The following is a 115,343-nucleotide window of genomic DNA, read 5'->3' on the forward strand; positions in this document are numbered from 1 at the left end:
CACTATCTTCTATAGATGAATTAGATACTAAAACAAAGTATGCAATATATAAAATGGAACAAGGAGATTTCCAACCATTAATATATGACACTACATTAAATTTTACAAAATACACATTTGATGATATAAGATTAGCATATAGAGAATGCATGCCAAGTGAATTGCATTCCCTAAGAAGAAGTTTATATGAAGAAGATGAAAAAAATATGATGTAATTTTTAAAAATCTTTCGCATATTATGAGAATTGTTTTAATACAAAATGGAATAGATTGTTTAGATTATCATGACGTATATACAAAATTTGCTTCATTATATAATTTACCAGAATTTGATACGGAACAGTTTATTAGGGGTAAAAACAAATCACAAATATTTAATTATGCAAATATTATTGTTGATATGATATCAAAGCCAATTAATATAAAGGAGAATAAAGATATGGAAGGTAATAATAAAAGAATAACTTCTAGAGGTTTATTAATTATACAAGATGAAAGTGGAAAAGAAAAAGAATGTTTAGCTTTAGTTCACAGATTAAAACTAAGTAAAACTAATCCAGAAATAATTGATGATTTTTTTGTAGTTCCAGGTGGTGGTGTAGAAGAAGGAGAAAAGGTTGAAGAAACAGCAGTTCGTGAGATACAAGAAGAGTTAGGAATACAAGCGGAAACGATTCGATTATTGTATACTCAAGAAAACGAAACAAATATACATAACTATTTTCTTTGTAAATATGTTGATGGAAAATTTGGAAATGGCATTGGTCCAGAATTCACGGATCCTGAACATATCAAAAAAGGAGGGCATTATATCCCGACACTGATTCCATTAACAGAAATATATAATACAAATTTAGTACCAAGTGAGTTAAAAAATGCTTTACAAGTTGATTTAGCTTTAACAGGATTTAATATAGAGAATATTAAATATAGGGATATATCAAAAACTTAAGAACAAGAAAGAGATAGGTAAAATATAATATCCATGAACGCAGCCCACCGGCTGTGGCGATGGCTTTTGCGCTTTCTCAGGTTTTGGGCGCTGGAAGCAGTTTTTCAGTAAGCCCTAAGTAGTGTCAATTGAATAAAGAAGAACTGGAGATGCTTAATAACCTATACCATCAAAGAGGGGATGAGTGCTTCCTATAACTTTACGGCTTTCTCCCTGATTGCACGGATACACTCCTCGTAGTAAACAGCAATCGCTGCCGGATACATTGCCATGAGCTCATCGGACAGTGCATCAAGTTCCTCGTCCGTGATTGCCACAGTGCGCTTGACAGCGGCTATCATACCGCTTCTCATTTCTTCTGGGTCAAGGTTAAATTCACGAGCGAGCCCCGGTACATTGAAATTCTCCTTTTCGGTGAACCTCTTGAACTGCTGCAGCGGTGAACGAAGAAGATCGACCATTGTGCCTTCTCCCACTCTGAGGATGAGTCCCATGTCCACGATGTTGAATCCCTCTGAGAAATCGTAGGAGTAGATGTGCTCGTCGGTACGGCTCAACTGGATCATGTCATCAAGCCGGAGCACAAGGCACAGCGCGAACTGAGCAATCAGATCTGGCTTCAATTTCTCCGGCACATCTTCCTTTTTGAATCCGCGAAGCCCGTCAATGTATTCGAGTGCGACGGCGTATTTTGATGCAAACGCTCTGTTGGGACTGAGAAGATACGCCTTCGGTGCCGGTGCGCCAATTCTTTCCGCAAGCCAGCAGGCGACATATTCGTTGGCGGCGTTGTGGGGATATGTGTGTTTTACAAGGAACCTTCTGCCTGTGGTTTTATGTGTGGCAATGAGGAGCGGTCCCGACATGCCGACGGTGAATCCCGGTCGATTGATAACCCGACCGTCCGTGTATGGCTCATATTTGAATTCAGATGAATCGATCATAACTACTTCCTTAACGATATTCAATAAATAGGGTCTACTGAAAAAGTCCCGATTTTTACCTTAGCCTAAAAATGCCTTAATATTATTCAGTTTTCATCCATTACCACCGCTATATTCCAACTTTAGGCGCAATAAAGGATATGCCCTTATATATAGTACAACAGATACCAGGACCCAAAATGGGCACTTTAGAAGTAGCAACCCTTGATTATGGGGGTATTACGGATTAGAAAAAAGTGAAAATCCAAACCTCAGATTGCAACATTAGCAGATTTCATGTGAGAAATATTAAATATTCACAACATATACGTGTTTTTCAGTAGGCCCTAAATAAAGATAACGAGCAACAGGTTATGAATCTTCATGACTTTGCTGCTCGTTTTTTATTCAACAATTCACTTTCCAGTATCCAGCTTTATTGGAGCCTACACGTTTGAGCAATTTAAGTCCCTTTAGCTTTTTGATGGCTCTTTCCACAGTTCCAGCGCCAATTCCAATGGAAGCGGCGATTGTCGGTTTCGTTGCGCGGGGATTCGTCTTAAGGAATTGCAGCATTCTTTTTTCCGTTTCAGAAAGAGTTATCGCTCCATTTATCACTCCATTGTTTGGAGCGATAATGTCCGGGCCGACGGTGGCGGTCGCAACTTCAGACAACGGGATCGTAATGCGGAACACATCTCCCTCGACAAACTGCGGTTCCCCACCGGAATACATCTTCGTATATTTGTAAGTGTTTCTCATGCCTGAGCCGAGTTCGTCAGCCAGACCGATTTCGCGGAAAACCTTTGATATCGGTGGATTCTTCGGGAACGGCTCAAATGTTGCAAGACTCAATGCCCCGTGACCCGTGCGAAAGGTTTGCATTTTCTGTGTATATGCGATTCCTCTCAATGACAAGTTTCGCAACATACGCATTTGAGAAATCACGATGAGCGAGAAGGTTGGAAACGATCTCACGCAGAATATTGTCCCTTGCGCTGACACTTTGGATTCCATCCAAATGGAAAGTATCATTCAAGTGCTTTCTGCCAAACGCCATCAGTCGATCATAGCTTTCAATGAGATTGGTGATGACCACATCACGGTCATCATAGCGGTCGGTGTTGAATATACGGAAGATGGCATCTGTCTTATGCTGCGGCAAAACGGACATGATTGTATTGTCGGTTCCGAAGAGTAGAATTGCGGCAATCGTAACGCCTTCTTTCTGCGTGTGCTCATCGGTAAGAATCAGTCCTGCGCTGCGCAACAAAGCCTCATCCGACATGGAACGCCATGGGTGCTCTTTTTCACGGATACGAGTCATGTTTCTTGCCCGCTCAATCAGGTCGGGGCGGAGTGCATCCATTCCAAAGCCTGTGACCTTATTCACGAAATAACTGCCGCTTTTCCGCGCATATAATTGATACACCTCGTCCGAATGATGGGTAATGTCAATATCAGACTCGTGGTTACGATCATAGATGCGGCTGTTACACCGGCAAACATCATGTGAAACCGGCACACGGATATAAAGGATGCGCTTTCCGTCCGCCTCATATTCAACAGTGTAAATGTCAACTCAAAAATGTACATTTTGAGATTCTAAAAATTGTACATTTTTGAGGTTCTTCCTCATAATCGGTTATTATGCTACAGTTCATCACATGATATAATATAGATGGGTGATAATAATGACAATGAAATCTAAACTAATCAAAGATATGTTTCCAGGCTATTTGGAGGAAATTAACGTTGATACCGCTGAAGATAAAATAACAATATACTTTAATAGTAAGAGAAACACATGCAACTGCCCATCTTGTAATACAGCATCTTCTATTGTATCTACTTACTTTACTAGAAAGATACAAGATTTAAATATTATAGAGAAACCTTTATTTTTAGTAATTAGACTTGCAAAATATAGATGTGAAAATCCAGATTGTAGTACAAAAATATTTAGTGAAAATATAAATGAATTTGCTGAAACAAAGGCTCGAAGAACCAATAGATTAAATGAATTATTAACTAAATTTTCTTTAACGCAAAGTGCTGAAGCTGCTGCTAGAAGATGTAATGATATAAATATAAAGGTGTCTGGAGATACTCTCTTGAGGCTTTCTAAGAAATATGAACACCTAATTAATAAAGAATATATTCAATCTATTGGAATCGATGATTTTGCCTTTAAAAAAACATCATTATGGAACAGTTATAGTAAATTTAGATACTGGAAAAATAATTGATATATTAGATACTAGAGATCCAGATGAAATCCAGAAAGCATTATCTGAATATCCAAATCTCCACACTATTTCCAGAGATAGAGGTTATTCTTATAAAGTAGTATCTAAGGAATGTGATCATATAGCAGATAGATTTCATTTGATTATGAATTTAAGTGAAGCCATATCAAAAGAAATAAAAAGTAAAATCCCTATGTATATTAATATCACCAAAGAACGAAATGAGATAATAAGCATAGATAGCAAAGATGTTAAGATAGAATACACAGATAAGCAGAAGGAAAAACAAAAATTAATATTAGAAATAAAAAAGGAATCCGCTAAAGGAAAATCTGATAGAAGTATTGCAAAGGAGTATGGGATAGATAGAAGGACAGTAGCAAAATATATTAATGTTACTGATGTAGAAGGTTCCAGTGTTTATAATACTAGCAACAGAAATTATAGTTATCTTGACTCCTATAAAGATGAGATAACGAAATTGTATTCTCTTAACCAAAATGCTTCTGAGGTCTATAGGATCCTTAAAGGAAGAGAAATAAGTCTAACATATTCAAATCTTAAACATTATATCTCAAAAATAAAAGATTCTGATATGATAAAAGAAAACAATGGGATTAAATGTCAAGGGATTGAGAAAATAAGTAGAAGTCAGGTCATTAAATATATATTTAATTGGAAGTACAATGAGGAGATAACTATTTACATTGATGAAATACTTGAAATATATCCATTATTAAAGCTATATAAAATGTTTTATCAAAGGTTTAGAGAATATTTAATAAACCTAAACACCCTATGCTTTGTAAATTTAATAAATTCTAAATATGAAGATAGCTGTATAAATAAATTTATAGCACCTTTGAAAACAGATTTGGAAGCGGTAATAAATGCAGCATCATATGGGATAAGCAATGGTATAACTGAAGGAAGTGTAAACAAGATTAAACAAATAAAAAGGGATATGTATGGTAGAGCAAGCTATGAGCTATTAAGAAAGAAAGTCATATATCAATCCTTATTTTCTTGATGGAATTAACCGATTATGAGGAAGAACCATTTTTGAGTTGACATTTACAAATATATGACATATCTATTTGGATTCTAGACTACCTATAAGGAATTGAAATCTATCTATGAATATGAAATGTTTTAGAGATAAATGAGTAAAAATGACAGTGTTTGAATATATGTGGATGTTGCAAAAAATTCTTGATATAATAAAATTGGAAAAATAATATAAGGAACATATGGAGATGATACTTTGACAATTAAATTTGGAATGCCTACATTGATAGGAAAAAGGAGTATTTTAGGAAATGTTTTTTTGTGCAAGGAACTTGGATTGGATTTTATTGAGCTTAATATGAATTTGCCTTATTGTATGCCTAATAGCAATACATCTTATGAATTGTTGAAAATTCGAAAAGAATATGGTATAGAATTTACTTTACATTTTCCTGAAGATATTGATTTTGGCTGTTTTTATGAAGAAATAAGGCAGGCAAATATTAGATTATTTAAAAATATTGCTACATGGGGAGCTGAGTTTGGAGTTAAAAAAATAAATATTCATTTGAATCCGGGAATATATTTTACATTGCCAGATGAAAAAATATTTGTATATGAAAAAAATAGTGAATTATTTATGGAAAACCTTATAGATTCCTTAAGTCAAATAGTCCAAATTGCAAAACCCTTAGGAATATTAGTGTGCATTGAAAATATGCAAATAAAAGGATTTGTTGAAGAGACTTTTAAAAAATTAGCTAGTGTACCGGATGTTTATTTTACATGGGATGTAGGGCATGATGCTATGTGGGGATACAAAATAGAAAAGATATACACAAAATATCCACACAAAGTTAAGCATATGCATCTACATGATTATAATGGGAAAAGTGATCATCAGCCACTTTTTACAGGAGAAATTCCATTGGAGGAAAGATTAAGATTTGCTTACGAAAATAATTTGACTGTAGTCATAGAAACTAAAACTGAATCAGTTTTGAAGCAATCAGTGGAATTATTGCGTCTAAAGCATTTATAGGAACACAAGGGGACACAGGAGTGAACCGTCCCCTTGTGTTTCTTGTGTTTTAGTATTCTTTATCTATTGTTATGATGCAGTTATATTGTGGGCTATTCTTTTTTATGGCATTGGAAATATCAAGTTTTATGTCTTCCTCTGTAATGTCTTTACTCAATTTGTTTCCATCTACCACAATGTCGAATATGAGATTTTTTTTATCTCCTTTTCCAACTATTCTAAAATCATGCATAGATTTTATTGTTGTATTGCCTTTGATTATTTTTTCTACTTCATTTCTAGCTTCTACAATTTCTTTTGTATCCATACAAATAGGATCCATGTGAATCACCAAATGCAATTCGAGTTTTTTACTGAGTTCTCTTTCCGCTTTGTCAATTACTTCATGAATAGCCATTACATTAACGTTTGAAGGAAATTCTGCATGGATTGAAGCCATAGTTCTTCCAGGACCATAGTTGTGAATGATTAAGTCGTGGACACCAGTTATATATTCATATGAGAGTACGCCATTCTTTATGGAATTTATAAGTTCTTCGCTAGGAGCTTCACCAATCAAAGGATTTATAGTTTCTTTTACTAGATTGAATCCTGCATAGAGTATGGCAATAGCTACTAAAACTCCTATGTACCCGTCAATGGGTATATCAGTGAATAAGGATGCCAACAAAGATATTGCTACTACAGAGGTAGTGAAAACATCACCTAAAGCATCTGTAGAGGTAGCTTTAAGAGCAGATGAAGAAATTTTGTCTCCCAGTTTTTTATTGAATATACTTAGCCAAACCTTAAAGAGGATTGAAACCAACAAAATGATAAAAGGTATCCATTCAAATACTACAGCTTGAGGATTCATGATACGATTGATAGAAGTCTTTATAAATTGAAATCCTACCAACATGACCATAAAAGCAACAATCAAAGCAGATAAGTATTCTATTCTGCCATGACCATAAGGATGTTCTTTGTCAGGTGGTAAACTTGAGAGTTTAAATCCTACAATTGTAATAATAGAAGAAGCTGCATCGGATAGATTGTTAAATGCATCTGCCAAAACAGCTATTGAGGAGACTATAATCCCTATAGTCAATTTAATTATAAATAGAATCAAGTTGACTATAATTCCAACTATTCCAGCTAGATAGCCAACTTTACCTCTAACTACATTATCCGAAAAATCAGTATTTCCCTTTGTTGCAAATTTCAATAAAAAATCTGTTATCATAAAGTACCCTCCAAATTATTATGATCAATATTACAACAATTATATCATATTTTTATGTAAATGAATCTCATTGAATAATTCATGAAAATATATAAGGATTTATAAGTTTTGCCTATGATATGTACAGTGTTCATCAAATATATCAATATTGCTAATTTTGTCGGATTTTCATGATATAATTTTAATGCTTTGAAGTACATAAATTAAAGGAGGAGTTGTTTATGAAAAATAAAACATATGTAGCGATTGTGTTAGTATTAGCTTTATTTATCATTCAAGCTATACCAGCTTTTGCTAGTGACAATGCAAAGTCAAACAAAACTAAACTAATTGTGGATGGACAAGAAGTTGATGTAAATGCTTTCATTCTTGATGGGACAACTTATGCACCTTTACGTTATATGGTTGAACAATTTGGTGGAAATGTAGAATACAAGGATGGAAAGGTTTATGTAAACAAGGGCAAAACTACAGAGAAAAAAGCACCTGTTAAAGTTACAACTTTAATAGAAAATTCCAATGCTTCACATCCTGAATTAGATAATGAATTTGGTATTTCTATGTACATTGAAACAGAAGATGGAAACATCCTATTTGATACAGCTAAAACAGGAAAGTTTCTTGAAAATGCAAAGAAATTAAATATTGATATGAGTAAAACTGATTACATGATTTTAAGCCATGAACATTATGACCACTGTGGTGGCGTGAAGCCTTTTTATGAGAATGTTAAACCAAACAATTGTACTTTTTGTGTAAAGGATAGCTTCTTTAAATATCCAGGCAAATATCATTATCAAGAAAAACCTGGTCCAAAGCTTGATTTTACAGATGGAACTCCAGGACATACTGCTATAGGTATAGATTTTGATGAAGCATATTTAAAGGGAAAAGGTGTAAAAATTGAGTATATTGATGTAGATGAATATAAACTTAATGATCAGATAACTATTTTCTCAAATTTTGATAGAAATTATGAAAAACTAAATACTTCAATGCAAGTTAAAACAGCTGAAGGATATAAAACAGACGAATTTGTAGAAGAGGTAGCAATAGCTATTGATACAAACAAGGGAATTGTTATATTAACAGGATGTTCTCACAATGGGATCATGAATATAGTAGATACTATACATAGGAGAACGGGCAAGAATATATATGCTGTTATAGGTAGAACTCATTTAATAGATGCAGATGAAGCACGAATAGAAAAAACAATTCAATACTTTAGAGATTTAGGAGTTGAAAAAGTAGGAGTATCCCACTGTACAGGGCCAAAAGCAATAGAAATGTTTCAAAGGATAGCTCCAGATATGAGTTTTGTTAATAGTACAGGAACAGTTTTAGAATTTAAATAGAAATTAAGGGGTTGTTGCCTTTTTAAAGGCAACAACCCCTTAATTTTTTTGTGGATGAAGTTGTTATAATTTGATATAATTATATTAAAGTATAAGAAGAACTTTAGTTGAAGAGGGGGCGGAATAAAATGAAAAAAATAAGTTGGAGCATGATTGTATTGTTGATGGCCTTATGGATATTTGGAGGATTTAGTTCAGAGGTTGTGGCGGATAGCCAAATTAAATTAGTACTAGATGAGAAAGATGTTACTTCGCTGGGAATGCCAATAGTTGAAAATGACAAGGTTCTTGTACCAATTGAGAGTATTGCAAAAAAACTTGGAGCGAAGGTTGTTTTAAATGACAAAGATAATACGATTAAAATTGAGAAAAATGGGAAATTAACTATTTTAAAAATTAACAGTCATTTGGTACTATATCAAAATCAAGAAAAAACTTATGATTTAAGTGATATACCTACCAAACGTATAAATAATCGTGTTTTTGTATCTCTTGATTTATGTAGAAATGTATTAGGGGTAGGAGTTGAGTGGGATAAAGACAATAAAATTGTTCGAATTGATTCCAGCAAAAAAGAAGATATAAGACCGTTTTCTGATGTAAAGATTTTATCTGTAGAAACTGGGCAAACTATAACTGGGAAAACCAGTCTTAAAATTTCACTGTCTGAAGATGGTTTAAATAATGCTAAAGAGATAAAATATCTTCTTTTGGATCCACAAACAGCTAAGGGATTTGTAGTGGCCAGAGGGAAGGATTTAACTGCTACATACAATTGGCTACCTGATTTACAGGAAAAAGGGGAACGAATTCTTGTAGCTGGTATATATGATGGAAATGGAAACTTTTTAGCAGGAGATGCTATCTTGGTAAATTTGGATGTTGTTCCTGAAGTGTATCTAACTGGAATTGAGGAAGGTAAAATACTAGATGATACAGTATCTATTGGTACAGATGCCAATTTTGTAGCTTCTTATGTGAAATATGAAATAACTAATTTAGATACAGGAAAGAAAACTTTATCAGCAGAATCTGATCCACAAGGAATGTATAAATGGACTCCAATGATTAAGGAAAATGGGAATTATTCCTTTAGAGCAATTGCCTATGACAGTCTTGACAATTCATATAGTAGCGAAACAATAACTGTAAAAATTGAAGTTCAACAAAAATTAGAATTAGGAGGAGTATCTGAAGGGCAAACCATAGATAAGCCGGTTGTATTGTCAACTCTAAGAAATTTTGATGTCAGTGAAACTGAATACGTTTTAAGAGATTTAAATACAGGCAAAGAAGAAAGTTTAAAGAAATTTGGCTATGGAAATTACAGATGGTTTCCAGAACCTGAATACTCAGGTCCTAAAGAGCTTTTAGTTAGAGTTAAGGATACTAAAGAAAGAACTCATGAAAGTGAAGGTATAAAGGTCAATGTAAAGGGAGAACCCAAAATACTTTTAGAAGGGGTAGGTCCAAAACAAGTTCTGACAAAAGATGTTCAGTTAAAAATTACAAGCAATGTGAAATTGGATAGTGTAGATTATATTCTCATCAAATCAAATACAGGTCAAAAAAAGATTATTGCTTCAAAGCAAAGTCCTTCAGCCATTTGTACTTATACTCCAGTTCAAAAAGATGCAGGAAATTGGAGCATGAAGGCCATAGGAATGTATGATGGGAAAAAGATTGAAAGTGAAGAAATCCCTATTAGAGTGTATTTAGGTAAAATATATGGTCCTAAACCTATAATTGAAAAGGATAAATTTATGGGTCTTGCATCTGACTTAGCGAAAAAATCTTGGGAAAAGACAGGAATGTCAGCTGCACTACAGACAGCTCAAGCTATTCTTGAAACAGGTTGGGGGCAAAGTGCTCCTGTAGATAAATACAGTGGGAAAAAATCTTTAAATCTCTTTGGAATAAAGGGCAAGGGAACAGCAGGTTCTGTCACATCAAATACATGGGAAGTATATAATGGGAAAACTTTTCGTGTTGATGCAAGCTTTAGAGCCTACAATAATGTAGGTGAAAGCTGGGCAGATCATAAGGATTTGTTGCTTAAGGGAGATAGATATGAGCTTTTTAGAGAAGTAATGCACAATTCTACAGAAGGGGCTTGGGCATTAAAAAGAGCAGGATATGCAACAGATCCCCAGTATGCATTGAAATTAATGAAATTGATAAAATTATACAATTTGCAAGAACTCGACAAGATAGGAATTTAAAAAAGAACCGGCTAAGTTAATAAACTTGCCGGTTCTTTTTTAAAAATTTTTTGTTTTATCACATAACTAACACATAAATTACTTATGATATAATCATATAAATATTGAACAGAGGAGGTTTTTTAATGTTCAAAATTTTAGTTGTAGATGATGAAGAAAAGATTCGCGAAGTTATTAGTGAATATGCTGAATTTGAAGGAAATACAGTAGTTCAAGCAAGAGACGGTATGGAAGCAATAAATTTATGCAGAAAAGAAGATTTTGATGTTATTATAATGGATATTATGATGCCAAAACTTGATGGTTTTTCTGCCTATAAAGAGATACGAAAGATGAAAGATATACCAGTACTTATGCTTTCTGCTAGAGGAGAAGAATACGATAAGCTTTTTGGTTTTGAAATAGGAATTGATGATTATGTAGTTAAACCTTTTTCTCCTAAAGAGGTAATGGCTAGATTAAATGTGATAGTTAGTAGAAATTCCGGTAAAAAGATTGACCCAAAACTCAAATTTAATGGTTTGGAAATTAATATAGCAGGTAGAAATGTTTGTGTAGATGGAGTAGAGATAGAGATGACCCCTAAGGAATATGATTTGTTATTTTATCTAGTAAAAAATAAAAATGTTGCACTTTCAAGAGAGCAAATTTTGAATGAAGTTTGGGGATATGATTTTTTTGGTGATGATAGGACTGTTGATACACATATAAAAATGATTAGAAATAGTCTTGGAAAATATAGAGATTATATTGTAACTTTACGTGGGTTTGGATATAAGTTCGAATATAGAGAATAAATTCAAAAGTGGTGAATAAATTGAAAAAATGGACAAATAGTAAAAGCTTAAAATCTAAGCTTTGGATATATTTCGTATTATTCACAGCAATTATAATGACTATATTATGGCTATTACAAATAGTATTTTTAAATACTTATTATAAATCTATGAAGACTAAAGAAATAAAAAAAATTGGAAGTGCACTAGTTTCAGAATATGGCAAAGATAATTTTGAAGATATAATATACAGCACTTCATTTAAAAGAGGAATAATAATTCAAATTTTAAATGAAAGAGGAGAGTTAGTATTGCCATCAATTGGTTTTGGAGAACCTGGACCGCCAAGAGTAAATCCAATGGATACATCAATATTTATTAAAAAGCTTTTAGAAAGTGAAGATGGTGAAATATTATATACTGTTGATAATACAAAGTTAAGAGCACCTACTGTAATTTATGGTGCGATATTAAGTGCAGAAAATGGTGAAAAGCTATATTTATATATAAATGGTCTACTGGATCCTATAGATTCTACAACTTCAGTTTTAAAAAATCAATTAATAATAGTAACTATAATGTCTTCGATATTGGCTGTTGGTCTTTCATTTATCATTGCTTCAAAAGTATCCAAACCCATAACACAAATAACAGATGCTGCTTCAGCTTTAGCTAAGGGAGACTATGACGTTACCTTTGAAGGTGGGGATTATACTGAAATAAATCAATTAGCAGAGACTTTAAACTATGCTACAAATGAGCTTTCAAAGACAGAAGAATTGAGAAGAGATTTTATTGCAAATGTTTCTCATGATTTAAAGACCCCTCTAACATTGATAAAATCTTATGCAGAAATGATACGAGATATTTCTGGTAATATACCTGAAAAACGAAATTCTCATGTAAAGGTTATTATTGATGAGTCAGATAGATTGACTGAATTGGTAAATGACATACTGAATTTATCTAAACTTCAATCAGGAATTGATCAAATAGAATGTAATACCTTTGATCTTGGGAAAACCACTGAGAGTATTCTAAAAAAATTCAAAATTCTTACAGAAAGATATGGTTATACTTTTAATTTTAATTGTGATGATAATACATTAGTAATTGGTGATGAAAAGAAAATTGAACAGACAATTTATAACTTAGTTAGCAATTCAGTATATTATACTGGGGAAGATAAATTTGTGACTATTAATATAAAAAATTTAGGAGAATATGTTCAATTTGAAGTAGAAGATACAGGGAAAGGTATACCTAAAGAAGAAATAAATCTTGTATGGGATAGGTATTATAAATCAGGTAAAACTCATAAGCGTGCAGCAATGGGAACTGGACTGGGTCTTTCCATTGTCAAAGGAATACTAATGGCACATAATGTAAATTTTGGCATAGATAGCACTGTAGGCGAGGGAAGTAAATTTTGGTTTCAACTTAGAACTAAATAAATGCAAAAGGAAGACAAGCAAATTCTTGTCTTCTTTAATTTTCACTTGATTTTCCAGCAAATATCATTAAATTATCACAAAAGAAAAGTAGTATTTAGATGTAGAAAAAATTTAAGGGGTGATGAAGATTAAATTTAGACATGAATATAAAACTCATATTAATTTGGGGGATTATTACATTATACGAAGTAAAGTAAAACAAATAATGAAATTAGATAAACATGCAAAGGAAAATAGTCAATATTCTATAAGAAGCATATATTTTGACGACTTAAATGATACTGCATTGTTTGAGAAAATATTTGGAGTAAATCGGAGAGAAAAATTTAGAATTAGATTTTATAATGGAGACACATCCTTTATCCGTTTAGAAAAGAAGATGAAGAACAATGGACTTACTTCAAAATTGAATACTAGACTAACTAAAGATGAATGTATAAAGATTATAAGTGGAGAGATAGATTGGCTAAAATATAGTGATAAAGAGCTATTGAATGAACTTTATATTAAGATGAAAAATGGATTATATAGACCTAAAACCATAGTAGATTATATACGTGAAGCATATATTTATCCAATAGGCAATGTGCGCGTGACTTTTGATAGTTCCATTCGGAGTGGACTTTTTTCAACTGATATATTTGATGAAAGATTACCTACTATGGAAGTTTTAGAACCTAATAAATTAATTTTAGAAGTGAAATATGATGAATTTTTACCAGATATAATAGCTGATATTATTCAAACCGGCGAAAGAAAACCTAAAGCAGCATCCAAATATGCTCTTTGTAGAACTTTTGGATAGATATGAGTAAGGAGATGAAATTGTGAATAGTTTAAATGATATTTTTCAATTAAATTTATTTGATAATATAGACCAAGTATCAATTTTAGACATGTTGGTAGCACTGGGACTTGCTTTTGCATTAGGACTTTTTATTAGAATTGTGTATAAGAAGACTTTTAAAGGTGTTATGTACTCCGAAAGTTTTGGAGTGTCTCTTATGGTATTGACTTTAATATCGACACTAATTATTTTAGCTACAACATCAAAGATTATATTATCTTTAAAAATGGTAGGTGCACTTTCAGTTATTCGTTTTAGAACTGCAATAAAAGAACCACTTGATACGGCCTTTTTGTTTTGGGCAATTTCTGTTGGTGTAATTTTAGGTGGAGGACTTATACCAATTGCACTTTTGGGCTCGGTGATTATTGGCATAACAATGCTATTATTTGTAAATAGAAAACCAAATGAAACCTCTTATATTGTTGTCGTAAATTGTAGGGATGATGAATGTGAAGATGGTGTTTTATCTGTAATTAACGACAAAGTAGAAAAATATGCAATAAAATCTAAAACTGTCTCAAGGGAAAGTGGATTTGAGCTTACTGTCGAAATAAGGCTTAAAGAAATGAAAACCAATTTTATAAATGATTTATATAAAATAAATGGAGTCTCCAATGTAGTCATGGTAAGCTATAATGGTGACTATATGGGATAAAGCTTTAAGAAAGAGTGGTGCTGAATAATGATAAAGGAAAAATATATAACTCCCGTAGCCATAATTTCTATAATGTTGTGTGTATTTTTAATATTAGCTTATCCAATTATAAATCCAAATACTAAAAAAAATACGCTAGAGATATCACAGCCAGAATATATAGATAAACTTTTCGATAAGAGTCAGGTAAATGAGATTGATATTACTGTTAACGAGAAAGATTGGGAAGGACTCCTAGAAAATGCTATAGAAAAAGAATATATCATAGGTGATATAAATATAAATGGTGAAAAATTTTCAAGTGTTGGAATTAGACCAAAAGGAAACTCCAGTTTAAAAATGGTTGCGGGTGACAATACTACTAATCGCTATAGTTTTAAAATTGATTTTCACGAATATATAAAAGGACAAACTTATTATGGACTTGAGAAGTTGGCACTTAATAATTGTATTTCTGATGCTACTTATATGAAGGAGTATATATCCTATGAAATGTTTTCAAATATGGGTATAGCAACTCCAGCTTGTTCTTATGCTCATATAAAAATAAATGGTGAGGAATGGGGATTATATTTAGCAATTGAAGTAATGGAAGAAAGTTTTATAGAAAGATGTTTTGGTAGTGCAGATGGGAACCTTTATAAACCAGAAAGTACAAAAACAGGTGGAAACCCAGGCGCTAGTAGTGGAACAAGTTTGGTTTATAATGGTGATGATTTATCTAATTATGATGGTATTTTTGATAATGTGGTATTTAGTACCACGAATAGAAAAGATAATGAGAAAGTTATAGAAATGATTAAAAATCTCAATGAAGGTACCAATTTAGAAAGATACCTAGATGTAGATGAGGTATTAAAATACTTTGCAGTCAATACCTTTCTTGTAAATCTTGATAGTTATGCGGGCAATTTAAAACATAACTACTATTTATATGAAAGAAATGGGATGTTTCAAATACTGCCTTGGGATTTAAATCTATCTTTTGCGGGTTATCAAGTGAGGGATGGACAATCTGCCGTAAATTTTCCAATTGATGAACCTGTAAGTGATACTATGGAAAATAGTCCACTTATATCTAAATTATTAGAAGTAGAAGAATATAAAAAAACTTATCATGAATATCTAAGTATGATAGTTACGGATTATATAGAATCTGGTGAATATGAAGAGACAATAGATAAGGTAAATAAATTAATAAATGATTATGTAAAAGATGATTCCACTGCATTTTATACCTACGAAGAATATCAAAATTCAATATCAGTTCTTAAACAACTTGGCGTTGATAGGGGAAAGAGTATAGAAGCTCAGCTCAAAGGTCAGCAACCATCTACAAGCTATGGAACTATTGAAACAACTGTTGATTTGTCAGTACTTGGTTCTATGGGGAGACCAAGAGAAAATATCTCTCCAGGACAAAAAACATTTGATAATGGAGCTCAGAATGAAGATGAATTTAAGTTAAAAGAAAATGTGCCTAGAGAAGAACCAAAGGGTGAAATTAAAAAGGATGATACAAAAAAACAGATGTTGATAATATCGTTTATAAGTATTTTGATTTTATTATTGGCTTTAGTGTTTGCATATAAATTTAAAAGCTGGTTAAGTTGATAAACTTGCCAGCTTTATTTCCCCCTTTACTAATATGGGAAAATAGCATAAAATATTATAAAATGTAAAGTTAAGAAATTTTATAAGGAAGGATGCCAATGGAGAAAAATTTTATTAAGCTAAAGGATATCAAAAAAATTTATAAGATGGGTGAGATTGAAATAAAGGCCCTGGATAGTATATCTTTTTCCATAGACAAGGGAGAATTTGTAGTGGTAGTAGGGCCTAGTGGTGCTGGCAAAAGTACAGTATTAAATATTTTAGGTGGTATGGATTCACCAACTAGTGGTGAACTAATAGTTGGTGACAATGAAATAAGTGAGTATTCATCAAGAGAATTAACTACCTACAGAAGATATGATATAGGCTTTGTTTTTCAGTTTTACAATCTAGTTCAAAATCTTACTGCACTGGAAAATATAGAATTGGCAACTGAAATATGTAAAGATCCTCTTGAACCATATAAGGTATTGGAACAAGTAGGACTTAAAGACAGAAAGGACAATTTTCCGAGTCAACTGTCAGGTGGAGAACAGCAGAGAGTAGCCATAGCTAGAGCCCTTGCTAAAAATCCCAAATTGCTATTATGTGATGAACCTACAGGTGCATTAGATTACAATACAGGAAAATCGGTGCTTAAATTGTTACAGGATACAAGTAGAGACAATGGAATGACAGTAGTAGTAGTTACCCACAATCTAGCTATTGCACCTATGGCAGATAAGATAATAAAGATAAAAAACGGAAAGGTAGAATCAGAAGAAATAAATAAAAATCCTATTCCAGTAGAAAGGATAGAGTGGTAAAAATGAAAAACACTCTGCTTAAGGATACCTTTAGGGCAATAGGAAATACATTGGGAAGATTTTTGGCTATATTTGCTATAGTTGCTTTGGGAGTGGGTTTTTTTGCAGGCATAAAGGCCACGGCACCAGATATGAAAATTACAGCAGATAAATATTTTGATGACTACAATTTGATGGACATTTGGCTTATATCTACGAAAGGATTTGATGAAAAAGATATAGAGGCTATAGAAAAAGTAGAGGAAATTGATGAAATGTCCCTTAGCTATTCAATAGACGTTTTAGCTGATGACGGAGAAAATATCAGAGTATTGAAACTATTGTCAATACCTGAAAATATAGAGGACAACAACTCCTATATGAATAATATAAATTTAGTAAAAGGGAGATATCCTGAAAATTCTGGAGAATGTCTAGCTGAAAGTGGAAGTATGACAACAGAGTCCTTATCTATAGGGAACAAAATAAAGCTATATTCAGGTACAGATGAAGATATTTCAGGAAATTTAAAAAAAGATGAATATACTGTAGTGGGACTTGTTGAAAGCCCTCTTTATATTTCCTTTGAAAGGGGAACTAGCACTATTGGCAATGGGAAAATAGAGAGCTATATAATGATTCCTGAAGAAAATTTCAAATTGCCAGTATATACTGATATATATTTAACTGTAAAAGATGCCAAAGATGTATTTACCTATAGTGATGAATATGATGATGTACTAGATCCTGTGCAAAAAAATTTAAAGGATGTAGGAAAAACAAGAGAAGAAGAACGCTATGATGAAATACTAGCTGAAGCTAATGAAAAATTAGATGAAGGCAAAAGAGAATTAAAAGAGGGAGAAGAAAAGCAGCAAACTGAATTAAAGAAAGCCGAAGAAGATTTATCTAAAGCAAAAGCAGAAATAGATAAAGGGGAAAGAGATTTAAAAAATAAGGAAAATGAGTTCTATAAAAACATAAGAGATGCAGAGAAAAAATTAAATGATGAAGAAAAGAAATTGAAGCAAGGAGAAGAAGAATACTATAAAAATCTCAAATCTTTCAATGAGATGAAAGCTAAAACAGAAAAAGAATTGAAAGAGGCAGAGCTAAATCAAGTCCTTTCCTCTAAAACTGAATTGGAAAAAGAAAAACAAAAGCTTATTTTGGGAGAACAAGAACTTCAAAATGCTAAAAAAGATATAGATGAAGGTAAAACTAAATTAGAAGAAGAAAGAAAAAGATTAGAGACATCAAAGAAAAAGGCCTTGAAAGAATTTGCTGAAGCCAGAAACAAACTCAACTCTGCCAAGGAAGAATATGAAAGTGGATATGAAGAATATTTAAATGGGAAAAAAGAGTTTGATGAAAAGCTAGATGAAGCTAGAAGAAAAATAGCTAAAGGAGAAAAAGAATTAAAAGAACTTGAAAAACCTAAATGGTATGTATTAAAGAGAAGTGAAACTAGAGATTTTATTGATTATGGTATGGCAGCAGATAGAATAGATGCTATAGCTCAAGTATTTCCACTATTCTTTTTTGTCATAGCAGTATTGGTGTGTTTGACCACTATGACTCGAATGGTCGATGAAGAAAGAGGATATATTGGAAGCCTTAAGGCTATGGGTTATAGCAATATGCATATTGCTTCAAAATACTTGATATATGCAGCTATTGCCAGCATAAGCGGTAGCATATTAGGCTTGTTGATAGGGTTTAAAGTTTTTCCAACAGTTATATTTAATTCTTATAGAATAATGTATATTATGCCTCCTGTTATTACAGAATTCAATATATTCTATGCCCTTATTTCAACAGCTGGGGCAGTTTTTGCCACTACTATGGCAGCATTGGTGGCTTGTTACAATGAATTGAGAGAAACACCAGCTCTTCTTTTAAGACCAAAATCACCTAAAATGGGAAAGAGGATTTTGCTTGAGAGAATAGAATTTATCTGGTCTAGATTGAAGTTTACCCAAAAAGTTACAGCTAGAAATTTATTCAGGTACAAGAAACGTTTCTTTATGACTATAGTTGGTATAAGTGGATGTACTGCTTTACTTATAGCTGGATTTGGATTGAAAGATTCCATAGTGTCCATTGCTGTTAAACAATTTGATGAAATATATAAATATCAAATGACATTAGAGCTTAAGGATGGTCTAAGCAAAGGACAAACAAATGAAGTTTTAGGTTTTTTAAAGGAAGATTCAAAGATTAAAGACTACATGCTTATGAAGGAACAAGTAGTAGATATTGGAAAAGGGGATGTAGAAAAAACTGCAAATTTGATAGTACCAGAAAATTGGGATAAAATTGACAATTTCATTATCTTGAGGAATCGAATCACGGGAGATAAAATTTCCATACCAGAAGATGGAGTAGTGTTGACAGAAAAGATGGCAAAACTTCTCAAAGTAGACGTTGGGGATGAAATATATATAAAAGTTGAAGAAGACAAAAAGGCAAAAGTGGAAATTGCAGGAATCACGGAAAATTATTCTTTCCACTATATATACATGTCACCTCATTTGTATGAAAAAGTATTTGAAAAAGATGTAGAGTTTCAAAAGATATTGGCCAAGACAACAGGTACTGACAAAGCTTTTGAAGATAAAATTTCCAAAGAAATCTTGAAATATGGAGATGTATCTTCTATAAATTTTATAACTGGTATAAGTAAAAGTTTTAAAGATATGATAGGAAGTTTGAATTATGTGGTTTTGGTTTTGATATTTTCTGCAGGAGCTTTAGCTTTTGTAGTACTGTACAATTTGACAAATATAAATATAAGTGAAAGAATCAGAGAAATTGCCACTATCAAAGTACTAGGATTTTATGATGAGGAAGTTTCCAAATATGTTTATAGAGAAAATGCCATTCTGACTATAATTGGAACAGCTGTGGGACTTGTTTTGGGAGTATTTTTACATAAGTTCATAATTCTCACGGGAGAGACAGAATTCATCATGTTTGGCAGGAAAATAAGGTTTGTAAGTTTTGTATATTCAGCCATTTTGACTATATTCTTTTCACTTTTAGTTAATTTTGTTATGTACTTTAAACTGAAGAAGATAGATATGGTAGAATCTTTAAAATCCATAGATTAAAGAAAACAGGAGAAGTTTTGATTAAGAAACTTCTCCTGTTTTTTTTGGTATTTCTATATAGAAAGAAACCCCTATTTTTTCATTTTGAGCCCAGATATGAGTATTATGCAAATTTAATATTCTCTTTACAATGACCAATCCAAGACCAAATTCGCCTTTATATCCTTTGTTGAATTCACTAAAAAGCGAACCTATTATTTCTTTTTCAATATTTGGACCATCATTCCAGAATTTAAGGAGAGTTTCTTCCTTGCTTTTTTCTTTTAATGAGATGAGTATTTGACTATTTGCATACCGAATTTGATTATCCAACAGATTTTCTATGACTACCCGCCATTGTTCTGTATCTCCTTTGATGCTTATTTGTGATAAATCTAAATCCCAATCTAATTCAGGTCTGTTTAAATACAATCTGTCTACTACATCTTTAATGAGATTGTCTAGAGCGAAAGTTTCGCTGGATAGTTCATGATTCGCTAAATAATCAAGTTTCGTCAAATAAAGCAGATTTTTTATATGCTTTTCCAACCGCTCTGCCTCCTCATCTATGATTTCTACAGAACAATCCAAATCTCCTTTTGGATAAATGCCATCCCTAATAGCTTGTGAATAGCTACGAATGACCATAACAGGAGTTTTGAGTTCATGAGATACATGCTGTAAGAAAGATTGCTGCATTTCATCTTGGTAAATCAACTGTTTTCTAAGTTTTTCTATAGACTCACCTAAATGCCCTATTTCATCTCCTCTATCCAACTTTACAGCTTCATTCCATTCGTGATTTGCAAGTTTTTCCACACGCTTTTCTAAACTTACCAGAGGATTAGACAAGTATTTAGAAAGTCCTATGGCGGGAATCCAACTTAGAACAAATACTAAAGACATGGTCAATGCCAATTTTTTAAATAAAGTCTGTACCAGATCTTGTCTATAAGAGTCCCACATATAGGAGACTAAAAAAACATCTTGCCCTAAAGATTTACCTTTGGTGATTACATAAAATATCTTTTCATTTCCTACTTTTCCACTATATCTTTGGCTGACGTTTTTTTGAACTTTTATTTCGCCTTTTACTTTATTTAAAAAGTCCATAGAAAGAGGAGAGGAAGTGATCATTTCATTTTCATTATAGACTATAAAATGATTTACAGTTCGGATGTTTTCTAAAGTTTGCCTTGAGTTTTCTAATCCATTAGACTCTAAAAAATCTATAATAGATTCAATGTCGAAACGATTAAACATCAGCCCTTGAGCATTTTCTATAGTTGCATAGATTTCCTTTGTAAAGAAATCCCTTAAAGTCAAAGGCAATAGTATAGACAACAATATTGATATACATAGAGTTATTGTAGCAAATACTATCCAAATTTGAATAGATAATGGCAAATTTTTCATTTTCATGATTTTATCATCCTATACCCATATCCATATATGGTTTCAATATTTAAAAGAGGCATTTTTTTTCTGAGTCGTCTTACTAGATCATCTACCACCCTATCTGTTCCAAAATAATCACTTCCCCAAATAGATTGAAGTATTTGTTCTCTGGAAAGGGCTAATCCTATATTTTTTGCGAAATAAACTAACAAATCAAATTCTTTAGAAGTCAAGTCTATTAGTTGATCTTCTAGTTTAACCCATCGACTATTTTCATCTATGATATAGGGAGGAATATTTTGAATTTGAAAATTAGAACCATAAGTACGTTCCAAAAGATTGCGAGTTCTTATGACTAGTTCCCTAGGTAAAAATGGTTTAGGTAAATAATCGTCACTACCAAGTTCTAAACCTAAAACTCTATCTATATCAGCATCTCTTGCAGAAATAAATATTACAGGAATATTTGGATTGCTTAATTTTATTTCCTGTAAAAGCTGATACCCATCTATATCTGGTAGCATAATGTCTAATATCCATAAATCAGGAGGGGTAGACATTGCCTTTTTTGCCTCTTCTCCTGTAAAGAAAGAAGAAATTTGCCAATTTTCTTTTTCTAAATAAGAAGTTAAAACTAAGTTTAAGTTTTTATCATCTTCTACTAAATAAATTTTAAAACCCATACAAAACCACCTCTATAGTGAAATTTCATTTAAATATATTATAACAAAATATTATGTAATAAAAACATGGGACTATAATCAAAAAATTATGTGAAATTGTAAAAAAACATATAGAAAATTTCACAACAAAAACACATTTCATCCATATTTATTTTACAATTCTCTATTAATCTATAACTAGAATAGAAAATTTAAGGAGGTATGAAATATGGATGAAAATAAAAATATTAAACGTAAATTTTTTTCATATTTTGCAGTAGCATTAGTAGCTTCTCTTATTGGAGGGATAATATCTCCAGTGGTTTCAAATCACATATATGGGAAAGGGTCATCGCAAGTTAGTCAAAATAGACAAGAGGTTTATGATACACAAAAGGTATCTAGCATAAGCAATGACAATCCTTCTATAGTATCTGAAGCAGCCAAAAGTGCAATGAATAGTGTAGTAGGTATAACTACAGTAGAAGTTCAAAATTATGGTTTTATGGAGCAAGAAGTAGATGGGGTAGGATCTGGCATAATAGTAGATAGCAATGGTTATATACTTACAAATTCTCATGTAATTGGAGATGGGAATGCAAAAAAGATAACAGTATTGTTTGAAAATGGAGATAAAAAATCTGCCAAAGTTCTATGGTATGACTCTGTTCTTGATTTAGCTATGATTAAAGTAGAAGCAAATAATTTGCCAGTAGCTAAATTGGGAGATTCAGATAAATTGGAAGTAGGAGAAATAGCCATAGCCATAGGAAATCCCTTGGGATTAGAATTTCAAAGAACTGTGACTTCAGGGATTATAAGCGGACTTCATAGGTCCATAAGTGTAGATCAAAATAATACCATAGAAGATTTGATTCAGACCGATGCTTCAATTAATCCTGGAAATAGTGGAGGACCTTTATTAAACAGCAAAGGAGAAGTTATAGGAATAAATACAGCTAAAATAAAATCAGCTGAAGGATTAGGTTTTTCCATACCTGTAAATACAGCAAAGCCAATAATAGAGGAAGTAATTAAAAAAGGAACTTATGAGACAGTCTATATAGGCATAAAAGGAATAGATGTGGAAACCTATGAAAGGCAATTGGGAGTAGATTTGAAAGCTGACAAGGGAGTGATTGTCATTGAAGTAGTTCCAAATTCTCCAGCAAGTAAAGCAAATTTAAGAAGTGGAGATGTAATAACAAAGATTGACAATCAAAATATTGAAAATATGAATCAGCTAAAAAAGACACTTTATAATTATAAAAAAGGTGACAAAGCCAAATTGTCCATTATAAGAAATGGTGAAAATAAACAAATACAAATACAATTTGTGATGCAATAGGATATTCCTATTGCATCGTTTTTATGAGACATGGTATTTATAAAGATTTGAGGGTATAATTAAAGAAAGAAAGGTGGGGTAAAAACATATGTTGAAGGAATTTAAGGAATTTGCAATGAAAGGGAATGTTTTAGATTTAGCAATAGGTGTCATAATAGGTGGTGCTTTTGGGAAAATTGTATCTTCATTGGTAAATGATATAATCATGCCTATTATAGGAGGGCTTATTGGGAAAGTTGATTTTAGCAACTTTTTTATAAGCTTTGATGGGACAAGCTATGATACTTTGGCCCAAGCCAAAGAAGCAGGGGCTGCAACCTTAAATTATGGAGTTTTTATAAATACTGTAATTGAATTTGTAATCATTTCTTTTTCACTATTTTTAGTCATTAGGCAAGTAAATAAAATTAGAAGAAAATTAGAACCAGAAGAGATTGCACCAGTTACTACAAAGAAGTGTAAGTATTGTATGAGTGAAATACCTATAGATGCAGTTAGATGTCCTCATTGTACTTCAGTTTTGGAAGATTAATATAAAGAAATGTAACTCAACTGTAACCTCATTGTAATTCTATTGAAAGAAAAAATTGATATTATAGGAATAAGTAATATAATGAGGAGATGGTTGAATGAATAGGAAAAAAATCCTAATTACGTGTCTGGCAGCTAGTATGACTTTAAGCAGTATATCCTTTGCTTATGCTGATAAAGCCAACAAAAATGACAAAATTCAAAATGGAAACCAACAGAAAATTATTACACAAATCGAAAAGAAAAATAAAAGTGAAATTAAAGTTACAAAAGAAATTGTAAAAAATAAAGAAGGCAATATAACTCTGTATATGGAAATTCCAGTTATAGATGGCTTGACTGATGTGAAATTTCAGGACCAAATAAACAAGACCATTAATCAAAAAGCATATGATTTAATGGAAGAATTTCAAAGAGAAGCTAAACTAAAAAGCGTATCAAAATCGACAGAAATGGAGTTTTATTTAGAGTTTGAAGTAAAAAACAGTCATGGAGTATTGTCAATAGTATTGAAAAATTACCAATATACTGGTGGAGCCAATGGTGAAAACCTAAACTATTATTACAATATTGATATAGAAAGCAACAGGACAATTCAATTGTCAGATTTGTTTAAAGCAGAAAGCAATTACAAATTAGCAATCAATGGAGAAATAAATAGGCAAATTGCTGAAAGAGAAAAGAATGGTGAAAAATTTGATAATTTTAAAACCATAACTAACAATCGTCAATTTTATATTGAAGGCGAAGATTTAGTCATAGTTTTCCCTCAATATTCAATTGGTCCAAGAACTATTGGTATTCCAGAATTTAGAATTCCTTTGTATCAATTAAATGACTATTTAAAAGTTCCAATATCTAGAGTTGAAGGCAGTGTATATTACAACCATAAATATAATTTCCAATTTAAAATAGCACCAATATGGGAAGATAAGGTATATATAGTTGAAAGCTATAACAACGAAAACCTAGAAGCAAAAATTGATTTTGTATATACTCCAAAAGATTCAAATTTGATGGACTATAGACTAATGTCCATTTTAGTAATGGATAGAGATGCTTATTATAAATTGTCAAGAGACAATAAAAATAATTTAGGATATGTGATTTCAGAGACAAGTGAATATGTATATATAATTGAAACTTATGGATCAAATCCATATATATATGGTTCAAGAGCATATAATGAATATAAAGAATTATCAGTTGTAATTGATGGAGTAGACGATTTATTTAAACTTAATGCTACCAAAGAAGAATCAAAAGAATATAAAAACGTAAAAGACTATAAATGGGTAATGATAAATGGAAAGAAAGAAAATTTAAATAAGGATATGTATGTAACTAAAAATGGAACATTGATGATACCTGTAGCTAAAGTATCCAAATCATTGGGCTATAAAGTAAAATGGGATCCTCAAAAAAACACTGTAACATTAGATGCGGGAAAGACTAGTACTATTTCAATTGGTAAAAATCAGTACGCTTTTTCTAAAGCATTGGTATTTCTAGAAGAAGAGGCCGTAGTCATAAATGGAACTGCATTTGTTCCAGTTAGCTATTTTGAAAAAGTGCTGAATTTAGAGGTCAAAATAAATGCTGAAGGCATGCTAACTATTGAAAGAAGGTAGACAGGAAACTAAATAAAGTTAAAATTGTCGGTTAAGATAAAAAATTCTTAATCGGCAATTTTTTTGCCATATAAAGTGAAAACTAGATTAGATTGTGTTAAAGTATAAGTATAACTATATATGGAGGCAAAGATGAAAAATAAAATTTTGAAATGTATAAGTACTATAGACTATTTTGATAAAGATTTTTACAATGCAATAGATATTGGAGTTGAAATACAAGACTTTACAGAGCCTAGTTTGTTAGATAGTGGATGGAAAGAAACAGTAGAAAAATATAAAGAAAGTTTACAGGATTTTTCCAATACATTATCTATTCATGGGCCTTTTTTAGATTTAAAACCCATAAGTCCAGATAGAACAATTAAAGAAGCAAGCATCAATAGATATATAACTACATTAAATATTGGGGAAAAATTAAATGCAGATTATATAGTATTTCATAGTCAGATTAACCCATGGATAAATGACCCAATACTTAAAAGTCTCAACAACAATTTAAATAGAAAATTTTGGGTAGAAATATTAGAAAAAGTAGAGGATTTTAAAGGTACTATACTTATAGAAAATGTATTTGAAGATGATCCAGTACTACTTAAAGAACTTATAGATACTATAGATCTGCCCAATATAAAGGTCTGTTTAGACATAGGTCATGCCAAGCTTAGAGACGATATAGAATATTGGATAAACGTTTTAAAAGAAAATATAGAATATATTCATCTTCATTGGAATAGAGGAGTATATGATGAACATCTAAAACCTTCTTGTGCAAATTTTTTGTATGTAAAAGAATTGCTAAAAAAATATGAAATAAGTCCCTATATAGCATTGGAATATGATTTATGTAACCGATGCAATGGGGACGGTTCTTTTTGCATCGAAGAAGCAATAGAAATATTTAATGAATAGGATGGTCTAAATGAAAAAAGTTAAATTTGAACCCCCTAAGGAAAGGGAAAGGCTATTGTCTTATGTCATAAAATATCATATGCAGTTTCTCACAACAGCTATTTCAGGCATATTTTTCAATTCTGCAATTGTACTTGGGCCTATTTTTCAAGGAAAGTTGTTGGATGCAGCTACTGTAGCAACAAATGTTCAAGAAATAGCTAAGGCTGGTTTAGAGTTTATTGGTGTCACTTTATCTTTTCAGATTGCTAGGTTCTTTAAGAGATATTATGTAAGAGATATGGCCAATCGAATGAGTGGTGATATGCGTGTTGGTATAATGGAATCCATACTAAATATGGATTTAAATGTTCTGGAAAGGGAAAAACCAGGAGATATGATGGCTACTACTATGGGAGATGTAGATATTGTTGTTGAAGCTGTGAGAAAAACCATTACGGAATTGTGGGATACTGGAGTTCTCATGCTTGCTTATTGGGTTGCACTTATGCGTTATGATATTAAAATAACTTTGATAGCATCTATTCCTATTCCGTTAGTTATACTACTTACTCAAACTATGAAAAAAACTGTTCATTCCAAAGCTAAGGATGCAAGAGATGCTACTTCAAAGACAACTACTCAAATTAGAAAATTGATTTCACAAATAGATATAATGCGTTTATATGGAAGAGAAGAAGCGGAAATAGAAAGATTAGAAGACAAATTGACTGTACAAGCTGATAAAAATGTCATCTTAAGTATTTTTAAAAATGGATTAGCTCCTGTTTATTCTGTATTGGCAAGCCTTGGAATTGTTGTAGTCATATATTTAGGAGGCAATAAGGTCATTGATGGAAGTTGGACTATTGGTATTTTTACAGCATATATAGCCATGTTTACAGCATTGGCAGTGAGAACAACTACTGCTGCGAAAGTTTTCAATATTCAACAAGGTGCTAAGGCTTCTTGGGACAGGGTATTAGGACTCATAAATGTAGAAAATACAGTACCTGTTCAAAGTGTAGAAGGCCTTAAGCCAAAAGAGATAGCTGTAGAAAATTTGTCCTTTAAATATCCAACTAGTGAAGAATATGCAATTCAAAATATTTCTTTTAAAGCTTCAACTGGTATGATAATTGGCATAACTGGCTCTGTAGGTTCAGGGAAAAGTGCGCTAGCTCTTGCACTTACAGGACTCTATGATTATGATGGAAAGATTTTTTTAGGAAATGTCGATTTAAAAGACATTCCCTATGAGAGAAAATTGGCTACAATTACATATATGGGTCATGATCCTTTCCTTTTTTCAGATACTTTGAAAAATAATATTACTTGGAATGATGATGACAATGAAAAATTAGATAAGGTACTCTATATTGCAGATTTAAAACAAGATATTGAAGACTTTGAAAATGGTATAAATACAGAAATTGGAGAAAGAGGCACAAAAGTTTCTGGAGGTCAAAGGCAGAGAATAGCTTTGGCAAGAGCTCTATATAAAGATGCCAATATAGCCATACTTGATGATCCTTTTTCTGCTGTAGACATAAATACAGAAGCTAAAATCATTGAAAATCTAAGACAAAATCAAGATGGAAGGACTATATTTATTTTTTCACATAGACTTCATGCTTTCAAGTATACAGATATGGTTTTAGTCCTTGACAAAGGGAAAATTGTCCAAAGTGGTACTCACAATGAGTTAATAAATACTGAAGGTATATACAGTAAAATCATAGATTCACAACAATTTTTAGGAGGTGAATCGGTTGAAAAATAAAATAGTATCTAATGCCATTAAGATAAGTTGTAAAGAAAAAATTTTATATATTATATTTTTAATCATTGCAATTGTTGCTGGTATTGTCATGCAATTGATTCCACCTCAAATTTTGAAAAGTATTATAGACAACAATATTTCAAAAGGGGTTTATGAGGGCATATGGAAATTGTCATTATATTATTTACTAGCTGTAGTGTTTAGTGGTGCTTTTGATTTCTTGCGTGAATTCATGATGGCAATTATTGGTCAGAACATACTACTAAATATTCGCTTGAATATGGCAAAAAAGCTATCCAAATTACCTATATCATATTTTTCAAACAATGCTGTTGGTGAGATAATGAGCAAGTTTACTCAAGATGTAGATGCTGTTGGTACACTTTTCACTAGTGGGCTTATAGGAATAATATCTGATGGATTAAAAACAATAGGTATTATAATATCAATATATATTTTAAGCCCTAAATTGGCATTGTATGTGCTCGTTTTAATTCCTATAATATATTTGATTGCTAGATTTTTTAAATCCAATACCTTTAAATCTCAAATGGATGCAAGAAAAGCTGTTGGACATATCAATGGCTCAGTTCAAGAAATTTTCAATGGATTAAGGACTATTAAAATATTTGGAATGGAAAACTATTTTATATCTGATTTTCAGGAACCACTAAATCAAAATCTTGAAGCTGTTCATAAAACCAGTACATTAGATTCTATATTTCCATGTATAATGCAAATACTAAGGGCAATTGTCATAACAATTGCTGTAATTGTAGCTGCACCAAAGGGATTGGGAAGTTTAGGGATTAGTATTGGTTCAATTGCAGCTGCAGTTGATTTGATATCAAGAATGCTTGCGCCCATTGAAGCTATAGCTGTAGAGTTTCAGACAATACAAGAAGCTATTTCTGGGCTTGAAAGGATAAATGAGTTTGACAGTGAAGAGGAAGAGATTAAATATATACAAGAAAAGCCTGAATTGATGAAGGATGTTTCCATATCTGTTCAGGATGTTTCTTTTGCCTATGACAATGGCAAAGAAATTGTTCAAAATATTTCATTTGATGTAAAGCAAGGAACTAAAGCTGCATTGGTAGGGAGAACAGGAGCTGGGAAAAGTACTATTTTAAATCTTGTGGCAGGTTTATATAGACCAAAAGAAGGAAGCATAAAAATAGGTGGTATGGATCCTTTTGAAATGCCATTTGATATGCGCCGTAGAACTATTGGAATTGTACCTCAAGCTTTTCCAATATATGATGGCACAGTTAAAGAAGCAATCACACTATATGATGAAACCATCACAGAAGAAGAAATAATAGCTGCAGCTAAAAGTGTTGGACTCCATGAAGATATCATGAAACTTTCAAATGGATATGATACTTTTATTGGAGAAGGAGAAATAAAGTTTTCTCATGGTCAATATCAATTGTTGTCTCTTGCCTGTGCACTAGTGTGCAATCCACCTATATTACTTCTTGACGAAGTAACATCAGGACTTGATTCTATAACAGAGGCAAAGATATTTAAGGTTTTGAGAGAAGTATCTAAGGACAGAACAATTCTAACGATAAGTCACAGAATATCTGGAATAATCGATGCTGACAAAGTCGTTATATTGGAAAAAGGGAAAATTGTCGAAACTGGTACACCAGAAGAACTTGCAGGAAAAGATGGCTGGTATGCTAAATACAATCAAATTGAACAATTAGGTTGGAAGATATAGAAAATAAAAATACTAGCAAATATTTGCTAGTATTTTTTATACTATAAAAAAAATCAATAATGGCAATAGGTATTATAAAAAGATTCAATAAGATTGGTAACATGCTTATTTTATATATAAAATATAAATGACAAACTCTAAAAATGTTTTATAAATAGAAAGCTTTATATGAAAGGAGAAAAAATTATGAATGATTTGCCAAAGATATTTAATGATTTTAGTGAGGCCAGAAGAAATTCATTTATAAAGGTAAAAGAATATAAAGATGAAGGTGAAAATATAGTCGGGATATTTTGTACTTTTACTCCAGTTGAAATCATATATGCATCAGGTGCCTATCCTATTTCGCTTTGTGGCATGAGTGATGAAACAATATCGGATGCTGAAAGAGATCTTCCTAAAAATTTATGCCCACTGATAAAATCTAGTTATGGTTTTGCAATAACACAAAAATGTCCTTTTACATATTTCTCAGATATATTGGTAGGTGAAACTACTTGTGATGGAAAGAAAAAGATGTATGAATATTTAGGACAAATCAAGCCAATGCATGTTATGCAGCTTCCACAAGCAGTAGATAGAGAACATGCATATTTAGTTTGGAAAAATGAGATTATTTTATTGAAAGAAAGATTAGAAAAAGAATTTAATGTTGAAATAACAGATGACGATTTGAGAAAAGCTATAGCAAAGTGTAATGAAACGAGAAATGTATTAAAAGAATTGTATTCACTTGGAAAAATGTGTCCACCTCCTTTAACTGGAATGGAGATTCATACTGTACTTCAAGGTGCAAATTTTACCTTTGACAAAGATGAACAAAATAAAAAAATAAAAGATATGATATCAGAATTAAAAGAAGAATACAAAAAAGGAGTCAGAAAAGTAAGTGAAGATGCTCCTAGAATAATGATAACAGGTTGTCCTATTGGAGGAGTTGCAGAGAAGATTATACCTCTTATAGAAGAAAGTGGAGCAGTAGTTGTATGTTATGAAAATTGCAGCGGCGAAAAAGAACTTTCACAATTAGTTGATGAGACCAAAGATCCAATAGATGCATTAACTGAAAAATATTTAAACATTGGATGTTCAGTTATGGCACCAAATGATGCAAGGCTTGAATGTATGAATGAAATGATAGATGAATACAAGATTGATGGTGTAATAGATATAATTCTACAGGCTTGTCATACTTATAATGTAGAAACTCATAGAATCAAGAATTTTGTTACTGGTGAGAAAAACATACCATATATGAGTATAGAAACTGACTATTCTAAAGCTGACGAGGGACAATTGAAGACTAGAATAGCAGCTTTTATAGAGATGATATAAGATATTGTGAGGAGGATTTGAAATGTATTATGCTGGAGTTGACATTGGTTCTACAGCAGCCAAAACAGCAGTATTTGAAAATGATAAATTGATAGATACATTTGTTATACCTACAGGTTGGAGCAGTATTGAAACTGCTAACAAAATAAAAGAAAGAATCATATCTAAAGGGATAAATGGAAATGAAATAAAAGTAATAGCTACAGGTTATGGAAGAGTATCTGTTCCCTATGCTCATAAAACCATTACAGAAATAACTTGTCATGGAAAAGGAGCAGCATATCTTACAGGAGAAGATTGTACAGTAGTAGATATAGGAGGACAAGATACAAAGGTCATCACTGTGGAAAATGGTATGATAGTAGATTTCATAATGAATGACAAATGTTCTGCAGGTACAGGAAGATTTTTAGAGATTATGGCAAACACACTGGGAGTTGATATAGATGCACTATGTGCTTTGGCTCAAAATGGGAGTGGTATCACTATAAGTTCTATGTGTACTGTATTTGCAGAATCTGAAGTCATAAGTCTTATTGGCAGGGGAGAGAAAAAAGAAGATATAGCCTATGCAATAATAGATTCTATTGTGAGCAAAGTAGCTTCTCTATGTAGAAAGCATTCAGATGGGACAAATTATTTTTTGACAGGTGGATTATGTGAATGTGAGTATATAGTAAATAGCTTGTCAGAGAAACTTAAAAGTCCTGTCAAAACAAATCCTATGGCTAGATATGCTGGAGCTATAGGTGCTGGTATTTTAGCTCAAAAATGAATAAAAAATTTTTATCTGCAAAAGATAATTAGAGAAAATATTTGGAGGTGATTATTCTGCAGATAAATCTTACTCAAAAAGAGAGAATGTTATTGGAAGATGGAAAGAAACAAGAAGATTTATGTGTTAAAAAATATCAAGCTTATGCAAATCAAGTTCAAGATCCCCAGCTTAAAAATCTGCTTACAGAAATTGCTGGAGAGGAACAACATCATTATGACATGATCAATCAAATGCTGCAGGGCATGGAGCCAAATATGACTCATAGTGGTGGAAATTCTACCGTACAAAACAATACATTTCAAGGAGTTAGTGGAAATTCAGAAGATAAAACTCTTTTGGAAGATTTGTTGTCTACTGAAAAGTATGTATCTGGTTTTTATGATACAACTGTGTTTGAATCAGCAGAACCTAAAGTTCGTCAAGCTATTCAACATATACAAAAAGATGAACAAGGACATGGGGAAAAATTGTTCAATTATATGAATAGTCATGGAATGTACAATGTAAAATAAATATTGGATGAGCGATATTGCTCATCCAATATTTTTAGAACAATTCTTTAAAATTGTCGATTATAGTATCTGCCTTAGATAAATCTTGATTACCTGAATTTTTATTTCTTATAGCAATGCATTTCATTCCTGCAGCTTTTGCTGCAATGATGCCATTTGTAGCATCTTCTATCACCAAACAATCTTCTGGTTTCAAATTCATAGCACTTGCAGCTTTTAGAAATATTTCTGGATCTGGTTTTCCATTTAATACTTCTTCTCCGCTGATTATAACTTTGAAATATTTGTCTAGTTTAAAATTATCAACTATTAAATCTACTGTTTTCTTATTGTTGGAAGAGGCCAAAGCTAAAATATATCCCTTATATTGTAGAAATTTAATGAAATCTAAAATATTATCCATAAGTTGAATTTTGTCTATATTTTGCTGAAATCTTTTCTTTTTTAGTTCTACTAGTTCTTCTATGGAGGGTTCTAAATTAAATCTTTCCTTGAAAATACCCCACATTTTATAATCCGTAGTACCTACAAAAGATTCATGTTCTTTCCTATCTATAGCTCCTCCAAATTCCTCCAATATTTCTTTCTCAAGTTTAAAATGCAATGGTTCACTATCCACTATAACTCCATCCATATCAAAAATTATTCCCTTCATAATGCATAACTCCTTTAAATTAATTTAATTATCTTGTGACTAGCGACATTATATTTGCTATAATATAATAGCAAATAATTATTTTATTATACAATATCATAAAATGTCGAAAATATAAAATAGAAATCGCATAAAGGATAAATATGTCGACATTTTTTAAAAATGCATTTGTCTTAAATATCTTATGGAGGAAGAAATATGAAGGAATTGATCTTTGGACTTATTGGTGGCACAGCACTACTTATGTATGGTGTAGACAAGATGGGAGAAGGACTTGAAAAAGCTTCAGGAGATATGATGAAAAAAATCTTGTCAGTATTAACTGGAAAGGTATGGGGAGCATTTTTAGTAGGTGCTTTTTTAACGGCGATCGTGCAAAGTAGTACGGCTATTACAATACTTACTGTTGGTTTTGTAAATGCTGGACTTATGAATCTTTCTCAGGCCGTAGGAATAATTTATGGTGCTAATATTGGGACAACCATAACTGCCCAACTTATGGCTTTTAGTTTTAAATTTAAATTAACTGATATAGCCCTTCCAGTACTTGGCGTAGGTTTTGGAATACAAAATCTTTCCAAAAATAAAAAATTGCAAAATATCGGGCAGGCATTGATGGGATTTGGGATGATGTTTTTAGGTCTTAAAATATTGAATTCGGGAATACCTTTTTTAAAAGAAAGTGAATCTTTAAAGTACTTTTTTACCCAGTATGCCTCTATTCCAATAGTAGGTATACTGTTAGGTGCATTTGTGACTGCAATGGTTCACAGTAGTGCAGCAACGGTGGGACTTGTAATGGTCTTAGCTCAAGCAGGGCTTTTAGATATACAATCTGCTATTTGCATAATGCTTGGAGATAATATAGGAACTTGCCTTTCAGCACAACTTGCAAGTTTAAATGGAAATATAAATGGTAGGAGAACTGCATGGGCCCATACTTTTTACAATTTATTTGGAGTCATTATAACGCTGGTAGCCTTACCTTTATTTGTAAAATTCGTCGTAATAGTAACTGCTCGTATTCAGCCAGCAAGTGATATAAGCGCACAAATTGCAAATTCTCATACACTATTTAATTTAGTAAATTCTCTTATATTTTTGCCTTTGACTAAGTATTATGTTGCGTTTTTAAATAAGGTGATAAGACCTAAAAATGATGCTCATATGAATGAAGTATATTTGGATAAATTGCTTTTAGATACACCGGTAGCAGCTTTAAAGGCTTCTCGTTCTGAAACTATAAGAGGAACTCAAATAGTAAAGAAGATGTTTATTGATGTAATGAATTTTATATTTACAGGAGATATGAAAATAATGGGACAAATTGCAGATGATGAGGTAGTTATAAATCAAATGCAGAAAGATATAACAACATATATTGTTGAACTTTCTAAAAGAGAACTTATAGAAACTCAGTCTATTATGGTTCCAGCAACTATAAATTGTATAAATAATATTGAGAGAATTGGAGATCACGTTGTAGATATATCAGAATTGTGCAAGAACAAAGTAGATAAAAATCTCCAGTTTACGGATGTTGCGGATAATGAATTAAGGGAAATAGAAAATGTAATTGTAGAGATGTTTGAAAATGTGGTTATTGCTATTGAGTATAGAGACAAAGAAAGTATAAAAAGGGTTGCTGAACTTGAGGATAAAGCTGATAATTTATGTGCTACATTTGAAGAAAATCATATAAAAAGGCTTGATGATGAAACTTGCAATGTAGATTCAGGAGTTATCTATATTGATGTAATAAGTCATCTTGAAAGGATTGCAGATTATATATATAAGACAGCTATGCTTGCCAAGGATGAATTATATGGGGAAAAGAGAAAAGACTGTTCTCATTAGCATCAGTTGACAACCTTAGCTCCATATGATAATTTCTATATATGATAAAGTTAGGAAAATAAAATATTAAAGGAGAATTATTGATTATGAATGAAAATCCAATATTGGCAACAGTTAATGGCAAGGAAATAACACAAAAGGATGTATATGTTTTTTTGAATGAACTAGGACCACAAGTGGCTATGCAATTTCAATCACCAGACGGTATGAAAAGAGTAGTAGATGAGTTGATAAATCAGGAATTACTTTACTTTGATGCTATTGAAAATAGTTTTGATGAAGAAGAGACTTATAAATTAGCTTTAGAAAAAGTTAAAGAAAATGTTTTAAAACAATATGCTTTCAATAAGATAATATCCGGTATTTCTGTGACGGAAGAAGAAATAAGTGAGTATTACAATGAGAATAAAATGCATTTTCAAACTCCAGAATCAGTTAGAGCAAGTCACATATTAGTGAAGGAAGAAGATGAGGCAAAGAAAATACAAAAAGAAATAAATGAAGGTCTATCATTTGAGGAAGCAGCTAAAAAATATTCTACTTGCCCTTCAAAAGAAAATGGTGGGGATTTGGGAGAGTTCACTAAAGGCCAAATGGTAAAAGAATTTGAAGATGCTGCTTTTAGTATTGAAGAAGGAAAGCTAAGTGAACCTGTAAAAACTCAATTTGGATATCATTTAATTAAAGTACAATATAAGAAAGAAGCTGAAATCAGATCTTTAGAAGAAGCCAAAGATCAGATAAATGAACAGATGATTATGCTAAAACAGCAAGAAAAGTATTTAGATAAAACTCAGGAATTGAGAAGTAAATACGAAGTAAAAATGAATATATAAATTTATAACTCTTTTAGACAATAAGTTCAAGATATTGTTTAAAGGAGTTTTAATTTAAATTTGCTTTGTTCATGTTATAATTAAGAATAACTGGGTAAATATTAAATAGTTGCATTGTGGCAATGAAAATATATTATGCAAGGAGGAATTTTTTTGAAATCACTAAAAGGTACAAAAACAGCTGAAAACTTAATGAAGGCATTTGCTGGAGAATCTCAAGCAAGAAACAGATATACATATTATGCATCTCAAGCAAAAAAAGAAGGTTATGTTCAAATTTCGAATATTTTTACAGAAACAGCAGACAATGAAAAGGAACATGCAAAGAGATTCTTTAAATTTTTAAATGAAAGTCTAAAGGGAGAAGCTGTAGAAATAAATGCAGATTATCCAGTTGGATTAGGAGAAACAAAAGAAAATCTTCTATATGCAGCAAATGGAGAAAAAGAAGAATGGGAAGATTTGTATCCAAATTTCGCCAAAATTGCTGAAGAAGAAGGATTTTCTGAAATAGCATTTGTATTTAGAGAAATAGCAGAAGTAGAAGAACGCCATGAAAGAAGATATAGAAAACTACTAGAGAATATTGAAAATAATAAAGTATTTGAAAAAGATGAAGTTGTAGAGTGGAAATGTAACAATTGTGGATATGTTCACAGAGGCAAAAGTGCACCTAAAACTTGTCCAGCTTGTGCTCATCCAATGAGTTATTTCGAAGTATTTGTTGAGACATATTAAATAGAAAAAAGGGCCTTAAACTTAAAGGCCCTTTATCAATTTTAGTATCAAGTATGCTATTCCTGAGCCTGTCAACATTCCCACTGGAGTTCCTCCAAAAAAAGTCACTCCTACTATGGAACCTAAGATAGCTCCTGATAGAGCTGTAGTGTTTCTATTTAGATACTTAAGTCCCTTTGAAGCTACTATGACTACAAACAAGCCACTTAAGAAGGATACTATTCCATCTAAACTTAGAAATTCTTTAGGATTCAATATGGAGATTTCATTTTGATTTTCTGTCAAAGGTATGAGCATCCATATCATTAAAAAAACAAGTCCAATATTTAGAAAATTGTTTTTTACAAATTTCACTGCATTTTCATTAGTTATAAATGACAATATAAATACTACTATTCCTGCATACACCATTGATTTATTTTTTGCAATTATTGAAAGTATAATTATAAACAATAAAAAGATTCTATTCATAAAAAAATCTCCAATCTCATGAAATACTATATTTATATGAAATTTTTAAAAAATATATTCCTTCGAGTCTCTAAGGACTTTATTTTTTTTATATAAGTGCTATAATATACATTACGGGTCTCTAAATATATTAGGATGGGAGTGTCTAAATGAAAGAAGCTGAAAGAAAAGATCTCATATTAAATGGGAGTATATATAAGACAATTATCACATTATCTTTACCTATTATGATAAACAATTTAATACAAACTCTATACAATTTAGTGGATGGAATTTGGGTTGGTAAGCTTGGCTCTGTTCAATTTGCAGCTACATCTTTCGTCTGGCCAGTAAACTTTTTATTTATATCTTTGGGTATTGGACTTTCAGTAGCTGGAACTGCCATTTTATCCCAATTAATAGGAGCTTCAAAATATGAAGAAGCAAATAAATATGCAAGCCAACTAATAGTTATATCCATGATATGTTCTGTTGGTTTTGCTATTCTTGGGTACTTTATCACACCACTATTTGTTAAATTGATGGGGGGAACTGGGGATTTAGCTAAATATAGCAATATATATTTGAAACTTACTTTTTTAGATATGCCTTTTATGTTTATGTTTTTTAATTTTAACTCTATCATGAATGCTCAAGGAAATACTATAACACCAACAATACTTGGAGGTATTTCTGGCATTTTAAATGCAATATTAGATCCTATATTTATATTTACATTTGATATGGGAATTGCGGGAGCAGCTATAGCTACAATTTTGTCAAAAGCTCTTCTTTCATTTGTTATAGTTTATAAGCTTGTTAAATCACCTACTATGGTCAAACCTAGCTTTAAAAATTTTAAATTTGACAAAGAAATTGTAAAAAAGATTGTAAATGTTGCGTTACCTTCATCTGTTGGTCAATCGGGTTCAGCTTTAGGATTTATAGTTTTAAATAGTTTCATTGCATCTTATGGTACTGCAACTATGGCAGCCTTTGGCATGGTTAACAGGATTACATCTCTTATAATGCAACCTGCTATGGGAATAGGAGCAGCTCTTACATCTATTGTTGGTCAAAATATTGGAGCAGATCAAATAGATAGAGTAAAAGAGGCATTTTCAAAATCCCTCATACTTACAATTTCTTTTTCAATAATAGGATGTGCCATTATGTTGTGGAAAGATGAAGAAATAATTAATTTCTTTATTCAAGCGAGAGATGACAAAAAAGTTATTGTTGAAGGTATTACTTATCTAAAATATATTTCTTTTTCCATGCCACTTATGGGGATTTTCAGTGTATTGCAGGGAATATTTCAAGGCTCTGGCCATACCCAATATTCTATGGCCATGGAGATTGGTCGACTATGGTTTGTAAGACTTCCCATGATACTTATATTTAAAAACCTTACCAATATAGGTTCTTCTGGTATATGGTTTTCTATGAGTTTTAGCAATTTAATTATATGCATATATGGATATATAATTTATAGGACAAAAGATTGGCAAAAGAAAGTGGTTAAGACAGAGGGATGTGCTTAAAATACTTTTAGAAGAATTCATTTTGACATTTTCACCAAAATATGATAATATTTATAACAGAAAGGAAGCCACGAAGGCTTTGATTTTAAGCGCTTATTTATTACGAAAATAACCCATGAAGGGATGCTGTAAGAAACAGCTCTATTCATGGGCCTTTTTTTTGAATGAAAGGAGTGGGAAAATGGATAGATTGTTGTGGGAAAAAGCAGTAGAATTCCATGGCCATGAGTGTCCAGGACTTGCAATTGGTTACAAAGCTTGTGAGGCAGCTATGGAAAAAATGGGTTTTACATTTTCAAAAGATGAAGAAATTGTATGCGTTACTGAAAATGATGCTTGTGGAGTAGATGCAGTACAAGTAATTACAGGTTGTACTTTTGGAAAAGGAAATCTCATCTATAGACCTACAGGCAAAATGGCCTTTAGTTTTTTCAATCGTGCTAATGGAGAAAAAATTCGAATGATTCTTAAGCCTTTTGGCGGAGAAATGGATCGTAAGGAAAGACAAGGATATATACTAAATGCAAAAGTTGATGAGATTTTTAATTTTAGCGAGCCAAGATTTGATTTGCCAGAAAGGGCAAGATTGTTTGCAACAGTTGTTTGTGAAAATTGTGGGGAAAGTGCCCCAGAGCATAAAATCAGAATCAATGATGGCAAAAAAGTATGTCTTGATTGCTTTCAAGAATATACTAGAGGCTGGTAAGTGAATAGGAGAATACAAATGGAAGACAAATATATGATTTTACAAAATGAAATATTAAAACTTGTAGAAGAAGGGGCTTGTGTTGCTTTTTCTGGAGGAGTAGACAGCAGCTTGATTTTAAAGATGGTCTGTGATGCTGGAAAGAAATATAACAAAAAAATATATGCAGTAACTTTTAATACCAAATTGCATCCTATGGAGGATATAAATATTTCAAAAGAAGTAGCAAAATCCATGGGAGCAATTCATAAAATAATTGATGTTGATGAATTTGAAAATGAAAAGATTCTTACAAATCCAGTTGATAGATGCTATCAATGTAAAAAGTATTTGTTTGAAAAACTGTTAGAATTTGCAGAAGAAAATGATATTAAATATGTTCTCGATGGAACCAATGCAGATGATTTAAAGGAATATAGGCCAGGCATCAAAGCATTAAGGGAATTAGGAATAATAAGCCCATTAGCACAATTTGATATAAATAAAAAAGAAGTAAGACAAATGGCTAAAAATTTAAATATTTCTGTAGCCACAAGACCATCAGCCCCTTGTCTGGCTACAAGATTGCCTTACAATACGAATATTACTTTTGAACTCTTAAATAAAATTGAAAAAGCTGAAACTTATATAAAAGGATTGGGTTTTGCAGTTGTGAGAGTTAGAGTACATGGAGATATAGTTAGAATTGAGATAGAAAAAGAGGAGTTTTTAAGATTTTTAGACAAAAAAGATTTAATAATTAGTTATTTGAAAGATTTAGGTTTTATTTATATAACTTTAGATTTAGAGGGCTTTCGTTCTGGAAGTATGGATATCCAATGATTAGTAGAATTCATTTGCTTTTATATGTATATATGCTGTAGTATTATATAAAAGACTATGAATCTAGGAGGTATAATACTATGGATAAGATAACAACTGTGGCTGTAATAGATGGCCAAGGTGGCGGAATTGGAAGCATAATTATTGAAAAATTAAAGTCTAAAATACCCAATATAAAAATCTTGGCATTAGGAACCAATGCAAATGCTACTAAAAGTATGCTAAAAGCTGGAGCTAATGAAGGAGCAACAGGTGAAAATGCTATTGTCTATAATGCAAAAGAGGCAGATATAATTATGGGTGTTGTGGCAATACTTATGCCAAATTCCATGATGGGAGAATTATCACCTAAAATGGCCGAAGCTATTGGAGGAAGTCACGCAATGAAAATCTTAATACCATTATCCAAATGCAATATTAAAATAGCAATTCCTGGAGAATATAATATACAGCAATGTATAGATTCTAGTGTAGAACTAGTAAAAGATCATATAAGCAATTTAGAATAAATAAAGCGAGGAGTATAAACATGGATGTTCATGAAATATTAAATAAAATAAAAAACAACGAAATGTCTATAGAAGATGGAGAAGAAATACTAAAAAAGCTTCCCTATGAGGACTTGGGTTTTGCCAAATTAGATCATCATAGAAGTTTACGTTCAGGGTTTGGAGAAGTTATATATTGTAGTGGAAAATCGGATAAACATTTGATAAAAATCTTTCAAAATTTCAATGAAAGAGATTTCAATGTATTGGGTACTAGAGCTTCTAAAGAACAGTTTTTAAAAGTTAAGGAAGTAATTTCTGAAGCAGAGTATGATGAATTGTCGGGAATTATTAAAATAGTAAAAAAAAGCATAGATAAAATTGGATGCATTGCTGTATGTACAGGTGGGACATCAGATATTCCAGTGGCTGAGGAGGCAGCTCAAACTGCCGAGTTTTTTGGTAGCAATGTAGTCAGGATATATGATGTTGGCGTAGCTGGAATACATAGACTGTTGTCTAAAATGGATGATATTCGAAAAGCTAATTGCGTTGTAGCAGTAGCTGGAATGGAAGGGGCATTGCCAGGGGTTATTGCAGGAATGATTGACAAACCAGTAATTGCCGTACCAACGTCTGTTGGATATGGTGCCAATTTTCAAGGATTATCATCATTGTTGACGATGCTTAATTCATGTGCAGAAGGAATTTCTGTAGTAAATATTGATAATGGATTTGGGGCTGGTTATATAAGTACACAAATTAATAGATTGGCGGTGCGAGGAAATGCATAAAAAGACATTGTATTTAGAATGTTTTTCAGGTATAAGTGGTGATATGACAGTAGGAGCCTTGTTAGACCTAGGAGCAGATGAAAATTTGTTAAGGCAAGGATTAGATAGTTTAAAAGTTCATGGTTATGATATTAAAATTGGAAGAACTCAAAAATGTGGCATAGATGCTTGTGATTTTGATGTTGTATTGCATGAAGATGATAAGCATACTTATGACAATGTTCACCATCATGAACACAGGAATCTATATGACATATGTAAAATAATAGATGAAGGACAGATATCTGATAGAGCAAAAGATATTGCAAAAAAAATATTTAATATTGTAGCAAAAGCTGAATCTAAAGCTCATGGAGTAGATATAGAAAAAGTTCATTTTCATGAAGTTGGTGCAATCGATTCCATTGTTGATATTGTGGCAGTGGCTATATGTATTGACAATTTGGATATTGATGAAGTTGTTGTGTCTAAAATATATGAAGGGACTGGTCATGTAAAGTGTCAGCATGGAACAATTCCAGTTCCAGTGCCAGCTGTTACAAATATAGTTATTGACAACGCATTATCAATTAAAATTACTGATAATTCAGGTGAAATGATAACACCTACAGGTGCAGCAATAGCTGCAGCTCTTAAGACAAAAGAAGGTTTGCCTGAAGATTGTAAAATAATAAAAATTGGACTTGGAGCAGGTAAAAAGGATTTTGAAAAAGCAAATATATTGAGAGCATTTATCATTGAAGAGGTGTCTAAAGAAGCTTCCGAAGACCACATTTGGGTGTTGGAGACCAATTTAGATGACTGTAGCGGAGAAAATCTTGGATTTGTTGTGGAAAAGCTTATGGGAAGCGGGGGAAAGGATGTTTTTTACACTCCTATTTTCATGAAAAAAAATAGACCTGGATACAAGTTGACCGTATTGTGTGAAGAAGAAAATATTAAATCTATGGAATCAATAATATTTAAAAATACCACTTCCATAGGTATTAGAAGATATAGAACTGATAGGACAATATTGAAGCGAGAAATAATAAATATTGATAGTGAATATGGACAAGTGAGAGTTAAAGTTTGCTTTTTTGAAGGGGATAAATATTATTATCCAGAATATGAAGATGTAAAAAGTATATGTGATAAAACAGGATTTAGTTTTAAAACTGTGTATGATAGGGTTAAATTGATATTAAGTTAAGAAGCTTTTGTTGTAAAAAATTTGGAAAGGGGTATTTTATGCTGATAGAAATGAAGCCTATAGGCTATATAAAATCTCCCTATAAAAATTTAAAGGGTATACCAAGGCAAAGTATACTATCTGAAGATAGTGCTGTCATTGAAATATTGCCTCAATACAAGGAAGGGATCGAAGGCATCAAAGAAAATAGTTTTGGAGTGATTTTGTTTTATTTTCACAAAACTACTGGGGAGGTGCCATTAAAACAAACTCCTTATAATTCAGATGAGTTTACAGGAGTTTTTTCAACTAGATCGCCAAGAAGACCAAATGGTATAGGAATGTCTATTGTTAAATTCATAAAAGTGGAAGAGGGTAAAATAGAAATTCAGGGGGTAGATATGGTAGATGGAACTCCGGTATTGGATATAAAACCCTATGCTCCACAGTTAAATCCAAAGGTAGAGTAAAAAGAATGGAGGAGATGAAATGAAGAAAGGGTTTAAATTTTTAATTTTTATAATGATAGCTGCAATGTTGTTGTCAGGATGCAGCAATGAAAAAAATGTAGCAACAAATCAAAAGGAAGAAACAGTAGCAAAAGGAGAAAACAAAGAGCCATTAGAAATAAATCTCCAAGGAGGAGATTGGGGATATCCTAGTCCTTATACTCATTATTCAAGAGGACCTGGAATATTTAAAATGAGATTGATATTTGATAGTTTGCTAGAAAGAGGAGAAGAAGGGCTTATTCCTTGGTTGGCAGAAAGTTGGGATATAAGTGATGATGGAAAATTATATACCTTTAAGATAAGAGAAGGTGTGAAATGGCAGGATGGAGAACCTATGACAGCGGAAGATGTAAAGTTTTCCTTTGACTATTATTCCAAGTATCCACCTGTTTCAGATGATTTAGGTATTAGTGAAAACAATTATATAGAAACGATAGAAGTAGTGGATGAAAATACAGTAAATATTCAAGTAAATGAGCCAAATGCTACATTGTTAGAGAGATTTGGAACCGCAAGAATTATTCCTGAACATATATGGAAGGATGTAGATGATCCAACTAAATTTACTGATTCAAAAGCAGTAATAGGATGCGGACCATATATATTGACTGATTACAATGAAGAGCAAGGAGCATATAGATTTGAGGCTTTTAAAGATTATTGGGGTCCTAAACAAAAAGTAGATGTAATTAAATTTGTACCTGTTAGTGATTCCTTACTTTCTTTTGAGAACGGAGAAATAGACTTGACTGGAATCACTCCAGATGTACTTTCCAAATATGAAAATGATCCTCAGTATAAAGTTGTAGAAAGTCCTGCCTATTGGGGATATAAACTAGCATTAAATATGAAAAAAAGACCTGAATTCAAAGATAAAAATTTAAGACAAGCTCTAGCCTATGCTATAGACCAAGAGGAATTGGTAGAAAAAGTAGCAAGAGGAGCAGCAAGAGTTGGTAGTGCAGGATATTTGCCAGTAGAGCATGTATGGTATAACAAAGATGTAAAACAATATGATTTTGACATAGACAAGGCAAAAGAATTGTTAGACAATAAAACCTACAATTTCACATTGCTTACTGGAGATTCAAATCCAGAACTTAGAATTGCGGAACTTATGAAAATAAATTTTGAAAAAGCAGGTATAAATATAGAAGTTAAGAGTGTAGATTCTAAATCAAGAGATGCAGCTATCAAAAACGGAGACTATGAAATGGCCTTAAATGGATATGGCGGATGGGGTGGCGACCCAGATATGCTTAGAGAACAGTATAGAAGTAAAAGTGGTGAGAAAACTATATTTTCAGGTATTCCTGGTTATAGCAATGAAAAGATAGATGAATTGTGTGAAGAACAATTGCATGAAATGAACGGAGAAAAGAGAAAGGAAATTGTTTTTAAACTTCAAGAGGAAATTGCAGAAGAAATACCTCAAATTCCTATCTACAATACTACTGGATATGTTGTATTTAGGCCAGAAAAATATGATGGATGGAAACATGTATTTAACCATCATGAAGTAACTCACAACAAAATATCTTATTTAGAAATGAAATGAGAGAGAAAAAATGAATTGTATTAAGAGAATTGTTGAATATATAATAGTGTTTTTTGTTATTATATCCTTTAATTTTTTCATCCCCAGGCTTATGCCTGGGGACCCATTTACATTTCTGTCATCTGATGAAGGCAGTGTTCACAGTTCATATACTGATGAGCAAATAGAAAAATATAAGGCCTACTATGGATTGGACAAGCCTCTTTGGGAACAATACAAAGACTATATATGCAATTTATTTCGAGGAGATTTAGGATATAGCATATATTACAATGAAGCTGTTTCATCTATAATACTTAAAAGAGTAGTATGGACAATTGGAATAGTAGTTATTTCTATTATTTTAAGCAGTTTGCTTGGAATATTTGTTGGAGCTTTTTCTGCATGGCATAGAAATAGCTCAATTGATAAAGTCATATATTCTATCATGATAGTTTTTTCAGAAATACCATCTTTTTTAATAGCCATGCTGTTGTTGTTTGGACTAGCAGCGGATATGGGATGGTTTCCCTTATCTGGAGGAATCACTGTATTTGGAGAGTATGGAAATGTATTTGAAAAAATCAAAGATATTGTTCATCATGGCTTTTTGCCTGTATTGGCCTTGGTTTTATCCCAAACAGGAGGGTATTATTTATTGTCTAGAAATAGCATGATAACAGTTCTTTCTAAAGATTATATGCTTACAGCTGCGGGAAAAGGACTAGATAATAGAAGGATTATATTTAGACATGGTCTTAAAAATGCCATATTGCCAGTCATAACTAGGATATTCATGAATTTAGGTTCAGTATTTGGCGGGGCAATATTGGTGGAAAATGTATTTAGCTATCCTGGCATAGGACGACTTATGAGGGAAGCAGTCATGGTTAGAGATTATGCCTTGATGCAAGGAATATTTTTAAATATATGTATTTTAGTTTTAACTATGAATTTTTTAGCGGATATAGTATGTAGAAAAATAGACCCTAGGGTGGATTAGATGAAAAAAGAAAAATTAAAATTCAGTAGCTTTTCGAATTTAGGTAAAATAGCAATTTTATTTATGATATTGCTCATATTTATGGCCATATTTTCCCCATACGTATGTTCACATCCTTACAATTTACCTTCAGGTTCTCCTTTTGAACCTCCCAATGGCGTTCATTGGTTTGGAACAGATGATTTAGGTATGGACTTGTTTTCCCAAATATGCTATGGGGCGAGGATTAGTTTGTTAGTTGGAATATCTGCTGCTTTGATTGCAGGGATTGGTGGAGGGATATTGGGCATATTGGCAGGATATTATGGTGGAATTATAGACAAGATCATTATGAGAATAGTAGATATAATGATAGTACTTCCAGATTTGCCTATGATGATAATATTGGGGGCTTTTTTTGGACCCAGTATCAAAAATATAATTTTTGTATTAGCTTTTTTTTCTTGGACTGGTCCAGCTAGAATAGTCAGATCAAAAGTATTATCTATGAAAAAAGAAAATTACATACTTGTAGCAGAAAGTTATGGAGCGGGATTTGGATACTTGCTATTTAAACATTTTATCCCTGAAATATTACCTATTCTCATGGTGACAATCATAAAACTCACTAGCAAAGCCATAGTGGCTGAAGCGGGATTGGCTTTTCTAGGTCTTGGAGATCCAACATCAAAGAGTTGGGGACTCATTTTAAATCATGCTATCAATTTTCGAGGAATATATTTTACGGATTTTTGGAAGTGGTGGGTAATGGCGCCTTTAATAGCTATAATCTTTTTAGTTCTTTCCATAGCCATAATAAGTAGAGATTTAGAAAAAATATTGAATGAAAAATTGTAAAGAGGTGGATTATGTATAAGTCTTTGTTAAGAGTAGAACATCTTTCGGTAGATTATAAATTGAATAATGGAGAAGTCAATGCTGTAAGAGATGTAAGCTTTAGTCTCAACAAAGGGGATAGCTTAGGAATAATAGGAGAGTCTGGTAGTGGGAAAACTTCATTGGCTATGGCACTGATGGGACTTATAAAAGAACCAGGAAAAGTAAGAGGAAATATCTATTATGAAGATGTGGATATAAATAGTCTATCTAAAAGGGAAATTAAATCTATCCGTTGGAATAAAATTGCTTTAGTTTTCCAAAATAGTTTAGATGTTTTAAATCCACTACTTACTATTGATGAACAAATAAGTGAAGTGATTGTAAAACATCTAAAATTATCTAAAGAAAATATATCTAAGAGAGTTAAAGAACTATTGAAAATGGTAGGGCTTTCAATAGAGACCAAAGACTACTATCCTCATCAGCTATCTGGTGGAATGAGACAAAGAGTTCTCATAGCTATGGCTCTTGCCTGTGATCCAGAAGTGCTGATAGTTGACGAGCCTACTACAGCTCTTGATGCAGTATATAAAAATGAAATAATTAAATTGCTTTCAGAACTTCATGAAGAGAAAAAATTTGCTTTATTGGTTATATCTCATGAATTAGAAACTATTTCTCATCTCACTTCAAAAGTAAATGTAATGTATTCAGGATGTATATTAGAAAAAGGGATTACTTCTGAAGTCCTTAAAAATCCTATGCATACTTATACTAGAGGCCTATTAGATTCTTCACCAGTTATAAATCCCTACAGGGATTTATGGGGAATACCTGGGGAGTCAGGAGGGTCTAAAGAATCTGGTTGTCCTTTTAGAAAAAGATGTACTCAAAGTATTGAGATATGCAATACTCAAGTACCTAAACTTGAATATGTATCATTGGAAAGACAGGTAGCTTGCCATAGAGGAGGAATAGTCACTTTACTCGAAGGGAAAAACATCAATAAAACATATAAAAATAAAAAAACAAGCGTAAAAGCTTGTGAAAATTGCTCAATTAAAATAAGGAGTGGAGAGATAGTAGCACTAATTGGAGAATCAGGTTCTGGCAAAACAACTTTGGCGGGTATTTTGTCTGGAACAATCCTTCCTCAAGGAGGAGAAGTTGTATTTGAAGAAAAATTGGTATCGGGAAACAATTGTACAAGTATAAAAAATGGAATGCAAATAGTATTTCAAGACCCTTTTTCATCAATAAATGAAAGATTTAGTATAGAAGAAGCCATAAGCGAACCTTTAAAGATAATAAAAGAAGATTCTTATGAAAAGATAAAAATAGAAGTAAAAAAAGCCTTGGAAGAAGTTCAGCTACCAAATGATGAAAATTTTTTAAACAGGAAATGTTACACCTTGAGTGGAGGACAAAGACAAAGAGTTTCCATAGCACGAAGTTTAGTGATGAGACCCAAATTGTTGATAGCTGATGAAATAACTTCTATGTTAGATCCATCTACTAAAGCCAATATCATAAGACTATTAAAAGGGCTGCAAAATAAAAATGGCTTTAGTATGCTTTATATAACTCACGATTTACCTATTGCAAGAAAAATTGCAGATAGGGTTTATGTAATGCACAATGGAAAAATTGTAGAACAGGGAATTGCATCTAAAATATTTTCCGCTCCAGCAGATGATTATACAAAAAAGCTTGTTAAAGAAGGAATGTCAGAATTCAATTAAGGGTCAAATGACCCTTAATTGAGTTTTATGAGCTATTTCCAAATCAATTTTGCTACCAATTAAAAAACTTGCATTTTCTTTGCCGCTTAAATTGACTTCTATATTTTTCTCTCCATCAGAAACTATATATTCTGTATATTGACCCATGAATATTTTGTGTTTAATTGTATACTTTCCTTCAGAATTTGGTCTAAATTTAATATCTTCAGGTCTTACTAAAAATCGGTCTCCAGAAATTTCAATTAAATTAGATTTACCAATAAAAGAAGCTACATATTCATTGGTAGGGGAAAAGTATACTTCTGAAGGGGAGCCTATTTGCATGATATTTCCCTTGTTCATAACTACAATTTTATCTGACAAACTTAAAGCTTCACTTTGGTCATGAGTTACAAATATCATAGTAATATTCAGCTTGTTTTGTAAATCCTTTAATTCTTCTCTCATCTTTACTCTCAAGCTAGCATCTAAATTACTTAAAGGTTCATCCAGCAATAAAATTTTAGGATTTGTAGCCATAGATCTTGCCAGTGCTACTCTTTGTTGTTGACCACCACTTAAGTTTCCAACTTTATATTTTTCATATCCAGATAGACCAACTATATTGATATACTCCATGGCAATTTTTAAAGCTTTTTTCTTTTTTTCTTTTCTATAAAATCTAATGCCATAACTAACATTTTCCACTACATTCATATGAGGAAATAGAGCGTAGCTTTGAAAAACTGTAGACACTGGACGTTTTTCTGGCGGCAAATCTTTCATATCTTCTCCTTCAAGAAGAATTTGTCCACTATCAGCTTTTAAAAATCCGCCAATTAGATTTAATGTAGTAGTTTTCCCACAGCCAGAAGGGCCTAAAATAGTGACAAATTCACCTTCATTCACATCTATATTTATATTTTTAACTCCATTTTCTTCATCAAACATTTTAGTTAAATTCACCAATTTTAGAAACATCAATACATCTCCTTTGCATTCAACAGCTTTATAGCAATTAAATTTACACTCACAGTGATTAAAATCAATATGCTGGCCATCACAGAAGCAGGCCCATATTGTCCATTGGTAATGCTTTTAAACATGACTATAGATGCAACTACATTTTTAGGTGATACTAAAAATATAATAGCTCCAACGGTAGTCATGCAAGCTGTAAAAGTATTTATAAAGCTAGTCAGAAAAACAGGTCTCAAAAGAGGAAATATAATGTTTGTAATAGTTTTAAACTTTGATGCTCCTAAATCTCTGGAGGCATCTTCTATTCTGGTATCAATTGTAGTAAATGCAGCATTGGTAGCTTTATTTGCTACTGATATATGTCTAAAAGTCGAGTTCAATATGACAATTGTAGTAGTTCCTGTAAGCAATAAAGGTTCTTTGTTAAACCCAACTATATATCCTAGTCCAAAGAAAATACCGGGTATAATATATGGCAATGCAGAGACAAATTCAATAAAACTCATCCCCTTGATTTTTCTCCTGTGAGTATAATATGACAACAAAACACCTATTACAGATGATACGAATCCTGCTATAACTGCAAAGATTATACTTCTTAAAAAAGCAGGAGTATATGCAAACTTAACTTCTTCAAAGTGCTTTAAAGTAAAAGTTAATTTTCCTGAAGTATTTATGGAAAAGGCAGATAGAATTATACTACCATATTTAAGTACCACTATTATGAAAAAAGAAACTGTGATGAAAGTCAATACAAATTTTAACCAAATAGGCAACTGAAAATCATAGTTCTCATTTCCAAGAGCTTTGGTGCCAGTTGCTCTGTTGTCAACACTTGTCATGTTTTTGCGATAAAATATAAATGAAAGGATAGCAGGTGGAATCAATAGTACAGACATGGCTGCAGCTTTTCCTAAATCTCCACTAGAAAATATAGTCATATAAGTTTCAGTAGCAAGCATTTTAAACTTTCCACCGATAATTATAGGGGTTCCAAAGTCAGCCAAATTCATTGTAAAGCTTAAAAACAATACAGATAGTATAGTAGGGAAAATTGAAGGTATGACAATATTTCTTATAGTTTGTGTAGTTATAGCTCCAAGATCCCTAGAAGCTAATATCTGCCTGGTATCAATTGAATGTAGTGCAGAAATAAGCATTATAGAAGATAGCGGTATTCCACCTAAGGTCTGCAATAGTACAATACCCTGCCATCCATAAGGATTCACGCTTAGTCCTAATAAATTATGGGTAATGATTCCACGACGACCAAATAGAATGATCAAGGCCAAAGAAGAAACAAAAGGTGGTGATATCATAGACAACATAAGTGCTCTATAAATAATCTTTTTAATTTCTTTTCTTTCAACAAAGGTAAAAAGAGCTATACAAAATGAAAAAATAGTTGATAAAATTGAAGAGATACCAGCTACAAATAGACTATCTTTTATTAACTTGAGATTGTCAGGATTCAATAAGTTTTTATAATTATCCAAAGTAAAAGTACCCCTATGAAAAAAGCTAGTTGAAATAACCATCACAACTGGATATAAGATAAAAAGGAGTAAACTAATAATTACAATCCAAAAAATTAATTGGTCTATTATAGAGTCAAAGGAAAGAGCAAAATTTGCTCTTTCCTTATCCATAGTATTATTTTTCACCTACTAGTTCCTTCCATCTAGTTAAAATTTCATCTCTTTGGCTTCCCATTAACTCTAAATTGAAATCTATTAGTTTACTCTTATCTAAATCCTTCATAAGTTCAGGAGCATCTACATCATCTCTAGCCATGATTCTAGCATCAGCTTCTCTCAATACTTCTTGACCTTCTTTTGATAGATACCAATCTACAAATACTTTAGCTGCCTCAAGATTTTTTGTGTTTTTAAATATAGCAATTGGTGCTGGAGTCCAAGGAATTACATCTTCAGGATACACTACAGATGTAGGACTAGTTTCTCCTACGCTATAAGTACCACCAGTTATTGCTACTATACCAATGGCAAATTCTCCAGCTGCAACTTTTTCAAGAGGTTCTCCGCCACCTTTTGCAAAGAAATCAATATTTTTATTTAATCTTTCAAAATAATCCCAAGCTTTTTCTTCTCCCCACGCTTGAATAAGTCCGCTGACAATTGCATAGTTTGTTCCTGATATAGAAGGGTCAGCCATGATTACTTCACCTTTATATTTTGGATCAGCTAAGTCTTCCCAAGTCTTTGGTGCTTCAAGTCCTTTTTCCTTTAGAATATCCTCATTAACTATCCATCCTGCTGGAACCAATGCAAGTCCGGAATAATATCCATCTTTGTCATTGTATTGTGAATTGATAGCTGAAACATTTGGAGATTTATAGGCTTCAAGATAACCTAAATCTCTAGCATTTAGATAACTATCAACACCGCCACCAAACCAAATATCTGCTTCCGTTTTTCCATCTTCAGCTTGTAATTTAGCAAGAGCAGCACCAGTTGACATTTCTAAATATTCAACTTTTATTCCAGTTTCTTCAGTGAACTTATCAAAACTGTTTTCTGCTCCACCATAAGCAAGTAAAACACTTAAGGTTGTTCCTTCAAAAGGCTTATCTTTAGTTTCCTCAACTGGTGTAGTTGAATCATCAGAACTTTCTTTTTGCTCTGATTTTCCACAAGCAACCAAACTAAAAGATAAGGCTAAAATCAACAAAAATGCTACAATTTTTTTCATATTCATAAATATTCCTCCTTCTCTAATCACATCCTATATTACATTATCATCAAGAATAAAATCAATCAAATAGAATATATCTATACTTACGAACTTGTCTATAGATATATTCTATAGATCAATATATAGTTACTAAATTTAAATATTGATACTTGGTACCAATATTTTGCTATAATATATATACAGCTCATATTTAAAGGAGAGTGAATAAATGAACACAAGAAAGTTTTCTGATGAGAGTATACAAGTGATGCAGGAAGCTCAAAACATAGCCATAAGAAAAGGAAATAGTGAACTAACAGAATTGCATATACATATGGCTTTGGTACAACAAAAAAATTCAATGGTAGTAGATATATTGAAGGAAATGGGTGTTGATATATTTTCGTATACCAAGGACATAGATGAAGCTTTAGATAAATTGAAAAGTCAAGATGGTTTGACTAAATTGTTTTATAACAGGGTAGCTCAGAAAATATTGCTTGTGGCTGAAGAATTGTCTAGGGGCATGTATGATTCCCACATCAATGTAGAACAAATATATTTAGCCATTCTAAAAGAAAATAAAATAACTAGCCAAAGTATTTTCGAAAAATATAATATTGAATATGACGACTTTAGAGAAAGAGTTTTAAAATATAGATCAACCATTGGAGTCGCTGACAACCATCCAGAAGGAATTGCCAAAGTATTAGAGAAATATGGCAGGGATTTAACCCGTGAGGCAAAGAATGGTGATTTAGATCCAGTCATAGGTAGAGATGATGAGATAAATAGAATGATAAGGATATTGTCGAGAAGGACCAAAAACAATCCTGTCATCATAGGAGAACCTGGAGTTGGGAAAACTGCAATTGTAGAAGGATTAGCTCAGAGAATAGTTAGAAATGATGTGCCGGAGACTCTTAAAGACAGGACTATTTATGCACTAGATATGGGAGCCCTTATAGCAGGAGCTAAATTTAGAGGTGAATTTGAAGAGAGACTAAAAGAAGTATTAAAAATAATTGAATCTTCCAATGGACAAATTATTCTATTTATTGATGAATTGCATACAGTTGTTGGTGCAGGAAATGGACAAGGGGGATTAGATACCTCAAATATGCTCAAGCCAATGCTTGCCAGAGGTGAGATTTTGACAATTGGGGCAACTACTTTTGATGAATACAGAGAATATATAGAAAAAGATGGTGCCTTGGATCGAAGATTTCAAAAGATACTGGTCACTGAACCAAATGTAGAAGAAACTATTTCTATTTTAAGAGGGATAAAAGCAAAATATGAAATGCATCATGGTATAAGAGTTTCAGACAAGGCTGTTATTGCCTGTGCTGAATTGTCAGATAGATACATTACAGATAGATTTTTGCCAGATAAGGCTATTGATTTGATGGATGAGGCTTCTTCAATGGTGAGAACAAGTATAGATGCTTTGCCACATGAATTAGATGAGATGCAAAGAAAAATTTTGCAATTAGAAATGGAAAAAGTGTCTATAAGGCAAGAAGATGATGAAATATCAAAATTAAGATGCAAAGAAATAGAAGAAAAAATAAAAGAGTTAAACAGTATTTATAATGTAGAATATGAAAAATGGATTGAAGACAAAAAAATAGTAGATAGAACCAAAGAAATTAAACATCAAATTGATGAAGTAAAAAAACAAATAGATGAAGCCAGTAGAGAAAACAATTTTGAGAAGGTTTCAGAATTAAAATATATAAAGCTTAAAAAGTTGGAGAGAGAAGAACAAGAACTTAAAAATATTCCCCATACCTACGACATAAAAGAAGAAGTAACCGAAGATGAAATAGCAGAAGTAGTGTCTAAATGGACAGGTATACCTGTAAGTAAACTGACAGAAACTGAAAAGGAAAAATTATTGAACTTAGACAAAGTTCTTCATAAAAAGATAATAGGTCAAGATGAAGCTGTAAGTGCAGTGACAGATGCCATCATTAGAGCTAGGTCTGGAGTGAGAAAACGTCAAAAACCTGTCGGTTCATTTATGTTTTTTGGGCCTACAGGAGTTGGAAAAACAGAACTTGCCAAAGTTCTCACAGAGACAATGTTTGATGATGAGAAAAATCTTATTAGACTTGACATGAGTGAATACATGGAAAAAAATTCAGTTTCAAGACTTCTTGGAGCACCTCCAGGATATGTAGGATTTGATGAGGGAGGACAACTTACAGAAGCTGTAAGAAGACAACCTTATTCTGTAGTACTATTTGACGAAATTGAAAAAGCTCACAGTGATGTATTCAATATACTACTTCAAATATTAGATGATGGCAGACTTACCGACAATAGGGGAAAAGTAGTAGACTTTAAAAACACAATTATCATCATGACTTCCAATATTGGCTCTGAAGACATAATAAAAGGCTTGGACTCTCAAGTTGAGGTAGTCATGAAAAAGATAAGAGAAATTTTCAAACCTGAATTTTTAAATAGACTAGATGATATAGTTTTATTCAAGCCATTAAGCAAAGACGATATAGTGAAAATTATAAATATAAATATAAAAGAAATAAATGAGGATTTAAGCCCTAGAAGAGTATCCATAGAATTGACTTTAAGTGCTACTCAACACATAATAGATGAAGCTTATTCAATCTACTATGGTGCAAGGTCTATAAAAAGGTTCATAGAAAAAAATATCATAACCGAAATAGGGAAAATGATTCTTAGAGATGAAATAGAATGCAATCAAAAAGTCATCATTGACAGCAAAGACAACAATCTAGTATTCAAGACGACACAAGGGGATGATCCTTCTGTGTTATAACGCAGAAGGATCATCCCCTTGTGCCTCTTGTGTCTAAAATGGAAGGATAAAAATACAAAACTTTCATAAAAAACGTAAGATTTTTTTGCTATTGTTAAATTATTAATTTAGGAGAGAAGTTGAGACTCTTGTAATTATCAGATTGTTAAACGATAAACATAGATTTAAACAAAGATAACTATAATCATTGTTAATTATCAGATAATTCGGAAAATTGCTTGACTTATTTTATATCCTGTCATATTATATTTAATAAGGCTATAATAAATCATTAAAACAGTATGTTAATATGTCAAAAGATGTCATGGCATCATGAGAATCAATGGGGCGATGGAGAATAAATGTGCTTAAGCACTATTAAATAGTATGGTCTAAACATACTATACAAGGGGGTATATACAATATGAAAAATAAAAGAAAAGAAACTATAAAAGATTTATTTGATTTAACAGGGAAAACAGCTTTAGTAACAGGGGCTTCTGGTGGATTAGGAAGAGATGCAGCTAGGGCCTATGCTGAATGCGGAGCCAAGGTAGCTTTATTAGCTAGAAGAAAAGAGAAATTAGAAGATGTAGTAGAAGAAATAAGTCAATTGGGTGGAGAAGCTATTGCTATCCAATGTGATGTTACTGATGAAGAAATAGTAAAAGATGCTGTAGAAGAGGTAATACAACAGTATGGTAAGATTGATATTTTATTAAATGATTCAGGAGTAGCTGTTAGAGGTGGAGTTCACAATTTAACTGAAGAAGATTGGGACAAATCTATGAATACTAATGTCAAGGGTGCTTATTTACTTAGCAAATATGTAATTCCATGTATGATAAAACAAAACTATGGTAAAGTTGTAAACATTGCTTCAATAAATGCCATAATTGCAGACAAAAATGATTTATTTATTAGACATTCATATAATGCATCAAAAAGTGCTGTACTTGGTCTTACTAAAGGAATGGCTGCATCATATGGGAGATATGGTATCACTGTTAATGCTGTTGGACCTGCACTTTTTGAAAGTGAAATGACAAAAGACACATTATTTAAATCTGATGAATTTTTAAAAGGATATAGCAAAATGAATCCAGCTGGAAGGCCAGCTGAAAAAGGAGAACTAAATGGAACTTTGATATATCTATCTTCCGATGCATCGAGTTATGTAAATGGACAATTTATATTAGTAGATGGAGGAATAAGTATAGTTTAGAAATGCATTTTGACGGTTTTTCTGTGTTATAACATAGAAAAACCGTCCTTGTGTTTCTTTTATGTCAAAGCTCTTCCTATATTTTTTATAAAGTCTTGGGTATTTGTAACAACAGATGTAGCAGTAAGAGTTCCTCTATCGGACAATTTATTTACAGCAAACTCCTGTATATCTACAGTATACATATAAACAGGGCGTATAACTCCGTCAAATTCATTGTAGGAAGGAGTCATGTTTCCAGTAGCTATAGTAAATAATATTGCAGATACCATAACTACAGTTGAACTCTTGCGAATATGTTTACGCATAGCATCTTGAGCTTCATATACATTGTCATAGGTTTCAGGCAAACCAAATCTGTCTCTAATTGTACCACCGATTATAACAGGTACACCACATTCCACACAGGCTTTCATAATGCCATCTTTAGGTTTTCCTGACTTTACAAATTCCTCCATGGAACCAGCTTTTCTAACCATATTTATTGTCTCATAATAATTACCAAGAGTAGTTTGTTCTTTTTCAAAGATATCTTGCCCCCAAGTAGTGTCAAATGTAGCACATTCTAAGTCAAAAGCAGCGAAACTTGTACCACATATAATAGCATCAACGTAGCCATTTCTTACAAGTTGTGCCATAGCATCTCTTGAACCACTGTCTAAACTTATAGCTGTTCCTAAAACCCAAGTAACATATCCACCATTTTCTTTTTCGTTTGCAAGTATTTGATAAAGCTTGTCATAATCAATAGAGAAAGCGGTTTCTCTTGATCTACCACTACGGAATGCAAAAGTGTCAGCATCTTTGGATTCCTCTATAAATCCTTGAGTATACATGTATATGCCTTCACTTCCATCTTCTGTTCTTCCTACAACTACTTTATCACCAACTTTTAGATTTCTAAATTCAACTATATTTACAGATTCTTTTCCTAGTTCATCATTAGCAACACAAACCGTATCCATCCTACTTTGTGTTGCTAATACCCATTTGTCATTTATCTTAAAATATTCTGGGAAAACAGAAAGTGCATGGTAGTTTGCAGGAGATACTCCGTCCTTTTCCACTTCTACCAAAGTTGCATTTGGAGCATTGACGAAGAATTCCTGACTAAAATCTGGTGGTGTAAATTTTGGCATATCAAATGTCATAATATTCCTCCTAGTCAATTTTTAATCTATCTACAGATTCTAATTTTTCTTCTGCAGTGTTTTCAACATATTCATGCATATCAACTGCAACTTGTTCTACTTCAAAATTGTCAACTGGTTGCAAAAGTGCTCTTTGTACATTTACAACAAAGTCTTGAACATTTGTCACAAGGGTTTTGACAGCAATATGTTCTCTAGCTTGTGCAACCTTATTTACTACATTTTCCGTTACATCTATTGTATACATAAATACAGGTGCAATAGTACCGTCTTTTCTGATTCTATAGCTTGAAGCCAATTCTGCAGTTGCCACAGAGTGAAGCATAGTAGCTAAGCATATAATCAAAGTAGCCTTGTCAGTTTGTTCTTTCATTGCATTTAAGCCTTGTGAAACATTGTGATACACTTCTGGAAGTGGTCCGTCATCTCTAACAGAACCAACCAATACATAAGGTATATCCAATTTGGTCAATGTCTTCATGAAACCGTCCTTTACATTGCCATCGGCAATAAATTTATCAATGGATCCTGCTCTTCTGACTTCATTTAGTAAATCTAAATGATTGTAATGTCCCATTGGTACAGATTCTTGTGTATAGATATTTTGACCAAGGGCAGTATCCAAATATCCACCTTCTAAATCATGAGTAGCCATTGCATTTCCAGCTAAAAGGGCTTGTACATATCCATTTTCAGCAAGTTCGGACAAACCAATTCTGGTGTCATAGTCAAATACAACAGAAGGACCCAATACCCATACTATATATCCGCCATTTTCTTTTTCATGACGCATTAGTTCAAATAGATATTCGTAGTCATCAGTAAAAGAAGTCTCGACAGATCTACCCGGAGTAGATATGACCGATTCATCAAATCCTTCTTTATATATCACAACTCCATTGGAACCGTCAGATTTTTTCCCCATGATTACCTTTTCCCCAATAACTAAATCGTTAAGCTCTTTGATGATTATAGTATCATCATGAAGTACTGCAACACAATTTTGAGAATTGTGTTCAGGTAAAATCCACTTATTATCATAATGATAATAAGTAGGCATGTGACTAGTAAGATAAAAACCACTTGGGGCAACCCCATTTTTCTTTACTTCTTCAACACGAATTTCCTTTGCATTTGCAAATTTTTCAGAAGTAAAATCTGGTGGTGTAAATTTTGGCAATACAAATGTCATGAACATCCTCCTTATCTAGCTATTATATATTATTATAATCCGAATTTATTATAGCATTTATAGAGTTACAAATATGTTAAATATATGTCAAAATTAAAATATGAGTATGTCATGTTTGTAATACCAGTATTTATAGCATTTAATTAAAAACAATTTCATCACAATAAAACACAAAATCCATATGAAATGGACAGTTATTTGTTCCACCAGATAGATAATTCATTCCAATTCCTATATGATAAGTACCCAAAGCTTTTTCATCAACAAGTGTAAATCCTGTTAATTGTTTGACTTTAGGATTTAGTCCAATTGCAAATTCACATAGAATTTTATAATTTTCAGGCAATGAATTAAAAAATTCATCTAATTCTTCGGAAGAACATTTTATAAGTTTACCATTTTCAAAAGTCATGAGTACATCTTTATATATTTTTTCTCTTAAATTGATTATAGGAACTAGCAAGTCTCCATTGCTACTATTTTCTATAGGTGCTATAGAAACTTCCCCGGCAGGAAAATCACCACAGCCATCATCTACATACCACTTTCTGTCATTAAAATCTAATTTTAAAGAATACTTTTTTCCAGTAATTATGTTCACACTATTTTTATCCTTAAGCTCTTCAATTTGTTTTTTGCAGGCTTTTTTTAATTCATTAAAGTCTACATCTAAAGCATTGCATATCAAAGAATTATAAATATCAAAATTTAAACCAGCATTGCGAGCATTTATCTCTGTAGGAACAGTAAGTTGTATATAATATTTTTTATCTTCAGTTAAAGCAGTGAACAATTGGGATAAATATTTCTTGTATTTAGGTATATCTTCCTTAGAAATTCCATTAGGTAAACTTGGTGTATACATAAATATATCTATTACATACCTGAAAGAAGATAGATACTCAAAATATTTTTCAGGGAATTCCTGATTATTTTCAATTAAATTGAGAACTACATTTTTAAAAAAAGAATTCGAGCAATGGTGTTTAAAAGGGATAACACCTTTTTTACTCAGACATTCTGAAATTGAGTCTAAAATTTCTAAATCTTCATTGTCACCCCAAAAATTCAATAAGACACAATCCTTTTTTTTAAAAGGGAGCCCTTCACAAATATTTGGTATAAGAGTTACAAAATTCATGTTTAATTCCTCCTAAATAAATTTATTTCGATACATATCAATATAAATTTAGCATAGTCTACACAAAAAAGCAATCTAATTTTGTAACCATAGAAATGAATTATAAAAATTAAGTAGATAAATATTGAAATAACATTTAAAGTATTGTAGAATAATAGTACAAAATATGGGAGGGATAGAAATGGCAGATATAAATTGGCTAAAAGATAATTATTTGATTTTCCTTAAAGAAAAAGAAGAAAACACCAAGGATACAATATCAAATTTGCAAAAACAAGAAAGAATAGATGAAGCTAATTTAGAAAAGATAAAGCTTAATATCATTGAAATATTTTTTAAAATGTTCAATATTAGTTGCAATGGTGCAAAGGATGCTATAGCTTTAAAAGAAAAATATTTAGGTTTTTTTGATAAAATAACAAAGCCTTGGTATATAAATAAAGACAAAGCCCTAGAATTTAGCAAAGAAAAAGAAGTTATAATAGAAGAAATAAAAATTGAGGAAGCAGAAAATTTGAAAAAGCAATTTAAAAATTATTATGATAAAATAGATATCAATTGAGGGGTGATATTTTGAATTCATTGGAAATTTTCAAATGTTTATCTGACAATTCTAGGCTAAAGATTATAAACAGCTTGATGATAGAGCCTATGTATGTTGAATTATTGGCTGAAAGATTAGAATTATCTACTTCAACAGTATCTTTTCACCTTAAAAAATTAATGGATGCAAATATTGTATCGTCTAAAAAAGAGCAGTATTATACAGTTTATAGTATAAATGAAGGAATTTTTTCAATGACTCTTAAAGATTTAGTAAAAGATGATAGAAGAGAAGAAGAAATACTAAATCAAAGAGAACAAAAATATAGAGAAAAAGTTATAGATTCTTTTTTTAAATATGGCAAACTAAAAGAAATACCAGTACAGAAAAAGAAAAGACAAATTGTTTTAGAAAAAATAGTGGAAAGCTTTGAAGAAGATAGAGAGTATACAGAAAAAGAAGTTAATTTGACAATTGCCGATTTTCATGATGATTTCTGTACAATAAGAAGAGATTTAATAGGTTTTAATCTTATGGAAAGAGACAATGGAATATATAAAAGAAAAAAATAAATTGATTACTTCATGCCAGGCACCAGTTTTTTGGTGCCCAGCATGGACAAGAAGGTGAGTTTGATGAAGAATTTAAAAAGAATGCTTTTTGTTTCTATTGTAGTTGCGTTGGCTTCTCAAGTCAGTATAGGATTAGTTAGCAGTGATTTTAGAGTTTCAGCGGGTATAATACTTTATGTCATATTTCTTTTTTATTATGAAGATTTAAAACCAATTCCAACAGGAATACTATCAGGTATAATAGTGAATCTTCTAAGGTCAATACTATACTATTTTACAATGGGAAATTTTGGTCATGAAATATTATCTTTTCAGATAGAAATATTGTTTTATACTTTTTATGCTATTATTTATTATTTGCTGACCAATGAGAACAACAAGAAAAGCATAAATTATATTTTTTTAGTTATGCTCATTAGTGATTTCGGTGCCAATATCATAGAGTTACTCATTAGAACTATAATAGGCTCTAGTCCTTTTCCATGGGAAATCACTTCTACATTATTTCTTGTAGCACTAGTGCGCTCTGGCATAACCTGGTTAGCTTTAAATTTATTTAAATATTATAAAATGTTACTTATAAAAGAAGAACATGAAGAAAGATATAAAAGACTATTGTGGCTTACATCTCAATTAAAAACAGAAATGTACTGGATGGAAAAGAACATGGAAAATATAGAAAATGTCATGTCTGATTCCTATAGATTGTTTGAAATGATAAATACTGATGAGGACAAGGATAGCTGGGGCGAAAGATCAATAGGCATTGCTCGAGATATACATGAAATAAAAAAGGAAAATGGCTTGGCTATCAGGGGAATAAAAGAAATTACAGAAAGTGAACTTAAAGATGAAAAAATGAGTTTTAAAGATATCATAAGTATTTTATTTGAGACTATGAAAAGAGAAATAAGACGATTAAACAAGAATATTGAGCTTGAAATCCATATGGAAGAAAATTTCTATACTTCACAGCATTATTATCTCATGTCAATTTTTCGCAATCTTGTTATGAATAGCATAGACGCAATTCCTGACACACAAAGAGATGGTAAAATAAGTATTATCCATAGAATTGTTGATGGAGAACATGCTTTTATGGTATCTGACAATGGTTCAGGCATAGATGAAGAAGGGTTAGAGCATATTTTTTCACCTGGATATTCAACTAAAATAAATTATGATACGGGTGAAATAAATAGAGGACTTGGGCTTTCTATAGTCAAACATATAGTTGAAAAACAATTGGAAGGTAGTTTAAAGGTGAGTTCAACAAAAGGCAAGGGAACTACAATATATATATACATACCAAAACATTCTTTGGAGGTGAGTTAGAAATAAAAATATTTATAGTTGAAGATGATGAAAATATCATTAGAATACTAGAAAAAATAATAGTTGATAAAAATTTGGGAGAAGTAGTAGGAAAGGCTACTGATGGGACAAATGGCTTAAAGGAGATAATAGTGTTGAATCCAGATATTGTTCTGGTGGACTTGCTCATGCCCGGCAAAGACGGAATCAATTTGACAAGAGAAGTAAAGACCATACATCCTGATATTCACTATATCATGATATCACAGGTATCTTCTAAAGACATGATTGCCAAAGCCTATGAAAGTGGAATAGAATACTATATTTCAAAACCTATAAATGCTATTGAAGTTGAAACTGTAATAAAAAAAGTTGAAGAAAAAGTTGATATGAAAAAAAAGTTAGATCAAATTCAACAATTATTTTCTCCAGAGACTAAAGATTTAAAAACAAAAGAAACTAGTCATGATAGCATAGAAGGGGTAAAACAAGTTATGCAGAAAATTGGAGTTGCTGGGGAAGTCGGAAGTCAGGATATTGTTGATGTAGCTAAGTATTTGATTGATACAAATCAAACAATGTCTGATTTTACAGTGAAAGAGCTTTGTAGCCATTTTACTGACAATCCTAGAACCATGGAGCAAAGGATAAGAAGAACTGCTACTGTTGGACTCATCAATCTTGCAAATCTTGGAATAGAGGACAATATAAATGAAATATTTGTTGAATATTCCAATGGACTATACAATTTTGAACAAGTAAAAATAGAAATGGATTTTATAAGGGGTAAAACTAAAAAAAGAGGTAAAGTAAATATAAAAAAATTCATAGATGGGATAGTCTATTATGGCAAAAGACTATAAATTAGGAAAGTTAGATAGGAAAAATTCTTATCTAACTTTTTTGTTGTCAAAAACATCACAAAAAACAATAAAATTTTTTTACAGTTTGAAACTTTTTGAAACTATTCGAAGGGCATAAATTATACTTATTAAAACAACTATTAAGTATAATGGGGGGTTAAAACATGTACCAATTTAAGGAGATAGTTAATTTGGCCAATACAGTGTTATGGGACTATGTATTAATATTTGCACTTATAGGTATTGGAATTTTTATGACCATAAAACTTAAGTTTCTACAGTTCACTAGAGTATTCCCAGCGTTAAAGAAAATGATTGTAGATATAGTCAATAAAAAACAAGTAGAAGAAGGGAAAATGTCGCCTTTTCAAGCCTTATCAACAGCGGTAGCAGCTCAAGTTGGAACAGGCAATATAGTAGGTGTAGCTACAGCTATAGCATCAGGTGGGCCAGGAGCTGCATTTTGGATGATAGTATCTGCGTTTTTTGGAATGGCTACAATATTTAGCGAATCAGTTTTAGCACAAAAATATAGAGAAGTCAAAGAAGGAGAAGTAACAGGAGGACCTGCATACTATATAAAAAATGGGCTGAAATCTAAAGGATTGGCTATGTTTTTTGCTACAACATGTATTATTGCATTAGGTATAGTTGGTATCATGGTTCAATCAAATTCAGTAGCAGGATCAGTAAGCAATGCTTTTGGAATACCAGCATATATTGTCACTATAGTACTTGCAATAGTAGTATTTCGTATATTGGTAGGAGGGATGGGAAGAATAGCATCCTTTTCAGAAAAGGTAGTACCAGTTATGGCGGGTCTATATATTCTAGGAAGTATAGTGATAATAATTATGAACATCGGCAATTTCGTTCCGGCAATTAAAAGTATTTTTGTAGGAGCATTTTCACCAAAGGCAATTGGTGGTGGAGCACTAGGTATTACAATTCAACAAACCATAAGATTTGGACTAGCAAGAGGACTTTTTTCAAACGAAGCTGGTATGGGTTCAACACCTCATTCCCATGCAGTTGCAGATGTTTCACATCCTGCTGAACAAGGTTTTGTTGCTATGATAGGTGTATTTATATCAACATTTTTGATTTGTTTATCAACAGTTATGGTCAATATTGCATCAGGAGCATACAATCCAAATATATCAGCAGCTGAAATGACCAAGGGAGCAACTGTCATGACACAAAATGGTTTTGCATCTCAATTTGGTTCATTTGGTGGAATGTTCTTATCAATATGTCTATCATTCTTTGCACTAACTACAATAGTAGGGTGGTATTTCTTTGCTGAAGCAAATGTTAAATTTGTTTTTAACTCCAAACCGGCAACTGTAAATACTTTTAAAGCTATTGCTATAACAGCTTTAGTAGTAGGGACTATGATAGATGCTACTTTTGCATGGCAATTGGCGGATTTGTTTATGGGACTAATGGCTCTTCCAAATATCATAGCACTATTTTTCCTATCAAAAGATGTAAAAGAAATACTTGCTGACTATGATTCATGTGTAGAAAAAGGCAATATTTATTGGGAATATGAATATCAAGATATTGAAGAAGAAAAGACTAGAAAAGGTTCAATACTAAGAAGAGGTTTAAGTACTACAACACTTAAGTAAAAAAATCACGGGAATGTTTCAAATACATTCCCGTGATTTTTTTAATTTCACATAAGTTCTAGCTCTACAACTGTGTCAATATTATCAGGTAGTGGGTATGTAAGCTGTTCAGGACTACCAAAATTAAAAAAGATGTAATCTTCAAAATCTAAAGTATTCCATGGGTTTATTATTCTTATTTCTGAACTATCAGATAAAAGTCTGACTTTTTCCACTTTATCTTTTAAACCTGAAAGTCCTATTGGACCTATACTTGGTTCAAATATATGGGCATAGAGATTGTTTTTATTTTGAGTATAATATCCCCATTCAGGTTTTGGAAGCTCTGACTTGCCACAATTGTAAATACTCTCTCCATTGTTTTTCATCCAAATTCCTATTTCTTTCAAGATATTTAAAGATTCAACAGGAAATTCTCCCTTTGCATTTGGTCCAATATTTAGTAGTAGATTCCCGTTTTTGCTGACACATTCTACCAATTTTCGAATTATCATTTTAGCAGATTTATAATTCTTGTCAGTTGAACAATATCCCCAATGATTGTTCATTGTGATACATGCTTCCCAAGGGATTGAATTGCCATTTTCATCAACTATACCTTCAGGAGGAATTATCTGTTCAGGGGAAGCAAAATCGCCTGCAAAAAAACTTGGATTACTTGTTCTAATGCTACCTGCATTTTCTCCACTAGCTTCTAGTCTATTGTCAATGATCACATCAGGCTGCAAAGTTCTCACCATATTGATAAGTTCTGTGGCTTTCCACTTTTCACCAGACATATCATCATAAGAAAAGTCAAACCAAAGGATGTCAATCTTTCCATAATTGGTGCATAGTTCACGAACCTGTCCATGCATATATTCAAGATATCTTTGAAAATCATGCTGGACATTTTTATAAGAAACATTTTCTCTCATGGGATGATGTCTATCATTATAATGAGGAAAATCAGCATGATACCAGTCAATAGTAGAATAATAAAGACCAACCTTCAAACCTTCTTCACGAAATGCCTCAACATATTCTCTTATCAAATCTCTTTTTGCTTTTGTATTCGTTGATTTATATTCTGTAAATTTGCTATCAAAAAGGCAAAAACCATCATGATGTTTTGCTGTCATAACTGCATATTTCATTCCAGCTTCTTTTGCAGCACGAGCCCAAGATTTTGGGTCATAGTTAATAGGATTGAACTCATCAAAATATATCTGATAATCCTCTTTAGACATTTTTTCATTGCTTCTTATCCATTCACCTCTTGCGGGTATTGAATAAAGTCCAAAATGAATAAACATCCCAAATCTGTCTTTCAAAAACCACTGGGTTCTTTTAGTTCTTTCTTCTACAAGATTCATTTTTCACACCCCCAAAGTTGTTAGTATAAATTATATTATATCATGAGGTGGAATGTGGTGGCATGGGGACGTTTTGTTTGCCACTATTGTATAATCGCACGAAAGTATCACTCGGTGTTTATCAAATTCCAATATATATTTATCGTTTTATAATAAATATATATTGGAATACATAATATATTGTAGTATAATTAATGCGAGGTGATATTATGAAACAAACGGAATTGGTAAAATGGTTAAAGATCATAATTGTCTTTGCAGCTTTGCTGGGCTTGTTTTTATGCTTTGTTCTTGCCCCAAATATAGGGAAAGATACTGCGGCTATGTATCCTGAAGTGGATTATATGTTTTGGCCTTGCTTGATTTTCATCTGGATTACTGCAATACCATTTTACATTGCTCTTTATAAAGGATGGTTGATGTGCAAAGAAATTTCAAAGGACAATTCATTTTGCCTAGATAATGCTAAACGCTTAAAAGATATAGGTAAACTAGCTTTGTTTGAGTCTATATTTTATTTTGTAGGAATGATTATTTTACTTAATATGAATTTGTTACATCCTAGTATTTTTTTTATGATGGTGTTTATTATTTTTGTTGGTATTTCAATTGGGATTGTTTCTTTTGCACTTTCTCATCTTGTTGAGAAGGCAAGTGAATTGAAAGATGAAAATGATTTGACGATATGAGGTGTGAAAATGGCGATTATAGTAAATTTAGATGTCATGTTGGCTAAAAGAAAAATGAGCGTAACTGAATTATCGGAACAGGTGGGAATCACAATGTCAAATATCTCTATTTTAAAAAATGGAAAAGCAAAAGCAATTCGATTTTCTACTCTAGAGAAGATATGTGAAACACTGGATTGCCAGCCAGGTGATATTTTAGAATATTCAAAAGAAGAAAAGTAAAAAAACAGTGTGGAAAATATCGTAGGGGGACCTTTGGTCTCCAATTTATTTTAGGAGATGGTATAATATGAAGAAAAAGATTGCTTATATGTTTCTACTTATGATTCTTATGTGCTCTTTAACAGGTTGTTTTTTATGGTCTATCAACAGAGAAATTTCAATTTTTTTAGGAATTAGCATACCTGGAAATTTAGAAATAGAATATGAGGACACTCATGGAGGATTTCATGGAGATGGAATTACTTTGGCAAGGGCTCAACTTGAGGGAAAAGATGCTGAAAAGATTCTAAAAGAGATTAAAGATAATGATAATTGGAAAAGCTTACCTCTTCCTAAAAATATTGAACTTGTCATGTATGGTGGGGAAAAAGATTCTATGATGTATGAGTCTGATTTAGCTGAAAAACTAGATATGCCTAAAATTCAGAATGGGTACTGGATATTTATTGATAGATACAATAATGAAAAAAGGGTCACTGATGGTGAAGAATTGTTCCCTAGATATTCTGCAAATTATACTGTAGGAATTTATGATGCTGAAAGTAATATTTTGTATTATTGCAAATACGATAGTTGAGCACTGATATTTTAGAAATTAGTGGCAAGGGGACGTTTTGTTTGCCACCTACGATTATACGATTATATGGCTTTATCTATGGCTTCTGAAACAGCTAATGAAGATATTCAATAGGAAAACTAAAAAGTCAAAAAGGCATAAAAACATATAATAGAAACAGTATATATTGATTAAAACATAAAAAAACAAGAAAATTGATGTTTATTTATTTGAAAATGGTGTATACTTATATAACAAAGAAGTAGTATATAAGGGGAGATATTTATGGATTACTTTTATAAAATGTACTATAATATAGGTTCTATTGAAGATAGAAATAAAATTGCAATAAATAGGTACAACTATGATAGTGCTATAAAAACTGGATTAAAAATTAAACCCATTGATCAACCTAAAATTTTTGAGCTTTTTTATGTTCCAACAAATAATACTATTAATTTAATTGAGAAAGTAATGTCATATGATAAGGAATTGGATGAAAAATTTGATATACTTCCAGGAGTTGCAAAGAAAAAATTTATGATAGAAATAATTGCAGATGAACTTTACAGTACAAATGAACTAGAAGGAGTAAAAAGCTCTAGAAAGGAAATTGCTGAGAGTACAAAGTTTATAATGTCAAATAAAAAACCTAAAAATAAAAGGTTTCATAGTATGATAGCATCTTATTTAGAGTTAATAAATGAAAATTTAGAGTATCCAAAATCTGCAGGAGATTATAGGAAAATATATGACAATATAACAAGTGGAGAGATAAAAGAAGGAGAGATTCCAGACGGTAAGATATTTAGAAAGGATATCAATTATGTATATAAAAATGGAAAACAAATACATAGGGGAGTGTATCCGGAAAGTTCAATAATAGAAAAAATTGAAGACTTAATTAAATTTATGAATAAAAAAGATGATGAGTTAAATTACCTTTTAAGGATTGCAATAGGTCATTGTTATTTTGGCTATATACATCCATTCTACGATGGGAATGGAAGGACTGGAAGGTTTATAAGCAGCCTATATTTGAGGGAAAAGTTTTCTTTAATGACAACATTATTATTATCACGTGGATGCAATATAAATAGAACTGAATATTTAAGAATATTTGATGTAACAAATAAAATTGTATCGAGTGGAGAATTAAATTATTTTGTAGATAAATTTTTAGAAACTATTATAGCAGGTCAAGAAGATTTATTAACTAGATTAAATGAAAAAATATATTTACTTGATATGGCTTATGAAAAAATTCAAAATGATGAAAACATAGAAACGGAAGAGGAATTAGACGTGATGTTTGCATTGATACAGGATCATTATTTTAGTCTAGATAGTAAAGGCATGACCGTTAAGGATATGGTTGAAGTTTTACAAAATTCCACAGTAACTGTAAGAAAAAAATTGAAAGCTATGGAGGGAAAAGGATTAATTAAAAGAATTAAGTCAAATCCATTAGTCTATATTCTTCCTGACGAGTATTTGGAAAATGAATAAGATAATTGAAATGGATAGAAATTTTAGGACTAAAATTCAATAAAATAATATACATATTCGATTGGGGAGCAGCTGGAAGTTTTGAAGATATTGTTGCTGAAGCATTGAAAAAATATATTATATGATGATAAATTATATATTGATATTCCAATGTTGTAGGGCAGGATATTGGCTGTAAAAAGGAAAAGATTATATAGACAAGAAGGAGTGACTGAACAAATGAGTAAATATAAAGGTATTATTTTTGATTTAGATGGGACATTGCTAAATACAATTGAAGATATAGGGGATAGTATGAATGGAGTCCTTGAAACATTTAACCTACCTATCTATTCTTATGAAGAATATAAGAAAAAAATAGGAGGAGGATTTAGAAAGTTAACATTAAATAGCTTTCCAGAAAAAATTGATGAAGAGACAATTGACAAAGCTCTAGACATGCTTTATAAAAACTATGATAGAAGATATCTCAACAAGACTAGACCATATGAATCAATTGATAATCTATTGAATTCATTAGTTGAGGAGGGTATAAAGCTAGGTGTTAATTCAAATAAAAAGGATGAATATACCAAGAGTTTAATTGAAAAATTTTTTAAAACTATACCATTTGTTAAAGTCTACGGTGAGAGAAATGGAATTCCAAATAAGCCAGATCCCGCTACAGCTTTAGAAATTGCACAGCTCATGAATCTTAATCCAGAAGAAGTATTGTTTATAGGAGATTCAAATACAGATATTGTGACAGCAAAAAATGCACATATGGATAGTGTAGGAGTACTATGGGGATTTAGAAATCGTGAGGAACTATGCAAATATGGTGCAAGCTATATAGTTTCAAATTGTGAAGAAATTTTATATATAGTAGAGGGTGGCAAGGGGACGTTTTGATTGCCACCTTTTATTTATCTATGATATGCCAGTTTTGGCATTGGTATATATTTTAGGTGACATGTATTGATATGTAGGAGGAAAAAGCAAATTTTTGTAGAAGTATAAAATATTATACAATAATGGTGGCATAGGGACACTCTGATTGCCGCATATATGATACTTATTATTTTGAAAAAGAGGGCGATTAGGATGCAAGCAGGTCCAATGAAATGATTAGCATTACTAAAAGAAAATAAAAGTACATTTAACATTCCAGTATATCAAAGAAATTATGAATGGAGTAAGGAGCGGGTAGAACAATTTTTTAGAGATATTGAAGGGATAATAAGAGATGATTTTAATAATGGCCACTTTTTAGGAACTATTGTTTTTGTTTCTAATGAAAGACAAGGGTTAATGATGGAAAGGATAATTATTGATGGACAGCAGAGGATTACCACCACTGTATTATTATTAAAAGCTATACATGATTCACTAGATGAAAATGACAATGAAGAAATGAGTCACAAAGAGGAAATTTATGAGACATATATTATAAATAAATATGTAGATGAAAAATATAAATTAAAATTAAAACCAGTAGAGGAAGATATGAAAGCTTATACAGATTTAATTGAATCTACTCTTAGTAATGGGAACTCTAAGATATATACAAATTATCAGATATTGATGAATCTAATATCTAATTCAGATTATACAACGCGACAGATTTATGACGCATTATCATTAGTACAAATAGTATATATATCATTAGACAAAAATTCTAGGTCGGAAAATCCACAGTTAATTTTTGAAAGCTTAAACTCTACTGGTCTATCATTAACTGAAGCTGATCTTATAAGAAACTTTATACTTATGGGGTTAGAATATGAGGAACAAATAGAATTTTATAGAAAATATTGGCTTAATATAGAGAAACTTTTACCTAATGCAAGGATTTCTGAATTTGTACGAGACTTTTTAACAATGAAAACAGGCTATACTCCCAATAAAAATAAAGTGTATGCAACATTTAAAAAATACTATATTAGAAATAACTATACTAGTGAAGAAATATTAAAGGACTTACTAAGATATTCCCAATATTATCATTGGTTTATTAATTCTGAATCTGGAACCAATGACATAGATGAATGGCTATGGGAGCTAGAATATATGAAATCTACTGTAGTATATCCATACTTATTAGAATTATTTGATGATTATTTTGAGAAGAAAATTATTTCTAAGGATGAACTACTAGGAACAATGAGCATTATAAATTCATATCTCTATAGGAGAACTATTTGTAATATTCCTACTAATGCATTAAATAAAGTTTTTGCTTCTATGGCTAAAAGTGTAGATGATTTAAGAAAACAGGGAAAATCTCATATTGAAGCTGTTACAGATTTTTTAATGAGCAAAGCTGGGAGTTCGATTTTTCCAAGAGATGCTCAATTCAAAAAAAGTTTTGTTGAACTAGATATATATAACAGGGGAAATAAATTAGCGTTATTTACTTTATACAATATTGAAAAACATCAGCATAAAGAAATTGTAGAATTTGATCAATTAACAGTAGAACATATTATGCCACAAACCTTAACCCCTAAATGGAACATTGATTTAGGAAAGGATGGAGATGAGGTTCATAAATTATATAAGGATACTATTGGAAACTTAACAATTACAAAATATAATTCGGAAATATCAAACAAAAGCTTTGAGGACAAAAAAGATATTTATTCGAATTCAAACATTAAATTGACAAGAGATATTACAAATTTTGAAAAATGGAATAAAAATAGCATTATAGGTAGAGCAAATAGTTTATTTGAAAGAGCAAATGAAATTTGGGAACTTCCAGTAGACGATTATATAAATGTAACACAGGAAAATTTAATTACAGGTGAAGAGTATTCAATAATGGATAATGTAGATGTTACAGGATATAAGCCTACGGCATTGATTATAGATAATGATAGAATTCCCATTTCATCATGGAAGGACATGTTAGTTGAAATGTGTGATTTTTTATTAAATTTTGATAGAGAATTGTTTTATTCTTTATTAGATAATAAAAACTTTAGAAAATTAATTTCTAGGAATGCTGATGATATAAGGAAAGAAGAACAGTTGGCAGAAGGCTTATATCTAGAAACAAATTTAAATGCAAATGATATTTTAAATTATGTCAGACTGTTAACTACAGAATTTGATATGGAAGAATTCATTGATTTTACTGTAAGATACTAATGTATTATATGATGATTTTTTAGTTACACGATTAGAATCATGAAAGGGCTGAATAAATTCAGAAAAATAAAGACAACAAAAATTGTTAATGATATAATAAAGGTTAAAGTGGACCATTTGAGAGGACGTGATGGTAATATATGCTAGAATATACTTCTGTATTGAAGTCTAGACCTTTTTTATATCTTGAACTTAAAAAGGCAGCACAGCTGAAAATACAAGGACTAGACGAAAAAGAAATAAAATATAAAGCTATAGAAGAAAATATATTTGCTGTTAACACAGAAACCAGAAAAAAAGAAATTGCTTCAACAGTTATCAATAGAATAGAAGAATTAGACATGTATATATTGGATAAAATTGTTAATGGAAGTTTACAAACAAGTAAACAATTGGCTTTATATAGTATTTTAAAAACTGACAGATTGTTCTTTGAGTTTATGAAAGAAGTCTACAGAGAAAAAATACTACTAAAAGATTCTATCATAACCGATAAAAATTTTAATATTTTTTTTAGGAGAAAGGCTGAACAGAGCGAACAAATAGCAAATTGGAAAGATTATACACTTTACAAATTAAAACAAGTTTATAAGAGAGTTTTATCTGAAGCAGGATTTATCAAAAATTCAAAGAAAGAAATTGAAATTATACCTCAAATAATGGAGGCTGAAGTGATTGAATATTTAAAAGATAAAGGAGATATATTGTATCTAGAAGTGATGTTAGGAGAGATATAGATGGAAATTTATGAAAGACTGGACAAAATCCTTCCAAGGGTGCAGGAGAAACGATTTAGAGAAAATAAAGGTTTGGGAAATGAAATAGGTTTTTACATATTTGATTATGATCCATCAGACGAATTAATTGTTAGGGATCATATCAAATTTTTAAAGCAAAAAATAAACAATGAAGATTTAGAGATTAAAATCAAGGAATTTGATTTATATGAGATTATTTTAGAAATATTAGAGGACAAGGGTTATCTTAACAAGGTTTTTGAAATGGAAAAACAAAGGGGAACAGAATATGTTATAAATGCCATAAAAAAGACTTTAAGACTTACTCAAAAGAATGATTTAGTTGTTGAATATATAAGAAACCGAGTTAACGATAATGATATAGTTTTTTTAACAGGAGTAGGTAAAGCATGGCCTATTATTAGATCTCACACTGTTTTAAATACTTTACATGCTCCAATAGATGATGTTCCTCTAGTTATGTTTTTTCCAGGAATATATGACGGATTGGAACTCAAATTGTTTGGAGAAATAAAAGATGACAACTATTATAGGGCTTTTAAATTAATTGATAGATAAAGGGGGGAATGGCGCTATGGAACTTAGAAAATTGTTCTATAAAGAAATTGATAGGGAAATCAAAGGTGTTATTAAAATTGGACAAGAAGATGACAAAAATGTTTATCAAGAACTGGAAGAATACATAGTTACTAGGGAATTATCTAAGCATTTTAGTGAATTTTTCGAGGCTTATGAAAAAGGGCTCAACAATTATACGGATAAAATGGGAGTTTGGATTTCAGGCTTCTTCGGAAGTGGTAAGTCTCACTTCTTGAAGATACTTTCATATCTGTTGGAAAACAAAGAGGTCAGGGGAAAAAAAGCGATTTCATATTTTGATGACAAGTTAGAAGACCCTATGGTGCTGGCAGACATGAAGATAGCAGGGGATACAAGTGCTGATGTAATTTTATTTAATATAGATTCAAAATCAGATTCGAATTCTAAAACAAATAAAGATGCTATAGTCAAAGTTTTCATGAAAGTATTCAATGAAATGCAAGGTTTATGTGCTGCATTGCCTTGGGTTGCAGAATTAGAGAGACAGCTACTAAAAGATGGTACATATGAAGCCTTTAAATCTAAATTTGAAGAATTGTCAGGTAATAAATGGACTGATGCGAGAGAAGATTTCTATTTTGAAGAAGACAACATTGTAAAAGCCTTAGCAGAAACAACCAAAATGAGTAGGGATGCTGCAAGAAGTTGGTACAACAAGGCAGAAGAAAACTATTCTTTAAGTATAGAAAAATTTGCAATGATGGTTCAAGAATACATAGAATCCAAGGGTAATAATCACCATGTGGTTTTTTTGGTAGATGAAATTGGACAATATATTGGCGATGATGTAGGTCTTATGTTGAATCTTCAAACATTGGTAGAAGATTTAGGGACTTATTGTGGAGGAAGAGCATGGGTCATAGTTACATCCCAACAAGATATTGACTCTATTACAAAGGTGAAAGGAAATGATTTCTCCAAAATACAAGGTAGATTCAACACTAGACTTAATTTATCTTCTGCGAACGTAGACGAAGTAATTAAGGGAAGGATACTTCGCAAAAATGATGTTGCTATAGATACATTAAAACTCCTATATCAAGATAAAGAAGCTATACTAAAAAACCTAATTACTTTTTCTTCAGATACAGCTGAAATGAAAACATACAGAACTGAAGAAGATTTCATAGATGTATATCCTTTCATACCATATCAATTTAATCTATTGCAATCTGTGTTTACAGGGGTAAGACTCCATGGGGCTAGTGGCAAACACTTATCTGAAGGAGAAAGATCCTTACTTAGTGCTTTCCAGGAGTCGGCAGTTATGTATGCAGATGAAAAAATAGGTACACTTATACCATTTTCAGCTTTTTATGACACAATAGAGGCATTTTTGGATTCAAATATTAGAACGGTAATCATCCACGCAGAGGATAATGCCAATTTAAATAAAGAAGATATAGAAGTGCTAAAAGTATTATTCATGATTAAATATGTGAAAGAAATGCCTTCAAATATCGAAAATATAGCTACTTTAATGGTAAGTCATATTGATGATGATAAAATAGAACTTAAAAAGAAAATAGAGGAATCTTTAAAAAGACTGATAAAAGAAACATTGATTCAGAAAAATGGAGATGAATATATATTTCTTACCCATGAAGAACAGGATGTAAATAAAGAAATACACAATATTCCTATTGATATGAGCGAAACCATATTAAAAATTGGAGAGGAAATATTTGAGGGAATTTATAATGAAAAGAAATATAGATACAATTTTAGATATCATTTCGAATTTAATAAAATAATAGACGATAGGTTTTTGTCACCCCAAAAGAGTGAAATGGGGCTAAAAGTTATTACCCCTTATTATGATACAGGTATAGAATTAACAGATCAAGAGTTGAAGATGATGTCTACTAGGGAAAACAATTTAATTATGAAACTTCCTATGGATACTACGTTTTTGGAAGAAATGGAAGAAGTATTAAAGATTCAGACTTACTTGTTAAGAAAAGGTGGGGTATCATCTACCTCTGAAATAGAGGAAATAAAGATTAGAAAATCCAGAGAAGTTGCAGAAAGAAAAGAAAGAATAAGGACTCTGTTAATTGAAGCATTAAAGTCAGCAGATTTATATGCCAATGCACAAAAATTAGATATAAAGGCTAAAAATCCTGTGGAAAGAATCAATGAAGGGTTCAAATACCTTATAGAGAGTATGTACAACAAGTTAAACTATATAACGACTTTTGTAGAAAATCATAAAGATTTAAATGATATTTTATTAGAAGATAATATACAATTAAAACTTACAGATGATGTGCCCAATAAATTGGCAATGGATGAGATTGACGGATATATCGAGAGGAATACGGATAGAAATGTCCCTATGACTATTAAATCTATTATAAGCTTATATTCAAAACAACCCTATGGATGGAAGGATTTAGATATTGTAGGAATTGTTTTAAGATTGTTTAAGGGTCAAGAGATTAAATTGCAAATGGGAAATGAGTATTTAAACACATCAGATAAGGATCTCATTAACTATTTGACTAAGAGAGACTACCAAGAGAGATTGATGGTGAAAAAGAGAACTAGAACTCCTGCAAAGTATATAAACAATGCTAGAAATCTAGCTAAAGAAGTATTTAATTTCTCTGCAATGCCTAGTGATGAAGATGGATTAATGGAAAGATTTAAGAAGTTGTGTGATGATGAATTGAAAACGAGAAATACAGATACCAATGATTATGGAATCTATTTTTTACTAGAAGAATATAAAAACAATAACTTCTACCCTGGGAAAGAAGTGCTGGAAAGAGGACAAAAATTATTTGAAGAAATTTCAAATATAAAAGATGCCAAGGAATTCTATGAAAGATTATATGAATTGCAGGATGATTTGTTAGAATATGAGGAAGCTGTTTTTGATGTGAAGAAATTTTTCAAGAATCAAAAAGAGCAGTTTGATAAAGCTGTTCACAAGTTAGAGATTTATGAGAATAATAAAACCTATATAGTAGATAAGGATACTATCAAAATTGTAGATGAAATTCAGAGCATAGTAAAATTAAAAGAACCCTATTCTCAAATTCATAGATTGCCAAATTTAATTGATGAATTTGTAAGTAAGTTTACCGAGTTACTAGAGGAAGAATGTAAGCCTGTAAGAACTGTTATTGAAAGTGATTTAAAAATAGTATTAAAAGAATTGGAACTATACGATTTTGACGAAGAATTAAGAAATAATTTTGAAGCAAGATTTAACAATCTACTAAACCGCTTGGATAGTGCCAACAACTTTTATGAAGCTATTGCTATGAAAGAAGAATCAGATAGATTAAAGATTCGTTCATTTGATGAAATTGAAAAAGAAAAGGCGAAGAGAAAATCTAAGGCTGAACCAACAGCACCAGAAGTATTTCACGATGATCCTGAACAGGGATATAGTCCAAAAGTAGTCAAAAATGTCAGTATAGCAAATATACTTCATGGTGCGAAAGTCATTGAGACAGAAGAAGATATAGAAGAAGTAGTTGATCAAATACGAAGTAAATTAAAAGAGCAACTTAGCGAAGATACGAAATTGAAATTAATCTGATTTGGGGGAAATGAATATGAATAAATCTGCTATAAAGAATTTTGCTGTAAGAGCAAGAAATAATTTAATAGAAGATATAACCCAAAAAGCTTATGAATTAGGGATTACAAAGGATGAAATAAAAGATACAGAGACTTTTGAAGGTGGATTTAAAATCAAAGGGATAGAAAATGGCAAAATCTATAAAAAATATGAAATAAAACAGAGAGAAAAGCTAGTTTCCAATATAAAGGCAAAGGGATTTGAGCAAGTCATAGAAGAAGTAGCTTATACATGGTTCAATAGATTTATTGCCCTACGTTTTATGGAAGTCAATGATTACCTTCCAACGGGGGTTAGGGTATTATCTTCTATAGAAGAAGGGAAAACAGAACCAGACATCATAAAAGAAGCCTTAAATATTGATTTGGATATAAATCGTGAAATTGTTTATAGGCTTATAGATGAAAATGATACAGAGGATTTATATAAATATGTCTTGATTAAACAATGTAATCAACTAGGGCAAATCATGCCTATGGTTTTTGAAGAAATATCTGATTATACAGAGCTGTTATTGCCAGACAATTTATTGGCAGAAGGTTCTGTAATCAGGGATTTAGTAGAATCTATAGATGAAGAAGACTATAAGGACCAAGTTGAAATAATTGGTTGGCTATATCAATACTATATTTCTGAAAAGAAAGATGAAGTGTTTGCTGACTTAAAGAAAAATAAAAAGATTACAAAAGCAAATATACCTGCTGCAACACAATTATTTACTCCTAAATGGATTGTTAAATACATGGTAGAAAATTCTTTAGGGAGATTGTGGCTTGAGTCTCATCCAGATGAAGAATTACAGGCAAAGTGGAAGTATTATTTAGAAGAAGCAGAACAAGACCCAGAAGTACAAAAAAAACTTGATGAACTGAAAGACCCAAATTTAAATCCTGAAGATATAAAGGTGCTAGATCCAGCTATGGGAAGTGGGCATATACTTGTCTATGCCTTTGACGTTCTTTATGATATATATTTAAAAGCTAATTATTCTGAAAGGGATATACCAAAGCTAATATTGGAGAAAAATTTATATGGACTTGATATAGATGATAGAGCAGGACAACTAGCATCATTTGCCCTCATGATGAAAGCAAGGAGCAAGAATAGAAGAATTTTTAGAAGAAAGATAGAGCTAAATCTTTGTTCAATACAAGAAAGCAATGGTATTCCAAAGGAAGCCATAGAGTATTTCTGTAGGGGAGACCTTTGGTCTCCAGAAACAACAAAAGATGTTAAGTGTTTAATTGAAGTTTTTCATGATGCCAAAGAATATGGTTCTATATTGGATGTAAAGAATATTGACTTTGATACCATTGAAAGAAGGTTAGAGGAGATAAGGAATGGAGATACAATTGATTTATTTCAATTGCAGTATAGAGAAGTAATATTGGAAAACCTACCTCCACTTGTGAAACAGGGGAGGATAATGAGTGAGAAGTATGATGTAGTATGTACCAATCCACCTTATATGGGAAGCGGGGGAATGAATAAAAGATTAAAGAAATATATAAATAAAAATTATAAAGATGCGTGTAAAGACTTGAGTACCGTGTTTATGGAATGTTCAATTGCATTTTTAAAAAGTGATGGATTATTATCTATGATAAATATTCCGACATGGATGTTTTTATTTTCTTATAGAAACATCAGAAAAAAAATCATAAATAAAAATACAATTATTAATCTATTACATTTGGGAAGAGGTGTATTCGGTTCTGATTTTGGAACAGTTGCATTCATTATAAATAAGAGACAAATTACACAGTACAAAGGGTATTATAAGAGATTTTTTATAGAGCATGTTAAAGTAGATAGTTTAGAAGAAAAAAGAAATAAGTTTTTCACTGATAGTGGAATCTATTTTACAAAACAAGAAAAATTTGGAAAAATAATAGGAGTACCAATAGCTTACTGGATAAATGAGTCATATATAAATGTTTTTGAAACAAATAAAAAATTAAAGGATTATGCAATTTTATTTGAAGGGCTTAAGACGAGAGATAATGGTCGTTTTTTGAGACTATGGCATGAGGTTGAATATGATAAGTTTTGTAATTGGAAACCATATAATAAAGGCGGAGAATTTAGACGATGGTATGGCAATAATAACTATATAATTAAGTGGCATGATGATGGCAAGGATATAAAAGCATTCAAAAAATCTAGTGGGGCTAACTTTATGAATTATTTTGAGGATACAGTTACATGGTCATCAGTTACTAGTTATAAATTTTCTACTAGATATATAGAAAGTTCTATATTTGGTGGAGGAGGTTCTGGAATAGTTGGTTTTCAGAATGTTGATTTCAAATATATTCTTGGACTATTAAATACAAATGTTGTAAATGAAATATTAAATATATTTGGAACTGCTCTTAATTATGAAGTAGGTATTGTTGGAGAAATTCCAATAGTTATAAATCAAGAATGTGAAAAAAGAGTCAAAAGCATTGTAGAAAAAAATATAGAAATATCTCGACAAGACTGGGATTCATTTGAAACTTCATGGGATTTTAAGATTCACCCATTATTGAATAAAGAATTTAACTTTATGTATCTTGACTTGACAACTGGGTTACCAAATAAAACCATAAAAAGTGCATATGAAATATGGGAATACTTTTCTGAATCACAATTTGCCAAACTCAAAGCAAACGAAGAGGAACTAAATCGTATTTTCATTGATATCTATGGACTTCAAGATGAACTTACCCCAGAAGTTGAAGACAAAGATATAACCATCAGTAAAGCAGATAGGGAAAGAGATATTAAATCCTTCATTTCTTACGCAGTAGGCTGTATGTTTGGGCGATATTCTTTAGATGAAGAAGGTTTAATATATGCTGGAGGAGAATTTGATATAAATAAATACAAAACGTTTATCCCTACTAAAGATAATGTCCTCGTTATAGCAGATGATGATTATTTTGAAGATGATATTGTCAATAGATTTGTAGAATTTGTCAAGGTAACCTTTGGTGAAGAAACATTGGAAGAAAATCTTGATTACATTTCTGAAACATTAGGAAATAAAGCAAATGAAACTTCAAGACAGACTATTAGGAGATATTTCTTGAAGGATTTCTACAATGACCATGTCAAGACTTATAAGAAACGACCTATTTATTGGCTGTTTGATAGCGGAAAGCAAAATGGATTTAAGGCTCTTATTTATATGCATCGTTATGATGTATCAACTGTGGCAAGAGTTCGAACGGATTATCTTCATAAATTGCAAAAGAAATATGAAGCAGAAGTAAAAAGATTGGATATCCTCATAAATTCAGATTTATCTGCAAGAGAAAAAGCTACTGCGAAGAAGAAAAAAGATAGTGTAGGTAAACAAATACTAGAATGTATTGCTTATGATCAAGTGATAGCCCATGTGGCAAATCAGAAAATAGAAATTGATTTAGATGATGGCGTAGCAGTTAATTATGGGAAATTTCAAGGAGTTCAAATTCCTCAAGGAGAAGGGAAAAAGCCATTAAAAGCCGATTTATTGGCTAAAATATAAATTGGAGGTGATATTGTGAGGTATATAGAAGATTTATATATAAAAAGGTTTAGAGGGATTAAAGATTTGGAATTATCTGACCTGGGGGAAGTAAACATTTTGCTTGGGAAGAATAATTCTGGGAAAACATCTGTATTAGAAGCTATAGAGATTATTGAAAACCCATTGGACGAAGGCAGTATTATTCGTGTCGGGAAAAAAAGAGAATTATTCAACAATCAAAGCTCATCTTATAATATTTTTAGAAATATGTTAAACAAGCACTCCAATAGTATTGAAATTAATGGGACTATAAAAGAAAAACAATTTGAAATGAGTATTAAAGGCAAAGAAATTTCTGTAATCAGCGAAGCTTCATATTCTCCTATTGTTAAAGGCTTTGAAGGAAAAGCAAAAGTTAATTTTGGACAAATACATTACGAAGAAGATTTTAAGATTTTACAAACTGATAAAAGCTTTGTCGTAGATGACAAGTTGAATTTATTACCTATAGTCCATATTGCGCCAATTGATCACTTGCTAGAGAATAGTTCAAATGAAGTTATAAAAAAGGGGAAAAAGAAAGAGTTAATACAATTGCTAAGTATATTTGATAAAGACATAATTGGATTAGAAATGGTTGAGGAAAATAATAAAACTGTACCATATATAGAACATAAAAAATTAGGGTTGATGCCACTATCTACTTATGGAGATGGTTTAAAAAGGGTACTTTTATTGGGTTCATCCATTATTAAAGCTGAAAAAGGGGTTTTGTTAATAGATGAAGTAGAAACTGCTATTCATATAGATGCTTTTGTGGATGTGTTTAAATGGTTTATAAAAGCTTGCGAAAAATATAATGTTCAAGTATTTATGACTACCCATAGCATAGAAGTTATTGATTCTATATTGGAAATCCAAGATACTGAGGAAAATGTAGATTTTTTCAGAGAGTCTTTAAGAGTGATTACGATTAAAAATAGCATTGATGAAAATAAAACTGTAGTAAGAAATTTAGATGGATTTAAAGCTCATGAAGCACGAGAAGACTTCGGATTGGAGTTGAGATAATGAAGAGTATATTATTGTGCGAAGGTCAATCAGATGCTATTTTAATTAGCTATTATTTAAATAGAGTTAAAGGATGGACTTTTTACGGCAAAAAAGATAAGCGAAAAAACATTATTCCTATAAGAAATAAGGAAAATGAAGAAGCAAATTGGTATGTCTTAAGGGATGATTTACTAGTTATATGGGGTATTGGAGGAAAAGATAACTTTAAATATGCCATTGAACAGGTTTTAAAAATAAACAAAGTGGCAAATAAAGAAGATGTATTTAATAAAATAATTGTATTAAGAGATAGAGATAATTTCGAAAATGACATTGATATACTTAATGAATTAAATAACTATTTTAATGGAGTTAATCTAGAAAATAATCAATGGAAAGAAAAATTGTTTGTTAATGAGTCTCAAGAAACTATAAGTGTAAACATATTGCCTATTATTATTCCTTTTGATAAAAAAGGAGCATTAGAAACATTTATACTAGATGCTATTTGTGAAATGGGGGAAGAAGAAAGCTATATAGTAAATAAGAGCAAAGAATTTATTTCGATTTTTAACCTAGAAAACTATCTAAATACCCAAAGATTGAAAGTAAAGGGAGAGTTGGCGGTAACTCTTGGAACAATGTTTCCTCAAAAGACTTTTACTCCGATTGATTCTATGTTGAGAAATATTGACTGGGAGGAATATAGAACTATTCAAGATGGATTTAGGAAGTTAGAAGAAATATAAAAAGCAGGTGAAAAAATGAATTTATCAGAGATAAAAAAAATACTGGAAGAAAACTTAAAAAAGGAATTTTCAGATGGGAGAAAGCGAAATATTATATTTTGGTATGATGAAGAGTCAGAGTTTGTAGAAGATATTAAAGATTTAGAACTAGAAAATGCCAAGGTCTTGCAGCTTAGTGACAACAATAGCTTTTATATAAAGTACCTATTAGAAAAACAAGATACGTGTTCAAACTATTTGATTTATTCACCTAATCCTAAACCCATGGCTAGAGAAAACTGGCTGTTAGATATTGAAAAATATAGTCAGGAATTTTCAACGGATAAAGCTACTGTTATTATGAGAGACTTGGGGGTTAAGGATGAAACTTTAAGATATGTATTTAAAAAATACATAAAATTCTTTGGAAATAAAGAAAGATATAAGAAATTTGCTTCCTATAATATTGAGGAGTTCACAGAAGAAAAAGTTAGTATAGCAGTTTTATCAGTTCTATGCAAATTACCGGTTCCAAATTTCGAATTAGTAATAAAAACTATACTCATGGAAGAGATAGAAGATGAAAACAAATATATAAAGGAAATTATAAACTTTGGCGATATAGATGTATTTTGGGATCTTGTTGGGAAAAAGTATGGATATCATTTGGAAGAAAGAAGTTTAGAACAATTGATAATCATGTTTTTAATAACAAATCTTAGTTATAATTTAGAAGCAAAGACCCCAGCTACATGGGAAAAATTTGTTTCTTCAAAGAAAGCAGATACTATAGTATTTATCAATCATTTCATGAATCATTCTGAGGATTGTGAAGTGTATGATGTGTTGGCTAATCAAGTAGAAAAAAAGTTGAACTTAAAAAATTATATAAGAAAGTGGGACCTAGAAGATTATATTTTATGTGATACATTTAAGGCATTTGATGAAGAAATTATAAATTGGCTTATTGTTAATTTGACTCAAAATGTTGGAGAGTACGAAAAGTATAGAAAGATTATTAATAGGAGAAGAACTACCCATTGGTTTAAGAAATTTAAAAATGAATATGAATCCGTATATTATGCTATGGAGATTTTAAGGCTAGTTGATGAGCTAAAAAAGAGCCTCAAAGGTGGGACTGCTTATGAGGTAATAGATAATTACACTAAAACATATTATTTATTTGATTACTTTTATAGAAAATTTTACTTAGCCTCGGATAGAATTGAGAATAAAGACAATTTCTCTAAACTTTTAGAAATCATTGAAAATACATATACCCATTGGTATTTAGAAGAACTTTCAATTAAATGGTCTCAAATTATTGAAGATGAATTGATTGACGATATAAGAATTAATGGATTAAATAAACAACAAGAATTTTATGATCAATATATTTTACCCCATATGCGCAATGAAGAAAGGGTTTTCGTCATTATTTCAGATGCATTTAGATATGAAGCTGCAAAGGAACTTACTGATATTTTAAATCGGGATAGACGAGGTAGGGCAGAACTTTTCTTTATGCAAGGTGTAATACCTTCGTATACAAAGTTGGGCATGGCTTCTTTGCTACCACATAAAAATATTGAAATGAATGATATAGGAGATGTTCTAGTAGACAATATAAACTCTGCTGGAACAGAGAATAGGCAAAAGATACTTTCTATGTATTCTGAAGATGTTGTTGCTATAAAGTACAATGATATGAAAGATATGAAAAGGCCTGAATATAAGGAAATATTTGAAGGAAAGAAGTTGGTTTATATATATCATAATGTTGTTGATGCAATTGGTGATAAACCCTCAACGGAAAGGGATGTTTTCGAGGCAGTTGAAAAAACTTTTGAGGATTTAAATAGCTTGATTAAGAATTTAATTAATAATGTAAGTGCTACTAATATTTATATTACAGCAGATCATGGATTTATTTATAGAAGGTCAAATTTAAAGGAATATGACAAAATCAGCAAAGCAGATGTAAAAGCAATTGATGAGGGAAGAAGATTCATCTTGACAGAAGAAAAGAAAGTTGAGCAAGGTGTATTGTCCATATCGATGAATTATTTGTTTGGAGAGGATACTAAATTAAATGCAATTATTCCAAAGGGAGTTACAAGGTTTAGGGTACAGGGTGCTGGAGAAAAATATGTTCATGGTGGAGCAGCACTACAAGAAATTGTGATACCTGTAATTAAGTTTAAGAATATCAGAAAAGATGAGTTCAAATCATCCAAGATAGAAGTGAAACTTACAAATATATCAAGGAAGATTACAAATAGGATTACATACTTAGAATTTTTCCAGACAGAAAAGATAGAGGACAAGAAAATACCTATAAATTTAAAGCTTTATTTTGTTGATGAAGAGGGAAATAGAATTTCTAACGAAAATATCATTATTGCAGATAGTAGATCATCTAAACCAGAAGAACGGACATTTAGAGAAAAGTTTACACTGAAAGATCAAGCTTATGATAAGTCTGAGAAATATTATTTAATTATGGAAGATGAAGACGAGATGGTAGAAAAAATCTATGCTAAAGTACCATTTATGATTGATTTGGCAATTATAAATGACTTTGGATTTTAGTAAAGATAAGTAGGTGAATTGAATGGAAAGTATTGATAAAGAAATAAGCCTAAACTTTAAACTTAATAACCATTTTGCTGGCCGTGTAGTAAGAAAGGATTTAACTAAGTTAATCAAAGAAGGTGCCAATGTACCCGTTTATGTATTGGAATACTTACTAGGAATGTATTGTGCTACTGATGATGAGGATAGTATAGAAGAGGGAGTTAAGAGAGTTAAAAAGATTTTGGCAGAAAATTATGTTAGACCTGACGAATCTGAGATAGTTAAATCTAAGATTAGGGAGATAGGACATTATTCTATTATTGATAAGGTAACAGTATCCTTGAATGATAAAAGAGATGTATATGAAGCCGAGTTTTCAAATTTAGGATTAAAGGGTGTACCTATATCATCTAATTATGTGAAAGAGTATGACAAGCTCCTAATGGGCGGTATTTGGTGTATTATGAAGATGGATTATTATTTTGATGAAGAAATAAAAGGACAAAGTCCTTTCCATATAAGCAATTTAAAACCAATTCAAATGCCCAATATGGATATAGAGGAGATATTTGAAGGAAGAAAGCATTTTACAAAAGATGAATGGATTGATGTATTGATAAGATCGACTGGTATGGAACCTACTCAATTAGAAGAGAGGGTGAAATGGCATCTTTTACTTAGACTAGTACCACTTGTGGAGAATAATTATAATGTCTGCGAACTAGGCCCTAGAGGTACTGGAAAATCTCATGTGTATAAGGAAATTTCTCCAAATAGTATTTTAGTTTCTGGTGGACAAACAACAGTTGCTAATTTATTTTATAATATGAGTACTAGAAAAATAGGTTTAGTTGGATTGTGGGATGTTGTAGCTTTTGATGAGGTTGCAGGTATAAAATTTAAGGATAATGATGGAATACAGATAATGAAAGATTATATGGCTTCTGGCTCTTTTGCTAGAGGCAAAGAAGAAAAAAATGCTTCTGCTTCTATGGTTTTTGTAGGAAATATTAATCAAAGTCTAGATAATTTAATAAAAACATCTCATCTATTTGCTCCATTTCCAGAGGACATGGCTAATGATAGTGCTTTCTTCGATAGAATGCACTACTATATTCCAGGTTGGGAAATTCCTAAGATGAGACCAGAATTTTTTACTGACCAATATGGTTTCATAGTAGATTATATGGCTGAATTCTTTAGAGAGATGAGAAAGAGATCCTTCTCTGATGCTTTAGATAAGTATTTTAAGCTCGGAAACAATTTGAATCAAAGGGATGTTATTGCTGTAAGAAAAACAGTTTCAGGATTGGTAAAGCTTATATATCCAAATGGTGAATATACTAAAAAAGATATTGAGGAAATACTTAAATTTGCCCTTGAGGGAAGAAGAAGAGTCAAAGAACAATTGAAGAAGATTGGTGGAATGGAATTTTATGATGTTCATTTTTCATATATAGATAAAGAAACTTTCGAGGAAGAATATGTATCAGTACCAGAACAAGGTGGTAGCAAACTTATACCAGAGGGACAAGGAAAACCAGGTCATGTATATACAGTTGGACATTCTGATTCTGGAATGATTGGCGTATATAAGTTAGAAAATGAAGTAGTGTCTGGTAGTGGAAAGTTTGATAAATCAGGAATTGGTGGTCATAGAGGAGCAAAAGAATCATTAGATACTGCTTTTAGATATTTTACTTCCAATGCTAAAAGTATTAGTTCTAATATTAGTATTAAGACTAAGGATTTTTTAATGCATATTTCTGATTTACAAGGTATTGGATTGACTAATGAACTTGCTATTGCTGAGATCATTGGACTTTGTTCAGGATCACTAAATAGACCAGTATTGGAAAGTTTAGTTGTTTTAGGTGATATGACTGTTGGAGGAACTATTGCCAAAATTGATGAGTTTGCAAATGTACTTCAAGTATGTGTGGATGCAGGAGCTAAGAAGGTACTCATACCAGTTACTTCAGTAGTTGATTATCAAACAGTACCTGTTGATTTAGTGATAAAAATTCAACCTATATTTTACTCAGATCCCATTGATGCAATATATAAAGCACTTGGAGCTGATTAGGAGGTGGCAAGGGGACGTTTTGATTGCCACCTATATGGATATACTTGCAAGATAGATAAAAACTATAATCAAAGGAGGAATTAAAATGGCAGATATTAAATATGAAATCATTGAAAATGTAGGTACCATCTCAGAATCATCAAAGGGCTGGACAAAGGAATTGAATCTTATAAGTTGGAACGATAGAGAAGCAAAATATGATTTAAGAGATTGGGCACCTGAGCATGAAAAAATGGCGAAGGGTATTACGTTAACAAAAGAAGAACTAAAGGCACTAAGGGATATATTAAATGATATGGATTTATAAAAAGGAATGGAAGTAAAATAGTTAGTTTTATTTTTGCTGGGAGCTGGTAATATGATTAAAGTAGTTATAAGAAAGAATTAAATAAGAGCTATTCTGAAAAAATAAATTGGGGGTATTTAGTATGAATGATGTCATTAGGACTTTAGAAGAAAGAGTATCACTTAGAAAATATAAAGATTTGCCTATCAAAGAAGAAGACTTAGATATTATAATTAAAAGTGCTACTAAAGCACCTACTGCAGGAAATATGCAACTGTATTCCATAATTGTCATAAAAGATGAAGAGACAAAGAAAAAATTAAGTATTACTTGTGATAATCAAAGCTTTATTTCAAAAGCACCAGTACAATTATTGTTTTTAGCTGATATGCAAAGATGGTTCGACTATTATGATTATTGCAATGTGAAAAAGATGTGTAAAGAGAAAAATATAGAATATAATGGTCCAGAAGAGGCCGATTTGTTTTTAGCTTGTTGCGATGCGTTAATTGCTGCTCAGAATGCTGTGATAGCTGCTGAATTTTTGGGTATAGGTTCTTGTTATATTGGAGATATAATGGAAAATTATGAGGTTCATAGGGAAATATTTAATTTACCAAAATGGACTTTTCCAGTAGCGCTTTTAGCAATGGGGTATTATCCAGATGATTTTGAAAGGATTCATAGAGAAAGATTTGATAAAAAGTATATAGTATTCAATGAAAAGTATAGAAGACTTGAAAATCAAGAGTTTAAAGAAATGTTTAAGAATAGAGGGAATATGGATTATGAAAAACTTGGGGTAGAGAATTTTGGACAGTTTATGTATTTGAAGAAAACAGGAGCAGATTTTTCTGTGGAAATGGCAAGATCCGTTAAAAAAGCGTTAGAAAACTGGAAAGGCGAAAATATATAAATTATAAATTTTAGTTGGGAGATGATTTTATGCCAAGTAGAGAAGAAGCTTACGAATTGTTCACGAAGTACAATAAAAGTGAGAGTTTGCTAAAACATGGTTTAGCTGTTGAGGCAGTGATGCTGTATTTTGCAGAGATCTTTGGAGAAGAAGATAAAGAAAAATGGGGAATTATTGGTTTGATACATGACTTAGACTATGAAATGTATCCTGAAGAACATTGCAAAAAGACAAGAGAGATATTGACTGAAGAGAACTGGCCAGAAGATTATATACATGGAATAGTAAGTCATGGTTGGAAGATTTGTTCTGATGAAGAACCTAAAGAGAGAATGGAAAAGGTATTGTATACTATTGACGAATTGACAGGGCTTATAACTGCTGTAGCATTAGTTCGTCCAAGTAAGAGCGTACTTGATATGAAAGTGAAATCTGTAAAGAAAAAGTGGAAAGATAAAAGTTTTGCAGCAGGAGTTAATAGACAAGTCATTGAGGAAGGAGCGGAAATGCTTGGTATGAGTTTAGATGAGATCATTGAAGAGACGATAAAGGGAATGCAAAACGTAGCAGAAGAAATAGGATTAGGTGGCATGGGGACGTTTTGATTGCCACCAATCTAATGATATAACAAAGTATGAAAGTATTGAGGCGATTCTATGAGTTCTAAGAAAAGGGTATTTACTATATATGGAATTTTTGCAATTTTAATCATTGGTATATTTATATTTTTATTTAATCATACGACAAAAATAGTATTACTAGATGTTGAAGGATATACTCCTATTAAAAATGATCCACTAGCAAGAGAATTTGCGCCTTCAATAATAGCACAAGCAGAGGAAGATGAACCTATAGGACTTTATTATAGGGCAGCAAAAGATGAATTTGGAAATACATATATTGCATATCATTTTTTGTGGGAAAAAGAAGTTAATAATAATAAAGGAATTAAACCTTTTCTAAATAGAATTTTATATACAGGCGGACTAAAACTTCAATCAAAAATTTTTGGAAAGGGAGATATTGAAGTTATAGAAGTAAAGTTGAACGCAAATGATGAAATAGTACAAGTTACCTATGAAATTCCTGAAGACTATGATGAGAATGATTTTTCAGTTAAGCACGAAACAATTGTTAAAAATGACAATATCTCATATCCACTAAAATTTAAAGTGGCTTCTTGGAATCATCTATTTGAATATGTAGATGGGAAAAATGAAATTTCTTCTGATTACAAAGAATACAAATTAGTTCCTAATTATTTTGCAGATGAATTGTGGAATGAATATGAAATGGTTAAGGAAAAGGAAAAAATATTAAAAAAAAGTAGGGCTCATTTTGAGTATGAAAGGATTAGTTATTGAGGTGGCATAGGGACACTTTGATTGACACTATAGAAAAGGAGTATGTTTATGAGGAACAAAATTGAGCTAAACAAAGAAAAGAAAGATGAAATGATTAGATTGATTAAAGATTATTTTTTAAAAGAAAGAGATGAAGATTTAGGAGATTTGGCTGCAGAACTAATTTTAGATTTTTTTGTAGAGAATATAGCTCCAGAGTTTTATAATCAAGGAGTTTATGATTCATATGTTTTCATTAAAGATAAAGCTGAAGATTTATTTGCAATACAAAGGTAAAGAATTATATATGTTAATTAGCTATGAGACTGTATAAAATTATTAGTGATACCCACTTTCTATATTTGAAGGTGGGTTTTGTATGTCACAAAATCATACTTACTTCCGTTATAGAGGTGAAAGCACATATTAATTTAACGAAGGGAGAGATGAGATGAAGGCAAGTGATCTTGACAATATTTTTGCTACAGGCGGAGAATATGAGCTTCGATGTGCCATAGAGCTATACGGTCAATCGCTTCTAAGATATTGTCACAATATACTTTGTGATTATTTTGAAGCTCAAGACGCTGTACAAGTCACATTTATCAAAGCCTATAACAAAAGAAATAATTTTGAAAGTGGAACATCCTTGTCGGCGTGGCTATATCGTATTGCATATACTACGTGTATAGACTTACTTAGAAAGAAAAAATTGTTGTTTTTTATGCCCCAAACAGGTATGAATTCTACAAAACAGGAAAATGAATATTCAAGCTACATAAGTGATGATTTAAAAAAAGCTCTTTTAACTTTATCTCCGTCGGACAGGGCACTAGTGTTTAGTAGGGTAATAGATGAAAAAAGCTATGGAGAATTGGAAGATATCTATCATGTATCAGCTAGTACATTGCGGAAACGCTATGAAAGAGCAAAAAAGAAATTGTCAGATGAATTGCAAAAAACAAATTCCTATAATGAAGGATTGGGGGGTATAAAATGAAATTTGATCATGATGAAACAATTATAAAAAATGCACTTGATACTATCGAGACACCTGAATATGACATTGTATCAAATGTGGAAAGAAAGATAAGAAAACAGAAAACTCCTATGAAGTTTAAAAGATCAGTTTCTGTTGCAATAGTTTGTATATGCTTGATGGTTTCAGTTGGCGTAATGGCAGTGACTATTCCAAGTTTCAACAAGCTTTTATCTATTGTTAGTCCTGATATAGCATTGATGCTACAGCCTATAGAGGCTAGTTGTGAAGACAATGGAATCAAGATGGAAGTATTAGGAGCTATGAATGATGATGAGATGGCTGTTATTTATATTACGATGAAAGATTTGGTAGGAGATAGAATTGATGAAACCTTAGATATTTATGATTACAATTTGACGGGGACAAATATATCTAATTGTCAAATAGTTCACTATGATGAAACAACTAAAACTGCAACTTTACGTATGCGAGCTAATGGTGGGAAAAAACTAAACGGTAAAAAAGCAAGTTTTCAAGTTGAATCTTTTCTTGTTGATAAGTTGACATTTGATGGAGTTGAGACTGGCATCGATCTTTTAGATATAAATGAAGTTGAAGATTCACAGACAATTTCTCTAGACATGAACAATGATGTCTTAGGTGGAGGGGGCGAATTGTTTGAGGAGTTTGAAACACAGGGCATAATAGGGATCCTAAAGCCAGATCAAATGAAAATAACACTACCTGAAATAGATTTTATGTATATATCAAATATTGGTTATATTGATGGTCGCCTCCACATACAAACTAAGTGGGTTGGAGATGGCATTGATGATCATGGATATTTCTATTTTGTCGATGCTTTGGGTAATAGGATTGACAAGAATCCAGATAGTATTTACTTTGGAGTAGATGATTTAGGCAATACCAAATGGGGACGTAATTATATAGAATATATCTTTGATGTAGACGATATAAATCTTCATGATTTGAAACTTATGGGCTATTTTGTATCTCATGGCAATTATGTAACAGGAAATTGGAAAACAACATTTAAGCTTAAATCTGTTGGAGAAGAAAAGAAAATTGATTGCAATATAAAAATGGATACTTTAAATGTAAATACTATTAAAGTATCGCTTTTAGGTATAACTCTAGTGTGCAATGGAGAAATTGATGAGTCTACAAGAATACCTATTAGTATCAATATGACTGATGGTAGTTCTCAAACATTTGACTGTGGAATTAGCTATAGTGACAATGGAGAAGTCAGAATAAAATATATACCTTCTTTACCACTGGATGTTTCAAAGGTTGAATCAGTGAATATAAATGGAACTGTGATAGATATTAATTGATAGATGCTGGATTTTATTGCTGCAGAATTGACTGTTGGTGTTTTGATTTGAGTATTAGTTTAGCTTTGAAATATATAGTTTTTTTGAACTATCTATAGTTGCTAAATAAATGTCTTTTATATCATTTATACCTTGGAAGCTCAACGGGTTTAGCAAAAAGTTTAAAATCTGTAGGAGTTGCTGGCCTGTTGGGTTCTTTTTTAATGATACTAAATTGTCCCTTTGGTTCTAAATGGAAGTATTTCATTAGATGCTAAATAGTAGAGTAGTATTTACTTACTATGGTATAGATAAAAGAAGAGAAGAACAAATTATTTTAGCTATAAAATTTATGAATAAAACAAAAGGACTTATTGATTTATTTGATAATCATTTACTTTTAGTATATATGTTTGATAAACTAAATTAGGAAAAAACATAGATGAATATGGAGATATTGAAAAAGAGTTACATGTTGAAAATATTATTTGAAGAGTTGTCAAAAAATCAATATTGCTAGGAGTTAGGAATGAAAAGATATATTATAAAAAGACTTCTAACTTCGGTTGTTACAATTTGGGTTCTGATAACATTAGTTTTCTTTATGGTTCGGTTAATACCAGGAGATCCTTTTACAAATGGAAAAATCAAACCAGAAATTGTTGAAAACATGATGGAATATTATGGCTTGAATAAGCCGTTGTTAGAACAATATAAGGTTTTTGTATTGAATTTATTGAAAGGGGATTTAGGATATTCCCTTAATTACATAGGAAGAACTGTTAACCAGATAATAATAGACTCTTTTCCTGTTTCAGCGGATTTAGGGATAAGAGCTTTGATATTTGCAATAATAGGTGGAATTTTATTGGGCGTTATTGCTGCTATTAATCATAATAAAATTTGGGATAACATTAGCGTTACTATTGCGATAGTTGGCATTTCTGTGCCTAGTTTTATACTAGGTGCATTAATTCAATATATATTTGCTTTAAAGTTTAGATGGTTTCCTGCAGCACAATGGAATAGTTTTTCTTCAACAATTTTGCCATCCTTTACACTAGGAATAGCAACCCTTGGGATGATAACAAGAATATTACGATCTAGCATGATAGAAATTCATAATAAGAACTATTTAATTGTTGCGAAATCAAAGGGATTATCAAAAAAACATATTTTATTTAAATATGAGCTTAGAAATGCAATTATTCCAGTTATTACGCTATTAGGCCCAACTACGGCAATGCTATTAACTGGAAGTTTTGTTGTGGAACAAATATTTGCAATTCCAGGATTGGGAAGACATTTTGTATTATCCATTCAAAATCTTGATTATTCACTAACCCTTGGATTGACAATATTTTATGGGACTATATTGATTTTAATGAATTTAATAGTAGATATATTATATGCCATTGTTGATCCTAGAATACGGTTAGAATAGTAGGTGTGAATTATGAATGTCACAAAAGAAAAATTTAGACCATCTACAGACATATATGAATCTATTGAGGAAACTAGAACAATAGAAGATATTTCAATTAAACATATTAAAAGTATGATTTTATCAAATAAAATTATGATGATTTCAATAATTATTTTAATAACATACATAGTTATGGCAATTGTAGGACCATTTTTAATACCTTATGATTATAAAACTACGGATCTGTCCAATGTGAATAAATGGCCTAATAGTGAACATTGGTTTGGGACAGATGAACTTGGTAGAGATTTATGGCAAAGAACGTGGGTTGGAGCAAGAGTTTCTATTTTTATTGGCATTATATCTGGTTTAATACAAACCATTGTTGGCGCATTTGTTGGAGGAATGTCAGGACTTCTTGGGGGTAAGGTGGATAATATCATAATGAGGTGTTTGGACATAATTAGTGCGATTCCTTATACAATTATTACAATTTTGATTATGGTTGTTATGGGATCGGGGATAATTTCACTTATTATTGCGATATCTATTACAAGTTGGATTGATATGGCTCGATTGGTTCGCGGTCAGATTATACAACTTAAAAATCTTGAATATATTATGTCGGCTAAATTGATGGGTGCGAGCAATTTATGGATATTATTCAAGCATCTTTTACCGAATTGTATTTGGATTATTATTATACAGCTTACGATATCTATTCCAGAAGCAATATTTTCTGAAGCATATCTTAGCTTTTTAGGAATAGGAATAAAGCCACCAATGGCAAGCTGGGGATTGCTTGCAAATTTAGGTATAAAACATATAAGAACTCATCCATATCAATTGGTAATACCAGGTATATTAATCAGTGTGTTTATTTTGGCTATGAATATTCTTGGAGATGGTTTTCGTGATGCTTTTGATCCAACATTGAATACAGTAAAGGACAGGAAATAATGATGAGAAAAGAAAAGTTATTAGAGATAAATAATTTAGAGGTATCATTTCTTACAGACTTTGGCAAAGTAAATGCAGTCAGAGGCATAAGTTTCAATGTTTCTACGGGAGAAACTTTAGGTATTGTGGGAGAATCAGGATGTGGCAAAAGTGTTACTGCTTTATCTATTTTAAAATTGTTAGAGCCAAGTAGTGCTGAAATTGAAGGAAAAATAGCATATAATCAGATGAATATTACAAATTTTACAGATAGTGAAATGGAGAAAATACGTGGTGCAGAAATTAGCATGGTATTTCAAGATCCAATGTCTTCTTTGAATCCTACGATGAAAATAGGACATCAACTTTTTGATACTCTAATAAAGCATGAAAAAAGTTCTCGAAAAGAAGCAAAAAAGACTGTTTTAAAAATGTTGGAATCAGTAGGAATAAATGATGTTGAAACAGTTTTTAATAAATATCCTCATGAATTGAGTGGAGGAATGCAACAGAGAATAATGATAGGGATTGCTTTAATTTGTAAACCTAAGTTGCTTATTGCTGATGAGCCTACTACTTCATTGGATGTAACTATACAAGCACAATTATTGTCTTTAATGAAAGATTTGAAAAATAAATTGAATACATCAATAATTCTAATCACACATGATTTGGGGGTTGTTGCTAACATGGCAGATAGAATTTTGGTAATGTATGCAGGAAAAATTGTTGAAAGTGGAACAGTTGAAGATATTTTTTATCATCCCAAACATCCATATACAGTAGCTTTGTTAGGTGCAATACCGAGAATGGATTTAGGTTTTAATCAAAAGCTGTTAGAAATTAAAGGATATCCACCAGACTTAATTGATATGAAACCTGGGTGTGCATTTGCTAAAAGATGTATGTATTCTATGGTTATTTGTGATGAAGCAGAACCTTTAGTATTTGAATGTGGTGATGAACATTTTGTATCTTGTTGGCTACAGCATGAGTACTCGCCCAAAATAGAAAAATATAATTCATAAGAGGTTATATTATGGTTAAAGAAAAGGTTATTGAGGTTGTAAAGCTAAAAAAATATTTCAAGGAACGCAATAAAAATGTATTAAAAGCGGTAGATGATATTAGTTTTACATTATATGAGGGTGAAGTACTTGGACTGATTGGAGAATCAGGATGTGGCAAATCTACAATTGCCCGAACAATTGTAGGATATTATAAGCCAACAGAAGGAAAAGTTTTATACAAAGGTCAAAATATTCACCAATTTAATAAAAAACAGCTTAAAAATTATACGAAGGAAGCACAGATGATTTTTCAAGATCCTTCTAATTCACTTGATCCCAGGATGAGAATTGTAGATATAGTTGGAGAAGGCATTGATATTCATAGGATAGCTTCTGGGGATGAAAGGTTAGATAGAATTTATAAAGTATTAAATGATGTGGGATTAAATAGAAGTTTAATTTATCGATTTCCACATGAATTTAGTGGTGGTCAAAAACAAAGGATTAGTATAGCAAGGGCTTTAGCATTAGAGCCACGATTTTTAATATGTGATGAACCTATATCAGCATTGGATGTTTCGATTCGAGTACAGATTGTTAATTTATTGAAAAGGCTTCAAAAAAACTACAAATTGACATATTTATTTATAACGCATGATTTAAGTACTTTAAAATATATTGCAAATAGAGTTGCTATCATGTACAGAGGTAGTATTTTAGAAATAGCAACTACAGAGGATATCTATCGAAATCCTTTACATCCATATACAAAAGTTTTATTATCATCAATTCCTATTCCTGATCCAGATGTAGAAAAAAATAGGTATATAGAAATTTTGGGAAATAGAAAATTTCAAAAGATGTCTGAAGGCGGATGTAAATTTAGAGGGCTGTGCAAGTATTCAAAAAAAATATGCTTCGAAATCGAACCATGTTTTAATGAAATTGATAGCAATCATTTTGTTAGATGTCATTTATATTAATTTGCATCATGTGGTAATTCTCAAATTAATATGTTTAAGGATAAAGTTTATCTAATAAAACATTTTAATTTGGTTTAAATTACAAATTCTAATGCACAAGTATTTAAGGAGGGATGAAACAGTATTTTAAAGCAAAAAATAAGCCAATATTTAAAGCAAAGAAAGGATGATAAAATGAAAAAAATATTGAAGAAGATAATTCCTTTATTACTTGTACTTTCATTTATGTTAGCAGGGTGTACTACAGGTACAACTAAATCATCTACTGAAGAAAGTACTAGCAATGAACAAGTAGCAGAACAGGGAAATAAGAAAGTATTTAGATATGCTGAAGAAGCTGAACCAACAATACTTGATCCTCATAAAAGTTTCAATCCGATTTCATTAGACATAACTTATGCGGTGTATGAAGGGCTAACTCGTGTATATGATGGAGAAGTATTACCAGGGATGGCTGAAAGTTGGGATGTATCCGAAGATGGATTAACTTATACATTTCATTTAAGGGATGCTAAATGGAGTGATGGGGAACCTGTAACCGCTGAAGATTTTACATATAGTTTTGAAAGATTATTCAATCCTGATACACTTTCTGATTATGGAAATTTCGCTGTTTACTTTGAAGGTGGAGAAGATTATTGGGAAGGTAAAACTACTGATTTTTCAACTGTTGGTGTTAAAGCACTAGATGACAAAACTTTGGAATGTAAATTAGTTGTTCCTAAAAAGTATTTTTTAAATCTTATGGGATTTGGAGCTTTCCATCCAGTTCGACAAGATTATATTGAAAAATATGGTGAAAGCTATGGCTCAGATCCGGAAAAAGCGGTGTATAATGGACCCTTTATCTTAAAAGAATGGAAGCATGAAGAAAGTTTATTAGAAGTTAAAAATGATGATTATTGGGACAAAGACAATATTCATTTAGATGAAGTTCAAATTTCTATTGTTAATAATCCTGCAACAAGAGTAAATATGTATGAAACGGATGAATTAGATTTTACTCAATTGACAAAAACTGACATTCCTTCATATGAGAAAGGAAGTAAGGTGAATATTCAACCAAATTCTTCGATTTATTGGTTACAATATCAAGTAAATCATAAAGATCCCAAAAAAGCAGCTTTCTTAGGAAACAAGAATTTTAGAAAAGCTTTAGGATGGGCAATTGATAGACGAGCTATTGCTGATAGTGTCTTAGCAGATGGTTCTTTACCTGCTACTAGATTGGTACCAGCAACTATTCAGGGTTTAAATAAAAAACATGCTGAAGAATATTCAATAGGGGAAGAATATTTCCCAACAACAGCAAATATTGAAAAAGCTAATGAATATTTAGATTTAGCACTTCAAGAAATAGGCAAAAAGAAAGAAGAAATGCCTACTTTTGAAATTCTCGTTGATGATTCAGAATCAGCAAGATTGATAACTGAAGCCATACAAGATATGTTTGATAAAAATTTAGGTGTTAAAATGGAAATAAAAGCGGTAACATCAAGTCAAAAATGGGATGAGATGGGAAACAATAATTTTGATATTATGTATGCTGGATTTGGCCCTGATTTTAATGATCCAGTAAATTATTTGGATACATGGACATTAGACGGTGGTTATAATGTAATGGGATGGGAAAATAAAGAATATGAAGAATTAGTTAGGTTTATAAATACAACCAATGATAATCAAGCAAGGGCTGATGCAATAGATAAAGCGGAAAAAATCTTCCTTGATGAAGTTGTATTCAATCCTATTTTCTTTGGAACAGCTGTTTATACACAAAAAGATACAGTGAAAGGTTTACTAAGGGATTCCACGGGTATGGATATAAACTATATTTATGTTGATATAGTGAATGAATAATTATAATAAAAGCTTTTGACGACACAAGTCAAAAGCTTTTATTTGATTTACACCTATATTATATTAAATTTATGTTCTTAAGTTTTATTCTTTTCTTTTCATTATAAATTTAATTACAAAATATGCTATTGCTCCAATCACTACTGCGAAGGGAAGTATATAGATTATTGAGATTACAAATGTCTCTAATGCTTTTCTAAAAGAAAACAAGGAATTTTTAAAGGCATTAGCTAGTTTTTCTCCAAAGGTGGTATCTGTAGTTTGTTGATTGGTTAATCTTTCTACTTCTTCAATATTGACTTCAAAGGTACTGAAATCTACTTTATCATCAATATTCATGAGATTAGTCTTAAGTTTTTCTTTTTCATATATGGTTTCGCTGAGCTCATTTTCTAACTTAATTATATCTTCCATTTTTTCTGCTTTAGATAGTAGGGCTAAAATTCTTTCTTCTTTGACTTCAAGAACTTTCAATCTGGATTCAGTATCTCTATATTCACTGGTTACATCTTGTTTATTGGTACTTTCACTGATTATATTGCCAACACCATTAAGGCTGGATTTAAAAGAAGATATTTTATCTTTTGGAACTCTAATTAGATAGAAACCATTTCTATAGCTTTTATTGTTGTAATATTGGTTATAATCTATTTGAGAGTTTTCTACATAAGCATTGTGTTTAGATATTAAGGCATTCAAGTCCTTATTGGCTTTTTCAAATTCAGTAGTTTCAAGTTGTATATAAACGTTGGTGATGACTTTTTCAGGTTCTAGAGGACTAGCTTCATCGTTATTGTCACGTTCTTCTTTGCTTTCTTCGGTAGGAGCTAAACTCATTTCATTAGAAACACTTTGTTCACTTGATTTTTTAGAACCACAGCCTGTCAATGATGAAAGGATTAAAAATAATATAAGACCTAATATTAAATATTTTTGAAATTTTTTCACTATTTCCACCTCCTACAATCATTATATAAGGAAAACTAGAAAGTTTAAATTACAAAATAGTTACAGATTTTTGCATATTAAAAAGAAAGTTATTTATATAGTTGAGACATCTAAAAAGAGGAAATATGATATATTTGTAGAAATATATATTTTAAGAATAGAAAATACAAAGGGGTATGGCGTTTATGAGTGAAAAAGTAAAAATATTCATACTAGGAACTTATCATTTTGGAAACAGTGGAGAACATTTAGTAGATATTAACTGTAAAGATGTAATTACAGATCAAAAACAAGAGGAAATTAAAGAAGTAATACAAAAATTGGTACAGTTTAAACCAAATAAAATTGCAGTTGAGTTAAAGCAAGAAGATGAAAAACGGTTAAATGAAATTTATATAGAATATTGTAGAAACAATTTTGATGAATATAATGAAATAGTAAATTATGATAATGAAATTGTTCAATTAGGATTTAGACTAGGCAAGATGTTGAAACATACTAAAATTTATCCTATAGATCACATGATATATTTACCAGAAGAAGTATTTGAATATGCTGAAAAAAATTGTCCGGAATTTTACAAGGAATATATGAATAAAGCAAATGAATATGAAACAAGTACCAATGAGCATATAAGGAATAATACTATTGGAGAAAATTTAAAATATTTGAACAATCCTAAGCGTGTTGAAAAAGAACATAGTGATTTTTACTTGGGTTTAGCAAAAATAGGAGCAGGGGATAATTATTATGGAGCAGATATGTTAACAGAATGGTATAGAAGAAATCTTTTTATTTTTGGAAACCTACAGAATATATCTGAAAAAGGGGACAGAATTTTAGTGATTTATGGGGCTGGACATTGCAAAATACTTAGAGAGTTAGTTAAAGGATATAGAAAATTTGAGTTTGTTGATCCATTAAATTATTTATAAACCTTCCAAAGGGGTATAAACTTTACAGGAGGGGAAATATATGAGTGAATACGATTTTACATTAAAAGAGACTGATGGGAAAAATATATCTTTATCAGATTTTAAGGGGAAAAATATAGTGCTTTATTTTTATCCTAAGGATAATACTTCTGGTTGTACAGCAGAAGCTAGAGAGTTTAGAGATCTGTATGATGAATTTGAAAAATTAGATACTGTAATACTTGGAATTAGTCGGGATAGTTTAAAATCTCATGCTAAATTTAGGGGAAAAGAAAATCTGCCATTTTTGCTTTTGAGTGATGAAGATAAAAAAGTTCATGAATTGTTCAATGTGATGAAACTTAAGAAGATGTATGGAAAAGAGTACATGGGAGTAGAAAGATCTACATTTATATTTAACAAAGGAGGAGAATTGGTAAAGAAATTTAGAAATGTAAAGGCAAAAGGTCATGCAGAAAAAGTATTGGAGTATATAAAAGAAGAGTTGAAATAAATAAGAGTATTTAAAGCCGTATCTTAAATATAGAATTAGAGGAGGAATTTTAATGGATGTTTTATCTGCAATACAAGGAAGAAGGAGTATAAGAAAGTATAGTGATAAACTGGTAGAAGATGAAAAATTGTTAGGGGTTTTAGAGGCTGCAAGACTTTCTCCATCTGCAAGGAATCTACAGGAATGGAAGTTTATCGTTGTAAAAGATCCAGAAGTAAAAGAAAAACTTGTCAAAGCAGCTGATCAACCATTTATTGGAGAGGCTCCAATAATTTTAGTTTGTTGTGGAGAAAACACAAGTGGAATTATGAAATGTGGACAGCCACGTTATACTATTGATGTATCTATTGCAACTGCATATATGGTGTTGGAAGCATATGAGCAGGGATTAGGTACTTGTTGGCTTGGAAGTTTTGATGAAGATATGGTGAAAAAGACCTTGGATATCTCTGAAAATGTAAGGGTAGTAGCAATGACCCCACTAGGATATCCTTTGGAATCTCCATCTCAAAGACCAAGAAAAGAACTTAAAGAAATCATTAGCTATGACAAATATTAATGAAAAGAAGAGAATATGAAAATAAATTTTACTAAAAAATAATATAGACTATTGGTAGATATTGTTTTTGCATTAAAGGAAAATATAGTGAAGGATTTTACAAAAATGCATTAAAAACGTAAAAGCCATTGGAATGGAATTAATGATTAAATGAACATGAGATATATAGATAATGATATTTTTATTGACTGTAACCATTTTTTGTGATATATATTAAATATGCTTTAAAATGAAAGGGGTGGTGTTATATGACAAAAAAAGTGTATTTATATTTAAAAAAAGCTCATATGATGCTACCTATAGGTCAAAATTTAAGAATTTGATATATTTAACTGAAAACTTCAGTTTTTGTTGTGCCTTGGTAGTATCAGTACAAAAATACCAGGGTATTTTTATGCCCAAAATAGAAATGGGAGGCAGCAAAATTGAAGGAAAAATTAATTAAGCTTGGCTTAAATGATAGAATATTTAAAGAGTTCAAAGATAATTTTAGAGATTTATATTTAGGAAGAGTAGTAGCGGAATATAAGGGACTATATAAAATTGCAACAGAAGAAGATATTATATTGGCTCAAGTATCTGGAAAAATGGTTCACAATGTGGTTAGTAAGAGCTCTTATCCTGCAGTTGGCGATTGGGTAGTGGTTGATAGAACAAGTAATAGTACTGGAAATGGACAAATACATTGGATATTTCCTAGAAAAAGTGTTCTTTCGAGAAAAGTTGCAGGAAAACAGTTAAATGAACAAATAATAGTTTCAAATATTGATACCATCTTTATTTGTATGTCTGCAAATAAAGATTTCAATCCAAGAAAACTTGAAAGGTATATAAGTATTGGATGGAATAGTGGAGCAATGCCAGTGATTATAATCACAAAAATAGATTTAAATCATGATATAGAAAATATAAAAAATGAAATAGCTAAAATAGCTATAGGATTAGAAATTATATACTTTAGTTCTATTACGGGAGAAGGGTTTGATGAATTAATTAAATATACTACTTCGGGAAAAACTATAGCATTTATTGGCTCATCTGGAGTTGGAAAGTCTACACTTATAAATGTACTACTTGGAGAAAACAAACAAAAAGTTAATGACATTCGGCTAGAAGATGATAAGGGAAGGCATACTACGACTCATAGAGAATTGATGGTATTGCCAAATGGCTGTATGGTTATTGATACTCCAGGGATGAGAGAAATTCAGCTTTTAGATGAAAGTGCAGGAGTAGATGATTCTTTCAAAGATATATTGGAATTAGCAAAAAAGTGTAAGTTTTCCGATTGCAGACACGACAAAGAGCCTGGTTGTGCTGTATTAGCTGCTATAGATGAAGGAATAATTTCAAAACAAAGATTGGATAGTTACAATAAATTAAAACGTGAGACTGAATATATAAAAAGAAAGCTTAACAAAAAATCTAAATCGAAGTAAAGAGATGTTGGAATTTTACGTTAGCTTTGGTGCTGATATATATTTATAATAGAAGGTAAAAGATTTTTTAAATCAAATGGGATTGAAAATTGGGAAATAAGACATGGGACTCATTATACGACGAGGAGGATTGCAATGAATAAAGAGAATATTTATTCAACTTCTATAGAAGGTTTCACTATAAGATTTGCAACTATAGATGACACTAAATTGATTCTTCAATTTATAAAGGATTTGGCTGAATATGAAAAGCTTTTAGATGAGGTCACTGCTACTGAGGAAATTCTTAAAAAATCTATATTTGAAAAAGGACAAGCTGAAGTTGTTATTGGAGAGTACGATGGAGAAGCAGTGGGATTTGCATTGTTCTTTCACAATTTTTCAACTTTTTTGGGTAAAGCAAATTTGTATTTAGAGGATCTTTTTGTTAAGCCTGAAATGAGAGGAAAAGGATTTGGGAAAGCGCTTCTATCTTTTTTAGGTAAAATTGCTATAGATAGGGATTGTGGCAGACTTGACTGGTGGTGTCTTGATTGGAATACTTCATCTATTGAATTTTACAAGGAAATGGGTGCAAAGCCAATGTCAGATTGGACTGTATATAGAGTAGAAGGCCCAAAACTTAAAGAACTAGCTGACAAGCTTTGATAAATTTAGATTAGAGGTGAATTTACTTGCTGATAGAAAAGGCTAAAAAAGAAGATACCATGTCTATTCATAGTATTTCAAAAGAACTCAATATAAAGTATATAAAAAATAGGGAAAATGGAGTTTTATTGAGGATAATACCTAAAGAATTTATAGAGGACAATATTGAAAATTTTATAGTTGCCAGGATTAATAAAGATGTTGTAGGATTTTTGTGGTTTAGTACTGAATACCCTAAGGATATGCTTGAATATACTGAATTGAAGGCAAATATAGATGGTTGTATATATAGTGAACAGATAGGTGTTAAGAGAGAATTTCAAGGGCAACATATTGGAAAAGAACTGTATAGATTTTTAAAAAATAAATATAATGATAAGGGAATATTGGTATTTGTAAATACAGCTCCAGAAAAAAATATAGCTTCATTGTCTTTTCATAATAGCATAGGATTTAAAACAGTTGGAGAATTTTATAGAGAGGATTTTTGTGGATTTAAAGATTATAAAGCTAATTTGTTAAAGCTATAGAAAGAACATGCTTATATACAAAAAATGAATTTTGGGGGGTTTTTTATGCAATATAGAAATTTTACTAAGGATAATCTGAAGGTGTCAGCTCTTGGTTTTGGATGTATGCGTTTTCCAATACTAGACAATGATTCTAGCAAAATAAATAAAGAAAAAGCTATAGAAATGGTTAGATATGCCATAGATAATGGAGTCAATTATGTTGATACAGCTTACCCTTATCATCAAGGCAATAGTGAGTATGTAGTAGGTAAAGCTCTTAAAGATGGTTATAGGGAAAAAACATATTTGGCAACGAAACTTCCTGTTTGGTTGACAAATAGCTATGAAGATTTTAACAAATATTTAGATGAACAACTATGTAAACTTGATACAGATTATATTGATTTTTATTTATTGCATAGTCTAGATAAAAGATCCTGGGATAAGATTAAGAGCTTAGATGTTTTGAAATTTTTAGATGAAGCTAAGAAAAGTCGAAAAATTAAATATGCAGGTTTTTCATTCCATGATGAATTAGATGTATTTAAAGAAATTGTTGATTCCTATGACTGGGATTTTTGTCAGATACAATTGAATTATTTAGATAGAGACTATCAAGCTGGGGAAGAAGGGCTTAGATATGCCCATGAAAAAGGTCTATCTGTAGTTATAATGGAGCCTGTGAAGGGCGGGAAATTGTCAAAGCCATCAGACGAAATTAAAGCCATATGGGATTTAAATGATATAAAAAGAACTCCTTCTGAATGGGCTATTAGATGGGTATTAAACCATGATGAAGTATCAGTTATGTTGAGTGGTATGTCTATTATGAATCAGGTAAAGGAAAATATACAAACTGTTTCCAGTACTCTACCTAATTCTTTAAAGGAAACAGAGCTTAAATTGATAGATAAAGTTACAAGCGTTTATAAGAAAAAGATTAAAGTTGGTTGTACCGGTTGTGAATACTGTCTTCCTTGTCCACAAAACGTGAATATTCCAGATATTTTTGACATATACAACAGTGTATATGTCTTTGGGGTAGAGGAAAATTCTAAAAAAATATATAAGTCTTATATAGAAAAAGAAATGGATGCTTCTAGATGTGTAGAATGTGGAAAGTGTGAAGCTATTTGCCCTCAAAATATTGAAATAAGAAAACATCTTAAAGTGGCTCACAACATTTTAAGTGAATAGATTCATGATTTTATGTCTTTCTTAAATCTATGGTGAGAATAATTTTTTTGGGGTAATATATTATTGAACGAGAATGCAAAGGAGTTGATATATTGTTAAATTTTAATTATTCTATACCTACAAAAATTTTTTTCGGGAAAGGTCAAATTGAAGTATTAGGAAAACAAATAAAAGAATACTCATCTAAGGTGCTTTTGACTTATGGAGGTGGAAGTATCAAGAGAAACGGTGTTTATGATGATGTTGTGAGAGTATTAAAAAGCGAAGGCATTGAGTTTTATGAATTAGGAGGAATAGATCCAAATCCAAGAATAGATAGTGTGAGAGAAGGCATTAAAATATGTAGGGAAGAAGGAATAGATTTTATTTTAGCTGTAGGTGGAGGAAGTACCATTGATTGTTCTAAAGTAATAGCTGCTGGATATTATTATGATGGGGATCCATGGGATTTAGTCATAGATAAAGCTAAAATAGAAAAATCTCTTCCAATAGGTGCAGTACTTACTTTAGCTGCTACAGGTTCAGAAATGGATTCAGGAGCAGTCATAACTAATATGGAGACCAAACAGAAACTAGGGGTAGGTCATCCATCTATGGCACCTAAATTTTCCATATTAGATCCAACTTATACTTTTACAGTACCTAAAAGCCAGACAGCAGCTGGGGTTGCTGATATTATGAGTCATACTTTTGAAAATTATTTCACTTTAAACGATGGTGCTTATTTACAAAATAGATTGGCAGAAGCAGTTCTGAAAACTTGTATCAATTACGGGAAATTAGCTATTGATAAACCAGAAAACTATGAAGCAAGAGCAAATATCATGTGGGCTTCAAGTCTTGCTATAAATGGTCTTTTATCTTATGGGAAAAAACCAGTATGGAGTGTCCATGCTATGGAACATGAGTTGTCTGCACATTATGACATAACTCATGGAGTAGGGCTAGCGATACTTACCCCCCATTGGATGGAGTATGTTTTAGATGATGAAAGAGTAGATAAATTTGTTGAATATGGTGTTAATGTATGGGAAATTGACAAAGATAAGGGTAAATATGCTATAGCCCATGAGGCTATAGATAAAACAAAAGAATTCTTTATTTCTTTGGGAATACCAATGAGTTTAAGAGAAGTTGGTATAGGAGAAGAAAATCTAGAAAAAATGGCCAGAGCAGCTATATACCATAAGGGTGGAACGGTAGGAAATTTCAAACCATTAATTTATGAGGATGTACTAGAAATATATAAAGCTGCTTTATAAAAAAGGCTTCCATTGAAAACATTTAAAATCAAAGTAGCCTTTTTTGAAACCTATTTAGGAAAGTTTTATATTAAAGAAAACTAGAACTTTCCTATGTGTTATAAGAAATAGTTTTGTATAAAAGATGGAGTGAGTATTGATTCTCACTCCATCTTTTTCCACGGAAGATGTAACTTCTTTGTAACCCAATCATGTGACAAAAATAGTATCCTGTATATAGGATGACAAAACAAGACATGAGGTGACATAGTATGAGAAATTCAAGAGGATATAAAATCGAACAAAGAAGGAGACAGAGGAGAAGAAGAAGATTTTTAACGTTTACGTTTTTAATTGTATTTATCCTATTTATAGGAATAGGTATTGACATAGGAAACAAACTAGTGATGAGATCTGCAGAGGCAGAAGAAGTAGAACTAAAAAAGAAGGAAATAAAAGAGGAAAAGGAAGAATTAAAAATTCCTGCCAAAAGAAAGATAGTATTGAAGGAAGTAAAAAAAGAGGACAAGTCCAAGGATAAGCCTAAAGAAAAAACTGAAGTGAAAGAGCAAACTGCTAAGGAAAATACAAATCAAAACAATATTACTCAAAAGGAAGAAAAAAATCCTAAAGAAGAAAATGAAAAAAAAGAAGATATAGTTGAACAAGCTCCAGTTGAAGAGAAAACTAATAAAAATAAAAAAATAGCTTATTTAACTTTTGATGATGGGCCCTCAAAAAATGTCACTCCTCAGATATTAGATATATTAGATAGATATAATATCAAGGCAACTTTTTTCACCATTGGCTATTTAGCAGAACAGAATCCAGAGTTAGTAAAAAGAGAATATGAAAGTGGACATGCCATTGGAAATCATACTTATTCTCACAATTATAAATATATATATAAAAGTACCGACAATTTCATTGCCGATTTGGACAAGTCTGAAAAGGTTCTAAAAAATATATTGGGAGAAGATTTCAAGACAAATGTCATCAGATTTCCAGGTGGTTCTCATGGAAACAAGAAAAAGCCTTTTGTAAAAGCTGTGGAAGCTAATGGAATTCCATATGTTGATTGGAATGCACTAAATGGAGATGCAGAAGGACACAATATACCAAAGGATAAATTAGTTCAAAGATTTAAAAGTACCGCAAAAGGAAAAGATAAGCTTATAATACTTATGCACGATGCAGGTGCTAAAAAGACTACAGTTGCTGCACTTCCTGAGATTTTAGATTATTTGATAAGTCAAGGGTATGAGTTTAGAATATTTGATGGAAAATAAATTAGTAATATAATAAAATATGATTAAATAAAAATGTATTAGAGGTGATTGTTCATATGATAACAACTACAACACCAAGTGTTGAAGGCAAGAAGATAGTAGAATATAAGGGAATTGTATTTGGAGAAGTGGTTTCTGGTGTCAATTTTTTAAAGGATTTTGCAGCTGGACTTAGCAATTTCTTTGGCGGAAGATCGAATTCTTATGAGGGTGAATTAATAGAAGCTAGAGAAGCGGCTATAAGAGAAATGGAGGACAGGGCTGCCGAAATAGGAGCCAATGCAGTAGTTGGAGTTGATATAGACTATGAAGTATTAGGTCAAGGTGGAGATATGCTCATGGTGACAGCTTCAGGAACAGCGGTAATAGTTGAATAAAATAAAAATCAGACAAGATTTCTTGTCTGATTTTTATTTGTCATAGGAGTATATAATGTCATTATAGTATTTTTTATATTTGATTTTTTCAATATTAAGCTTTAAATCTTCTCCAGTTCCTTGAAATTTAAGGGTTCTAGTATGATTTTCTGATTTCTCTGGTATAGTTTCAACAAGTTCCACTTTTTCTCCATCCATATATAAATATACTTTGCTTAACAATGTGTCTTTATCTGTGGTAATAGTTATATAGGTATTGCCTTCTTTTTCGTATACATTGTTTATCTCAATATCTTGACCAAGAATCTTTATATTTTTAGAAGTATCTTTAATTAGATGAATATTTTCATGTACATCATATTCTCCAGAAAAAGATATAAGTTTTAATTGCAAATTTTTAGTATCTGTTGGTATAGCCTCAAATCTGACATCAAAGTTAATTCCTTTCATATTTGTAGATATTCCAGAGCCTTCCCATGCAATTTCTTTCCCATCAACTATCAATGCCATTTCAATATCATTTGGCATAATTCTATTTTTATTTATATGATCTAAACCTAATTCTATGATATTTTGGATTTGTCCTTTAACTATTGTAGTAGTAGGTGAGGCTATTAAAGATTTCACTTTTATTTGTCTTTGATCTAATTTAATTTTTTTATTTAATGATATTTTTAAGCTTTTTCCTACAGCTTGATTTCTATCTATTTTAAATTTAATGTCTCCATATTCTATATCTCCGTTTTCATGGATGTAGCTTAAATTTACTTTCATAGTTTTCTCAGAGAGTTTAGGAGCTTCATGAGTTGAAATAACCCATTTCATCTCTGTATTGTTTTTATTTGCATCTCCAGAACCACCATAAGTAAATAATTTGTCCTGCATATTAGTTATGCTAATATGTGTATTTGAATCAACATCCATTACATTTTCATCAGGAGAATATAAAGTATAAAACATTACCATAGTGTTATTGTCAAGCATTATGGCATCTAAAGTAAATTTTACACCATTAGAAAAAGTATGAGATTTGTCTATTGTTTGCCCTTTTCCCAATTGATTTAGTTCTTTAAGGGTACCATTCATTACATTTTCATATCCAACCAACTTCTTGCCATAAAAGGCCAATGTGTCCATATTATATCCTAAAAGCAAAACTGCCAATATCAAGGCAGCGACTTTACCTTTAATATTTTTTTTCTTTTTATTTGGGGTACTTTCTAAAGCAGAACGTAGTGTTGATTCTATATCTATAGGTATTTCCAAACTATCTATTTCTTTTTTACCTTCATACAAAAGTTTTTCAACCTCATTCAATCGAATCACCTCCAATGGATTCTCTCAAATTTTCTATTCCAATGCTAATTCTTGATTTGACAGTTCCTATAGGAATTTTAAGTATTTCAGATATAGTTTTATAATCTAAATCAAGAAAATATTTAAGCTTTATTGCCTCTTGTTGTTTTTCACTTAATTTAGAGAGATGTTTTTCTAATACTATTTGATTTTCAGATTTGTCATAGGTTTCATATTGGGCTTCGGTTTTTATTTCATCTAAAGGGATTAGTTTGTTATCTTTTTTTAATTTGTTTTTACATAAATTGACCAGTATGGTTTTACTCCAACTATAGAAGGCTTCTTCTTTTTTTAGTTTTGACATGTTTTCATACAGTATGACAATCATGTCTTGCATAGCATCTAATGCATCATCTTTGTTTTTCATATAAACATAAGCTAATTTATAATAATCGGCTTCATGTGCCATAACAAGCTGCAACAGGGCTTCTTTATTCCCTTTTTTTGCTTTTTTAATTAACAATTCTGTTTCCATTTTCTCACCTGCCTATATATAAGAGTATTATATCCTACAAAATGTTCATTTTATATTTAAAAAATAAATATAGTTGCAATATTGTTAAAATGTATTTTACATATTAATCGTTAAGTGATATGATGAAGATATAAATAAAAATTGAATAATCAATCAAGGGGTGCTTATATTGATAGGCTGAGATTGGAATGTTATTCCTGACCCTATGAACCTGATTTGGGTAATTCCAACGGAGGGATATGTTTTTTTATGCTTATTTTGAATAAAAACTGTATGTATCTGTTGGCGTACAGTTTTTTTATTTTTTGAAAGGAGAGTTGAAGATGGAAGTATATAGGATAATTGATGCAAATATAAACAGGGTTTCAGAAGGAATTAGAGTCATAGAAGACATAGAAAGATTTGTATTTGAAAATAGAGAAATTTCCAAAGAACTTAGAGATATTCGTCATTTGGTCAGGAAAAGTTTTAAAAATTCTGAACTTTTAAGAAATAGAAGTTCAAATACAGACATAGGATTTCAAATATCTCAAAAGAGTACATTGGACGAAAAGAATGATATTGAAACTTTACTTATATCAAATTTCAAAAGAGCAGAAGAAGGAATTAGAAGTATTGAAGAATGTTTGAAAATTTTAGGGCATTATGAAGAATCAAAGATATATGAACAAATTAGATTTAGAGTATATGGTTTGGAAAAACGTATTTTTTCTAGTACATTGCCTGATACATGCATCTATGGTATCACAGGAGAAAAATTTTCAAAAGGAAGGACCAATATTGAAGTAGTAAGAGAAATGATTGAATCAGGCATAAAGATTATTCAATATAGAGAAAAGGACAAATCAAAAAAAGAGAAATATGAAGAGTGCAAAATTATACGAGAAATGACAAAAAAAGCAAATGTTACTTTTGTTGTAAATGATGATATGGATATAGCTATGCTAGTTCAAGCTGATGGCATACATGTGGGGCAGGATGATATACCTATTGAAGAAATAAAGAAGATTGCTCCAAATATGATTGTAGGTGTTTCAACTCACAACAAAGAACAAGCTATAGAAGCAGTGGAAAAAGGCGCAGACTATATAGGAGTTGGACCAATATTTGATACTTCTACAAAGGAAAATGTAGAGAAATCGGAAGGACTTAAGTATTTAAAATGGGTTTCAGAAAACATAAATATTCCCTATGTAGCTATTGGAGGAATAAAAAAAGAAAACATATTAGATGCAAAAATTCATGGAGGAAAGTGCTTTGCAATGATATCAGAGTTAGTTGGTTCTTTAAATATGAATGAAATAGTTTTATCTATAAAAAAAATATTGAATGAGGGGGAATTTTAAATGAATTATACAACACAAATGGATGCTGCAAAAAAAGGTATCATCACAGAAGAAATGAAGATAGTAGCTAAAAAAGAGAATATGGATGTCGAGCTTTTGAGAAAAGGCATAGCTAGAGGCAAAATAGTTATACCAGCCAATAAAAATCACAAATCTTTAAATCCAGAAGGAATAGGAGAGGGTCTTAAGACTAAAATAAATGTCAATTTGGGTATTTCCAGGGATTGTCCAAATGTAGATAAGGAACTTGAAAAGGTAAAAGTAGCAATTGATATGAATGCAGAAGCTATAATGGACTTGAGTTCCTTTGGAAAGACTGAAGAGTTTAGAAGAAGATTGATTGATTTTTCTCCAGCTATTATAGGTACTGTGCCTGTATATGATGCAGTTGGATTTTATGACAAGGAACTAAAAGATATAACATCTAAAGAGTTTTTAGATGTAGCTAGAAAACATGCTGAAGATGGGGTGGATTTTGTCACAGTTCATGCAGGCATAAATAGAAAAACTGCTGAAGTTTTCAAGGAAAACAAAAGAGTCACAAACATAGTATCTAGAGGAGGTTCATTGCTTTATGCATGGATGGAACTAAATGACAAGGAAAATCCTTTTTACGAATATTTTGATGAACTTTTAGATATATGTGAAGAGTATGATTTGACATTGAGTTTGGGAGATTCTTTAAGACCAGGAAGTATAGAAGATGGAACTGATTCCTCACAGATAGAAGAACTTATTGTACTTGGAGAATTAACTAAAAGGGCTTGGGAAAGAAATGTACAAGTTATGATAGAAGGTCCAGGACATATAGCTATAAATGAAATAGAGGCTAATGTTTTATTGGAAAAGAAATTGTGCTATGGAGCTCCATTTTATGTGTTGGGACCAATAGTTACAGATATAGCACCAGGATATGACCATATTACTAGTGCTATTGGAGGAGCAATAGCTGCAAGTGCTGGAGCGGATTTCTTGTGTTATGTAACTCCAGCTGAACACTTGAGACTTCCAGATTTAGAAGATATGAAGGAAGGAATCATTGCTACAAAGATAGCTGCTCATTCAGGAGATATAGGGAAGGGTATTTCCAATGCAAGAGAATGGGATTTAAAGATGAGTCATGCAAGAAGAAAATTGGATTGGGAAGAGATGTTTGAATTAGCAATAGATGATGAAAGGCCAAGAAAGTACAGAAAAGAATCTACTCCAGAATTTAAAGATAGTTGTACTATGTGTGGAAAGATGTGTTCAGTTAGAAATATGAACAGGATAATGGAAGGAAAAGATATAAATATTTTGAGAAGTGATGATTAATTTTATAGGGGGCTTTTGTATGGAGATGAAGAAAACTAAAAAATTGACTATGGCTGCAATGTTTGTAGCTATAGGAGTTGTACTTGGAAATATAATATATATTCCTGTTGGAGTATCAAAATGTTTTCCAATACAACATGCTATAAATGTATTAGCAGCTACTATTTTAGGACCTGCATATAGTGTGATGATAGCTTTTTCAATATCTTTATTGAGAAATATATTGGGAACAGGAAGTCTTTTAGCTTTTCCTGGGAGTATGATAGGCGCACTATTGGCAGGAATGATATATAAATATACTCAAAATGTCTATAAGGCTTCTATAGGAGAAGTATTTGGTACAGGAGTTATTGGAGGAATGATGGCATTTCCAGTAGCAAAATATTTTATGGGCAAAGAAGTAGCTACTTTCTTTTTTGTATATCCCTTTATATTAAGCAGTGTTGGTGGAAGTATAATAGCTGTTGTTTTGATAAAGGTTCTAGATAAATATACAAAAACTCAAGCAAGAGCAAATGAGGAGAAATAAAATGGATATTGATACTATTGGAGAGCTGTCAAATAAAATAAAACAAGAAAAGCCTTTAGTTCATCTTATTAGCAATAGTGTCACAAGTAATGATTGTGCCAATATAGTTTTAGCCATGGGCGCCTCTCCTATTATGGCAATGGATTCTAGAGAAGTAGAAGAGGTGGTTTCTAAGGCTAAAGCATTGGTACTAAACATTGGTACTATAGAAAAAGATGTAGCTAGATCAATGATATTGGCTGGGAAAAAAGCAAATAGCTTAAATATCCCTGTTGTATTAGATCCAGTGGGAGTGGGAATATCAAAATTAAGACAAAATATTGTAAGAGAAATCCTTGAAAATGTTCATATAGCCATTATAAAAGGAAATCAAGCAGAAATAAAGATATTGTATGGTCTCAGGGCAAATTTCAAAGGAGTAGACTCTGAAGATAATGATAGTATAGAATTTATGGCAGAAATATCTCAAGATCTATCTAAGAAAACCAATTCTGTAGTAGCCGTAACGGGAAAAGTTGATGTAATAAGTTCACTAGATGAAACTATATACTTATACAATGGACATGAGATGCTAAGAAGTATAACAGGAACTGGCTGTATGGGAACTGCTTTAGTTGGAGTATTTTCAAGTGTGACAGATAATGTGCTGAATGCAGCAGTGGCAGGCATTTATTCTTTAAATAGAGCAGGAGAAATAGCATATGAAAAAACTAAAAGTTTTGGGGGAGGGAGTGGAAGTTTTAAAGCAAACTTAATAGATGCAGTTTACAAAACATATGAAAAGCAGTAGATTGAATTCTACTGCTTTATTTATATTCATAAAAAAATTTGATATAATGAAAATATATTTTTAAATAGATATTGAAGTGAGGTGTTTTTTTGAAGATTTTAAGGCAAATGGGAATAATATTTGGTATTTTATTTGGCAGCCATATATTGCAAAAATCTCTGGGATTACCTATTCCAAGCACAGTCATAGGAATGATTATATTGCTTATATGTCTTCTTTCTGGAGTAATAAAACTTGAAATGATTGAGGAGGTAAGTAAATTTTTGTTGGATCATTTGATTTTCTTTTTTATACCAGCAGGTGTTGGAATAATGACTTCAGTAGATATGATAGGGGACAAGTGGTTATCTATATTGATAGTTATTGTTTTATCTACAATAATAACTATGGTTGTTACTGGGCTTACTGTACAAGCTTTAGCTAAAAAAAGTAAGAAAAAGTTAAAGGGGGAGAATGTGAATGATTAAATTTTTAGATACTCCTCTTTTTGGCATTTTGATATCAATTCTTGCTTTTGAAATTGGAATTTTTATAAATAAAAAGACAAAGTTGTCAATTTTAAATCCAATTGTCATTGCAGAAGTTTTAATAATAGTTTTTATGATTGTATTTAATATCGACTATGAGGTATACAATAAAGGTGGAAGCATAATATCTTTCTTTTTAGGACCAGCAACAGTAGTTCTTGCAGTTCCTCTATATAAGCAAATTGAGAAATTGAAAGAAAATGGGTTGCCTATAATGGTAGGAATAGCAGTAGGTTGTATAACTGCAATAACAAGCGTATATTTTTTGAGCAAATTGTTCCATCTAGATGAAGTGCTTACATTGTCGTTGTTGCCTAAATCAGTAACAGCTGCTATTTCAATGGAAGTTTCAAGCCAAATAGGTGGTATTCCAGCTCTGACGGTGGCTGCAACAGTTGTTACAGGTATAACGGGAAATGTTTTATGGCCTTATATATCAAAAGTATTTAAAATAGAAAATGATGTGGCTTCTGGCATTAGTTTGGGAACATCTGCCCATGCATTGGGTACTGCAAAAGCCATGGAGCTTGGAGAAGTAGAAGGAGGAATGGCTTCATTAGCTATAGGTGTAGCAGGACTTGTCACTGTGATTTTAGTTCCTATACTGGCAAAACTGTTATTTTAGACATTATTTTAGAGTCTATTTCGGGACTCTAAATTTTTTTGAAAAATCAACACAAAGAGAAATTTTTATGATAGAATGATTGATATTATTGTTTTATGGAAGGAGTTATTTAAATGAGTTTCAACAAAACTAAAGACAAGGATTTTTATAAAGCGATGTTTGCTATTGCGTTTCCGATTACATTGCAAAATTTAATTGCTTCATCTGTAAATATGATAGATACTCTTATGATTACGAGCCTTGGAAAAGAAAGCCTTGCTGCAGTAGGACTTGCCAATCAAGTGTTTTTCTTTTATTCAGTGATAGTATTTGGTGTGGCTACTGGTTCAGCCATATTTATAGCTCAATTTTGGGGGAAAAAGGATGTTTTGAATATAAGAAGGATATTGGGATTATCTCTTTTGATTAGTTGTATTATTGGAATAATATTTACAGTCAGTGCATTTTTTGTACCTACTAACATAATGAAAATATTTACTAAAGAATTAGAAGTGGTTAATTTGGGAAAAGATTACTTGAAAATAGTATCTTTAAGCTATATCATAACTTCCATAAGCTTTTCTTTTGGTGTGGCTTCAAGAAGTATAGGGGATGCAAAGATGCCTATGGTTGCAAGTATTATATCTTTTTTGACTAATACAGTTTTCAATTATTTACTTATTTTTGGGAAATTTGGTTTTCCAGAATTGGGAGTTAAGGGGGCAGCTTATGGAACTCTTATAGCTAGAATAGTTGAAGTGGCCCTCA

The 115,343-nt window shown here is 31.3% G+C and carries 106 protein-coding genes, 1 pseudogene and 1 riboswitch (1 of these 108 running past the window's edge); of the genes and pseudogenes, 89 read left to right on the plus strand and 18 right to left on the minus strand.

Features of this window, described 5'->3' with window-relative positions; all coding sequences use genetic code 11:
• Positions 1-215, plus strand: a 215-nt coding sequence (locus tag BUA21_RS14680) for a hypothetical protein (RefSeq protein WP_159429090.1), incomplete at its 5' end; no start/stop codon positions are given.
• Positions 216-238: 23 nt separating this feature from the next.
• A complete protein-coding gene (locus BUA21_RS05610; protein ID WP_072743837.1) occupies positions 239-952 on the plus strand; it encodes an NUDIX domain-containing protein in 714 nt (237 codons plus the stop codon).
• 191 nt (positions 953-1,143) lie between these two features.
• Here the strand turns inward: BUA21_RS05610 and BUA21_RS05615 are convergent, their stop codons facing one another.
• The 3 genes from BUA21_RS05615 to BUA21_RS15095 form a co-directional block, all read right to left on the minus strand.
• Positions 1,144-1,896, minus strand: coding sequence for a hypothetical protein (locus BUA21_RS05615; RefSeq protein WP_072743838.1), 753 nt, complete (start codon positions 1,894-1,896; stop codon positions 1,144-1,146).
• 387 nt (positions 1,897-2,283) lie between these two features.
• Positions 2,284-2,730: a winged helix-turn-helix transcriptional regulator gene (locus BUA21_RS15090; RefSeq protein WP_234973682.1), complete on the minus strand. Its 447-nt coding sequence runs from the start codon at positions 2,728-2,730 to the stop codon at positions 2,284-2,286.
• Positions 2,711-3,268, minus strand: coding sequence for a hypothetical protein (locus BUA21_RS15095; protein ID WP_234973683.1), 558 nt, complete (start codon positions 3,266-3,268; stop codon positions 2,711-2,713). Before BUA21_RS15095 ends, BUA21_RS15090 begins: the two co-directional genes overlap by 20 nt.
• Before the next feature lie 301 nt (positions 3,269-3,569).
• Between BUA21_RS15095 and BUA21_RS05625 the strand changes: the two genes are divergently transcribed.
• The 3 genes from BUA21_RS05625 to BUA21_RS05635 all read left to right on the plus strand — a co-directional run bounded on the left by BUA21_RS05625 (position 3,570) and on the right by BUA21_RS05635 (position 6,174).
• On the plus strand, positions 3,570-4,124 hold the full coding sequence (locus tag BUA21_RS05625; protein WP_072743839.1) for a transposase family protein: 555 nt from the start codon (positions 3,570-3,572) through the stop codon (positions 4,122-4,124).
• Positions 4,054-5,154, plus strand: coding sequence for a transposase (locus BUA21_RS05630; protein ID WP_084604171.1), 1,101 nt, complete (start codon positions 4,054-4,056; stop codon positions 5,152-5,154). Before BUA21_RS05625 ends, BUA21_RS05630 begins: the two co-directional genes overlap by 71 nt.
• Positions 5,155-5,388: 234 nt before the next feature.
• Positions 5,389-6,174: a sugar phosphate isomerase/epimerase family protein gene (locus BUA21_RS05635; RefSeq protein ID WP_072743841.1), complete on the plus strand. Its 786-nt coding sequence runs from the start codon at positions 5,389-5,391 to the stop codon at positions 6,172-6,174.
• A 49-nt stretch (positions 6,175-6,223) separates the two neighbouring features.
• Here BUA21_RS05635 and BUA21_RS05640 read toward each other — a convergent pair whose 3' ends face one another.
• Positions 6,224-7,399, minus strand: coding sequence for a cation diffusion facilitator family transporter (locus BUA21_RS05640; RefSeq protein WP_072743842.1), 1,176 nt, complete (start codon positions 7,397-7,399; stop codon positions 6,224-6,226).
• Between the two features lie 221 nt (positions 7,400-7,620).
• Between BUA21_RS05640 and BUA21_RS05650 the strand changes: the two genes are divergently transcribed.
• The 9 genes from BUA21_RS05650 to BUA21_RS05690 all read left to right on the plus strand — a co-directional run bounded on the left by BUA21_RS05650 (position 7,621) and on the right by BUA21_RS05690 (position 20,226).
• Entirely contained in the window at positions 7,621-8,757 is a 1,137-nt protein-coding gene (locus BUA21_RS05650) for an MBL fold metallo-hydrolase (RefSeq protein ID WP_084604172.1), read from the plus strand.
• Between the two features lie 128 nt (positions 8,758-8,885).
• Positions 8,886-10,979, plus strand: coding sequence for a glucosaminidase domain-containing protein (locus BUA21_RS05655; RefSeq protein ID WP_072743843.1), 2,094 nt, complete (start codon positions 8,886-8,888; stop codon positions 10,977-10,979).
• 125 nt (positions 10,980-11,104) lie between these two features.
• Positions 11,105-11,776: a response regulator transcription factor gene (locus tag BUA21_RS05660; RefSeq protein ID WP_072743844.1), complete on the plus strand. Its 672-nt coding sequence runs from the start codon at positions 11,105-11,107 to the stop codon at positions 11,774-11,776.
• A gap of 95 nt (positions 11,777-11,871) precedes the next feature.
• Entirely contained in the window at positions 11,872-13,209 is a 1,338-nt protein-coding gene (locus tag BUA21_RS05665; protein ID WP_143147139.1) for a sensor histidine kinase, read from the plus strand.
• 121 nt (positions 13,210-13,330) lie between these two features.
• Positions 13,331-14,014: a polyphosphate polymerase domain-containing protein gene (locus BUA21_RS05670; RefSeq protein WP_199228886.1), complete on the plus strand. Its 684-nt coding sequence runs from the start codon at positions 13,331-13,333 to the stop codon at positions 14,012-14,014.
• A 22-nt stretch (positions 14,015-14,036) separates the two neighbouring features.
• Entirely contained in the window at positions 14,037-14,714 is a 678-nt protein-coding gene (locus BUA21_RS05675; protein WP_199228884.1) for a DUF4956 domain-containing protein, read from the plus strand.
• 27 nt (positions 14,715-14,741) lie between these two features.
• The gene (locus BUA21_RS05680; protein WP_072743848.1) at positions 14,742-16,328 is read left to right on the plus strand and encodes a CotH kinase family protein; all 1,587 of its coding nucleotides are present in this window, start codon (positions 14,742-14,744) and stop codon (positions 16,326-16,328) included.
• A gap of 98 nt (positions 16,329-16,426) precedes the next feature.
• The gene (locus BUA21_RS05685) at positions 16,427-17,134 is read left to right on the plus strand and encodes an ABC transporter ATP-binding protein (protein ID WP_072743849.1); all 708 of its coding nucleotides are present in this window, start codon (positions 16,427-16,429) and stop codon (positions 17,132-17,134) included.
• A gap of 2 nt (positions 17,135-17,136) precedes the next feature.
• Positions 17,137-20,226 (plus strand): FtsX-like permease family protein, encoded by a 3,090-nt coding sequence (locus tag BUA21_RS05690; protein ID WP_072743850.1) that lies wholly within the window; start codon positions 17,137-17,139, stop codon positions 20,224-20,226.
• Between the two features lie 21 nt (positions 20,227-20,247).
• On the opposite strand, the gene BUA21_RS05695 is transcribed toward BUA21_RS05690, so the two are convergent.
• Together BUA21_RS05695 and BUA21_RS05700 are read right to left on the minus strand one after the other, a co-directional pair.
• Entirely contained in the window at positions 20,248-21,627 is a 1,380-nt protein-coding gene (locus BUA21_RS05695; RefSeq protein WP_199228882.1) for a sensor histidine kinase, read from the minus strand.
• The gene (locus BUA21_RS05700; protein WP_072743851.1) at positions 21,624-22,286 is read right to left on the minus strand and encodes a response regulator transcription factor; all 663 of its coding nucleotides are present in this window, start codon (positions 22,284-22,286) and stop codon (positions 21,624-21,626) included. Before BUA21_RS05700 ends, BUA21_RS05695 begins: the two co-directional genes overlap by 4 nt.
• 208 nt (positions 22,287-22,494) lie before the next feature.
• Between BUA21_RS05700 and htrA the strand changes: the two genes are divergently transcribed.
• From htrA to BUA21_RS05745, 9 genes are all read left to right on the plus strand, one after another.
• Positions 22,495-23,613 (plus strand): serine protease HtrA, encoded by a 1,119-nt coding sequence (gene htrA, locus BUA21_RS05705; protein WP_072743852.1) that lies wholly within the window; start codon positions 22,495-22,497, stop codon positions 23,611-23,613.
• Between the two features lie 88 nt (positions 23,614-23,701).
• A complete protein-coding gene (mscL, locus tag BUA21_RS05710) occupies positions 23,702-24,145 on the plus strand; it encodes a large conductance mechanosensitive channel protein MscL (RefSeq protein WP_072743853.1) in 444 nt (147 codons plus the stop codon).
• A gap of 97 nt (positions 24,146-24,242) precedes the next feature.
• Complete coding sequence (locus BUA21_RS05715) at positions 24,243-25,775, plus strand: stalk domain-containing protein (protein ID WP_072743854.1); 1,533 nt, start codon at positions 24,243-24,245, stop codon at positions 25,773-25,775.
• A gap of 132 nt (positions 25,776-25,907) precedes the next feature.
• Positions 25,908-26,687, plus strand: a complete 780-nt coding sequence (locus BUA21_RS05720; RefSeq protein WP_072743855.1) for a sugar phosphate isomerase/epimerase family protein — start codon at positions 25,908-25,910, stop codon at positions 26,685-26,687.
• Between the two features lie 10 nt (positions 26,688-26,697).
• Positions 26,698-28,449: an ABC transporter ATP-binding protein gene (locus BUA21_RS05725; protein ID WP_072743856.1), complete on the plus strand. Its 1,752-nt coding sequence runs from the start codon at positions 26,698-26,700 to the stop codon at positions 28,447-28,449.
• The gene (locus tag BUA21_RS05730; protein ID WP_072743857.1) at positions 28,439-30,178 is read left to right on the plus strand and encodes an ABC transporter ATP-binding protein; all 1,740 of its coding nucleotides are present in this window, start codon (positions 28,439-28,441) and stop codon (positions 30,176-30,178) included. Before BUA21_RS05725 ends, BUA21_RS05730 begins: the two co-directional genes overlap by 11 nt.
• A 186-nt stretch (positions 30,179-30,364) precedes the next feature.
• On the plus strand, positions 30,365-31,513 hold the full coding sequence (locus BUA21_RS05735; protein WP_072743858.1) for a double-cubane-cluster-containing anaerobic reductase: 1,149 nt from the start codon (positions 30,365-30,367) through the stop codon (positions 31,511-31,513).
• A 22-nt stretch (positions 31,514-31,535) separates the two neighbouring features.
• Positions 31,536-32,288 (plus strand): acyl-CoA dehydratase activase, encoded by a 753-nt coding sequence (locus BUA21_RS05740; protein WP_072743859.1) that lies wholly within the window; start codon positions 31,536-31,538, stop codon positions 32,286-32,288.
• A 47-nt stretch (positions 32,289-32,335) separates the two neighbouring features.
• Entirely contained in the window at positions 32,336-32,803 is a 468-nt protein-coding gene (locus BUA21_RS05745) for a spore coat protein (RefSeq protein ID WP_234973687.1), read from the plus strand.
• 34 nt (positions 32,804-32,837) lie between these two features.
• Here BUA21_RS05745 and BUA21_RS05750 read toward each other — a convergent pair whose 3' ends face one another.
• Entirely contained in the window at positions 32,838-33,458 is a 621-nt protein-coding gene (locus tag BUA21_RS05750; protein WP_132995021.1) for an HAD family hydrolase, read from the minus strand.
• Positions 33,459-33,656: 198 nt separating this feature from the next.
• On the opposite strand from BUA21_RS05750, the gene BUA21_RS05755 reads away from it, so the two are divergent.
• From BUA21_RS05755 to rbr, 3 genes are all read left to right on the plus strand, one after another.
• Entirely contained in the window at positions 33,657-35,315 is a 1,659-nt protein-coding gene (locus tag BUA21_RS05755; RefSeq protein ID WP_072743861.1) for a Na/Pi cotransporter family protein, read from the plus strand.
• Positions 35,316-35,401: 86 nt separating this feature from the next.
• On the plus strand, positions 35,402-36,151 hold the full coding sequence (locus BUA21_RS05760) for a peptidylprolyl isomerase (protein WP_072743862.1): 750 nt from the start codon (positions 35,402-35,404) through the stop codon (positions 36,149-36,151).
• 153 nt (positions 36,152-36,304) lie between these two features.
• Positions 36,305-36,889 carry a rubrerythrin gene (rbr, locus tag BUA21_RS05765; RefSeq protein ID WP_072743863.1) on the plus strand — a complete coding sequence of 195 codons (585 nt, stop codon included), beginning with the start codon at positions 36,305-36,307 and terminating at the stop codon, positions 36,887-36,889.
• A gap of 21 nt (positions 36,890-36,910) precedes the next feature.
• On the opposite strand, the gene BUA21_RS05770 is transcribed toward rbr, so the two are convergent.
• Entirely contained in the window at positions 36,911-37,360 is a 450-nt protein-coding gene (locus tag BUA21_RS05770) for a DUF441 family protein (protein WP_072743864.1), read from the minus strand.
• A 149-nt stretch (positions 37,361-37,509) separates the two neighbouring features.
• On the opposite strand from BUA21_RS05770, the gene BUA21_RS05775 reads away from it, so the two are divergent.
• The 11 genes from BUA21_RS05775 (at position 37,510) to BUA21_RS05825 (ending at position 48,477) form a co-directional block, all read left to right on the plus strand.
• Positions 37,510-38,883 (plus strand): MATE family efflux transporter, encoded by a 1,374-nt coding sequence (locus BUA21_RS05775; protein WP_072743865.1) that lies wholly within the window; start codon positions 37,510-37,512, stop codon positions 38,881-38,883.
• Positions 38,884-39,064: 181 nt separating this feature from the next.
• Positions 39,065-39,589, plus strand: a complete 525-nt coding sequence (locus tag BUA21_RS05780) for an FmdE family protein (RefSeq protein ID WP_072743866.1) — start codon at positions 39,065-39,067, stop codon at positions 39,587-39,589.
• Between the two features lie 18 nt (positions 39,590-39,607).
• Entirely contained in the window at positions 39,608-40,411 is an 804-nt protein-coding gene (larE, locus tag BUA21_RS05785; RefSeq protein ID WP_072743867.1) for an ATP-dependent sacrificial sulfur transferase LarE, read from the plus strand.
• A gap of 80 nt (positions 40,412-40,491) precedes the next feature.
• Positions 40,492-40,920 (plus strand): DUF3842 family protein, encoded by a 429-nt coding sequence (locus BUA21_RS05790; protein ID WP_072743868.1) that lies wholly within the window; start codon positions 40,492-40,494, stop codon positions 40,918-40,920.
• Positions 40,921-40,940: 20 nt separating this feature from the next.
• On the plus strand, positions 40,941-41,693 hold the full coding sequence (gene larB, locus BUA21_RS05795) for a nickel pincer cofactor biosynthesis protein LarB (RefSeq protein WP_072743869.1): 753 nt from the start codon (positions 40,941-40,943) through the stop codon (positions 41,691-41,693).
• Entirely contained in the window at positions 41,686-42,885 is a 1,200-nt protein-coding gene (gene larC / locus BUA21_RS05800; protein ID WP_072743870.1) for a nickel pincer cofactor biosynthesis protein LarC, read from the plus strand. The genes larB and larC overlap by 8 nt, the downstream gene beginning before the upstream one ends.
• A 38-nt stretch (positions 42,886-42,923) precedes the next feature.
• Entirely contained in the window at positions 42,924-43,334 is a 411-nt protein-coding gene (gene tsaA, locus BUA21_RS05805; protein ID WP_072743871.1) for a tRNA (N6-threonylcarbamoyladenosine(37)-N6)-methyltransferase TrmO, read from the plus strand.
• Positions 43,335-43,353: 19 nt separating this feature from the next.
• On the plus strand, positions 43,354-44,934 hold the full coding sequence (locus BUA21_RS05810; protein ID WP_072743872.1) for an ABC transporter substrate-binding protein: 1,581 nt from the start codon (positions 43,354-43,356) through the stop codon (positions 44,932-44,934).
• A gap of 10 nt (positions 44,935-44,944) precedes the next feature.
• Positions 44,945-45,916 (plus strand): ABC transporter permease, encoded by a 972-nt coding sequence (locus BUA21_RS05815; protein ID WP_199228880.1) that lies wholly within the window; start codon positions 44,945-44,947, stop codon positions 45,914-45,916.
• Positions 45,917-46,753, plus strand: a complete 837-nt coding sequence (locus BUA21_RS05820) for an ABC transporter permease (protein WP_072743873.1) — start codon at positions 45,917-45,919, stop codon at positions 46,751-46,753.
• Positions 46,754-46,764: 11 nt separating this feature from the next.
• Complete coding sequence (locus BUA21_RS05825; protein WP_072743874.1) at positions 46,765-48,477, plus strand: ABC transporter ATP-binding protein; 1,713 nt, start codon at positions 46,765-46,767, stop codon at positions 48,475-48,477.
• 3 nt (positions 48,478-48,480) lie between these two features.
• On the opposite strand, the gene BUA21_RS05830 is transcribed toward BUA21_RS05825, so the two are convergent.
• From BUA21_RS05830 to BUA21_RS05840, 3 genes are read right to left on the minus strand one after another with little or no spacing between them, the layout of a single operon-like run.
• Positions 48,481-49,437 (minus strand): ABC transporter ATP-binding protein, encoded by a 957-nt coding sequence (locus BUA21_RS05830; protein WP_072743875.1) that lies wholly within the window; start codon positions 49,435-49,437, stop codon positions 48,481-48,483.
• Positions 49,437-51,101, minus strand: coding sequence for an ABC transporter permease (locus tag BUA21_RS05835; RefSeq protein ID WP_084604176.1), 1,665 nt, complete (start codon positions 51,099-51,101; stop codon positions 49,437-49,439). Before BUA21_RS05835 ends, BUA21_RS05830 begins: the two co-directional genes overlap by 1 nt.
• Positions 51,091-52,155 carry an ABC transporter substrate-binding protein gene (locus tag BUA21_RS05840; protein WP_072743876.1) on the minus strand — a complete coding sequence of 355 codons (1,065 nt, stop codon included), beginning with the start codon at positions 52,153-52,155 and terminating at the stop codon, positions 51,091-51,093. The genes BUA21_RS05835 and BUA21_RS05840 overlap by 11 nt, the downstream gene beginning before the upstream one ends.
• 205 nt (positions 52,156-52,360) lie before the next feature.
• Here BUA21_RS05840 and BUA21_RS05845 point away from each other — a divergent pair, with 205 nt between their 5' ends.
• Together BUA21_RS05845 and BUA21_RS05850 are read left to right on the plus strand one after the other, a co-directional pair.
• Positions 52,361-54,940, plus strand: coding sequence for an ATP-dependent Clp protease ATP-binding subunit (locus BUA21_RS05845; protein WP_072743877.1), 2,580 nt, complete (start codon positions 52,361-52,363; stop codon positions 54,938-54,940).
• Positions 54,941-55,343: 403 nt separating this feature from the next.
• Positions 55,344-56,144 (plus strand): SDR family NAD(P)-dependent oxidoreductase, encoded by an 801-nt coding sequence (locus BUA21_RS05850; protein WP_199228878.1) that lies wholly within the window; start codon positions 55,344-55,346, stop codon positions 56,142-56,144.
• A gap of 59 nt (positions 56,145-56,203) precedes the next feature.
• Here the strand turns inward: BUA21_RS05850 and BUA21_RS05855 are convergent, their stop codons facing one another.
• From BUA21_RS05855 to BUA21_RS05865, 3 genes are all read right to left on the minus strand, one after another.
• On the minus strand, positions 56,204-57,295 hold the full coding sequence (locus tag BUA21_RS05855; protein WP_072743878.1) for a putative NPN-dependent ornithine cyclodeaminase: 1,092 nt from the start codon (positions 57,293-57,295) through the stop codon (positions 56,204-56,206).
• A 10-nt stretch (positions 57,296-57,305) separates the two neighbouring features.
• The gene (locus BUA21_RS05860; protein ID WP_072743879.1) at positions 57,306-58,487 is read right to left on the minus strand and encodes a putative NPN-dependent ornithine cyclodeaminase; all 1,182 of its coding nucleotides are present in this window, start codon (positions 58,485-58,487) and stop codon (positions 57,306-57,308) included.
• A gap of 139 nt (positions 58,488-58,626) precedes the next feature.
• A complete protein-coding gene (locus BUA21_RS05865; protein WP_072743880.1) occupies positions 58,627-59,628 on the minus strand; it encodes an aminopeptidase in 1,002 nt (333 codons plus the stop codon).
• 181 nt (positions 59,629-59,809) lie between these two features.
• On the opposite strand from BUA21_RS05865, the gene BUA21_RS05870 reads away from it, so the two are divergent.
• The 5 genes from BUA21_RS05870 to BUA21_RS05890 all read left to right on the plus strand — a co-directional run bounded on the left by BUA21_RS05870 (position 59,810) and on the right by BUA21_RS05890 (position 64,555).
• The gene (locus tag BUA21_RS05870) at positions 59,810-60,190 is read left to right on the plus strand and encodes a hypothetical protein (RefSeq protein WP_072743881.1); all 381 of its coding nucleotides are present in this window, start codon (positions 59,810-59,812) and stop codon (positions 60,188-60,190) included.
• 11 nt (positions 60,191-60,201) lie between these two features.
• Positions 60,202-60,744, plus strand: a complete 543-nt coding sequence (locus tag BUA21_RS05875) for a DUF2087 domain-containing protein (protein WP_199228876.1) — start codon at positions 60,202-60,204, stop codon at positions 60,742-60,744.
• A 63-nt stretch (positions 60,745-60,807) separates the two neighbouring features.
• The gene (locus BUA21_RS05880; RefSeq protein WP_072743882.1) at positions 60,808-62,079 is read left to right on the plus strand and encodes a sensor histidine kinase; all 1,272 of its coding nucleotides are present in this window, start codon (positions 60,808-60,810) and stop codon (positions 62,077-62,079) included.
• Positions 62,080-62,093: 14 nt separating this feature from the next.
• Positions 62,094-62,921, plus strand: a complete 828-nt coding sequence (locus BUA21_RS05885; protein ID WP_268801897.1) for a DNA-binding domain-containing protein — start codon at positions 62,094-62,096, stop codon at positions 62,919-62,921.
• Positions 62,922-63,085: 164 nt separating this feature from the next.
• Positions 63,086-64,555 (plus strand): alanine/glycine:cation symporter family protein, encoded by a 1,470-nt coding sequence (locus BUA21_RS05890; RefSeq protein ID WP_072743884.1) that lies wholly within the window; start codon positions 63,086-63,088, stop codon positions 64,553-64,555.
• Positions 64,556-64,602: 47 nt separating this feature from the next.
• On the opposite strand, the gene BUA21_RS05895 is transcribed toward BUA21_RS05890, so the two are convergent.
• Complete coding sequence (locus BUA21_RS05895; RefSeq protein WP_072743885.1) at positions 64,603-65,910, minus strand: alpha-L-fucosidase; 1,308 nt, start codon at positions 65,908-65,910, stop codon at positions 64,603-64,605.
• Positions 65,911-66,119: 209 nt separating this feature from the next.
• Between BUA21_RS05895 and BUA21_RS05900 the strand changes: the two genes are divergently transcribed.
• The 28 genes and pseudogenes from BUA21_RS05900 to BUA21_RS06025 all read left to right on the plus strand — a co-directional run bounded on the left by BUA21_RS05900 (position 66,120) and on the right by BUA21_RS06025 (position 97,996).
• Positions 66,120-66,599 carry a DUF2975 domain-containing protein gene (locus BUA21_RS05900; protein ID WP_072743886.1) on the plus strand — a complete coding sequence of 160 codons (480 nt, stop codon included), beginning with the start codon at positions 66,120-66,122 and terminating at the stop codon, positions 66,597-66,599.
• 9 nt (positions 66,600-66,608) lie between these two features.
• The gene (locus BUA21_RS05905; RefSeq protein ID WP_072743887.1) at positions 66,609-66,821 is read left to right on the plus strand and encodes a helix-turn-helix domain-containing protein; all 213 of its coding nucleotides are present in this window, start codon (positions 66,609-66,611) and stop codon (positions 66,819-66,821) included.
• 67 nt (positions 66,822-66,888) lie between these two features.
• The gene (locus BUA21_RS05910; protein WP_072743888.1) at positions 66,889-67,398 is read left to right on the plus strand and encodes a hypothetical protein; all 510 of its coding nucleotides are present in this window, start codon (positions 66,889-66,891) and stop codon (positions 67,396-67,398) included.
• 264 nt (positions 67,399-67,662) lie between these two features.
• Entirely contained in the window at positions 67,663-68,886 is a 1,224-nt protein-coding gene (locus tag BUA21_RS05915) for a Fic family protein (protein ID WP_072743889.1), read from the plus strand.
• 168 nt (positions 68,887-69,054) lie between these two features.
• A complete protein-coding gene (locus BUA21_RS05920; RefSeq protein ID WP_233242551.1) occupies positions 69,055-69,777 on the plus strand; it encodes an HAD family hydrolase in 723 nt (240 codons plus the stop codon).
• 234 nt (positions 69,778-70,011) lie between these two features.
• A pseudogene (locus BUA21_RS15210) lies at positions 70,012-70,620 on the plus strand (DUF262 domain-containing protein); the annotation flags it as partial.
• Between the two features lie 558 nt (positions 70,621-71,178).
• Complete coding sequence (locus tag BUA21_RS15215) at positions 71,179-72,018, plus strand: HNH endonuclease family protein (RefSeq protein ID WP_268801898.1); 840 nt, start codon at positions 71,179-71,181, stop codon at positions 72,016-72,018.
• Between the two features lie 140 nt (positions 72,019-72,158).
• Positions 72,159-72,755 (plus strand): DUF1819 family protein, encoded by a 597-nt coding sequence (locus BUA21_RS05930; RefSeq protein WP_072743891.1) that lies wholly within the window; start codon positions 72,159-72,161, stop codon positions 72,753-72,755.
• Positions 72,756-73,334, plus strand: a complete 579-nt coding sequence (locus BUA21_RS05935) for a DUF1788 domain-containing protein (protein WP_072743892.1) — start codon at positions 72,756-72,758, stop codon at positions 73,332-73,334.
• 16 nt (positions 73,335-73,350) lie between these two features.
• A complete protein-coding gene (brxC, locus tag BUA21_RS05940) occupies positions 73,351-76,929 on the plus strand; it encodes a BREX system P-loop protein BrxC (protein WP_072743893.1) in 3,579 nt (1,192 codons plus the stop codon).
• Between the two features lie 16 nt (positions 76,930-76,945).
• Positions 76,946-80,488, plus strand: a complete 3,543-nt coding sequence (pglX, locus tag BUA21_RS05945) for a BREX-1 system adenine-specific DNA-methyltransferase PglX (RefSeq protein ID WP_072743894.1) — start codon at positions 76,946-76,948, stop codon at positions 80,486-80,488.
• A 15-nt stretch (positions 80,489-80,503) separates the two neighbouring features.
• A complete protein-coding gene (locus tag BUA21_RS05950) occupies positions 80,504-81,541 on the plus strand; it encodes an AAA family ATPase (protein ID WP_072743895.1) in 1,038 nt (345 codons plus the stop codon).
• On the plus strand, positions 81,541-82,272 hold the full coding sequence (locus BUA21_RS05955; protein WP_072743896.1) for a DUF3226 domain-containing protein: 732 nt from the start codon (positions 81,541-81,543) through the stop codon (positions 82,270-82,272). Before BUA21_RS05950 ends, BUA21_RS05955 begins: the two co-directional genes overlap by 1 nt.
• Before the next feature lie 15 nt (positions 82,273-82,287).
• Positions 82,288-84,843: a BREX-1 system phosphatase PglZ type A gene (gene pglZ, locus BUA21_RS05960; RefSeq protein WP_072743897.1), complete on the plus strand. Its 2,556-nt coding sequence runs from the start codon at positions 82,288-82,290 to the stop codon at positions 84,841-84,843.
• Between the two features lie 22 nt (positions 84,844-84,865).
• A complete protein-coding gene (gene brxL / locus BUA21_RS05965; protein WP_072743898.1) occupies positions 84,866-86,914 on the plus strand; it encodes a protease Lon-related BREX system protein BrxL in 2,049 nt (682 codons plus the stop codon).
• A gap of 85 nt (positions 86,915-86,999) precedes the next feature.
• Positions 87,000-87,221: a YdbC family protein gene (locus tag BUA21_RS05970; protein WP_072743899.1), complete on the plus strand. Its 222-nt coding sequence runs from the start codon at positions 87,000-87,002 to the stop codon at positions 87,219-87,221.
• A gap of 121 nt (positions 87,222-87,342) precedes the next feature.
• Complete coding sequence (locus BUA21_RS05975; protein ID WP_072743900.1) at positions 87,343-88,116, plus strand: nitroreductase family protein; 774 nt, start codon at positions 87,343-87,345, stop codon at positions 88,114-88,116.
• A 29-nt stretch (positions 88,117-88,145) separates the two neighbouring features.
• Complete coding sequence (locus BUA21_RS05980; protein WP_072743901.1) at positions 88,146-88,721, plus strand: HD domain-containing protein; 576 nt, start codon at positions 88,146-88,148, stop codon at positions 88,719-88,721.
• A 51-nt stretch (positions 88,722-88,772) separates the two neighbouring features.
• Positions 88,773-89,480 carry a hypothetical protein gene (locus BUA21_RS05985; protein WP_072743902.1) on the plus strand — a complete coding sequence of 236 codons (708 nt, stop codon included), beginning with the start codon at positions 88,773-88,775 and terminating at the stop codon, positions 89,478-89,480.
• Positions 89,481-89,528: 48 nt separating this feature from the next.
• Complete coding sequence (locus BUA21_RS05990) at positions 89,529-89,756, plus strand: DUF2164 domain-containing protein (protein ID WP_072743903.1); 228 nt, start codon at positions 89,529-89,531, stop codon at positions 89,754-89,756.
• A gap of 154 nt (positions 89,757-89,910) precedes the next feature.
• Positions 89,911-90,459 (plus strand): RNA polymerase sigma factor, encoded by a 549-nt coding sequence (locus BUA21_RS05995; RefSeq protein ID WP_072743904.1) that lies wholly within the window; start codon positions 89,911-89,913, stop codon positions 90,457-90,459.
• The gene (locus BUA21_RS06000) at positions 90,456-91,799 is read left to right on the plus strand and encodes a DUF4179 domain-containing protein (RefSeq protein ID WP_072743905.1); all 1,344 of its coding nucleotides are present in this window, start codon (positions 90,456-90,458) and stop codon (positions 91,797-91,799) included. Before BUA21_RS05995 ends, BUA21_RS06000 begins: the two co-directional genes overlap by 4 nt.
• A 250-nt stretch (positions 91,800-92,049) precedes the next feature.
• Positions 92,050-92,208: a hypothetical protein gene (locus tag BUA21_RS14685; RefSeq protein ID WP_158281600.1), complete on the plus strand. Its 159-nt coding sequence runs from the start codon at positions 92,050-92,052 to the stop codon at positions 92,206-92,208.
• Positions 92,209-92,307: 99 nt separating this feature from the next.
• Positions 92,308-93,222, plus strand: coding sequence for an ABC transporter permease (locus BUA21_RS06005; protein ID WP_072743906.1), 915 nt, complete (start codon positions 92,308-92,310; stop codon positions 93,220-93,222).
• A gap of 12 nt (positions 93,223-93,234) precedes the next feature.
• Entirely contained in the window at positions 93,235-94,164 is a 930-nt protein-coding gene (locus tag BUA21_RS06010; RefSeq protein WP_072743907.1) for an ABC transporter permease, read from the plus strand.
• A 2-nt stretch (positions 94,165-94,166) separates the two neighbouring features.
• Entirely contained in the window at positions 94,167-95,171 is a 1,005-nt protein-coding gene (locus BUA21_RS06015; protein WP_199229050.1) for an ABC transporter ATP-binding protein, read from the plus strand.
• Between the two features lie 11 nt (positions 95,172-95,182).
• On the plus strand, positions 95,183-96,136 hold the full coding sequence (locus BUA21_RS06020) for an ABC transporter ATP-binding protein (protein ID WP_072743909.1): 954 nt from the start codon (positions 95,183-95,185) through the stop codon (positions 96,134-96,136).
• Between the two features lie 174 nt (positions 96,137-96,310).
• Positions 96,311-97,996: a peptide ABC transporter substrate-binding protein gene (locus BUA21_RS06025; RefSeq protein ID WP_084604179.1), complete on the plus strand. Its 1,686-nt coding sequence runs from the start codon at positions 96,311-96,313 to the stop codon at positions 97,994-97,996.
• Positions 97,997-98,080: 84 nt separating this feature from the next.
• Here BUA21_RS06025 and BUA21_RS06030 read toward each other — a convergent pair whose 3' ends face one another.
• Positions 98,081-98,944, minus strand: coding sequence for a DUF4349 domain-containing protein (locus tag BUA21_RS06030; RefSeq protein WP_072743910.1), 864 nt, complete (start codon positions 98,942-98,944; stop codon positions 98,081-98,083).
• A 185-nt stretch (positions 98,945-99,129) separates the two neighbouring features.
• Between BUA21_RS06030 and BUA21_RS06035 the strand changes: the two genes are divergently transcribed.
• The 10 genes from BUA21_RS06035 to BUA21_RS06085 all read left to right on the plus strand — a co-directional run bounded on the left by BUA21_RS06035 (position 99,130) and on the right by BUA21_RS06085 (position 107,634).
• A complete protein-coding gene (locus BUA21_RS06035; RefSeq protein WP_072743911.1) occupies positions 99,130-99,879 on the plus strand; it encodes a DUF5694 domain-containing protein in 750 nt (249 codons plus the stop codon).
• Between the two features lie 40 nt (positions 99,880-99,919).
• Entirely contained in the window at positions 99,920-100,372 is a 453-nt protein-coding gene (gene bcp, locus BUA21_RS06040) for a thioredoxin-dependent thiol peroxidase (protein ID WP_072743912.1), read from the plus strand.
• Positions 100,373-100,424: 52 nt separating this feature from the next.
• The gene (locus BUA21_RS06045; RefSeq protein WP_072743913.1) at positions 100,425-100,931 is read left to right on the plus strand and encodes a nitroreductase family protein; all 507 of its coding nucleotides are present in this window, start codon (positions 100,425-100,427) and stop codon (positions 100,929-100,931) included.
• A gap of 425 nt (positions 100,932-101,356) precedes the next feature.
• On the plus strand, positions 101,357-102,370 hold the full coding sequence (gene rsgA / locus BUA21_RS06055) for a ribosome small subunit-dependent GTPase A (protein ID WP_084604181.1): 1,014 nt from the start codon (positions 101,357-101,359) through the stop codon (positions 102,368-102,370).
• 135 nt (positions 102,371-102,505) lie between these two features.
• Positions 102,506-103,018, plus strand: a complete 513-nt coding sequence (locus BUA21_RS06060; RefSeq protein WP_072743915.1) for a GNAT family N-acetyltransferase — start codon at positions 102,506-102,508, stop codon at positions 103,016-103,018.
• A gap of 26 nt (positions 103,019-103,044) precedes the next feature.
• Positions 103,045-103,548, plus strand: a complete 504-nt coding sequence (locus tag BUA21_RS06065) for a GNAT family N-acetyltransferase (RefSeq protein WP_072743916.1) — start codon at positions 103,045-103,047, stop codon at positions 103,546-103,548.
• A 45-nt stretch (positions 103,549-103,593) separates the two neighbouring features.
• Positions 103,594-104,727 carry an aldo/keto reductase gene (locus tag BUA21_RS06070; RefSeq protein WP_072743917.1) on the plus strand — a complete coding sequence of 378 codons (1,134 nt, stop codon included), beginning with the start codon at positions 103,594-103,596 and terminating at the stop codon, positions 104,725-104,727.
• Between the two features lie 92 nt (positions 104,728-104,819).
• A complete protein-coding gene (locus BUA21_RS06075; protein ID WP_072743918.1) occupies positions 104,820-105,989 on the plus strand; it encodes an iron-containing alcohol dehydrogenase in 1,170 nt (389 codons plus the stop codon).
• A gap of 251 nt (positions 105,990-106,240) precedes the next feature.
• Complete coding sequence (locus tag BUA21_RS06080; RefSeq protein ID WP_072743919.1) at positions 106,241-107,257, plus strand: polysaccharide deacetylase family protein; 1,017 nt, start codon at positions 106,241-106,243, stop codon at positions 107,255-107,257.
• Between the two features lie 56 nt (positions 107,258-107,313).
• The gene (locus BUA21_RS06085; RefSeq protein WP_072743920.1) at positions 107,314-107,634 is read left to right on the plus strand and encodes a putative heavy metal-binding protein; all 321 of its coding nucleotides are present in this window, start codon (positions 107,314-107,316) and stop codon (positions 107,632-107,634) included.
• A 33-nt stretch (positions 107,635-107,667) separates the two neighbouring features.
• Here BUA21_RS06085 and BUA21_RS06090 read toward each other — a convergent pair whose 3' ends face one another.
• Positions 107,668-108,951, minus strand: a complete 1,284-nt coding sequence (locus BUA21_RS06090) for a DUF4179 domain-containing protein (RefSeq protein ID WP_072743921.1) — start codon at positions 108,949-108,951, stop codon at positions 107,668-107,670.
• On the minus strand, positions 108,944-109,465 hold the full coding sequence (locus BUA21_RS06095; RefSeq protein ID WP_072743922.1) for an RNA polymerase sigma factor: 522 nt from the start codon (positions 109,463-109,465) through the stop codon (positions 108,944-108,946). The genes BUA21_RS06090 and BUA21_RS06095 overlap by 8 nt, the downstream gene beginning before the upstream one ends.
• Before the next feature lie 146 nt (positions 109,466-109,611).
• Positions 109,612-109,722, plus strand: a riboswitch (TPP riboswitch).
• 66 nt (positions 109,723-109,788) lie between these two features.
• On the opposite strand from BUA21_RS06095, the gene thiE reads away from it, so the two are divergent.
• The 7 genes from thiE to BUA21_RS06130 form a co-directional block, all read left to right on the plus strand.
• Positions 109,789-110,811 (plus strand): thiamine phosphate synthase, encoded by a 1,023-nt coding sequence (gene thiE / locus BUA21_RS14465; RefSeq protein ID WP_084604183.1) that lies wholly within the window; start codon positions 109,789-109,791, stop codon positions 110,809-110,811.
• A complete protein-coding gene (gene thiC / locus BUA21_RS06105; RefSeq protein WP_072743923.1) occupies positions 110,812-112,125 on the plus strand; it encodes a phosphomethylpyrimidine synthase ThiC in 1,314 nt (437 codons plus the stop codon).
• A gap of 19 nt (positions 112,126-112,144) precedes the next feature.
• Positions 112,145-112,654 (plus strand): energy coupling factor transporter S component ThiW, encoded by a 510-nt coding sequence (gene thiW / locus BUA21_RS06110; RefSeq protein WP_233242613.1) that lies wholly within the window; start codon positions 112,145-112,147, stop codon positions 112,652-112,654.
• 1 nt (position 112,655) lies between these two features.
• Complete coding sequence (gene thiM, locus BUA21_RS06115; protein ID WP_132996170.1) at positions 112,656-113,444, plus strand: hydroxyethylthiazole kinase; 789 nt, start codon at positions 112,656-112,658, stop codon at positions 113,442-113,444.
• A gap of 89 nt (positions 113,445-113,533) precedes the next feature.
• Positions 113,534-113,911, plus strand: coding sequence for a CidA/LrgA family protein (locus BUA21_RS06120; RefSeq protein ID WP_072743925.1), 378 nt, complete (start codon positions 113,534-113,536; stop codon positions 113,909-113,911).
• Positions 113,904-114,596 carry an LrgB family protein gene (locus BUA21_RS06125; protein WP_072743926.1) on the plus strand — a complete coding sequence of 231 codons (693 nt, stop codon included), beginning with the start codon at positions 113,904-113,906 and terminating at the stop codon, positions 114,594-114,596. Before BUA21_RS06120 ends, BUA21_RS06125 begins: the two co-directional genes overlap by 8 nt.
• Before the next feature lie 113 nt (positions 114,597-114,709).
• Positions 114,710-115,343: the beginning of an MATE family efflux transporter gene (locus BUA21_RS06130; RefSeq protein WP_072743927.1), read on the plus strand. It continues 731 nt past the right edge of the window; only the first 634 of its 1,365 coding nucleotides appear in the window; the start codon lies at positions 114,710-114,712; the stop codon falls past the right edge of the window.

The sequence above is a fragment of the Sporanaerobacter acetigenes DSM 13106 genome (genome assembly GCF_900130025.1).
Classification (GTDB): Bacteria; Bacillota; Clostridia; order Tissierellales; family Sporanaerobacteraceae; genus Sporanaerobacter; species Sporanaerobacter acetigenes.

Excerpts from the sequence above, each read along its gene's own strand:
- BUA21_RS06035 (WP_072743911.1), top strand. The coding sequence starts at position 99,130 with ATGAGTGAAAAAGTAAAAATATTCATACTAGGAACTTATCATTTTGGA.
- mscL (WP_072743853.1), top strand. The coding sequence starts at position 23,702 with ATGTTGAAGGAATTTAAGGAATTTGCAATGAAAGGGAATGTTTTAGAT.
- BUA21_RS05915 (WP_072743889.1), top strand. The coding sequence starts at position 67,663 with ATGGATTACTTTTATAAAATGTACTATAATATAGGTTCTATTGAAGAT.
- larC (WP_072743870.1), top strand. The coding sequence starts at position 41,686 with ATGCATAAAAAGACATTGTATTTAGAATGTTTTTCAGGTATAAGTGGT.
- BUA21_RS05610 (WP_072743837.1), top strand. The coding sequence starts at position 239 with ATGAGAATTGTTTTAATACAAAATGGAATAGATTGTTTAGATTATCAT.
- BUA21_RS05660 (WP_072743844.1), top strand. The coding sequence starts at position 11,105 with ATGTTCAAAATTTTAGTTGTAGATGATGAAGAAAAGATTCGCGAAGTT.
- BUA21_RS05740 (WP_072743859.1), top strand. The coding sequence starts at position 31,536 with ATGTATTATGCTGGAGTTGACATTGGTTCTACAGCAGCCAAAACAGCA.
- thiE (WP_084604183.1), top strand. The coding sequence starts at position 109,789 with ATGGAAGTATATAGGATAATTGATGCAAATATAAACAGGGTTTCAGAA.
- tsaA (WP_072743871.1), top strand. The coding sequence starts at position 42,924 with ATGCTGATAGAAATGAAGCCTATAGGCTATATAAAATCTCCCTATAAA.
- larB (WP_072743869.1), top strand. The coding sequence starts at position 40,941 with ATGGATGTTCATGAAATATTAAATAAAATAAAAAACAACGAAATGTCT.
- BUA21_RS05820 (WP_072743873.1), top strand. The coding sequence starts at position 45,917 with ATGAAAAAAGAAAAATTAAAATTCAGTAGCTTTTCGAATTTAGGTAAA.
- BUA21_RS06000 (WP_072743905.1), top strand. The coding sequence starts at position 90,456 with ATGAAATTTGATCATGATGAAACAATTATAAAAAATGCACTTGATACT.
- BUA21_RS05930 (WP_072743891.1), top strand. The coding sequence starts at position 72,159 with ATGCTAGAATATACTTCTGTATTGAAGTCTAGACCTTTTTTATATCTT.
- BUA21_RS05880 (WP_072743882.1), top strand. The coding sequence starts at position 60,808 with ATGAAGAATTTAAAAAGAATGCTTTTTGTTTCTATTGTAGTTGCGTTG.
- BUA21_RS05715 (WP_072743854.1), top strand. The coding sequence starts at position 24,243 with ATGAATAGGAAAAAAATCCTAATTACGTGTCTGGCAGCTAGTATGACT.
- thiM (WP_132996170.1), top strand. The coding sequence starts at position 112,656 with ATGGATATTGATACTATTGGAGAGCTGTCAAATAAAATAAAACAAGAA.
- BUA21_RS05640 (WP_072743842.1), bottom strand. The coding sequence starts at position 7,399 with ATGATAACAGATTTTTTATTGAAATTTGCAACAAAGGGAAATACTGAT.
- thiC (WP_072743923.1), top strand. The coding sequence starts at position 110,812 with ATGAATTATACAACACAAATGGATGCTGCAAAAAAAGGTATCATCACA.
- BUA21_RS05865 (WP_072743880.1), bottom strand. The coding sequence starts at position 59,628 with ATGAATTTTGTAACTCTTATACCAAATATTTGTGAAGGGCTCCCTTTT.
- BUA21_RS06125 (WP_072743926.1), top strand. The coding sequence starts at position 113,904 with ATGATTAAATTTTTAGATACTCCTCTTTTTGGCATTTTGATATCAATT.
- BUA21_RS05825 (WP_072743874.1), top strand. The coding sequence starts at position 46,765 with ATGTATAAGTCTTTGTTAAGAGTAGAACATCTTTCGGTAGATTATAAA.
- BUA21_RS05845 (WP_072743877.1), top strand. The coding sequence starts at position 52,361 with ATGAACACAAGAAAGTTTTCTGATGAGAGTATACAAGTGATGCAGGAA.
- BUA21_RS05910 (WP_072743888.1), top strand. The coding sequence starts at position 66,889 with ATGAAGAAAAAGATTGCTTATATGTTTCTACTTATGATTCTTATGTGC.
- BUA21_RS05690 (WP_072743850.1), top strand. The coding sequence starts at position 17,137 with ATGAAAAACACTCTGCTTAAGGATACCTTTAGGGCAATAGGAAATACA.
- BUA21_RS05975 (WP_072743900.1), top strand. The coding sequence starts at position 87,343 with ATGAATGATGTCATTAGGACTTTAGAAGAAAGAGTATCACTTAGAAAA.
- thiW (WP_233242613.1), top strand. The coding sequence starts at position 112,145 with ATGGAGATGAAGAAAACTAAAAAATTGACTATGGCTGCAATGTTTGTA.
- BUA21_RS06020 (WP_072743909.1), top strand. The coding sequence starts at position 95,183 with ATGGTTAAAGAAAAGGTTATTGAGGTTGTAAAGCTAAAAAAATATTTC.
- pglZ (WP_072743897.1), top strand. The coding sequence starts at position 82,288 with ATGAATTTATCAGAGATAAAAAAAATACTGGAAGAAAACTTAAAAAAG.
- BUA21_RS05900 (WP_072743886.1), top strand. The coding sequence starts at position 66,120 with ATGAAACAAACGGAATTGGTAAAATGGTTAAAGATCATAATTGTCTTT.
- BUA21_RS05650 (WP_084604172.1), top strand. The coding sequence starts at position 7,621 with ATGAAAAATAAAACATATGTAGCGATTGTGTTAGTATTAGCTTTATTT.
- brxC (WP_072743893.1), top strand. The coding sequence starts at position 73,351 with ATGGAACTTAGAAAATTGTTCTATAAAGAAATTGATAGGGAAATCAAA.
- BUA21_RS05995 (WP_072743904.1), top strand. The coding sequence starts at position 89,911 with ATGAAGGCAAGTGATCTTGACAATATTTTTGCTACAGGCGGAGAATAT.
- BUA21_RS06060 (WP_072743915.1), top strand. The coding sequence starts at position 102,506 with ATGAATAAAGAGAATATTTATTCAACTTCTATAGAAGGTTTCACTATA.
- BUA21_RS05955 (WP_072743896.1), top strand. The coding sequence starts at position 81,541 with ATGAAGAGTATATTATTGTGCGAAGGTCAATCAGATGCTATTTTAATT.
- BUA21_RS05790 (WP_072743868.1), top strand. The coding sequence starts at position 40,492 with ATGGATAAGATAACAACTGTGGCTGTAATAGATGGCCAAGGTGGCGGA.
- BUA21_RS06010 (WP_072743907.1), top strand. The coding sequence starts at position 93,235 with ATGAATGTCACAAAAGAAAAATTTAGACCATCTACAGACATATATGAA.
- BUA21_RS05860 (WP_072743879.1), bottom strand. The coding sequence starts at position 58,487 with ATGACATTTGTATTGCCAAAATTTACACCACCAGATTTTACTTCTGAA.
- BUA21_RS06070 (WP_072743917.1), top strand. The coding sequence starts at position 103,594 with ATGCAATATAGAAATTTTACTAAGGATAATCTGAAGGTGTCAGCTCTT.
- BUA21_RS06085 (WP_072743920.1), top strand. The coding sequence starts at position 107,314 with ATGATAACAACTACAACACCAAGTGTTGAAGGCAAGAAGATAGTAGAA.
- BUA21_RS05755 (WP_072743861.1), top strand. The coding sequence starts at position 33,657 with ATGAAGGAATTGATCTTTGGACTTATTGGTGGCACAGCACTACTTATG.
- BUA21_RS05990 (WP_072743903.1), top strand. The coding sequence starts at position 89,529 with ATGAGGAACAAAATTGAGCTAAACAAAGAAAAGAAAGATGAAATGATT.
- BUA21_RS06015 (WP_199229050.1), top strand. The coding sequence starts at position 94,167 with ATGAGAAAAGAAAAGTTATTAGAGATAAATAATTTAGAGGTATCATTT.
- BUA21_RS05695 (WP_199228882.1), bottom strand. The coding sequence starts at position 21,627 with ATGAAAATGAAAAATTTGCCATTATCTATTCAAATTTGGATAGTATTT.
- BUA21_RS05870 (WP_072743881.1), top strand. The coding sequence starts at position 59,810 with ATGGCAGATATAAATTGGCTAAAAGATAATTATTTGATTTTCCTTAAA.
- BUA21_RS06025 (WP_084604179.1), top strand. The coding sequence starts at position 96,311 with ATGAAAAAAATATTGAAGAAGATAATTCCTTTATTACTTGTACTTTCA.
- BUA21_RS05985 (WP_072743902.1), top strand. The coding sequence starts at position 88,773 with ATGAGTTCTAAGAAAAGGGTATTTACTATATATGGAATTTTTGCAATT.
- BUA21_RS05810 (WP_072743872.1), top strand. The coding sequence starts at position 43,354 with ATGAAGAAAGGGTTTAAATTTTTAATTTTTATAATGATAGCTGCAATG.
- BUA21_RS05735 (WP_072743858.1), top strand. The coding sequence starts at position 30,365 with ATGAATGATTTGCCAAAGATATTTAATGATTTTAGTGAGGCCAGAAGA.
- BUA21_RS05815 (WP_199228880.1), top strand. The coding sequence starts at position 44,945 with ATGAATTGTATTAAGAGAATTGTTGAATATATAATAGTGTTTTTTGTT.
- BUA21_RS06080 (WP_072743919.1), top strand. The coding sequence starts at position 106,241 with ATGAGAAATTCAAGAGGATATAAAATCGAACAAAGAAGGAGACAGAGG.
- BUA21_RS05895 (WP_072743885.1), bottom strand. The coding sequence starts at position 65,910 with ATGAATCTTGTAGAAGAAAGAACTAAAAGAACCCAGTGGTTTTTGAAA.
- brxL (WP_072743898.1), top strand. The coding sequence starts at position 84,866 with ATGGAAAGTATTGATAAAGAAATAAGCCTAAACTTTAAACTTAATAAC.
- htrA (WP_072743852.1), top strand. The coding sequence starts at position 22,495 with ATGGATGAAAATAAAAATATTAAACGTAAATTTTTTTCATATTTTGCA.
- BUA21_RS15215 (WP_268801898.1), top strand. The coding sequence starts at position 71,179 with ATGAGCAAAGCTGGGAGTTCGATTTTTCCAAGAGATGCTCAATTCAAA.
- BUA21_RS05615 (WP_072743838.1), bottom strand. The coding sequence starts at position 1,896 with ATGATCGATTCATCTGAATTCAAATATGAGCCATACACGGACGGTCGG.
- BUA21_RS06095 (WP_072743922.1), bottom strand. The coding sequence starts at position 109,465 with ATGGAAACAGAATTGTTAATTAAAAAAGCAAAAAAAGGGAATAAAGAA.
- pglX (WP_072743894.1), top strand. The coding sequence starts at position 76,946 with ATGAATAAATCTGCTATAAAGAATTTTGCTGTAAGAGCAAGAAATAAT.
- BUA21_RS05770 (WP_072743864.1), bottom strand. The coding sequence starts at position 37,360 with ATGAATAGAATCTTTTTATTGTTTATAATTATACTTTCAATAATTGCA.
- BUA21_RS05665 (WP_143147139.1), top strand. The coding sequence starts at position 11,872 with ATGACTATATTATGGCTATTACAAATAGTATTTTTAAATACTTATTAT.
- BUA21_RS05890 (WP_072743884.1), top strand. The coding sequence starts at position 63,086 with ATGTACCAATTTAAGGAGATAGTTAATTTGGCCAATACAGTGTTATGG.
- BUA21_RS05830 (WP_072743875.1), bottom strand. The coding sequence starts at position 49,437 with ATGTTTCTAAAATTGGTGAATTTAACTAAAATGTTTGATGAAGAAAAT.
- BUA21_RS14685 (WP_158281600.1), top strand. The coding sequence starts at position 92,050 with ATGCTAAATAGTAGAGTAGTATTTACTTACTATGGTATAGATAAAAGA.
- BUA21_RS05935 (WP_072743892.1), top strand. The coding sequence starts at position 72,756 with ATGGAAATTTATGAAAGACTGGACAAAATCCTTCCAAGGGTGCAGGAG.
- BUA21_RS05780 (WP_072743866.1), top strand. The coding sequence starts at position 39,065 with ATGGATAGATTGTTGTGGGAAAAAGCAGTAGAATTCCATGGCCATGAG.
- BUA21_RS05760 (WP_072743862.1), top strand. The coding sequence starts at position 35,402 with ATGAATGAAAATCCAATATTGGCAACAGTTAATGGCAAGGAAATAACA.
- BUA21_RS05625 (WP_072743839.1), top strand. The coding sequence starts at position 3,570 with ATGACAATGAAATCTAAACTAATCAAAGATATGTTTCCAGGCTATTTG.
- BUA21_RS05720 (WP_072743855.1), top strand. The coding sequence starts at position 25,908 with ATGAAAAATAAAATTTTGAAATGTATAAGTACTATAGACTATTTTGAT.
- BUA21_RS05655 (WP_072743843.1), top strand. The coding sequence starts at position 8,886 with ATGAAAAAAATAAGTTGGAGCATGATTGTATTGTTGATGGCCTTATGG.
- BUA21_RS05970 (WP_072743899.1), top strand. The coding sequence starts at position 87,000 with ATGGCAGATATTAAATATGAAATCATTGAAAATGTAGGTACCATCTCA.
- BUA21_RS05840 (WP_072743876.1), bottom strand. The coding sequence starts at position 52,155 with ATGAATATGAAAAAAATTGTAGCATTTTTGTTGATTTTAGCCTTATCT.
- BUA21_RS05630 (WP_084604171.1), top strand. The coding sequence starts at position 4,054 with ATGATTTTGCCTTTAAAAAAACATCATTATGGAACAGTTATAGTAAAT.
- BUA21_RS05685 (WP_072743849.1), top strand. The coding sequence starts at position 16,427 with ATGGAGAAAAATTTTATTAAGCTAAAGGATATCAAAAAAATTTATAAG.
- BUA21_RS05855 (WP_072743878.1), bottom strand. The coding sequence starts at position 57,295 with ATGACATTTGATATGCCAAAATTTACACCACCAGATTTTAGTCAGGAA.
- bcp (WP_072743912.1), top strand. The coding sequence starts at position 99,920 with ATGAGTGAATACGATTTTACATTAAAAGAGACTGATGGGAAAAATATA.
- BUA21_RS06045 (WP_072743913.1), top strand. The coding sequence starts at position 100,425 with ATGGATGTTTTATCTGCAATACAAGGAAGAAGGAGTATAAGAAAGTAT.
- BUA21_RS05980 (WP_072743901.1), top strand. The coding sequence starts at position 88,146 with ATGCCAAGTAGAGAAGAAGCTTACGAATTGTTCACGAAGTACAATAAA.
- BUA21_RS06005 (WP_072743906.1), top strand. The coding sequence starts at position 92,308 with ATGAAAAGATATATTATAAAAAGACTTCTAACTTCGGTTGTTACAATT.
- BUA21_RS05700 (WP_072743851.1), bottom strand. The coding sequence starts at position 22,286 with ATGGGTTTTAAAATTTATTTAGTAGAAGATGATAAAAACTTAAACTTA.
- BUA21_RS05680 (WP_072743848.1), top strand. The coding sequence starts at position 14,742 with ATGATAAAGGAAAAATATATAACTCCCGTAGCCATAATTTCTATAATG.
- BUA21_RS05725 (WP_072743856.1), top strand. The coding sequence starts at position 26,698 with ATGAAAAAAGTTAAATTTGAACCCCCTAAGGAAAGGGAAAGGCTATTG.
- BUA21_RS05775 (WP_072743865.1), top strand. The coding sequence starts at position 37,510 with ATGAAAGAAGCTGAAAGAAAAGATCTCATATTAAATGGGAGTATATAT.
- BUA21_RS05670 (WP_199228886.1), top strand. The coding sequence starts at position 13,331 with ATGAAGATTAAATTTAGACATGAATATAAAACTCATATTAATTTGGGG.
- BUA21_RS05750 (WP_132995021.1), bottom strand. The coding sequence starts at position 33,458 with ATGAAGGGAATAATTTTTGATATGGATGGAGTTATAGTGGATAGTGAA.
- BUA21_RS05905 (WP_072743887.1), top strand. The coding sequence starts at position 66,609 with ATGGCGATTATAGTAAATTTAGATGTCATGTTGGCTAAAAGAAAAATG.
- larE (WP_072743867.1), top strand. The coding sequence starts at position 39,608 with ATGGAAGACAAATATATGATTTTACAAAATGAAATATTAAAACTTGTA.
- BUA21_RS05850 (WP_199228878.1), top strand. The coding sequence starts at position 55,344 with ATGAAAAATAAAAGAAAAGAAACTATAAAAGATTTATTTGATTTAACA.